This is a genomic window from Paenalcaligenes sp. Me52 (genome assembly GCF_050487965.1).
Lineage (GTDB): Bacteria > Pseudomonadota > Gammaproteobacteria > Burkholderiales > Burkholderiaceae_B > Paenalcaligenes.
Window position 1 is genome coordinate 1 of record NZ_JBKQFO010000002.1, and the last position, 115343, is coordinate 115343.

The following is a 115343-nucleotide window of genomic DNA, read 5'->3' on the forward strand; positions in this document are numbered from 1 at the left end:
TTTTTAAAGAACACTTGCTACCGAAGTAGCCAGTCGCTGCCGTTGCAGCTAAACCAGAGAAGTGAAATTATGAAGCAATTTGTTTTTGGTGTCAAGCGTTTATTTTCAAAACATTTAAAACCGAAACCACTTCAAAACCACTCACAAAAATTAATTCTCAAACCTGAAAACTAAGTTTTGTGCTCTTCAGCAAAGAAAGAAACTTTAACATGGTTTTTTAAAACTTGTCAAGATTTATTTTCTTGCCGCCTCACCCTTTCGGATGAATCGCAATCTCCCGTAGAAGACCGCTGCCTTGTGAAGCAAACTGCTTTTCAAACAAGGGAGTGAACTATAGTTCTTTTCCCTGCTGCCTGTCAAACGTTTATTTTACTTGGCTTTCGTTGTTTGAGCTTGGGATCCACCTAGGGAAAACCCGTATGTCTTGCAACGAAGAAACGAAACTATAGCACCATCAATAACGCCCGCACAAGCTCTTTATGACAAATAAATGAAGATTTTATGAAGATATTTTTAAACCCCCATAAATTCAATAGGTTACGGTTTGAAATATTTCCGAGAGACCAGAAGCCCATCACAAAGGACCTGTTCGGAGACTATTCCCACCCTCTCCTAACTAACTAGCTAACCCATCCATCCATCCATCCATCCATCCATCCATCCATCCATCCATCCATCCATCCATCCATCCATCCATCCATCCATCCATCCATCCATCCATCCATCCATCCATCCATCCATCCATCTATCTATCTATAGCCATTGCTTAACAACTGTCATCGACATCTCCTCACACAAATATCACATGCGAGTGGCCAGCACATCGAAATGTTATGCAAAGACTTGCTCATATACAGACAGCAGGATGACCAACAGCTGCAACTTCACTCAACCTTGCATTACTTACGGCATAGATCTGCCGCAACCTCTGCTCATACATCACAAGAATCAGCATGCTCTATCTATATATAGATAGAGTTAAATCACCTCTATATATAGAGCACGTATCGCACACCCACCTTTTCACGCCCACGCACACCTTCCCTTGAGACCACTACATTCTTTTTAGGCAACAGCGCAGGCAAACGACATAGAGCCAATCACCATAAACAAAAGCCCTGCCATCCCCGCCTCTTCCCCTAACCATATTCGCGCCACTATATATGGAGCAGCCATCCGCTTTACGCGATCTACTGATCTCAAACGCTTAGAAAAAGATCATTTACCAAGCCCGGTTTCCTGACTGACTGACTGACTGACTGACTGACTGACTGACTGACTGACTGACTGACTGACTGACTGACTGACTGACTGACTGACTGACTGACTGACTGACTGACTGACTGACTGACCGAAGAAGAAGAAGAAGAAGAAGAAGAAGAAGAAGAAGAAGAAGAAGAAGAAGATGATGATGATGATGATGATGATGATGATGATGATGATGATGATGATGAAGATGATGATGATGATGATGATGATGATGATGAAGATGATGATGAAGATGATGATGATGATGATGATGATGATGATGATGATGATGATGCAGAGAATCACTTGCTGTGTAGTGACCAAGTAGATCAACACAACACAAGCAACCCATCCCTCCACAAACCGAATGCTAGTGAAGCACTAACCTACTAACTATATATAGAGACACTCCCTTCACGCTCATCCACCATTGAAAGCCTCGTTTCAAGACCTCTCTATATAGATAGAACAATGACACTCTACACATCATCCACATCAGCAAAGCCAGCCGTGTGCTTTCGTCATACCTCCCACTACTCATAAGCACAACAACACAGTACATTTTTCCCATATAAAAAGGGGCTCTATATATAGAGCCCCTTTTTTGATCACCACTTCATCTCAAACGCACAACGCACCGCACCAACCCAGCGGCTCACATTACACGTGCATACTTATCTACATTAGGCTTTTTTCAGTCGGCCTCTGAACTGCTCTCGGAACTTACGCAGCTTAGGCTCAATAATGACTCGGCAATAACCCTGCTGTGGATTTCGTTCGTAATATTCATGATGCACCATTTCTGCAGACCAAAAACGGCTAGCAGGACGCAACTGTGTGACCACAGGTGTGGATAATAGCTGCGTTACTTTCTGAATCATTGCCTCAGCCTGATGACGCTGCTGCTGGGATTGGTAAAAAATCACCGACGCATACTGCGCCCCCACATCATTACCTTGTCTATCTAGCGTGGTGGGATCGTGTATGGCGAAAAACACCGCCAACAATTCCTCAAAATCTATACGCTGTGGATCAAAGCGGATTTGCACCACTTCAATATGGCCTGTATGCCCTGCGCAGACTTCTTCATAGCTAGGGTTTTCCAGTTTGCCGCCCGCATAACCTGGCAACACTTGCTCAACACCATCTAACTGCGTAAATGCCGGCTCCAGACACCAGAAGCACCCACCTCCTAATAGAGCGGTTTCTAGCTGTCTGTCTTCATGCTTGTCCATAACTCCTCTCCTGTACTAATCATCACCCTATACATGTGAGCCACGCACAGATAATAGAGCTGACTGATAAAGCTAAAGTGTTAGCCTTCCTCTTATGATACCTAATCTGTAGAGGCGTTAAAGCCCAGCCGGCGCTATTGGACTAAATTCTTGCCTGCATCATGACAAATCACAAAAGGATGAACCGTACAGTACCTAGCCCCCCTCTTTTTATAAGCAAGACTCATATTTTATTTTTTTACATGAAAATTATTCTTATTAATTTTTATAAAAAATTAATCACACCCAATAATTAATATAGTTATATTCTATAAAACTTATTATATTTATTAGTAGATATGCTTTTTACTATATTGATAACTCTTGGCCCTATATCATTCTCAATTTTATCTTTACTTAACACGAAATCGGCCGCACTACAATCCACCACCAGATAATTTCCATCTGTATCGGTAAATGGTACAGCTACGCCATTAATACCTTTTTTCCACTCCCCTGTAGATACACAAAAACCGTGCAACCTATAGTCGCGCAACGCTTGCATGATCCCTTCTTCAGTTTTAGCCCAACCATGTAAATCTAAGTCTCGTAATTGTGCTAATACTGCATGACGCTGCTCCTCGGGCAATCCCGCCAAATAAGCCCTGCCCATAGATGTACTAGCCAGTGGCAAGCGCACACCCACATCACTATGACGCGACTCCAGCACCGAACTACCACGTATGCTATCTATGCATACCATGCTCTGCCTATCCCCCATTCCTACAGAGACTGTAATTTGTGCATATTCAGCTAAGCGCTGTAGCAGCGGTCTGAGCTTATCGCGCACAGGCAAGCTAGACAAAAACACGTGCCCGAAAGACACCACACCTATACCCAATGAGTACTTGGAGAGCTTTGGCGAAAACTCTAAGTAGCCCAACCTCACCAACGTACCGGCCAACCTAGCCACAGAGGGCTTGGGGATACCTGAACGCCGGGACAACTCGGCCACTCCCACGAAACGCTCATCCGTACCAAAACACCTCAACAACTCAAAGCCCCTACCCAGCGCATACACAAAACTGCGTTCTTTAGGGCTATCTGCCAGCCTAATAAAATCGTTCCTCTTATAGCCCCTCTTCATATGGATGATCCCGTAATTATTATCAATTCATTCTTTCATCCAAATAAATTTACAGTCAACGAAAACACCATTTCGTTCCGCCTATCAAAACACAATCATCTAAAGTTTTGCTAGATGGAACTCTATCTCTTTACACAGCCATTACCCTGATTTTCTATCTACCACTTCTACTGCTTATTTATTATTTCAATTTACAAAACCCATAAAAACAAAATAGGAAATCAACATGAAAATAGCGAAGTATTTTCTGACACATACATCAGACATATCCTACAAATAACCGCTTTCCCCTCTGCAATCATCCCACTTTTCTAAGGCATCAGTCTCATCGACACGACCAACAGCCATAGGCAACGTTACCTATGGGGTTTTGATCTATCCGCCACGGTTCTAACTATTGTGGATAACTACTACGTGTAATAGCAGGGAACGAGTGCCATAAACATCTGTCATAATGGTTACTGCCCATCTGACCACAGTCATCTTATGCATGACTTTTGCCTGACCCACACCTAAACACACTATGCTCGTACACCCACAGTTCAATCCCATTGCTCTACAACTTGGCCCCATATCCGTTCATTGGTATGGCTTGATGTACTTAACTGGCTTTGCATTGGTATGGCTGTTAGGTACAGCACGTATACGCAAGGGGTTAGCTCCGGTAAACCGCCAAGGTTTGGAAGATCTGATTTTCTACTGTGTGGCCGGTGTGATTTTGGGTGGACGTTTAGGGTATGTGCTGTTCTATAAACCAGCCTATTACTTGCAGCACCCACTAGAGGTTCTCTACGTCTGGCAAGGCGGCATGGCCTTTCACGGCGGCCTGTTAGGCGTATTGGCTGCTATGGCTCTGTTTGCGTATAAACGCAAAATCAGTTTTTTTACATTGAGTGATTTTCTGGCTCCTCTAGTTCCGCTAGGTTTAGCAGCAGGCCGATTAGGGAACTTCATCAATGGAGAACTGTGGGGAAGAGCCAGCTCTATGCCGTGGGCAATGGTGTTCCCTCAAGCACAAGATGGTATTGCACGACACCCATCCCAACTATACCAAATGGCTTTAGAAGGCATATTGCTGTTTATTATTCTTTGGATATACAGCAGCAAACCACGTGCCACAGGGAAAATTAGCGGACTATTTTTAATGGGATACGGCTTTTTCCGCTTTATTGTCGAGTACACCCGCGAACCAGATAGTTTCTTGGGCTTGCTAACAGCCGGCCTTTCCATGGGCCAGCTGTTGTCATTACCAATGGTACTGGTAGGTCTGTTTATTTTCCTCCGAGCAGGTAAACAGAACCATTCACCGACACACTAACTTGTTCAGTACCACTTTCTAACGGCATGCTTTCTGAACCCATTGCTTTGAATGAGCCAGCATCCCCTGCCATAGCACGCATCATTGGAGGGCGGTAATAGCCGCCCGAACCACCTACGTTCACCTCATTCAGACGAAAGTCTGCATAGCCCATGCTAGATGCAATTTGCTTGGCACGGCTTTGGAAACGTTTGATCGCGTCTTCGGTTAAAGCCTCTTCATGTTTGGCTCGCTCCTCTGGAGAGACCGAAAAACTCAGGCCAGCAATAGGCATGTCTTTAGAAACTTTAGCGGCTAACTCACTGGCTGCAGGTATGTTGGTGGACTCCAACTGCACCTCGGCACGCCCCCTCCAACCCGTAATAGCACCTTTTCTATCACTGTTTGGATAAATACGGTAGTTGCCACTACTAACCTTCACCACTTCTTGTTTACGCCCTTCGGCCAACACAGCCTCTAAGGCTTCACGTAACTTCTTATCAACATTTGCTTGCTGAGCATCATCAAACTCCGCAGCAAGATAAATTGTCACGGTGTCCTGCTCCACCTCAGCAAACGCTTCGGATTGCAGACTGATGACTGGCGGACGCTGTAGTGCTTTAGAGGCTTCTTCCTCATTTGCCATTGCACTTAATGGCAAGGTCAACATCCCATAGGCGGCCAAGATTGCCGCTGCAGCTTTTTTGGGAGAAAGGGTTCGTTTAGTCCGCATAGAAACTCCTTAACAAAAAAAGCCCGTTGCAAAATGCAACGAGCTTTGAAAAATTGCCCCACCTGTGCCGTCAAGGCTGGCATCCTGGGAACCGAGGGTCCAAAGATTGGCCGCCATCATATAAGTTTCGGGTTCGCTATCTTGTAGCGATCGCTCCTGCTTATAAATCCAGCGACCTGAATGCCATAAGCATTGGTTCAAGGAATATATAGCCACGTCACGAACACGGCAGGGACTTACTGGGTGATCCATCGCCATATAGAGCATGGATCGAATCTTTAACGAGCTACAGCCTCTGGACCAACAACTTGATCAATCAACTGATGCATGTCTTCTATTTTACGCTTGAAATCACCTAATGCAAGGTTACTGAGTGGGCCATCCGGAGCGCGCAATGTCAGGAATTCTAAAGCCAACTGTATAGCGACCATGGTAGCGATACGTTCGTTACCTACTATTTTACCGCTATCTTGCACACGCTTCATACGTTTTTCCACATGTGCGACGGCAGATAATAAATCGGCTTTCTCGGAAGGCGCACAAGCCAAGGTGTATTCGCGCCCTAACAGAGTGATATTAATACGTTCCATGTCTTATTCCTGCTCGATATGCCCTGGCAAACGTTGCAACACAGCGGTGACTTGATCACGCGCTTGTTCGGCAACCTGACGCAACTCTTGATTATGGCCTAAGCTAAGTTCCAGTTGGTCCCTCAGCTTCTGGGCTTCATCTTGATGCTGAACCAGCTCTACAAAAAGAGCTTCTTGCACCTGTTCCGCCTGTTTGCGCGCAGCATCAACGTCGGCTTGGTGCCGTACCGAGATTTCTGCCATAGACGTATAGTCGGCTTGCTGCTTGTCTAACTGCTCTCGTAATGACGCGCACTCCCCTTCTAGGGTTTTGATGCGTGACAATAGAGCAGACCGCTCAGACTTGAGCTGGGTGGCGTACGCGGCCAACGCACTAAGTCTATCGGCTAGATGGTTAAGATCCTGGAGCATAGTTATGTAGTAGACGAGTAGTCAGAACCATTCAAAACATGTGCACATCATAACCCTGAACAGCCTAGCGAATGGTAAAAAAGACAGCACAACGCAAAAATCGCCCTGATGCCACACCTTACAATTATTCTAAACTGGACAGGAATGCCTTCACACAGGCATGATCGTAACCCTTAACCTTTTCACTCGTAAATCCCTAGCACAGCGGCTTCACTAGGAGTTCTCCATGCCCTCTATACAGAAAAAAATGTATGCCCCTTTGTCCTCAGCAAAAGTTGCCTTTATAGGTTTGGGGGTAATGGGGTTTCCAATGGCTGGCCACCTTGCGCAAGCAGGCCACCATGTCACCGTGTACAACCGCACCCACAGCAAAGCGCTGGCATGGCAAGCCGAGTTCGGCAACCATGTCGCCACCACTCCTGCCGAAGCAGCACGTGATGCTGACTTTGTGATGTTCTGTGTGGGCAATGACGATGACCTGCGTGAGGTTATTCAAGGTGAGAATGGCGCATTGCTGCATGCTAAAGCAGGTAGTCTATTTATTGATCACACTACCGCTTCAGCTAATGTCGCTCGTGAAATGGCCACAGTTTGTGCAGAAAAATCCGTAGGCTTTATGGATGCGCCTATTTCTGGCGGCCAAAGCGGCGCTGAAGCTGGCAAGCTCAGTATCATGTGTGGCGGCTCTGACGCCAACTTCAAAAAAGCTCTGCCTTATTTGGAACACTACGGCACCATCATAGAATTGCTGGGCGACACCGGCTCTGGCCAACTGTGCAAAATGGTGAACCAAATTTGCGTGGTCAGTGTGATTCAAGGCTTAGCAGAGGCCTTGGCCTTCGGTGAAAATGCCGGATTGGACATGCAACGCGTCGTTAAAGTGATTGGCGGCGGCGCAGCGTCTAGCTGGCAAATGCATAATCGCAGCCAAACTATGCTGGATCGCGAGTTTGATTTTGGCTTCGCCGTTGACTGGGTGCGCAAAGACTTAGGCTTAGTGTTAAACGAAGCCCGCAACAATGGCGCTCGCTTGCCTATCACGGCCTTGATTGATCAACTGTACGCACAAGTACAAGAGCAAGGCGGTGGCCGATTAGATAGTTCTAGTCTGATTACCCTTCTTGGGAAATCGCAAGCCCCACAATCATAAATAAAAAAAGCGACACACCATCTGGTGTGTCGCCATGCTTTGTCATTCAGACGGTAAAATTAGACTTTTAGCTGCTGTCTTTACCTTACCACTGGGATGTAGACGTTGCCTCAAATAACGGGATTCTTGCCTGTGTTTGAACAACAGGCTTGATAGCTCGTTAAGTGCCTGCAAGTACACCTCACGTTTGAAGTCGATGACGGCATCCATAGGAACCCAATATTGGCTCCAACGCCATGCATCGAACTCAGGTGTAGAGGAGGTACGCAAGCTAACATCGCTATCACGTCCCACCATACGCAGCAAAAACCAAATTTGTTTTTGCCCTTTATAGTGGCCGCGTGATTCACGACGTATATAGTGATTGGGAACGTTATACCGTAACCAATCGCGGGTCCGCCCCAAAATACGCACGTGTTCGGGAAGCAAACCAACTTCCTCGTAAAGCTCCCGGTACATAGCTTGCACCGGACTTTCACCGTAGTTGATGCCTCCTTGAGGAAACTGCCAGGCATGTTCCCGGATACGTTTCCCCCAGAACACTTCATTCTTGCGATTTGCCAGAATGATGCCAACATTGGGACGGTAGCCTTCACGGTCTAACATGGGCCACCTCTATGCAAAATTCAATACAATTACTTTAATTATACGTATCACTTGAGTTCACTACCATGCATGCAAGCCAGTATCACATTAATACCTTAAAAGAAGCCCCTACAGAAGCCGAAGTTGCCAGCCATCAGCTGATGACTCGAGCAGGTATGATTCGCCGAGCCGCTGGCGGCGTCTACTCCTACATGCCATTGGGCCTGAAAGTATTGCGCAAGATTGAAAAAATCGTGCGCGAAGAAATGGACCGCGCCGGCGCACTGGAATTGCTCATGCCTGTGGTGCAGCCCGCTGAGCTATGGCAAGAGTCGGGCCGTTGGGATAAATATGGCGCCGAACTACTGAGAATCAAGGACAGACACAATCGTGACTTTATCCTGCAGCCCACCTCAGAAGAGCTGGTAACAGATATTGCGCGTAATGAAATTCATAGCTGGCGTCAGTTGCCTGTGAATTTTTATCACATCCAAACAAAATTCCGTGATGAGCGTCGTCCTCGCTTTGGCTTGATGCGTGGCCGCGAATTCACCATGAAAGACGCCTACTCTTTCGACCGTGATGTGGAATCCGCACAAGCCAGCTACGACAATATGTTCAACGCCTATATGCGTATTTTTGCGCGTCTGGGCTTGGAGTTCCGCGCTGTTGCCGCTGATACCGGTTCTATTGGTGGCTCTCGCAGTCACGAGTTCCAAGTAATTGCTGATACCGGCGAAGATGCTCTGGTATACAACCCAGCAACCGATTACGCCGCCAATATGGAACTGGCAGAAGCAGCATGCTTGATTGCTGAGCGTGCCGCCCCTAGCCGTGAACTAGCCAAAGTCGCTACGCCTGCAGCAGCCAAATGTGAAGCCGTTGCTGAACTGTTAGGTCGTCCACTGACTGACACCGTTAAATCAGTAGTTTTGGCTACAGACATCATTGATGAAAAAACCAAAGCCACCACCACAAAAATCTGGTTGCTATTGATCCGTGGCGATCACGACCTGAACGAAGTAAAAGTATCCAAGCTACCTGGCTTCGAACAAGGTCACCGCTTGGCAACTGAAGCAGAAATCATCGAAGCCTTTGGCTGCAAACCTGGTTTCTTAGGCCCAATCAACACCAAACAGCCAGTAGGCCTAGTTGTAGATAGCACCGTGGCCAACATGCACGATTTCATCTGCGGCGCGAACGAAGAAGACTTCCACTACGATGGCGTGAACTGGGGCCGTGATCTGCCTGAGCCTACCGTTGCTGACTTGCGTAATGTAGTGCATGGCGACCCAGATCCTCGTGGCGGCACCTTGGCTATTCAACGCGGCATTGAAGTAGGTCACGTGTTCTTCTTAGGCGATACCTACTCCAAGAAGCTGAACGCCACGTTCTTGGATAAAGATGGCAAACCAAGCATCATGCAAATGGGTTGCTACGGTATTGGTGTGAGCCGTATTGCTGCTGCAGCAATTGAGCAAAATCACGACGAAAAAGGTATGATCTGGCCACGCGCCATTGCTCCTTTTGAGGTAGTGATTTGTGGCTTGGGTCTGAATAAAAGCGAAACCGCTCGTGCCGAAGCTGAAAAAATCTACCAAGCCCTGAAAGCCAAAGGCGTGGATGTGATTTTTGACGATAGAGATATTCGTCCTGGTGTGATGTTTGCCGACTGGGAACTTATAGGTGTTCCAGTACGCATTACCGTAGGTGAGCGCGGTCTACAAGAAAACATCGTAGAACTGCAAACTCGACGCGATGGCGTAGTGCATAAAATCGCTCCGGATGCCGTGGTAGAAGAGGCCCTGCGCCTACTGGAAACACTATGATACAGATTCGCGTATATTACGAAGACACGGATGCGGGAGGCATTGTATTCTATGCCAACTATCTGAAGTTCTTTGAACGTGCGCGCACTGAATGGTTACGAGGACTGGGCATTAACCAGTCCTCCATGGCAGCAACGACTGGGCAAATATTTGTTGTCAAGAATGTTGAAATACAATATCGAAAACCGGCTGGTTTAGACGATCTGCTAACCATTCAAAGCACCATCCAACACCTTGGGTCTGCCTCCATAACTTTTCAACAAAGCGCATGGCGCGATTCTGAACTGTTATGCGAAAGTAGTGTCCAAGTGGTTTGCGTGGACGCTCAAAATCTGCGACCAGCTAAGTTCAACCCCGAATTACGTTCTACTCTGGAAAAGGCATTAGACTAACCATGCAACCCACAGGCGATCTGTCGCTACTGACTCTACTACTCGATGCCAGCATCCCCGTTCAGCTAGTAATGCTGATTTTGCTCGGTATCTCGATTTTGTCTTGGGCATATATTTTCAGTAAGCGCGCTACGCTGAAGCGCGCTACAGAACAAACCCGAGATTTTGAAGACGATTTCTGGGCAGGTGGTGATCTAAGCGCCCTGCAACAATCTATTGGCTCGCGCCGTGATGAACATGGTTCATTAGCTCGTATTTTTGAAGCAGGGATGGCTGAGTTCTTAAAAGCCCGCCGCACATCCCAACGTGGTGAGGCGCTACTAGACGGCCCTCGACGTGCTATGCGTGCTGCATACCAACGTGAGCTAGATAGTTTAGAAACCAACCTGAGCTTCTTAGCATCTGCCGGTTCGGTCAGCCCGTATATCGGCTTGCTCGGTACCGTCTGGGGGATCATGCACGCGTTCATCGGTTTGTCCGGTGCTCAATCTGCTACTTTGGCCTCGGTGGCTCCAGGTATTGCTGAAGCGCTGATCGCTACAGCTATAGGTCTGTTCGCCGCTATTCCTGCGGTGGTTGCCTATAACCGCTACACCACAGAGATCGATAGACTGTCTATTCGCTTTGACGGCTTCATCGACGAGTTCCTGAATATTCTGCAACGCCAGGTGCAATAAGCATGCCATCCATACGTAACAGTACAGGACGCGGTCGCCGCCGGCTGAAAAATGACATCAATGTGGTGCCTTACATTGATGTCATGTTGGTACTGCTGGTGATTTTCATGGTGACAGCGCCCATGATCACGCCCGGAATTATCGATTTACCTACAGTAGGTCAGGCATCTGAAGTGCCAGCCGTGCCTATTGAGGTACAGATAGACAAAGAAGGACAAGTGTCTTTGCGTTTACGTGAAGGTGGCTCTGAATTCCAAGACGTAGACAAAGCTAACCTGATCGCTGAAATTCAAGCGCTGATGCAAAATGAAAACCCCATCGTTATTGCTGCTGATGGCAAAGTCCCTTATGAAACCGTTATGGAGCTTATGGACCAGCTGCGCAGTCAGGGCTTTACCCGCTTGGGTCTGCTAGTCAATAAAGACGAGTAGGTATGAAACTATTCAAGCACGCATTACGTCAGAACAGTGCACGCACACCAGAGGCCCAAGACGAACGTCGCGGGCTGATGTATGCGTTAATTCTGCACGGCCTGTTGTTGCTTGCTTTGGTCATCAGTCTATTTGCCACACCTCGTTCTCCTAACCCAGTACAGATAGAACTGTGGGCAGAGGGTGACGTGGCAATTGCAGAAAACCAAGACGAGCCCATCACAGAACCCGACGAGCCAGAACCACAACCTGAACCCGATCCTACTCCCGTGGCCCCTAAACCACCGGAAGTGAAGCCCGAACCTACTCCTGCTCCTGCTCAAAGTACGCCTCCTGAAGTAGACCCTGATATTGCTCTGGCTGAAGCCAAACGCAAGAAAGACGAGGAAGACCGCAGAAAAGCAGAGGCAGATCGTAAGGCTCGTGAAGAAGCAGATAGAAAAGCCCGCGAGGAAGCTGACCGTAAAGCACGAGCTGACGCTGAGCAGCGCGCGCGAACCGAAGCCGACCGTAAGGCTCGTGAAGAAGCCGAACAACGAGCCAAAGCCGAAGCTGATCGCAAGGCCCGTGAAGAAGCAGATCAACGCGCCAAAGCTGAAGCTGATCGCAAAGCCCGCGAGGAAGCCGAGCAACGTGCCAAAGCCGAGGCTGATCGCAAAGCCCGTGAAGAAGCTGAGCGTAAAACTCGCGCTGAAGCTGAACAACGTGCCCGCGCCGAAGCACAACGCCGCGCTCGTGAAGAAGCAGAACGCAAAGCCAGAGAAGATGCTTTCCGTGCCGCTATGTTGGGCGATGGACAGCAGATTGCTGGTGCTGCAGGTGGTACATCTAACCGCAACCAAGTTGGTGGCGGTGGTGGTAATGACGGTTACGGCGCTCAGGTTCGTGCCTGCGTTCGTCCTAAGGTCATTTACAATACACCTGCACGCAGTGGAGGTAACAATCCAACACTAAGTTATCGTGCCGATCTGAATAGTGATGGTACGGTACGTAGTGTACGAATACTGAGATCATCGGGTATTGCCCTGTTCGATGATGCAGTACAAAAAGGGATAGCCAAGTGCTCACCCTTCCCAAAACCGCCTAATGGCCGCTATCCTTCGTATATTGATGGCGAATATCGTATGTACGAGTAATCAGGAGAATACCGAACATGACCGCAGCATACTCCGCTAACATCCAGGGCCGCCGCCGTTGGCGCTCCATGTTCGCCGGGCTTGTCGCTCTGGCGGCAGGACTGTTGAGCACCAGCCCAGCCCAAGCTCAGCTCAGGGTGGATATTTCCGGTGTAGGGGCTACACAGTACCCCATCGCCGTGGCTGACTTTGCCAACAACCAGGCATCCCAGTCCGTGGCCGAAGTTATACGTGCCGACCTTAGCCGTTCTGGTCAGTTCCAACTGATCAATACCAACGGCAGCACGTTGGACGTAAACAGTACGGTAGAGCCTAACGATTGGCGTAACCGTGGTGCCGACTATTTGGCATATGGTTCTGTCACGCAAGACGGTGGCCAGTACAAAGTGCAGTACCGTCTGATCGACACCGTTAATAAAAATGAAATGGATGCGATCGCTTTTGCAGGCTCTGAAAAAGAATTAAGACGTGTTTCGCACCAAATTGCAGACCGTATTTACGAAAAAATCACGGGTGTTCGTGGCGTGTTTTCCACACGTATTGCCTATGTGTTACAGAATGGCAACAACTACGAACTGCAAATTGCGGATGCCGATGGCCAGAACCCACAGGTCATGTTGCGTTCTCAGCAACCCATCATTTCGCCTTCTTGGTCACCAGATGGTAGCAAAATTGCGTATGTAAGTTTCGAGACAGAAAAGCCAGTGGTTTACGTGCAAACCTTGGCTACGGGTAAACGTGAACCTGTTGCTAACTTCAAAGGCAATAACAGCGCCCCTGCTTGGTCGCCTGATGGCCAACAATTGGCGGTAGTTTTGTCCCGCGATGGTATCTCTCAGATTTATACCATTAACGCAGATGGTTCCGGATTACGCCGTATCATGCGTTCTCCGCTGATTGATACAGAACCTACTTTCTCGCCTGATGGCAGCTCGTTAGTGTTCACGAGTGACCGTGGTGGTAACCCACAAATTTACGAAGTCCCCGTAAATGGTGGTGATGCTCGTCGCATTACCTACAATGGGAGCTACAATATATCGCCTGAGGTTTCACCCGACGGCAATAACCTTGTTTATATTACACGCAGGAATGGTGCATACCGCGTTGCTATTCAAGATATGGCAACAGGCTCTGAACAACTACTGACAAATGGTTCTGACGACCAGTCTCCAAGTTTTGCGCCAAACGGCATGCAAGTGCTTTACAGCTCGAATCAAGGCGGACGTAGCGTACTGGCTGTAACATCTGTTGACGGACGCGTGCGGCAAACCCTGTCATCATTGAACGGAAGAGTACGTGAACCAACCTGGGGTCCATTTACTAATTAACTCGTTTTCTGTGTGACTCTTTTTTAAAGGAACTCAAATGAGCTCGCGCATTTTTAAAGGTTTTTTATTAGCTTCTATGTCCATGGTATTGGCAGCATGTAGTTCTGTTGCTTTGGACGAAAATGGCAGTGGTACTAGCGGCGGTTCTACTGGCGCATCCTCTGGCCAAATTATGGATCCGTTCAACCCACAAAGCCCTCTGGCACAACAACGCTCTGTTTACTTCGAGTTTGACAGCTATGTTGTTCCTGAGCAGTACCGTGGCCTGGTAGAGATGCACTCCACCTACCTGACTAGCCACCCACAGCAACACATCCGTATTGAAGGTAACGCGGATGAGCGCGGTGGTTCCGAGTACAACTTGGCTCTGGGTCAACGCCGTTCCGATGCAGTTGCTCGCATGATGAGCCTGCTGGGTGTAAACGCCAACCAGATCGAAGCCATCAGCTTCGGTAAAGAGCGTCCTCGTGCTCACGGTAACACCGAAGCCGACTACGCCGAAAACCGTCGTGCAGACATCGTTTACCAGCGTTAATTTTTAAAAGCTGGTTTACACTAACGCCGTGGTGGCAAGTTTGCCCATCACGGCGTTTTTATTGACTCGAGACACTGACATGAAGAACTTGCCTTTACGCCGACTGTTATTGCCCTCCCTCGCTTCGCTGTTTCTCTTTACAGCCGTGCCTGCCCAAGCTTTTGCCGATGACGAAGCTAGACGCGCCATTCTTGAGCTGCGTCAGCAAATTCGTCAAATGAATGAGCAAAACCAACAAGCTCGCCTACGTTTGGCGGACGAAGTGGATATGCTGCGCCAAGAGGTTGCCACATTACGCGGCAAAGTAGAGCAGCTCAGCTGGCAGAACTCCCAAGCCCAAGGTGGCGACACCTCCGAACAGACCATGTTTGACGACCCTCAAGAGCAAGCCGCTTACGAAGGCGCCATGGACCTATACCGTAGTGGACAATATCCGCAGGCCGCTAGCGGCTTTTCTGCCTTTATTGATGCCTACCCAAATAGCCCTCAATTAGACGAAGTACGTTTCTACGAAGGCAGTGCCTTGTATGCCTCACGCAACTTCCGTGGCGCTATCCAGAAGCTGCAAGCACTGGTTAAAGATCGCCCAGGCAGCCCTCGTGCAGCCGATGCGCTGATGGTAGTAGCATCTAGCGAAGTAGAACAAAACGACCTTGCTTCTGCACAAAAAACCTTGCAACGCATCGTCAAAGATTACCCAGGCACAGCTGCTGCGGACACCGCAAAAAGCCGACTGGAACTGCTGCGTTAATCTTGTTAAGTCTCTAAGCGCTCCACCCTTGTGGGGCGCTTTTTCTCACCTGTAGTATTTCAATCATGCTGGAACCCACCGCCTCTTCCCCACTCTACCTAGATCAGGGCTCAGGCTCGCCAGTAGTGCTCGTACATGGTTCGTTATGCGACTACAGGTATTGGCGCTGGCAGTCCAGCGATCTCGCGCGTGTGCACCGTATTATTGCCCCTAGCTTAGCGGGCTACTGGCCTACGCTAGAACTTTCCAAGTTTGATGCACGCCTGCAGGCCCAGTTGCTATTACAACAATTGGATAGCGCATTAGGCACAGACAGCCAGTTCCATATTGTTGGTCACTCACGCGGCGCCGTCGTCACCCTGCTGCTCGCTGAACTTGCTCCAAAGCGATTACTCTCGCTCACATTGGCCGACCCTGGACTCGTGCAGTCAGAAGACGCACCTGCAGCCTCGTATTTACGTGATGCCTGTAACTTGATAGAACAAGGACAGATAGATGCGGGGCTTGCTCTGTTTGTGGATGCCGTGAATGGCGATGGGACATGGCGTCAAATGGTACGTTGGTTCCGAGAAATGGTGCATGACAACGCTCCCACGCTGCTGCCACAATCTACAGAACAACGTTACCTGGTAAATTTGCCTATGCTCGCCAAAACATTACGCTGCCCCGTATTGTTTATGGGGGGACAACATAGTCCCCCGCGCTATGCTGAATGCATACAACAGTTATTGCAGTCCTTTCCTCATGCGTATGAGGTCACCATTGCTCATGCTGCCCATGGCATGAACTTGGCGAATCCTAAAGCATTCAATCACAGCCTATTGCGCTTCCTACAGGCTGTGGATAACCAAACTGCTAGAACAGCAATCACTGAATAAGAAACAGGGCCTTTGAAGGCCCTGTTTTCATCTGCACACTACATTACCTGCTTAGTGTGCATGTTCGTTTCTTGCACCTGCGGCACGCACTTCACATTGTGCTGTAGCCACTTGTTGATTGCTAAACAAGAAACGCATCGTCACGTGCTCACCAACTTGCACTGGGCTTGTGGGTTTCTCTAGCATCGCATGATAGCCACCGGGTACGAAATCCAGTTGTGCACCGGCTGCAATCTCTATTTTTTCAGCCATACGCATTTTTGCCAGACCATCTTCAGTCACTGTTTGGTGCAACATAATGTCGCCATAACGGTCTGATTCAGCGGCCAACAATTGCACCGTCTCGGTGCCTTTGTTCAGTACTTCAAAATACCCTGCGGATGGGGCTGGTGTAGGAATGTTACGGATCCAGCAATGCTGAACTTCCACAGAGGTAGCAGCATGCGCTTGTTGCCACGCAGAACCATGATCCATCATGGCATGACCACCGTGGCCGTGTGCTTGTACACTCATTGCCACACCCAATGCGCCTAGCGCGCTCAAAATCGTTACTGTTTTTTTCATGAGATTTCCTGTTTGATCCAGAGAGATGTGCTCGTTTTGATCGAGCATGAAGCATTCATCGCACATGTGGTGCGGCGATATCACATCAGCAAACAGGTGGAGCCCTTGCCCCTAAAGGCGGCCCAAATCGTCGTGAACACAGTTGTCTTCGTTGGTGTGGCGGCATTAATACCAACCCCAACAACAAGGCACTGGCCATAACGGGCAATATCAGGGAGGGGAGATATTCTTTGCCGTGCCCAGCGCCAAACACACAATCGTGAACAGGGTGGCTGTCATCATCCATGGGGGACGATTGCGCCAAGTGCAAGAAAGCGATATTCTGATTCGACAGGCCATTGACACAAAACGTCAGGGCAGACATGGCCTCTGCACCCAATGGGGCAGGCATAAATCCCACCGGAATAACACCACGCACCAATACCGCTATCAGCAAGCATGCTGTTAGCGAGATTGACATTAAACGCGAGTAAGCTCTATTCCAGTGACGCATAAGTGCAAGTGTACTATGGCAACCCCCTGCCAAATGTAATTCTGGGGGGATGTTTTATCTTCTCTTGTTACCGGTATGACAACGAACGCAATGCAAACTAGCTGGCTGCAGGAACTCCAAGCCTCTGTACGATTAGGGTCCCCGCTGATTCTGACTAACTTGGCGCAAATCGCATTGCTCACTACCAATGTGATTTACATCGGCCACTTAGGTAAAGAGCAACTGGCCTCGGCAACATTGGCGGGTGGTATGTACCAAGCGTGCATGATTTTCAGCTTGGGATTGATCTCTGCCATCATCCCCATGCTGGCCACTACCTTGGGGAAAGATAGACAAAACAAGCACGCTATACGCACCATTATCCACCACGGTTTTTATACAGCGATCTTGGTGTGCTTGCCGTTTTGGATACTGCTATGGAATAGCGAAAGCATACTGTTAATGCTGGGGCAAACACCCGAGGCCGCGGCATTAGCTGGCCATTACATGCACAGCTTGCAATGGGCCCTGCTTCCCTACTTATTCTATCTAGTACTGCGATCGCTACTAGCCGCCTATGAGCGCCCACTGTGGACACTGCTCATCGCAACCCTAGCGATTTTGCTCAATGCTGCTTTGGGCTGGCTGTTAATCTTCGGAAACTTTGGACTACCTGCTCTAGGTATCGCCGGCGCAGGGATTTCCAGTGTGCTCTCTAGCCTGTTCATGTTCGTGGGCATGTTAGTCGTTGCACATAAGCACCCTGAATTTTCATTCTTACAGTTACGCGCACACCGTTGGACTTTTCAACCCGCTTTACAGTGGGAAATTCTGAAATTGGGGTTTCCTATTGCCATCACCTTCACGCTAGAGACCATGGTGTTTTATGCCGCCGTGATCATGATGGGGTTAATTGGTTCTACGTCGTTGGCAGCACATGCCATCACCATGCAGATCTGTACCATCACCTATATGTTTCCACTGGGATTTGGGCAGGTAGCCACAATACGAGTGGGCTTAGCTAACGGTAGAGCGGACCCTAGAGCCGCTGTACGAGCAGGGTGGGCGGCCTATGGCTTAGGGGTAAGCTGCATGGCAATTGCAGCGATACTGATGTGGGGTATGCCTGAACAGCTTATTCGCTTCTTCATTAATATTCATGCCCCAGAAAACCGCGCTGTGATTATCACAGCTACACACTTTATATTCTTTGCTGCCCTCTTCCAGTTAACCGATGGCGCACAAGCTGTAGCCGCGGGGATGCTGCGAGGTTTGTACGACACGCGCACACCTATGCTCTTAGCACTAATTGGCTATTGGTTAATTGGTGTGCCTATTGGCGCTTGGCTAGCCTTCGGTTTAGATATGGAAGGTGTAGGGATATGGATTGGATTGGTATGCGGTCTAACCGTTGTCGCGATCCTGATGACGATGCGCTGGTACCGCTATAGCCAACGCTTACTAGCCCGCCAGCACGTGCGTTAATCCAAAAAGAAAACCTGGCAGAAAATCTGCCAGGTTCGGGTGCTGCCTAATACAAGCCCGTTTCCGAGCGAGGCGGCAGGTATCATAGAAGTTCCTTACGCAATTGCGCAGCAGATTTGGGTGACAACAAGCCTGGAGCCACATCAAATACTGTTTTCGCACCTGCATCACCAGCTTGAGCCAAACGATGTGCTGCACGAGCATAGGCAACCAATACGCTAGAGGTGAACTCTGGATTGCTACCCAAGGTCAGCGAGTACTCTACGATTTGCGATGTACCAGCACCTGACACACCACTACGAATAACAAAACCACCGTGCGGCATAGCTGAATGGTTAGCTTTCAACTCTGCTTCAGTGATGAAATTAACAGTAGTGTCGTAGTCAGAGAAGTAATCAGGCATGGTCACGATTTCGTTACGCACGCGCGCTTCATCTGCACCATTTTCCAACACAACAAAACACTCACGACGGTGTTTTTCACGTGTGCTCAATTCTGGGTTTTCACCACTACGTACACGATTTACAGCGTCTTCAATTGGCAAGGTGTACTGTACGCCAGCTTTTACGCCTTCTACACGACGAATCGCGTCAGAGTGACCTTGGCTTAAGCCTTTGCCCCAGAATGTGTAGGTGTTGCCTTCTGGCAGTACAACTTCACCAGCCAAACGGTTCAGAGAGAACAGACCTGGATCCCAACCTACAGAAATAATAGATACTTTTTTGGTGCGGCTAGCTACAGCATCTACAGCAGCAAAGTATTCAGGAATTTTTGCGTGGGTATCAAAGCTATCAATAGTATTGAACCACTCAGCCAATTGTGGGCCTTGCTGTGGCAGGTCGTTCTTGGAACCACCGCACAGAATCATGACATCCACGTTATCTTTGTGCTGCTCGGCATCATCCAAGCTGTATACCGACACACCAGCTGTCAACGGTTTAACATCCGCAGGATTACGACGTGTAAACACCGCTACCAGTTGCATGTCAGGGTTCTGTCGTAGGGCTAGTTCTACACCACGCCCCAGATTGCCATAACCGGCAATCCCTACTCGAACAGGAGAACTCATCATTTTTCCTTTATCAATAAACACATTAACGGGCGAGTGCCATACGTACTGCAAAGCCGATGAACAACAGCCCTACAGCCGCACTCGCACCGCTAGCCAAACGGCGGCGACGCCTGAACGCGCTGGCCAAACGCGCTCCACCAAAGATCAGTGCTGACAAATACGCCATACTGAATACTTGCAAGAACACCCCCAGCACTAAAAAAGCTAGCCAAGGATGCCCTTTACTGGGATCGACAAACTGAACAAAAAAGGAAACCAAGAACAAAATGGCTTTAGGGTTTAACAGACTAAGCGTAAGCGCTTTGAAGAACCGACTTTCGCCATGTCCTTTTTCAGTACTGATAGTACGCACCTCAACAGTAGGTTGAGGATGCAGTAAAGACCATAGAATACGAACGCCCAAATAGGCGAGATACACCGCTCCGACCAAACGGATGGTATAGAACAAGGCTGGTAAGGTTTGCAGAAGAGAGGCAGCGCCGGCCGCTGTCAAAAACAGCAAAATGCTATCGCCGATAAAAATGCCTGCAGCCGCTTTATACCCGTCACGTACACCATGTGTGGCAGCTGTGGCCAACACGTACAGTGAGTTGGGGCCAGGCAAAAGAATAATCAGGAGCGCACCTGCTAGATAGGTTCCTAAGTTGATTACCCCTATACTCTCGAACACCTGCTTCACCTAACTGGAGTTTTAAAAAACCATATTACTCCAACCTGTGGCAACTCATGATGCACAGCAAAAAAAAACCGGCTCTACGCCGGTAAAAACCCACAAGTATGGTTTTTTCAAAACACGTTACACAGCAGCATCTGCTGTTTCACGCATAGACCCTGTTTGCTCGTAACGCAAATGCCAGGACAATGCCTCTTCTAAGAGGTGGGGTGTGTGACCGCCACGCTGACAGGCGCGCTCAAAGTAAGAAGCCATTGTTTCGCGAAAATCGGGGTGTACACAATTTTCAATAATCTTGACGGCACGTTCACGCGGTGCCAAGCCGCGTAAATCAGCCAAGCCGCACTCAGTAACCAATACATCAACGTCATGCTCGCAATGATCCACATGCGAGACCATTGGTACCACACGACTGATATCACCACCTTTAGCCAGTGACTTCGTCACAAAGATGGATAGGTGTGCATTACGGGCAAAGTCACCCGAACCGCCAATACCATTCATCATGTGTGTGCCACTCACGTGTGTGGAATTCACATTGCCGTAAATATCAAATTCCAAGGCAGCGTTAATCGCGATAATGCCTAATCTACGCACTAGCTCAGGATGATTACTAATCTCTTGTGGACGCAGCACTACCTGATGACGGTAACGCTCTAAATTGTCCATAAATTTGTTCATAACAGGCGCAGTCAGTGTCACCGACGATGCTGACGCAAAGCGCAAATGACCGGAGTCCAACAACGCTACTGCGCTATCTTGCAGTACTTCAGAGTACATGCTGAGATTTTTGAATGACGACTCTGCCAAACCGTAGGTCACAGCATTGGCAATAGAACCAATACCCACCTGCAAAGGCAATAATTCTTCAGTCAGTCGACCTGCCTCTACTTCGCCTTGTAAGAACTGCACAACGTGTGCCGCAATCGCATTGGTTTCAGCATCAGGTGGCGTAGCGGTTGAAGGGCTGTCAGGTGCATCCGTAATTACAATAGCAGCGATACGCTCTGGGTCTACTTTAATAGTAGTTTGGCCGATGCGTTCGGACACTTCAGTAATAGGAATAGGCTGACGATTAGGTCTGTCTTCTGGGATATAAATATCGTGCAAGCCTTCCAGTGCTACAGGCATGCTCAAATTAATTTCCACAATCACTTGCTTGGCTTGAGCCACAAAGTTAGCCGAGTTACCCACCGAGGTTGTAGGCACAATGCCACCATCTTCTGTAATGGCGACCGCTTCAATCACGGCTATATCTACAGGACGGCCACCTTGTGCACGCAACTGCTCAGCAGGTTGCGACAGGTGATAGTCACAGAACAAAACTTCGCCCGCATTGATTTTCTTACGCAGTGTGGAATCCACTTGGAAAGGCGAGCGTTTAGCCAACAGCCCTGCTTCAGCCATCAAACCATCGCTGCCATTACCTAGCGACGCACCAGTCAGCAGATTAATACGCAAAGTTTCCTGTTTAGCACGCTCTGCCAAAGCTACTGGCATCGCTTTACAGTCACCCGCACGGGTAAAACCACTCATACCCACTGTCATACCATCGCTGAATAAGCGCGCCGCCTGCCCAGCAGTCATAACCTTTTGCTCTAGCGATGCTAATCGTATGCGGTCTTTGAACATTCTAATCTCCTGATTCTAGTGATTGTGGAGGCAGAATATCATTGATATTATGAATAAAATGATTGGTTAACATTCCTTTTATCCATGTCAAATTTATGAATGTCAGAGCCCTGCAATATTTCATTGAAACCGTGCGCCAGCGTAGCTTTACCGTTGCAGCGCAGCATATGGGAGTCACTCAATCCACGGTGAGCAAAATGGTGCGGCAGCTGGAAGATGACTTTGGCGATACCCTCATCATCAGGGAAGCCAAACAGTTCTTACTAAGCGATAGCGGACAGATTGTGTGGGAGCGTGGTCAAGAAGTATTAGCCGCCATACAGAGACTGGAGACCGATGTCAGACAGACTCAAGCCTTGCAACAAGGTAGATTAGCGCTGGGGATCCCCCCCATGATTAACCTGTTGTTTACCGATGTGCTGACCACCTTTACCAAGCGTTATCCAGACATACAGTTGAACATCAAAGAATTACCCGGCCCCGCTATAGAACAACAAGTAGCTTCGCAAGACCTAGAACTGGGCTTCAGTATTTTGCCGGTAGCATCGGATTTAGCATTACAGAGTCAGGCCGTGGTATCGCACCAAGTATGGGTATTAGGGAATACCTCGTTTTTCTCATCCAAGAGCAAAACCCTGCAGATTCAAGATTTAGAAAACATTCCCCAAATCTGGATGGGCAATGAATTCGGTCTAACGCGTCTATTACGACAAGCTTTTGCCAAGGAAGGGCTACGCCCTCATATCGTGGCACAAAGTAGCCAATGGGACTGGGTGGCCTCGCTTGCGAACTCTGGACTTGGTGTGGCCATACTGCCTGAACCCTTTTTAGCCCGTTTTCCACACACCCACCTTAAAGCCCTCCCCTTAGCGCCTGAACAATTGCGTTGGGAAGTGGCATCGGTATGGAATGGGCACTATTTATCGTTAGCCGCGCGCGCCTGGCTGCAATGCTGCGAAGAAATACTGGGTGGACAATGGGTGCCCGATAATCTGCAAGACAGCGAATAAAAAATGCCCGTCTGATACGAACCAGACGGGCATGTACTACATAGCAGTCGTTGCTATTTATTCTACTGAGCTACGGATCAAGTGATCAAAGGCTGACAACGCAGCTGTTGCGCCTTGGCCCGCAGCAATAATGATTTGCTTGTACGGAACCGTCGTGGCATCACCGGCAGCAAACACACCTTGCACAGAAGTTTGACCACGACTATCAACTTCGATCTCACCATGCTTGGACAGATCTACAGCACCTTTCAACCACTCGGTGTTAGGCACCAAACCAATCTGTACAAACACACCATCCAATGTCACTTTATGGCTTTCACCTGTAGCGCGGTTGGTGTACTGCAAGCCCGTTACTTTAGCGCCATCGCCATGCACTTCTGTAGTTTGTGCTTGGGTCAAGATAGTAACGTTAGGCAGGCTACGCAATTTACGTTGCAATACCTCGTCTGCACGCAGGCTGTCACCAAACTCTAGCAACGTGACGTGTTTGACCAGACCAGCTAAGTCAATAGCTGCTTCTACACCCGAGTTACCACCACCAATGACGGCTACATCTTTGCCTTTAAACAATGGGCCGTCGCAGTGCGGGCAGTAAGCCACGCCTTTGTTACGGTATTCTTCTTCACCAGGCACACCCAGCTGACGCCATCTAGCACCTGTGGACAAGATTACGGTTTTGGCTTTCAACACACCACCGTTTTCCAGTTTTACCTGAATTTCTTTGCCAGGAATCAGTTCTTGGGCACGTTGCATGTTCATGATATCTACCCCGTAGACTTTCACATGCTCTTCCATGGCAGCGGCCAATTTAGGCCCTTCTGTTTCCAGCACAGAAATGTAGTTCTCAATGGACATCGTATCCATGACCTGACCGCCAAAGCGCTCGGCCACTACACCTGTACGAATACCTTTACGTGCAGCGTATACCGCAGCGGCTGCACCTGCTGGGCCACCACCTACCACCAACACATCGAAGGTTTCACGTTTATTAATAGCTTCAGCTTGAGCTTCGCTATCGTTACCACCCATTTTGGCCAACAGCTCTTCAGCGCTAGCACGACCGTGGTGGAATACCTCACCGTTCAAGAAAACGGTAGGTACGGACATAATCTGACGTTTCTCAACTTCTGCCTGATTAATCGCACCATCAATGGCTACAGGACGGATGCGCGGGTTAATTACCGCCATTGCATTCAACGCCTGCACTACATCGGGGCAGTTCTGGCAGCTCAGTGAGTAGTAAACCTCAAAATTGAAGTCACCTTCTAAATTACGAATTCGTTCCGCAACGTCATCCTCCAAACGCACCGTATGGCCGCCCACTTGCAAGAGTGCCAACACCAAGGAGGCAAACTCGTGACCCAGAGGGATACCGGCGAAGGCCACACTAATATCGGAGCCTACACGGTTAATTTTGAACGATGGTTTACGTTCAGCACTGTCAGCATCTTCACGGTACGTGATTTTGTCGGACAGGCCAGCAATTTGTTCCAGCAGTTGACGCAGTTCCAGAGATTTGGCCCCGTCGTCCAGTGACGCAACCAGCTCAATTGGTTGCGTGATTTTTTCTAAGTACGCGTTAAGTTGAGTGACTAAGTTGGCATCCAGCATGAAGGGTTCCTCTGAAATAATTTGTTACATGATTAACCGGACTGGTGTCCGAATATCCGGCCCACACCGGGGCCGGATAACTGGTTTACTGAGCAGCAATCTACCCAGTAAACCTAGGCATCAATCCTTAGATTTTGCCAACCAGATCCAGGGAAGGAGTCAGTGTTTTAGCACCTTCTTCCCATTTAGCTGGGCATACTTCGCCTGGGTTTTTGGCGATGTACTGAGCTGCTTTAACTTTACGCAGCAATTCTTTAGCATCACGGCCGATACCGTTGTCGTGTACTTCCATGGCTTTGATAACGCCATCTGGGTTCACAACGAATGTACCGCGCAGTGCCATGCCTTCTTCTTCGATCAGCACTTGGAAGTTACGAGCCAATTGCTGTGTAGGATCAGCCAGCATTGGGTACTGAACTTTACCGATAGCTTCGGAAGTGTCGTGCCATGCTTTGTGTGTGAAATGAGTGTCTGTGGAAACGGAGAACACTTCCACGCCCATTTTCTTGAACTCATCGTAGTGGTTAGCCAGATCTTCCAACTCTGTTGGGCACACGAAAGTGAAGTCAGCTGGGTAGAAAACGAACACAGCCCATTTACCGGCGATGCTTTCGTTTGTGTACTCTTTGAACTCACCGTTCACATAAGCCTGAGACTTGAAAGGAAGAATCTGTGTGTTGATTAAAGACATGCTAGGTATCTCCATTCAGTGATTAGCAATTAGTTAGTGATTCCATTATAGGAAGCACTGTTTGATTTGTGAAATTGATTAATACAATAATGTTGATTGATTTTTACTATCACCATACCGAAGTAATAATAATCTCACTAGTTCCATGGTAACAGGCCTGCCCAACTTACGCAAAGCGCTGACACCCCCATCAGTTTGCTGCCCCATATAGACAACCGCCATAAGAAACCTACTTTTAGTTCGTTCCTTTCATTGCCGCACACACTGACAATGGCCTATAGACATACCCATTGCCAGGCCCTCCAAACCTGACGCCATCTTCCGTTTCAAACTGACTATAGCGCCATGACCTCTTCTGCCGTACAACAAATATCAACAGTCACCCAAAATCTCTGGGTGCAACTACTGGATCAGCTACAACTGATTTCACAGCAGTATCCTGATGCGGTTTTTGCCAACTCGTTGGCTGCCGAAGACATGGTGATAGAACACGCCATACGTCAGCAAAACCTTGCTATTACCAGTTTTATGCTGGATACCGGTCGTTTACCTAAAGAGACCTTGGCACTAGCAAAACGGGTAGAGCAACAGTACCAAAGCGCTATTACAGTTTTGCATCCAGACACAGAAGCGGTAGTCGCCCACGTTGCTGAGCATGGTGCTTACGCGTTTTACGACAGCCTATCGTTACGCCAAGCCTGTTGCCAGCTGCGCAAAGTACAGCCACTACAACGTTATCTGCAGGGCAAATCAGCATGGATCACCGGTCAACGCCGTGAGCAATCGCAAACACGTACTCAACTGCAAGCGCATGAACATGATATGCAGTTCGGGCTGGAAAAATTCAACCCCTTGTGCGACTGGCACACCGACAATGTCTGGGAAGTCATCCGCGCCTTAGATATTCCCTATAACCCACTGCACGACCAAGGTTACCCCTCTATAGGTTGTGAGCCTTGCACCCGAGCGATCCGCCCTGGTGAAGACCTGCGTGCAGGCCGCTGGTGGTGGGAACAACGCCATAGTGTGGAGTGCGGTTTGCACGCCGCCCCCTTGTCTCAATCTTCTACTACACAGGAGCTATCATGAGTGTCCTTCCTTCCCCTCGTACCCATTTGGACTGGCTAGAAGCCGAAGCCATTTACGTGCTGCGGGAGGTCGCTGCCGAATGTGAACGCCCTGCATTGTTATTTTCAGGTGGTAAAGACTCTGCCGTTCTGCTGAAGCTGGCTGAAAAAGCCTTCAGACCCGGCAAACTGCCCTTCCCTTTGCTGCATATAGACACGGGGCACAACTACCCTGAAGTGATTGCCTTTAGAGATCAACGTGCTGCAGAGCTTGGCGAAACCCTGATTGTGCGCTCCGTAGAAGACTCTATTGCTCGCGGCACTGTAGTATTGCGCCACGCAAACTCGTCACGTAATGGAGCACAAGCTGTCACATTGCTAGAAGCTATCGCCGAATTTGGTTTTGATGCCTGCATAGGCGGCGCCAGACGTGATGAAGAAAAAGCCAGAGCCAAAGAACGCTTCGTGTCGTTCCGCGATGAGTTTGGCCAATGGGATCCTAAAAACCAGCGCCCCGAACTTTGGCACCTATTCAATACGCATATACACCCCGGTGAAAACCTACGCGCCTTCCCTATTTCCAACTGGACGGAGCTAGACGTATGGCAATACATCTTGCGTGAAGACATTGCCCTACCACCCATTTATTACGCTCACGAACGTGAGGTAGTACGACGTAATGGTTTATTGATTCCCAATACCGAATTAACACCACCACAAGAAGGCGAACTGATTGAACGCGTACAAGTACGTTTTCGCACCGTAGGTGATATTTCGTGCACCTGCCCCGTAGAGTCTGATGCCGCATCGCCGGCCGATATCATCCGCGAAACCGCTCTGGCCACACTAACTGAACGTGGCGCTACGCGAATGGATGACCAAAGCTCCGAAGCCTCTATGGAACACCGCAAACGACAAGGATACTTCTAATGAATACCGTCAATGAATCTTGGGTGAACGCTAACACCACCGACGTACTACGTTTCATCACCGCTGGCTCGGTAGACGATGGAAAATCCACGTTAATTGGCCGTCTACTGTTAGACACCCGAGGCGTATTTGCAGATCAACTGACCGCCATCAACAAATCCAAATATCGCCGCACCACAGCCAGCGAACCTGATCTGGCGTTACTGACAGATGGCCTAGAAGCCGAACGGGAGCAAGGCATCACTATAGATATTGCCTATAGATACTTCGCCACTCCGCAGCGCAAATTTATTGTGGCCGACGCTCCAGGGCACGAACAATACACCCGCAACATGATTACCGGTGCCTCTACCGCACAAGCCGCCATCATTTTGATTGATGCCAGCAAAGCACGTGATGGCCAATTACTGACCCAAACTCGTCGCCACTCTACTATTGCCCAGTTGTTGAATATCCCGCACATCATCGTTGCGGTAAACAAAATGGACTTGGTGGATTGGGACGAAAACGTGTTCAACACCATCAAAGCATCCTACGCCAAGCTTGCTGAGCAAGTAGGCATCAAAAACTTTCACGCTATTCCGGTCTCTGCCTTACAGGGCGACAACATCAGCCAAGCCTCAGCACACACGCCTTGGTTTAACGATTTACCGCTACTGCAACGACTAGAACAACTACCCACCGAAACACCCGCTCCACAAACAGAAGCGCGTTTATTCGTACAGTGGGTGATACGCCATGACGGACACAGTGCACAGGCGTTTCGTGGCTACGCTGGTCAATTGCAGCGCGGCACCTTAAGCATAGGTGATAGCGTACGTGTATGGCCCAGCAAAACCACTGCTACCATCACATCGCTACTACGCTCAGGCCAAGCCGTCAGCAGCGTGCAAGCAGGGGATGCCGTGACACTGACACTAGATAAAGAGTTGGATATTTCGCGTGGTGATTTACTTAGTCTGGCTACTGAAAAACTTCCGCTCTCGCGTACATTAGAAGCAGACCTATGCTGGCTGGACACCACCACCCTGAACCCAGCACGCCACTACTTGCTTAAACAAGGTACACGACTCACACAAGCCAAGCTAACGGCCATTCACCACGTGCGTGATATCGAGACCTTAGAGCCTATTTCAGGTTCGCAAAGCCTGCACATGAATGACCTAGCATCAATTAGCCTGACTGTGCGTGATCCGTTAGTGAACGAGCCCTATCAAACTCAACCCGCTACAGGCGCGTTTATTTTGATTGATCCGGCCACTCACCAAACGGCAGCGGCCGGTATGTTGCGCTAATACTATTGCTCGTTATAGTGGCGCAGGGTTTCGCGGGCGATTACCAATTCTTCATTGGTGGGGATCACCCGTATTTCCACTTTGCTACGAGGGGTAGAAATTAAGGGCTGGTTGGCGGTGTTAGCTTCCGCATCCAGCTCTAACCCCAACCACCCCAAATGTGCCACGATACGAGCACGTATTTCTGGACTGTGCTCACCCACACCCGCGGTAAACACCAACGCATCCACACCTTGTGCGGACACACACAACCCCGCCAAACTTTCTGCTACCCGGTAGGCGTAATAATCTACTGCCAATTTTGCAGATGGCGCATCGCTGGCTAACAGCTCACGCATATCGCCGCTAATGCCAGAGATACCTTTAAGGCCAGATTCGTTATAGAGCAGGTTTTGGATTTGAGCGGCTGTCATGTCTTGCTGCTGCATCCACCACAACACCACACCCGCATCTAAACGCCCAGGACGCGTTGCCATAGGCAAGCCATCTAACGCCGTAAACCCCATCGTACTTTCACGACTTAACCCATCTACCACCATCGTGGCTGATGCACCTGAACCTAAGTGTGCAACCAGCACTCGCCCCTGATGCAACCGTGGAATGTTGGCCGCCAAGTATTCACTAATATATTGGTATGACAACCCGTGAAACCCATAACGACGCACACCTTGCTCGTAATATTTTTCGGGCAAGGCGTAGTGGTTCACCATGGTGCTTTGGCAGCAGTGAAAGGCCGTATCCACACACGCCACTTGCAGCATCTCTGGCCAGCGCTCTTTAATCACCGACACAGGAGCCAAGTTATTGTGCTGGTGCAAAGGCGCCAGTGGTGCCAAGCTATCTAAGTACCACAGCACGTCATTATCAATGACTCGGCTGCCTGTCATTTTGACGCCGCCGTGTACGATACGGTGACCTACCGCCACAGGCGCTTTATCTAATTGTGTGGCTAACCATGTCGCCAACAAATCCTGTGCTTGGCGTAAGTTACTGGCTTCTTCTTCACTAAGCTTTTGGTTGATCAGCTCTTTGCCATCAGAGTCCTTCACCTTCAACACCGCCCGTGACGTACCAATTCCCGATACTTGGCCACCAAACCAAAAACGTAGCCCTTCAACTTGCTCTTGGTCTAAGGCATACACGTGAAACTTCAGACTGGAACTACCCGCGTTCACCACCAATAAAGTATCAATACTCATGTTATGACTCCTGCTGAGCCAACAATGCAGCAGCACGTTGTGCCTGCTGGTAGGCAGCATAAACTGACGCCACCGCGCAAGATGCCAAACGTGTTTCGCCACTATCTGCCCTACTGGTCAAGATAATAGGCACGCGCCCGCCCAACACAATGCCAGCAGCTTTAGCGCCCGACATGAAGCTTAGATTTTTCGCCAGCATGTTACCGGCCTCTAGATCAGGTACAACCAGAATTTGTGCCCTGCCAGCGACTGGAGAATGTATGCCTTTGATTTCAGCCGCTGCCACGCTAATCGCGTTATCCAACGCTAACGGACCATCTACCAATCCGCCCGTAATTTGCCCTCTATCGGCCATTTTGCACAGTGCAGCGGCTTCTAAAGTGCTAGGAATTTTGGCTGTCACCTGTTCTACAGCCGACAGCAACGCCACACGCGGCTGCCCCAGTCCTAAACCGTGGTGCAGATCAATGGCGTTTTGAACAATATCCGCTTTAGTAGTGAGATCAGGATGAATATTGATTGCCGCATCAGTAATGAATAGCAAATCGGAATAGCGCGGCACATCCATTAAGAACACATGACTCAGTCTACGTTCGGTACGTAAACCTTTGCCATCAGTAGCCAATACTGCGTGCATCAACTCATCAGTATGCAAGCTGCCTTTCATGAGCAAATCGGCACGTCCTGCCATGACTTCACGTACGGCTATTTCAGCCGACTCGTGGCTATGTGCTGCATTGACGATGCGCACGTCAGAGATATCTAGCTGATGTGCGCTGGCTACCGCTTGGATGCGTGACTCCGGCCCCACCAACACCAAATCAAAAAAACCTTGCTCGCGCGCTTCCAAAGCGGCGGTCAGAGAAACTTCATCGCAGGGATGCGCCACAGCGCACACACGTTTTTCCTGATTTTTCGCCAACGTTATAAATTGGTCATAGAGACTGGACCCGGACATGCTTTGCACTCTCCCTAAACAGAACAGCAATCACATAAAAACATATCTATCAGTACATCATACTTGGGCTTGGACTGCCTTGTGACAGCGCAAGCACTACCACCTGTTACGCACACTAAAGATGTAACAGCGACTTGAAAGCAATCTTACTACCCCCATGTATAAATAATGGGTGGTTAAAGGTAGAGTGAAAAATCCCTAAGTCGCATGTAGTCATGCGTCGTAGGTGAAACATCCAAGACCGCTAACTCCTAGGAGAAACACTTACACCCCCTAGGTATATAGGCTCTTGAATTACAGATTTTCGCCCTTATAATTATTAGCACTCACTCGGGTAGAGTGCTAACACACCTCCCGAACCATTTTTATCAAATTTATTTGCTTTTTTTGAACAGGAGTTCAACCATGGCATTACGTCCTCTGAACGATCGCGTGATCGTAAAGCGTCTGGACAACGAGCGCACCACTGCCTCCGGTATTGTTATCCCTGAGAGCGCTGCTGAGAAACCTGATCAAGGTGAAGTAGTTGCAGTAGGCCCCGGCAAACGCACAGATGACGGCAAGGTTCAGCCCCTGGACCTGAAAGTCGGCGATAAAATTTTGTTCGGCAAATACGCAGGCCAGGCTGTCAAAGTAGACGGCGAAGAGCTGCTGGTTATCCGCGAAGAAGAAGTTCTCGCGATCATCGAGTAACCCTACGTCTCACGTATCAAATTCTAGGAAGAATATACAATGGCTGCTAAACAAGTATTTTTTGGTGATGACGCCCGTTCACGTATCGTACGCGGCGTAAACACACTGGCTAACGCTGTAAAAACAACGATGGGCCCTAAAGGCCGTAACGTAGTGTTGGATCGCTCTTTCGGCGCTCCTACCGTTACTAAAGACGGTGTTTCCGTTGCTAAAGAAATCGAACTGAAAGACAAATTCGAAAACATCGGCGCTCAGCTGGTAAAAGAAGTTGCTTCCAAAACTTCCGACAACGCAGGTGACGGTACTACTACCGCTACTGTATTGGCTCAAGCCATCGTTGAAGAAGGTCTGAAATACGTTGCCGCTGGCATCAACCCAATGGACCTGAAACGCGGTATCGACAAAGCTGTTGCTGTAACAGTTGAAGAGCTGCGCAAACTGTCCCGCCCATGCGCAACTAGCAAAGAAATCGCTCAAGTTGGTTCTATCTCTGCAAACAGCGATACATCCATCGGTGAAATCATTGCTAACGCAATGGACAAAGTGGGTAAAGAGGGTGTGATTACTGTTGAAGACGGTAAATCCCTGGAAAACGAACTGGACGTAGTAGAAGGTATGCAGTTCGACCGCGGCTACCTGTCTCCTTACTTCATCACCAACCCAGACAAACAAGTTGCAGCAATGGATGAGCCTTTCATCCTGATCTTCGACAAGAAAATCAGCAACATCCGTGACCTGTTGCCAGTACTGGAGCAAGTTGCAAAATCCAGCCGTCCTCTGCTGATTATTGCTGAAGACGTTGAAGGCGAAGCTCTGGCTACTCTGGTTGTGAACAACATCCGCGGTATCCTGAAAACTGTTGCTGTTAAAGCTCCTGGCTTCGGCGACCGTCGTAAAGCTATGCTGGAAGACATCGCTATCCTGACTGGCGGTACCGTGATTTCCGAAGAAACCGGTATGTCTCTGGAAACAACTACTCTTGAGCACCTGGGTCAAGCCAAACGCATCGAAGTAGCTAAAGAAAACACAACGATCATTGATGGCGCAGGCGACAGCCCATCCATCGAAGCACGCGTAAAACAAATCCGCGTTCAGATCGAAGAAGCAACTTCCGACTACGATCGTGAAAAACTGCAAGAGCGCGTAGCCAAACTGGCTGGCGGTGTTGCTGTAATCCGCGTTGGTGCTGCAACTGAAGTTGAAATGAAAGAGAAAAAAGCTCGCGTGGAAGATGCTCTGCACGCCACTCGCGCTGCTGTAGAAGAAGGTATTGTTCCTGGCGGTGGCGTAGCTCTGATTCGTGCACGCGCAGCTGTTGCAGCACTGACAGGCGACAACCTGGATCAAGACGCTGGTATCAAACTGGTACTGCGTGCTATCGAAGCTCCTCTGCGCACTATCGTTGCTAACGCTGGTGACGAGCCAAGCGTAGTAGTAAACGCTGTTGCTGCTGGCGAAGGTAACTACGGTTACAACGCTTCCACAGGCGAGTACACAGACTTGGTAGCTGCTGGTGTTCTGGATCCAACCAAAGTAACACGTACAGCTCTGCAAAACGCTGCTTCCGTAGCCAGCCTGTTGCTGACAACTGAAGTTGCCGTTGCCGAAATCGCTGATGACAAGGCTGAAGGTATGCCTGACATGGGTGGTATGGGCGGTATGGGTGGTATGGGCGGCATGGGCGGCTTCTAAGCACCCATCCTCCTTCGCGCCTTGCTTTAGCAAAGCGCGAACCCCCTCTAAAAACCCTGCAGCATGGCTGCAGGGTTTTTTCGTTGTGCTCGACTTTGTTATTGCCTGCCACGCCCATTATCACCAAACGGTTATCTGCACCCACACGCCCCACCAAGTCACAGACGCTATCCCTCAACTCACCGCACAAACATAGAGAAAGCCGAGTCTATTTTTCTCACAAACAGCCGTGACGATCATGATATGATTTGTATACGTTTCGTATATAGGTAATGTATGGGTATAGTAAATATCGACGATGAACTGCACGATCAACTGCGCAAAGCTAGCGCTGTCACATGCAGGTCCATCAATGCACAAGCGGCTTTCTGGATCAAAATGGGTATGCTGTGTGAACTGAATCCTACCGTACCGTTTAATGAGCTGGTTGCTCGTGAGCTGCAAGCTGCAGGCGTAGACCCTCAATCGGCAAGTAGCACATCCTTATGATTAAAAGCCCCGAAGAGCTCTCCCTGATGGCAGAATCAGGAAAACTGCTGGCTGCTGTTTTTGCACATGTAGATAGCTACAACCTAATAGGCATGTCTACCATGCAGATCAACGATATCGTTGATCATTTTATTGTTCATGAGCTACACGCCCGCCCTGCTAGCAAGGGTCAATACGGCTATGCCTATGCCCTCAATGCCTCACCCAACAATGTAGTGTGTCATGGCATGCCCTCACACACCGATATTCTACAAAACGGCGATATCGTCAATTTCGATATTACGTTAGAAAAAAATGGCTTTATTGCTGACTCCAGCAAAACCTACATGGTGGGCGAGGTATCGCCTGCCGCCAAGAAATTAGTGCAAATCACCTACGAAGCCATGTGGAAAGGTATTCGTGCTGTGCGTCCTGGTGCAAGATTAGGTGATATAGGTCATGCCATTGAACGCCACGCACGCCTGCATGGTTACTCTGTTGTGAGGGACTACTGCGGCCACGGCATTGGTAGAGAAATGCACGAGCAACCTGATGTACTGCATTGGGGCAAACCTAAAACTGGGCAGACCTTAAAAGAAGGTATGGTGTTCACCATTGAACCTATGCTGAATCAAGGTAGCTATTACGTGCATACTGAGCACGATGGCTGGACAGTAGTCACCGACGACGGCAAACTTTCAGCCCAATTTGAGCATACGGTTGCTGTCACGCGCACAGGCGTCAAAGTACTCACGCTGCGTGACGAAGAGAAATAACCACATTCATGATTTTCCATACTCTTAGCTAAGCGTTGGTGTAGGCAGGCAAATCTGCTTGCCTGAACGCGGACGGCGACCGCCCCAATTGTTTTCTAAACATCGCTGAAAATGCCGCAGGGCTTTCATACCCCAAGTCCAACGCAACCTGTGTCACCGACTGCCCTGTGGATAATCTTGTTAAAGCAGCCATCAAACAAGCTTGCTGACGCCACTCACCAAATGACATACCGGTCTGTTGCCTAAAAAAACGCGTAAACGTGCGTAAGCTTTTATGTAAAGACTCTGCCCACGCATCAGGTGTGGATTGGATACTAGGCTGCAACAAGAAGGCTTTACACTGCTCAGCTAGCAACACATCGTGGGGCAGTGGTGCAAACAGTGGCATGGTAGGCGCACGCCCTACCTCGTACAGGAGTAATTGCATCAATGCCCCGTCGCGTCCTGCTTCGTCGTACAGTGCTGGCACATCTAAAGACGCCAAAAGTAAATGGTGCAACAGCGGCGAAATAATTAATGCCTCGCATTGCTCTGTCGCTCTAGGCGCTGCCTGCGGTTCTATGTATAAGCTACGCGTACTAACCCCCTGCATACGCACACGATGGGGCTGCCCCGCTGGAATCCACACACCACTGTACGGCGGAATCACCCACGCGCCTGCAGCGGTATCCACTTCCATCAGCCCACTCATGCCATAGAGCATTTGTGCTCGCCTATGACTGTGCGTATCCAATAGCGTACCCGGCGTGTAATCCGTACCTATTGCCAACACAGGTCGGTCAACAGCATCTACCTCTATGAGTCGTACATTGTGCATAACTTTCTCTGTTTGGCCTAAACTCACCCATTATTGACCAATAAGCTAAAGCAGGCCAGAGCTGGCGTGCCTATAGTACAGTTTTAATTCTAGAGATTGATCATGTACTGGCTACTCTTAGGCTTTGGTGTGCTAACTGGTGCCACCACGATGTTATTCGGTTTTGGTGGTGGGTTTATTGTGGTTCCACTGCTATATACCTTGTTGCTAGCACTGCATGGAACACAAAGCGAAATAGGCCAAGCAGCTATGCATATTGCCGTGGCCACTTCTACTTGCGTGATGATCTTTGGCACGGCCTTAGCCACGCGACGACACCTCATCGCTGGCACATTACGTTGGGACTTAATACGCCCTTTCCTGATTTACATTGCGATTGGTGCTGTAATTGGTGCAACAGCCGCATTGAACTTGAATGCCACCTGGCTACGCTGGGCATTCATTATTTATCTGATACTCACCATTCTAGATAGCTTATTTAGACCTGGTTTCTTGCATGAAAGTCAAAACAACATACGCCCTATGCCACCGCTGCAATTGGCATCACTGGGTATTACGATTGGTGGTTTCGCTGCATTGTTAGGCGTAGGCGGTAGTGTGATGACCGTACCGTTAATGCGTAGACGTGGTGCCAGCATGACCAGCGCCACCGCCATGGCTAATCCTCTGTCATTGCCTATGGCGATTTCCGGCACCTTAACCTACATGGTTCTAGCATCCCGCGATGCTGTATCACTAGGTGCTTGGCACATTGGTTATGTGGACTTAGCGGCCTGCTTAATTCTTGTGATAGGGTCGTGGGTAGGCATACGAGTAGCCGCACGTTGGATTGGCAGCATCCCCGACCGCATACACGCCAAAATCTACATTTTTCTGCTTTGTCTTGTACTAGGTGTGATGATAGTAGTGTGACCCCACCTACCACAAAGCACAGTCTGAAATGGCCGCCCTGCTGCACTGCCATGCGATGCACAGGGCTTTGTCATATAATGTAGTCCGTCCCAACAGGCATCAACACTAGGTTGATGCCTTTCTTTAGCCCCCATCACGCACGCACATGAACACCTTCAACTCCAAACTAGAACACGCCTGGAATCAAACCAACTCACTTTTGATGGTGGGCTTGGACCCCGATCCCAACCGCTTTCCTGCTGAGTTGCGTGATCGCCCTAATGCTATTTTCGAGTTTTGCCGCCAAATCGTAGACGCTACAGCCGAATACGCTTGCGGTATCAAACCCCAAATCGCTTACTTTGCGTCGGGAGCTGCTGAAGAACAGTTGGAAGCACTGTGCCAATACGTACGTGAACATTACCCTTGGCTGCCCATCGTCTTAGATGCCAAACGCGGTGACATTGGCTCTACCGCCAATCACTACGCCTTGGAAGCCTTTGGCCGTTACCAAGCCGACGCTGTTACCGTGAACCCATATATGGGCTTTGACTCGGTAGAACCGTATTTGGAATGGGATGACAAAGGCGTGATCGTATTGTGCCGCACCTCTAACGCTGGCGGCTCTGACCTGCAATTCCTGAAATTGGAAAATGGTCAGCCCTTGTACCTACATGTAGCCGAACTCGTGGCAAACAAATGGAACAAGAATGGTCAGTGTGGTTTGGTGGTAGGCGCTACCTTCCCTGAGGAAATCGCCGCTGTACGTCAGCACGTAGGTGATATGCCTTTATTGATTCCAGGCATTGGTGCTCAAGGTGGTGATATTCCTGCCACTGTTGTTGCAGGCGCTAGCAGCACAGGCAATGGCATGATGATCAACTCATCACGCGCTATTTTGTACGCCAGCCAAGGTGAGGATTGGCGCGAAGCCGCAGCACAAGCGGCTCGCCAAACCCGCGACGCGATCAATCAAGCGCGCGGTCGTTAAGTTCTACAATGACGTGAATGCGCTGTGCAAAATAAATTGCACAGCCTGTTCGCGTACGTGCGCTCTATCACCTTCAAAAAGCTGTGTATAAGCACGCGCCGTAACGCCTTCCTCGGTGCGTCTAGCCACAGCAAAACACACCATACCTACCGGTTTACCTGCTGTAGCGCCGCCTGGCCCAGCAATGCCTGTAGTAGACACAGCCAAATTTGCCTTAGGCACTACTGCCAACACCCCTGCTGCCATTTCCATGGCGGTTTCTTCACTTACTGCACCAAAACGCTCTAGCGTATCGGTATTCACACCTAACTCTTCTTGCTTGGCTTCATTGCTGTAGGTGATGTAGCCACGCTCAAACCAGTTGCTAGAGCCCGCAATAGCTGTGCAAGCCCCTGCTACCAAACCACCAGTACAAGACTCCGCTGTCGCCAGAAAAAGCTTTTCTCGCGTCAGTTTGTCACCTAATGCAGCAGCCAACTCAATAATGGATGTATTCAGCATTTAGAACACCTCGAAACGTACCAATAGCGCCATGATGATCACCACGTAAAGCGCAGCAAGTAAATCGTCCAGCATCACCCCAAAACCGCCCTTAAAACGACGGTCTAAGAAGCGAATAGGTTCCGGTTTAACAATATCAAAAAATCGGAACAGAATAAATGCGCAGAGCTGTGCCCATAACGAAGCCGGTGTAAAACACAGCACCAACCACATCGCAACAGCTTCATCCCAGTTCATACCACTGTGATCTGGCTCGCCCAACTCATCACCCACTTTTTGACTGACCCAACATCCTACAAGGAAGCCTACGCCCCCTACAGTTAGAGCCAACCACAGCGGCATAAACTGTCCAAGCACCAACCACAGCGCCCAGCCCAGTACAGTCCCCCAGGTACCAGGGCCAGGATAAATCACCCCACTACCAAAACCGAAGGCCACAATGCGCTCAGGGCGCTCAAACACCCAACGCAAAGAAGGGCGAGACTGTTGAGAGTAATCTTTAACCATGCTTATTTCCTGTAGCACAGGCGTCATCAGGCGAAATGATCAAAACCTTGATGAGCTAAGAGAAGAGGTTGTCCGTTCTGATCTAGCACACGTAGGCCAGAACCATTAACGATGCGGCCAATACGATGCACCACAATATCATGTTGCTCAGCCAACGCTTGTAGTGCGTCGCGCTGTGTTGCAGCAGCGGTAAAACATAACTGAAACACATCACCACCTGCCAACATGGCTTCGTTCTGCAGATCAGTAGATAGACCACGCAAAGCATCATGCATAGGAAGGTTTGCCAGCATCAGTTCAGCGCCACATTGACTGGCTTTTAGAATATGGCCTAAATCTTGAGCTAGGCCGTCAGAAATATCGATAGCAGCGTGTGCCATACCGGGTAGATGGGTCGCAAACGACACTGGCGGCGCTGGGTTTTCCAAGGCCGCTCTAGAGGCTTGCAAGCGCTGTGGGTCTAGCTCTAGGCTGCCGCTTAAATAGCGTAATGCTAAGTCTGCCGCTCCCAGACACCCAGTGACCCAAATGTCATCGCCCTCTTGCGCATCGCTACGCAATAATGCTTTGCCTCTAGGCACTTCGCCCATTACCGTCACGCCAATCGTAATGTGATCCAGTGATCGGGTCGTATCGCCACCAATTAAGGGGCAATGATGTGCGTCCGCCATTTCCAGAAAGCCACGGCTAAAACCAGCCAGCCATGCCTCGTCTACCGACGGCAATGCCAAACTAAGCAAACAAGCGCGCGCCGAAGCACCCGCCGCCGCAAGGTCGGACAGATTCACGGCCAAGGCTTTGCGGCCTAGCAAATAGGGATCTACATCAGAGAAAAAGTGTCGCCCTTCCAGCAACAGATCAGTGCTGGTGGCCAAATCATGGCCGGAGCGTAATGAAAAAATCGCACAGTCGTCACCAACCCCTACCATCTTTTCAGGGGCAGGACGGGTGAAATACTGTGCGATTAGATCAAATTCTTTAGGCAACTCAGCTGCGATTCTGGTATTTCTTCACTTCAGCAGGACGTACTGCCGCTGCCACTCGGTCTAGAACACCATTCACGAACTTGAAGCCGTCAGTGCCGCCAAATTCTTTTGCCAACTCAACAGCCTCGTTGATGGCTACACGGTAAGGCACTTCTACGTGATGGGCCAACTCATAGCTGCCCAGCAACAAGATGCCGTGCTCAATGGGAGACAGCTCTTCCAAAGGACGATCCACGTGTGGCATGAACTGCTCACGCAATTCTGGTGCCTCTTGAATCACCCCGTAAAACAGCGTGTGGTACCACTGTGCATCGGCGTCGTTAAAGTATTCTTCACCGCGTATGTGTGCATCAATAGCCCCCGCTTCGCGGGTACCATCAACACCACGGATCAACCAAGCATAAACCCCCTGCAACGCAAACTCGCGTGCCCGTCTGCGGGCACTGCGAGTGGGGTTCTGGCGACCGTTACTACCCGGCGTTTTATTCGTCGTCGTTGTCAAAATCTTCTTCCTCTTCGAACTCGTCTTCTTCATCGAAGTCGGGTTCTAGCAATGCCATCAAGTTGGCCATTTCTACCGCTGTACGGGCACAATCACGGCCTTTCTCAGCAGCGCGCACCTGCGCTTGTTCATCATTTTCGGTAGTCAGAATACCGTTGGCAATAGGCATGCCCATTTCCAACGACACACGGCTAATAGCCGCTGCGCTTTCGTTACTGACAATCTCGAAGTGGTAGGTTTCGCCACGGATTACGGCACCCAATGCAACCAATGCATCGAACTCGCCTGTTTCAGCCATTTGAGCCAAAATCAAACCCGCTTCCAAAGCACCAGGAATAGACAACACTGTGATGTCACGTGCATCTACACCCAACGCCACCAGTTCTGCCACGCAAGCTTCCAGCTGCGCTGTACCGATTTCTTCGTTGAAACGTGCACGAACAATACCTACGTGCAGGCCTTCGCCGTTAAAGTCAGGATTTACAATATAAGGATTCATAGTGGCGGCTCCGATCAAGCAGAATGAGTTGGTTCGCTATAGTAACCCGTAATGGTCAGGGCAAAGCCTGCCATACTTGGCATTTTACGTGGACGGGCCAGTAATCGCGCTTTGCCCACATTCAAATCACGCAAGATTTGTGCACCAATACCGTAAGTACGCAAATCGTAGCGGTGTTGACGTTGTTCACCAGCAGCAGAGGCTCCCTCGGCTTGGCGTGCAGAGAACTGCTCAAACAAGGTATCAGCCTCGCCTTGGCAATTCATTAATACCACAACACCGGCCTCGGATTGTTTAATTACATCCAATGCACCAGCAACTGTCCAACTGTGCTCTTTACCTTCGGAGCACAACAAATCCAACACGGTTGTTGGCTCATGCACACGCACCAGCGTTTCGGTGTCTGGCGAAATAGTGCCATGTTGTAACGCCAAGTGCAGCGCACCTGATGCCAAATCACGGTAACCAATCGCTTGGAATTTGCCCCAAGGAGTAGTCAGTTCGTTATCGAACAGACGCTCAACCATGGATTCGTGTTCGCTACGGTATTGAATCAAATCGGCAATCGTACCGATTTTCAAACCATGCTCACGCGCAAATACGATCAGGTCTGGCAACCGTGCCATGCTGCCATCAGGTTTCAAGATTTCACAGATAGCGGCAGCAGGAGTAAGCCCTGCCATACGTGTCAAATCGCAACCAGCTTCGGTATGGCCGGCACGTACCAACACGCCGCCATTCACTGCTTTGACGGGGAAAATGTGGCCTGGCTGTACCAAATCAGCGGGTTTAGCATCGTGTGCGACTGCCGCCTTAATAGTGCGGGCACGGTCAGCTGCCGAAATACCGGTAGCCACGCCTTCAGCGGCTTCAATGGATACCGTGAAATTTGTACCAAAGCGCGTGCCATTACGGGACGCCATCAGGGGCAGATCCAGTTGTAAGCAACGTTCTTCGGTCAGGGTCAAGCACACCAGTCCGCGTGCATGGGTAACCATGAAGTTAATGGCTTCTGGCGTGACAAACTCTGCCGCCATTACCAAGTCGCCTTCATTCTCTCGGTCTTCTTCATCGACCAGAATCACCATCCGACCAGCCCGTAGCTCAGCCACGATCTCGGTCACGGATGAAATTGCCTGTTGCATATCCGCTTCGGAAAGCTCTGTCTGTACTGTATGACTCATGACGTTCCTGCTTTATAGTAGATAGCTCCATTTTAGCGCTTGCACGGCAAATTCGTACAATACGCTGATGGCGTGTGCCAATATCACTCATCAACCCAACACTTTTGTCATCCTGTGCTAGAACGCGAGCTGAAACTGTATGTACCTGAGCAGAGCCGGAAGGGGCTACTGGATCAGATTGCAGCATTAAACCCTTCCATACAGCCCCTACATGCTATTTACTTTGACACACCGTCTCGCACGCTGGCCAAAGCTCGTGTTGCGCTGCGTTTACGACTAGAAGGCGACCAATGGATTCAAACCCTAAAAGCCGCCGGTCCTGATGAGCTATCAAAGTTGGAATACAACCATGTGCGCCCCACGCCCACACTGGATCTGACGCTCTACGACAATCTACCTGCCGCTGCGGTAGTACAACAACATGCAGCACAGTTGGCTCCACGCTATGAAACACGCATAGAGCGTCAACATGTACGCTTGGACTGTGCTGGTTCTATCGTAGAGATCGCCTTGGACAAGGGTGTTATCCAATCTGGCCATGTAGAACTGCCTGTCAACGAAATTGAGTTTGAGCTGATTGAGGGTGATGTAGCCAGTATTTTCCAACTGGGCGGCCAATGGATGGAGCAATTCGGCCTCATCATTGATTTGCGCAGTAAATCAGAACGCGGCGATATCTTGGCACAGGTAGTAAACTGCGGTGCCACCAGCCCTGAAGCCGTGCATGATGCGCTGTATCAAGCCTACAGGCTACATACTCACGCTTTTCCTACCATCCATAACCTGCAACAAGGGTATGTGGACAGTGCGCTACTGTATCTGGGGCAAATCATCCGTAATGCGTCGCTGTTAGCGGGCATTGATGACCATGAAGCCGATGAAGAGCAACAAGCCACCTACTTGGCATTAATGCGCGTAGGGATGCGCAGACTACGCTCCTGCCGACGTTTGTTCAGTCCATGGATGAGCACAGCAGAGCAGGCTGCCACACGTGAAATGCGCCCATTTTTTGCCATGTTTGGGGAAGCAAGAGACTCTGACTTGCTAAGCCTAGAAACTCTGCCACGCCTAATGTTGGCAGGCTTACCTGGCCCTGCTTTGGTGCTACCTACTACCGCCAGCACCAGCGCAGAGATACAGCAATTAGCGGCTAGCTCTAGCTTTCAGCGCTGCTTATTGAGCAACCTTGCCCAACTCCTAAGTGGTCAAAATTTAGTTGAAGAAGAACGTCACGACGCACAGCCCAAACCCTATTTGGCCTTACATGCAGTATTGCGTGCTCAGCTACAGTCCATTCAATTGCGTAGCCAAAACTTTGCCGAACTAAGTCAGCGCCAACAGCACAGACTGCGTAACCGCATTAAAACCTTGCGTTATTGCTTGGAATTTCTAGGTACCTCATCGCATAGACCACTATACGATGCCCTACGTAATACACAGCACTTCTTGGGGAAAATCACCGATTGCGATGTCACCCACGAATGGTGCCAACAGCATTTGGATGACCTAGAGCAACGCTATTGGGCGCTAGGTTGGCTAACCGCCACGCGACAACATTACGTGAAGCAAGCAAAGAAAGTACTGAAGCAGCTGGTACATACTGCCTATCCAGACTAAGACTTACCTGCCCGCAAAGAAAACCGGCATGAGCGTGTACATCACGCTCAAAACACGCACCAAACTTATCAAAAGCGATCATTTTGATTGGTAATGTGAGATAATTGATTGGATATGGTGCTTTAGAGTAGTTCCTGCGCCCGTAGAATGGCCATCAGTTGTGCACCACGCTGCACAGCATGCCTTTAACTATCCACAGGACTACACCTCATATGCAACTCATCAGTCACAGTTTCAAGGACGGTCAGGCCATTCCTGGCGAATTTGCTTTCGCCGTGCCTAATGCTGCCCAGCATGTTGCTCTCTCAGCAAACCGCAATCCACACTTTGCATGGAGCAATGTCCCCGTAGGCACCCAGTCATTTGTCATGGTGTGCCACGATCCTGACGTGCCAAGTCGCGGTGATGACGTGAATCAGGAAGGTCGTGAGGTTCCTGCCGACCTGCCCAGAATTGACTTCTTTCACTGGTTGCTACTAGATATTCCCGCCAACACTACAGAGATCGCTGCTGGCTCGCACTCAGACGGCGTCACGCCACGCGGCAAGCCCGGTCCCGATACCATGGGCGGCATGCGCCACGGCATTAACGACTACACAGCCTGGTTCGCCGGCGACGAACAAATGAAGGGCAATTACCATGGATACGATGGCCCATGCCCTCCCTGGAATGACACACGCGTTCACCACTATGTTTTCACGGTCTATGCGTTGGCAACCCCCTCCTTGTTGGTCAACGGACCACTGACGGGCGCTAACGTACTCGCAGCATTGAAGACTGCTCCAGTACTAGGACAAGCCAGCCTCACTGGTTTGTACAGCCTCAACCCTTGCGTACCACTTAACTGACCAGTGACTCAGCACAAACCGCGCCTCCAAGAACCGCCACAAACAGCCTCACCGGCTGTACAAACCAAGGCTCACAAGCACTGGGTATTACCATCTGGCACGCCCGTGCTTAGACGCGGCTTGTGCGCACTGGCACAGCCTGTGTTAACACGAACTCAGCATACTACGGGGTTTTTATTCCATGACGCCACCGTACTGCTGATCGTAGCAGGCCGATTGGACTTAGATGATGACACTAATCCACTTGCGCTTGATGCACAGGCGTCGTTACTGCTCGTCGAGCCGGGCACGTGCGTCAATTTAGTGAAAACGCCGGATGAGCATGAGAAGTGCTTCCGCTCCATTTTCCTGACTCTTTCTACAACCTTACTAGAAGCATTTCGGTGCACTAGCCACGCCAATCCCCCCGATGCTGCTAGACAGGCCCCTTATGGGCTAGCAGCACTGGACGACGACCTAGCCGCTACGTTTCAGTTGGTACTAGAAAGCGTGGATATCAAACGTGTAAGCGACGAACGGCTACAGTGCAGGCTCATGGATTTACTCTTTGCGCTTGCTGAACGAGGACATGTCTTTCGCGGACCTAAACAAAGCGGAACAGCTGGGCGCTTACGTACTTTGATTAGCGAAGCTCCTGATCAAGCTTGGACAGCACACGAAGCTGGCCGTGCGCTAGCGATGAGTGAGGCCACACTACGACGACGCCTCGCCAGTGAAAGTGTGCGCTTCGAGAATCTGCTGATAGATACTCGCATGCACCATGCCCTAATGCTGCTACAGACCACATCGTGGAGCATTCCGCACGTTGCGCAGGCTTGCGGCTATCAGTCACCCGCACGGTTTTCCGAACGCTTCCGAGCGCGTTTTGGCTACCTGCCTTCTGGAGTTCGCTGATAGCCATAATTCTGTTGGTGGCACACGCCAAGACACGCCGAAATAAAAAATGCCACCTGTAGGATGCAGGTGGCATTTCTTGTGCAAGCGATACTTAGGTTTTATCGCCTAACAGCGCCGATGCAAATTCACTTGCCACAAATGGCTGCAAATCGTGAATGCCTTCACCCACACCAATCCAATACACGGGCACAGGACGTACACCTTGGCCGCCAGCTGCCACAGCAGCCAAGATACCACCCTTAGCAGTACCGTCTAGTTTAGTCACCACCAAACCAGTGAGGTTAATGGCAGCATCAAAGGCCTTAATCTGTGACAACGCGTTTTGACCAGTGTTGCCATCTACCACTAGTAGCACTTCGTGCGGTGCACTGCCGTCAGCTTTAGCCACTACACGACGGATTTTTTTCAACTCTTCCATCAAGTGCAGTTGCGTAGGCAAACGACCAGCGGTATCCACCATCACCACACCAGTCTCACGTGCTTTACCTGCGTTGACCGCATCAAAGGCCACCGCAGCAGGGTCACCACCGTCTTGAGCAATCACCGCCACATTATTACGAGCCCCCCACTCAATCAGTTGCTCACGGGCGGCTGCCCTAAATGTATCGCCTGCGGCCAACAACACGGATGCGCCTTTGGCTTGGAAGTCATTCGCCAATTTACCAATGGACGTAGTTTTACCCGCACCGTTCACGCCTGCAATCATCACCACCAGTGGCTTGGCTGCATTCAGATCAAATTGCTTTTCCAACACTTTCAGGTGATTGGTCAGAATTTCGCGCAAGGCGACTTTCACATCTTCTGCTTGAGCGATACGGTCTTTTTTCACTTTAGCGCGCAGCTCTGTCAGCAACTTTTCGGTTGCTTCCATACCGGCATCCGCCATGATCAATGCAGTTTCTAGCTCTTCGAACAGATTTTCATCAACCTTAACGCCAACGAAAATACCGCCAATGGCTTGGCCTGTACGAGACAAACCTTGTCGTAGGCGCGACAACCAAGACCCTTTCGCCGGCTCGGCTTGCGGTTCGGGTTCGGGTTCGGGTTCGGGTTCGGGTTCGGGTTCGGGTTCGGCAACGATGCTATCGTGTTGCTCTACGTCCGCAACTTCTACAACTTCTGGCTCTGGCTCAACAATAGTCTGCACTACAGGTTGTGCTTCCACCACTGGTTCATCAGCCGTTGACACGGCTGGTACTTCCCGCGCATGCTCTTTGAAAATGCCATCATCGGGTGCTAAAACCTCTACCTGTGCGGGTGCGCGCACAACGGCCTCAGCCTCGGGCACCACTGGCACAGGGTTTTCTACCGCAGTGGACTGAAGCGGCTCGTGCGTCGTACTGACAACAGCCTCTTCTTTTGCGGCTTTCTTTCTTTTAAAAAAACTGAACATACAATCTACACTTAAGCAAAATTCTGGATCACGCCACTGGCGATACTACGCGCCCATGAAAAAACACACAATCCGTATTGTAGGCGGGGAATACCGCCGCACACCTATCACTGTACCGGAAGCGGCAGGGCTACGCCCTACTCCTGATCGTGTACGCGAAACTCTCTTTAATTGGTTACGCCATTTCTGGCAGGACGATTTTCAGCAAAAACGCGTGCTGGACTTGTTTGCCGGCTCAGGTGCCTTGGGTTTTGAGGCAGCTTCGCACGGCGTCGCGCATGTACAAATGGTAGAAAACAACCCAAACGCCATTTCATCGCTGAGGGCAATACGCAACAAGCTAGATGCCCTATCTGTACGCATTCATGCAGGCGATGCACTGCATGTTTTGGAACGTACTGAAATGCCTTATGATCTGGTTTTTCTGGATCCCCCTTTCAACCAGCAATGGCTGGAGAAGGTTTGGCCCCTACTGCCTCGTATTTTAGCGCCGGATGCTCTGGTGTATGTAGAGTCTGAAAATACTATTACTGTCCCTGAGTTTCTTACGCCATTACGGGAGCAACGAGCAGGAAATGTGTATTATTCACTGTTCATGTTTGCTGCAGCGCAAAAAACAGATAATAATGCCTAACGCCATAACTACATATTCATCGTGACAGTATTGTTCTGCGCAACATTTGCTACCACTCTCATCGATAATTAATAATATCTTATGATTACAGCTGTTTACCCAGGTACCTTTGACCCTTTTACCCGTGGCCACGAAGACCTAGTACGCCGTGCGGCGAACTTGTTTGATCACGTGGTGGTGGGTATTGCTCATAGCCAAGCTAAACGGCCATTCTTCAGCGTGGAGGAGCGCGTGGAGATTGCCCGAGAAGTACTAGGCCATTACCCCAACGTGGAAGTCAAAAGCTTTGCCGGCTTGCTCAAAGACTTTGTGCGTGAACAAGATGGCCGAGTCATCGTACGTGGTTTGCGTGCGGTGTCCGACTTCGAATACGAGTTCCAGATGGCTGGTATGAACCGCCACCTGTTGCCTGAAGTTGAAACCCTGTTCATGACACCATCCGACCAATACCAATTCATCTCTGGCACTATCGTGCGTGAGATTGCTATTTTGGGTGGTGATGTGAGCAAGTTTGTGTTCCCGTCCGTAGAGCGCTGGTTGGTCAGCAAAGCGCGTATCGCTCGCGAACAACAAGAACTACTCGCTAAAAAGGGTTAAAGCGGCAAAGTAGGGCCAGACGGTATACACTGAACTCATTGTTTTGCTTTAGCTTTTGCAATAGCCATGGCCCTTACCATTACCGAAGAATGCATTAACTGCGATGTCTGTGAGCCGCAATGCCCCAACACCGCTATCTACATGGGTGAAGAGATCTACGAGATCAATCCTTCACTCTGTACTGAATGCGTGGGACACTTTGACGAGCCACAGTGCGTTGTCTTTTGCCCTGTTGAGTGCATTGAAGTGCACCCTGAGCATCAAGAAAGCCAAGAGATTTTACTGAAGAAGTTTCAGAAACTCGCTGGGCTGACTGAAGCCTAAGCAGGCAATAAAAAACGGGGCTATCAGCCCCGTTTTTTATTAGGGTTTTGATCCCCCTAACAAATCTCTAAACAATACCCCCAGACTGCGACTAGGTGCTGCTTGTTCCACACGCTTAGTCAATGCTTCGCCTGTCTCACGGGCATCCATCAGTGTATCCAACAAGGGTTGACCCACTAGTTTTTCAACCAAGCCATTTTCCAACGCCTGCTGCACCAATTTACTGCTGATCTCATTCCACAAGATTTTATGCTCTGGATGCGAGAGAGAACCTACCAACTGCACTGGAACCGTTACCCTAAACAGCTCTTTCAACAAGCTGGCATTCGTGTTGTTACGCATTTGGCTTAGCAGACGGAACTCTAAGGTCAAATCCAAACTCTGATCCACCAAATTAATGGAGGATGGTTTACGCATACTGATACGTAAATCAGGGGAATTCGCCAACATAGAGTTAAAGCTCAGCACACCATCACGCAAAGTAGATTGCAAACTCAACGCAGAAAAACTGGTACTGCGGCGTAAGTCAAAACCTAACGCCAGAGGTGGCAACTGTGGGCTAAACGCATTCTTAGCAACATCAACAACACTAGCAAGTGTTTCAAAGGCATCTAGACCATAAACACGGCCATCTACAGTATCCAGATTGAAGGTGCCGCTTAGGCTGCGCAACCACGCTGCTGGTGTATGCCCCGATGCGGTGACTCGAGCACTGATATCGCTCTTACCACTCATACGAGTTTGCCCAAACGCATCTTCCAGGATAGCGCCCGACTCAATGCCGTAGGCATCTACCGAAGCACGCACACTACTATCCGCCTTCAAACGCAGCTCACTTAACAAGCTACCTTGGTAGAACTCTGCGCTGTTGAGCTTCAGCAGTAGCTCACCTTGGCCTATGCCTAAATCTGCTTTGAGCTGCTCTAACGTGAGCTTGCCCACTTTCACGTTTTGCAGCTGTGCTTTGCCCTGTACCGTGTATTTGTTCAAGAAACTTAAGTCCATGACTGTACCAGCCACTGGACCTACGAATTGCTCGTTAGCATCTTGCTGCTCACCCGATACCACTCGACCACGCTGCTTGCGCACCTCGGCTGATGGAATCCAATTAGCAAAATCTGTATCTTGCACCTGCATGGTGAAATCCAGATTTGGATCCGCTTGCGGCTGATAACGTGCATCCAAGGCAATACGCCCTGCACTTTCACCAATATCCAGATGCGTATTCCACTGATTTACGGGGGTTGCCCATGTTAACGAACCTGTTAAATCTGCCTCTACACGCTGATTAGGCAAGCCCTCATCCTCAAGGCTAAATACCCCTTTTAACTCTGCCCAAGACAGCTCTTTTTGCTCGCGCTGCCATACCAAAGGGCTAGCAACTTTCACTACCCAAGCCTGCAAAGGCTGCTTCAAGACGGCATCTACGCTAAAGCGTTCAGCCCGCAACTGCTCATCCGTACCGCTAAGGTCTTCTATGCGCAATTTAACGCCCGTAGAATTCACTCCAGAGCGGATAAAGCTACCCACTATAGGAGACTTCATCTCAGCCGAGTTGCTGTCTGTATACACATCAGGTATATCCAAAGCCAACTCTACTGCATCATGCTCGTAGTTACCTTTGGTACGCAGTGCCATGCGCTGAATACGCAATAACGAATGCTGGCCTGCATAAATTAAATCGGGGATGCTCAAGCTTGCCTGTACATCAGAGAGCGGCATGGTTCGACTGGCCAACTCACCTTGAGTAGTAAGCTCCATGCCTTGTACACGCACTACCCCCACCAAGGATTGGTATTCCACACCACCTTTAAGCTGCAACTGCTCGGTTTTGTAGCTACCTACATCCCCTTGTACTTGTACATTGATACGCTGCGCAGCGTAGATATGGCTGTAAGGGTCCAGACGCAGCAGCGCCTGGCCATCCAGCGCTGCCTCCATGTGTGGTTTAGTTCCTTGTAGACGACCTTTAAACTTCAGATCAAAAGGCTGCCCAAAAGTCATGCGCCCAGTATTCATGTCTAGGCCTACGATTTGCCCACCACCACCTAAAATATGGTCGTAGTAGTGCACTTCGCCTTCACGGAAATCTAGGCCCGCGATATCAATTTGGAATTGGGTTTTACCTGTATCTGGGCGTACAGCTTCTTTCAAGCTCGCCAATACTTTACTCAGCTCTGAGCCAGGCTCTTCCTCTTTAGGAATCGTTGCGTGAGCTGGGTCGTCAGACACCGTACCTTCTGCTGGGTCTTCTACTTCAGCAGCGTGTGCAGCACCTATGATCCAACCACCAGAACTAGCTGTAGTAGCCGGCACGTTTTCCAGTGCCGTGTCATCCAGTAGATCGGAGAAATTAAAACTGCCGTCTTTTTCACGCTCAAGCCAAACCTTAAAACCATTTAGCGAGACATGATCCACCACGAACTGGTTAGACATTAACGGCCAAATCGCCACGGCAAAGCGAGCACTGTCTACCGACATAAAGGTTTGGTCGCTATTACGCTCAGACAGCGACACACCGTTAACAGACAAACCTATACGGGGAAATAAAGACAGTTCTATTTCACCCTCTATAGCCAGGGTGCGTTGGTAGCGCTCGTAGACAATTTCTTCTAGCTTACGTTTGTAGGCATTAGGATCAAAAGTCAGCAAAAAAATGGCGGCACCTACTAATGCCACGATGAAAATCACTACCAAGCCTAATAGGCTACGCTTGAACCACACTTTCATTTAGTCCTCAAACCACCGTTCCATCCATTTGTGCTGAGCTTTCACGCTTCCAGCCTGCATGCTACCGCAACCATTGGCACTGCGCATCACACTGTAAAAAAGTGTGTTTTTCCAGCAATAAGCCTACAATCGTACTATCAGCCGGTTGCACATTACCAAAAGAAATATAGAAATCTGCTTTCTGTCTAACTATAGCCAGTCAGCCACCGGTACGATGCACATATTACCTGCGATTATTTCACTTACCTTCTTTTGCCCGCTCCCATTATGAAACTGGAAACACTTGCCGTTCATGCTGGTTACAGCCCTGATCCAACTACTAAAGCTGTTGCCGTACCGATTTACCAAACCACCTCTTACGCCTTTGATAATACTCAACATGGCGCGGATCTGTTTGATCTGAAGGTACCAGGTAATATCTACACCCGCATTATGAACCCAACCAATGCTGTGTTGGAGGAGCGCGTTGCGGCACTGGAAGGTGGTGTTGCTGCCCTAGCTGTAGCATCCGGCATGGCCGCCATTAGTTATGCTATACAAACCATCGCTGAGGCGGGTGACAATATTGTTTCGGTGAGTAAACTTTATGGCGGCACCTACAACCTGTTTGCCCACACGTTTCCACGTCAAGGTATTGAGGTTCGTTTTGCAGCCCATAACGAATTAGCCAAACTCGAATCTCTGATCGATGCACGCACCAAAGCCGTATTCTGCGAAACCATCGGCAACCCCGGCGCTAACATCGTAGATATTCAAGCCTTGGCTGACTTAGCTCACCGTCATGGCGTACCACTGATTGTGGATAACACTGTAGCTTCCCCAGCGCTGTGCCGCCCGTTTGAACACGGTGCAGATATCGTGGTGCACTCCCTGACTAAATACATGGGCGGCCACGGTACAACCATTGCTGGCGCAGTAGTGGATTCCGGTAAATTCCCTTGGGCTGAGCACAAAGAGCGTTTTGCTATTCTGAATACGCCTGATCCATCCTACCACGGCGTGGTTTACACCGAAGCCTTTGGTGCCGCTGCATTTATTGGCCGCTGCCGCGTAGTGCCTCTGCGTAACACCGGTGCAGCCTTGTCTCCTTTCAATGCATTCCAAATCCTGCAAGGCATTGAGACTCTGCCCCTGCGCATGGAACGTCACACAGAAAATGCACTGAAAGCGGCGCAATTCCTGCAGAAACACCCACAAGTAAAATGGGTGAACTACGCAGGCCTGCCAGAGCACCCAGAGCACGATTTGGCAGTACGTTACATGGGCGGCAAACCTGCTGCGATTTTGAGCTTCGGTATTGAAGGCGGTCGTGAAGCTGGTGCACGCTTTATTGATGCACTGAAACTGATCACGCGCTTAGTTAACATCGGTGACACCAAATCGTTGGCTTGCCACCCAGCTACCACCACTCACCGTCAGTTAAACGAGCAAGAGCTGGAAACTGCGGGTGTAAGTTTGGATATGGTGCGCTTGTCCATCGGGATTGAGCACATTGATGACATCTTGGCTGATTTGACCCAAGCATTGGATGCAGCTAAATAAGCTAGTGTTTAGGTCAGGCTACCTCTTGCGGGTAGCCTGCCAACACAATACAGACCCCACACATACCATTGCCGCACCTTGCCAGAATGACCATGACAACGGTGTACGCAACAGCAACGCCGCAAAGGCTGCCGAAAACACCGGAATAAAGTAAGACGCCCCAGCAAGCAGCGTCACATTTCCGTACAAAATTCCCACATTCCACGCCGCATATCCAAAGCCCATCGCAATGGCGGCAAACACCAAATACACTAATGAACCCACGCTGAAATGCATAGCGGGTTGCTCACCTACGGCGTACATCCCCCACAGCGCTATCGCTACCAACATAAAAAATAGCGTGATGCCATTTTTACCCTGCGCTATACGTGTAGTGACCGTGCAGTAGGCAGCCCAAATCAACGCCCCTAGCAGCGCTAACCCATAGCTTAGTGGGTTTTCTTGAATGTTCACCCACATGCCGGGTAGGTCCAAACCTTGATCTGAGCCCAATACCCACGCCACGCCTAGCATAGACAACACAAAGCCTGGCACGATCAGCCATGTGGTTTTTTGCTTATTGAAGAGAATGGCAAAGACAATCGTCAGCGTAGGCCATAGATAGTTCACCATTCCCACTTCTATGGCCTGCCTAGCATGGCTGGCATAGCCTATGGATAAGGCTAAACACAGCTCATACAGCACAAATAACAGGCTGCCCCACACCAGATAACGGCGTGGGAATTCTCGCACTTTAGGGAAACCTACGCTCACCCACAGAATCAGCGATGCCACACTGTAAATCAGCGCCGCACCACCTACCGCACCAAAGCTTTCGCTGACCCCGCGTATTAAGCCTACGATCAGGCTCCATAACAATACGGCAAGCAAACCTATAAGCGTGGCTTTCTTTGCTGAAGGCATACCCAAGGCCTGCCTTTTTAGATTTCCAAGTTATCGATCAGGCGTGTGCTACCCAGTTTGGCAGCACCTAATGCAACCAAGGCTTCACCAGCTTTGATCTCGTCTGATTCTGGTGTGAGCAAATCGCTTTGACGACGTAACGTCAGATAATCCACATCCCAGCCTTCCAAGGCTAAACGTTGTGCGGCGTCATGCTCGATTTGAGCCACATCAGTACAACCAGCTTGGATTTGCGCACGCACAGCTTGTAAACAGGCATACAGTTGAGGCGCTTTGGCTTTTTCTTGATCGCTCAAATAGCGATTACGCGAAGACAATGCCAAACCGCTTTCTTCACGCACCGTTTCATGAGCCATCACCTCTACAGGCAATTGGAACTGACGACACATGCTACGTACTACCATTAGCTGCTGGTAATCTTTTTTACCGAATACGGCCACACGTGGCTGTACGCAGGAAAACAGCTTCATCACCACGGTGCTGACGCCCTCAAAGAAACCTGGACGGCACTCACCTTCCAAGATATCGCCCAAACCTTTAGGCGTATCAATACGGAAGCTTTGCGGCTCTGGGTACATTTCTTTTTCGGACGGAGCGAACAACACGTAGACATCGCGCGCGGCTTCTAGCTTGTCTATATCTTGCTGCAATGTACGTGGATACTGGTTGAAGTCCTCGTTTGGACCAAACTGCAGTGGATTCACAAAAATACTGGCCACGACTGGGTCACCGTGCTGACGCGCCAAACGCATCAACGCCAAATGCCCTTCATGCAGGTTGCCCATGGTAGGCACAAATGCAACCCGAGTCTGCCCCTGCAGATGGTCGCGTAGCTCCTGAATGGTGTGTACAACTTTCACTGAAAACTCCAATACCAGAACGGCATTATTGAATAGAAGCGCCCTCGGTACGCACAAAGGCTAGGCGTACATAGATGGGGGCATAAGGTTCGGTTTGAGTTACTTCCACCAGCGACTCGCGCACCAGCTCTAACATGGCTAGAAAATGCACGACAAGAACAGGCACCGCATCGCCGTCCTCGATACGCTCTATAAATAGGGCCGTAAACTCTAAAAATTGCGCATCATTTAAGCGGCGCAATATTTGACTCATGTGATCGCGTACAGAGAGCTGCTCACGGGTAATGGTATGGCTGCGATTTAATTGCGCCCTACGCATAATGTCTCGCCAAGCATCTTTAAGATCCTCGGGGCTCACATCGGGCAGTACCTGCTCTACATGCAGATCTAAATGTGCATTGGCTCGTTCAAAGTCACGGCCTAGCTGTGGCAACGCATCTAATTTCTGCGCTGCCATTTTCATGCGTTCGTATTCCAGTAGACGCCGCACGAGCTCGGCCCGTGGATCTTCTACCTCTTCGTCAGAGTCGGTTTTTTTCACCGGCAGCAACATGCGAGATTTAATCTCTATGAGCAAGGCTGCCATCAGCAAGTACTCACCTGCCAACTCTAAGTTGCTGCGACGGATTTCCTCTACGTAAGCCAGGTACTGATTGGTCACCTGGGCCATAGGAATATCCAACACGTTGAAGTTCTGCTTACGTATTAGATACAGCAACAAATCCAGCGGCCCCTCGAAGGCCTCTAGAAACACTTTTAACGCATCGGGTGGGATATACAAATCCTGAGGAACCTTAAATAAGGGTTCCCCATACAAACGCGCAAAAATCTCCGCATCAAGTAAGGAAGGGGCAACCGCCCCCCCATCGCTTGATGTGACCTGTGTTGTGGCTTGCTCAGCCATCACACACGATTAGTCGTTGGAGTAGTACACATAGGCGGGCTGTGCCACACGACCGGCACGGTAGCCTTCCTGCAGCTCAGCATCCACCTGTTTATCCCACAAGCGACCGCGACCTTCGCGCTGACGGTTGTCGGTTTCTGGATGTTCCTGCTTAAAGCCTTTCAGGAATTGTGTAATTTCAGATTCGTAATTCTTGGCCATAATCACCGCACACTTAACAAATTGCATTCACCAAATGCTTGAGTTTACTGCAAACCCGTCCATAAACAGAGCATGCCGTGTAAACCCGGCTACAGTTACGTGTTTCTACGCACTGCCTTTTTTCACACAAACCAGTCAAAAACAGCTTTATGCTAACATCTGCAGTCAAAATTATAGAATTAACGCTTAATTCCCTTAGACTGGAGTTTTCATGACACACCCCTCTTCTTGCCCTTCTTGCTCTGGCGAACACACCTATCAAGACGGTGAGTTCTACGTTTGCCCAGAATGCGCGCATGAGTGGTCCATTCATGCTGAAGAGAACGCCGCCGAATCCGACGAGCGCCAAATCAAAGATGCACACGGTACACCCCTGCAAGACGGTGACGATGTACACCTGATTAAAGACCTTAAAGTCAAAGGCTCTTCCACCACTCTGAAGAAAGGCGCTAAAGCACGCGGTATTCGCATTGTGGCTGGCGATCATGAGGTCAGTTGCAAAATTGATGGCATCAGCTACGAGCTTAAAGCAGAGTTTCTGAAAAAAGCCTAAGCCTCCTGCCCACGGCAGGGGCTAGTCACTACGCCATGTAGTCTGGCTGATTTTCAGGAGCGGCTGCCTGAAAGGCCGGTAAGCTTGTGCAGTGTTCATACACACGCCTACATAGCGGATAGGCGCTGAGATCACACCCCATACGGAGGGCATTCGCCAATTGGGGAATCAGGCAGCAGTCCGCCAGACTCGGCGCACTGCCTACACAAAATTGCTCAGCGCCCGCTTTGACCAACAACTGCTCTATACCTTGTAAGCCCTCGGTGATCCAGTGTTCATACCACGCTTGTTTCTGCTCAGCGCCTACCTGTAACACATCGCTGAGATATTTCAGAATACGCATATTATTCACAGGATGAATATCACACGCGATGCCGTAGGCAATTTCCAATACCAAGGCTCTCTGTGTGGCGTTCTGCGGAATTAAGCGTGGCTCTGGATATTGCTGATCCAGATAATCAATAATAGCCAGTGACTGCCCTATATCACCTACAGCTACCTCGCTCAAGGTAGGCACTAAGGCCATCGCATTATGCGCTGTGTACTCTGGAGCCTTATGCGCTCCCACCCGTATATTGATCCCTTCCAGGTCATACGATAATTGTTTGAGCGCTAGGGCAATACGCACCCTATACGAGGCAGAACTATTAAAAAAGCTATACAGCTTCATTGCTTTGCTTTCCTGAATGATAGGTGAGGCTATGTCGCATCGTGTGTGATGTATAACCACAGCCGCCCCTACCAAAGAAGCCTGCTGTGGCTATGCTCACCCTCAACGCGGGATTAAACAGTTTTCTTCCGTCCAGCCATACAACCACTCAATGGCTTGGTAAAAGAAGGCTTGTGATTTGTTTTTCCAAATCAGATTACGCACATCACGCTCTATGCCCTCGGCATGATAAAGACGCCCCATCTCGCGTGTGGATAACACAATGCGCGCGGTACGCGGTATGCGTACCGACTCATACAACTTGAAGGCAGCGCGTATATCCCCCTGAGAGTGACGAATAGCCGCACCTAAAGTCACCGCATCTTCCAGTGCCATACAGGCCCCCTGCGCCATATACTGCGCCACAGGGTGGGCAGCATCCCCCAACAAGGTGACAGTGTCACGCCCCCATGCTGGTACCGGATTGCGATCAGCCGTCGCCCAACGACGCCATGAGGTGGGTCTATCCAGCAGTTGTGCTGGCAACGGATCAATACCCGCGAAGTAGGACAACACTTCTTCCTTGCTGCCCTCGGTTACCCCCCACTGCTCTTCGTTACGACTATGGAAGGTGACCACTAAGTTATATTGCGAGCCACCCCGCAAGGGGTAATGCACCAAGTGGCATTTAGGCCCTGCCCACAACACCGGCGCATTAATACGCAAGGCTTCTGGCATATCGTCACGCTCAATGACAGCCCTATAGACCACATGCCCTGTGACTCTGGGTTCATCGCCCAACGTATATTGACGTACAACCGACTTAACGCCATCCGCCCCAATAAGCATGTCTGCCTCATAGACATTGCCCTTAGTATCCGTGACGCGTACGCCGTGCTCATCCGCATGCACCTGATCCACGCGTGTAGAAATACGATAACTAATCAAGGGATGAGCTTGAGCCGCCTCCCACACACTGGAGTGAATATCAACGCGGTGAATCACCGCATACGGCCCACCAAAACAGTCTCTGAATGCCTGACCGGTTTCCATGCACAATACTTGTTTGCCATCGACGGCATCCATCATGGTGATGTGGTCGGTGAACACCGCACGCGAACGTGCTACTTCGCCCACACCTAAGCTGTCCAAGGCAGAAAACGCGTTAGGGCCTAGCTGAATCCCTGCCCCTATTTCGCCTATTTCTTGCGCTTGCTCCAATAACAACACCTCAATGCCACACTGCGCGAGTGACAAAGCAGCAGCGGCACCGCCAATGCCGCCCCCCACTACAATGGCTTTTTTCTGTGTACTCATGGGATCTCCATCTATTTGCTGGCGACTGTCATCGCTCTCTACCCGTGTTTGGGTCACACCACCTTTACGGATAGCGGTATCAACGCTTGTACGCCGCCTTCCATCACATCACCACGCACCACTGGACCTACCCCTTCAGGCGTACCTGTGAAGATCAAATCGCCGGCTTCTAACCTGAAGTATTTGGACAAGTAGCTGATGGTCTCTGCCACAGACCAAATCAAACAGTTCACGTTGCTGCGCTGTTTGTCTGTGCCATTCACTTGCAGCCACAACGGCGCATTGTGTATATCACCAACTTGATCTGCCGGATGCAGTGCAGCCATCGGTGCGGACAAGTCAAAGGCTTTACCGATTTCCCAAGGTCGCCCCATTTGACGCATTTCCATCTGCAAATCACGACGGGTCATGTCTAAGCCAGTGGCATAACCGAACACATGACTCAAGGCGTCCTCCACAGCAATATTGCTCCCGCCTTTGCCTATAGCGGCGACTAACTCTATTTCGTAGTGGTAGTTCTGCGTTTGCTCGGGATACGGCAGCGATAAGGTCTCACCGACCGCCACTGGCACAATGGCATCTGCAGGCTTACAAAAAAAGAAAGGCGGTTCGCGATCCGGGTCAAAGCCCATCTCACGTGCATGTGCCGCGTAGTTACGGCCTACGCAGTACACTCGTCGTACTGGAAACTGTTTTTCACTTCCTACAACGGGAACACCCACCGTAGCGGCTGGAGAAAAAAGATACTGGGTCATCACTGACTCCTTTTACATTCTTTGAAATAACCTTAAGCGCGAGCTTCGCGCAACAACCCTAGAGCTTCTTGCACAGGACGGTCAGAAAAACTGAACAACACCACGTCATCGTTGGTGTCAAAACTCACGGGCTCCCACGACGGGACGACAAACACATCTTTTTTGGTGAACGCAAAGCTCTGATTCCCAATGTGTGCTGTACCGCTGCCCTCAACCACGTGATACACCGTGCCATCGGTGCTGCGCGCTTTCTTGCCTATAAAACCGTTGGGTAGCAACTGTAGAAAGGTGGCAATAGTGGGCATGGTGTCTTTGCCATTAGCAGGGTTCACATACCGTAATTTGAAGCCCTCATACTCATCCATAGGGCTGTGTAGACTTAGCTGATATAAGGCTTCGCGACTGCGCTCATAACGGTAGTTAAAAATGGGGGAAGAATTACCGGACTGATAACGCACTGGCAGCATATTGGCAGCATAACGCGCCTCAAAATCACCCTCTTTGCGGGTTTCAGGCTGCTGCTGCTCGGGGTAATCTTCAGCAAAAGCCGCACCAAAGTTATTCACCAGCGGCAAGTCCAAGGCATCCAACCACACCACCGGCCCATCACCTATATGACCGTGATCGTGCCAGCGCCACTGCGGTGTCAAGATCAAATCGCCCTCGTGCATCATGGTGCGTTCCCCGTCTACCGCAGTAAAACCGCCGGAACCTTCCACAATAAAGCGCAGTGCCGATTGGGTATGACGATGGCTAGGTGCTACCTCATTAGGCAGTATCAATTGCAAACCGGCATATAGGGTGGGCGTAATGAAAAAGGAGCCGCGCAGTTGCGGGTTCTCTAGTACCAACACACGGCGTATGGCTTCACGCGCACCGATCAGTTCGCCACTGCGCAGTAAGTGAGGACGTATCAGGGCGTATTTCCATAAATGCGCCGCATACTTCACCGCTGGCTTGGTCGTCACCAGCGAATGCAAGGACTCCCACAAAGGCACCAGATCCACCTTACCAATGTCGTCATAAAACGCCTGACGCTGCTCTAGCTCCTGCTTTGTTGTGCTATGCATGGCACTCTCTCCTATGAATGTGTAACGAGGCAGCTTATAGAACTCTTGCTACCCTTTATGCAGCTTCTTGCGCAGCTGCGGCGCTAAGGGGTGGCTCCGCGCTCTGACGTTTAGCCCGTGCTATCTGCAACAAAATCACTAAACACAGGGCAGTAATCATGGCAGGAATCCCCAACAGCATGAAAATGGTAGAAAAACTTAATTCCCATGAAATCATGGCGCCACCAGCTAAGGCACCGAAAATCGCCCCACAACGGCCCATCGCGTTTGACCAACTGACCCCAGTGGCACGGCATTCGGTGGGATACAAGGTAGCCACCAACGCATTAAAACCTACTTGTGCACCACTCACCCCCACCCCCGCACCAAAGATCACCAGCACTAGCAAGGGGATAGAAACACTCGCCGTCCCCATGGAGGCAATGAATACGCCACCCATGGCATAGCTCACAATCAGGACTTTGTAAGGGTTCTGCTTATCCATCAGCATGCCCAGCGACAACGCTCCCAACGTGCCACCAATTTGGAATGCAGCGGTAATCCATGAGGCATGCTCCAAATCAATGCCTATGCCTGCCAATAAGGTGGGCAACCAGCTAGACAGCATATAAATTACCAGCAGGCTCATGAAAAACGCACACCACAGCACCACGGTAATTACGACTAGGTTTTTCTGGAACAAGGCTGAAATCGCACTTTTGCCCGTTTTATTTTCGGGAAGAAAGAAGGCCGTCTGTGGGCCATAATTCACCCCCGTTAACCGGCGCATGAGGCTCAGCATTTGCTCGGCTGACTGTTTTTTCAACAACCTATAGCGTGGGGATTCCTCTAGTAGCACCAACAGGAACAACACCAATACCAGTGGCAATACGCCCCCCAGTATCAACATGCCTTGCCAGTGAATAGCGGGTAATAACTGCGCCGTCAGTACCCCTCCTAAGGCTGATCCCAAGGTGAAACCGCAAAACATCATGGTGACCAATGCAGAACGTCGTCGCACAGGTAAAAACTCAGAGGTTAGAGTGATAGCAGTAGGCATTGCCCCGCCCAAGCCTATGCCTGTCAAAAAGCGCAGTACGGTCAGCACCGTGAGATTGGGCGAGAAAGCAGACAACAAACACATCAAACCAAAAAAGAAGGTGCTGAAGATCAGAATATTTTTACGCCCTAAACGATCAGCCAGCGGCCCAAACAGCAAGGCTCCTAGCGTCAACCCCAACAGCCCCGACATAAACAGCGGGGTTAACGCGGGCCTGCTTAACCCCCACTCGGCCATGATGGCTGGCGCAATAAACCCAATTGCTGCCGTGTCCAACCCATCGGCGGCCACAATGAGAAAACAGCAAATAATGATTTTCCACTGCAAAGAACTGACTTTTGCACCGTCAATAGCGTGCTGCACATTCACAGCCTGCTCGTGTGAGGATTGCATGGTGTGGTCTCCAGAAAAGGAGGCAGATACATAGCCTGCCCAGTTTTTTTTGTCATAGGCGACACGCCTCATGGCGTGCTTAGTGATGCTGTATTGTGCTGGCTTCTGTATTGAAAATATAATGGTATTTTTAGCCAACCCATAACCCACAGGTTATGACTAAATATGGACTGGACCCAAAAGCTTAAGTTTCATCACTTGCAAACACTGACCATGCTGGCAGATCAGTGCAACCTCACGCGGGTAGCTGAGCTCATGAACATCACACAACCGGCGCTCTCAAAATGGCTGACAGGCTTAGAGGACGATATGGGCATGCTGCTGTTTGAGCGTCATAGCAAAGGCATACGTCCCACGCCCGGTGGGCAACTGGTGATTAAACACGCTAGGCGCATACTGAATGAACTGGATCGGTCGCGTGCAGATATCTCGCTGTTTAAAAGCGGTATGCAAGGCAGCCTGATGATAGGCAGCTCGCCGGTGGCAACAGATATCGTGGCACAAGCCATTCTGGACCTGATGCAAGACCACCCAAAAATTCATCTGCGTATCGTAGAAAGCATCATGACGCCGTTGCTAGAGCAGTTATTACTTGGGCAAGTGGACGTGGTCATTGGTCGTATTGGGAGTAACGCACTCGCCTTGCCACTTAACTATAAGGTGCTCTATAGCGAGCCTATACGCTTTGTCACCCGACGTGGGCACCCGCTGTCTGAAAAAACCAGCCTATCGTGGCAAGACCTAGAACCATGGCGCTGGGTGGTATGGCCTACCGGCACCCCCATACGCGTCAGCATTGATAACACCCTGATTGCCAATAACCTCTTAATGCCAGCAGATCACATAGAGTCTGGTTCCATGAACCTCACCCTGCACATGCTGCAAGGCAGTGACATGATAGGCATCTTGTCGCAACGGCTGGCGCAGAGCCATGCTGCGGAAGCGCGTTTATCTATTCTGAACTTGCCCGATAGCGCCCAACAAGGCAGTGTGGGCGTGTTTTGGCGACAAGATGAACAGCCCTCGGATGTACTAGAAGCCTTTCTGGATCACTTGATTCACCTCTCGCGACCAGAAGCCTAAACACGTTAATCCGCTTTGGGGATCAGCATGACCAACTTGCAGTCTGGTCGTATCGCTAGCCTAAACGTGTATTGTCTAAAGTGCAGTACACCATCTTGAGGATGGGCAAAACTGCGTAAACCACCCTCGCGCTCGACTACCGTTTGCCTACCCCACCACTGGGCAAACACGGGGCTGGTAGACAATAACGATTGCAGTAGCGCATGTAACTCCGGTTCGTCCACATGCGCGCCTACGTCCCCTCTAAACTCACTGACCACACGCGTCGCACGCTGCTCCCAGTCCACCACCAAGCTGCGGGCAGCAGGGTCTAGAAAAATGTAGTGCAACAAATTAGGGGCAGGGTTTCGGTCAGGCCAACCATCAAACAAACGTAACAACGCCTCATTGCGCGCTAAGACATTCCAACACCTATCCAAAATATAAGCCGGTGCCGCAATGCTACGCACGCAGTCCTCTAGGCCATCGGGCAGTTGGGTGGGCAGCAATTCATCGTGCTCGGGGTCTGCGCATTCGGCCAGCTCAAACAAATACTGGCGCTCAGCACGCCCTAGCCGCAGCTCATTGGCTAAACGTGCACACACCGTAGGCGAAATCGCAATTTCTCGCCCTTGTTCCATCCACGTGTACCACGTCACACTGATGTCGCAAAGCTGTGCCACTTCTTCGCGTCGTAACCCCGGTGTGCGTCGTCGGCTACCCGCTGGTAGCCCCAAAGCCTCTGGTCTAGTACGTTCACGCACACTACGTAAAAAATCACCCAGTGCTTTACGCCGCGTGCTGGCCGCATGATCCGATGAGCTTAAGCTTTCTGTGCGCCCCATGATTACCTACCCACGCAACACCGATGCTAACGAGCGACGTACCTCGTCTTCGTCTCTACCTGAACGAGCAATGTAGTCGTGCAATTGATCTTCTCCAATATTCCCTACGTTGAAATATTGTGAGTCAGGGTGGCTGAAATAAAAACCCGACACACTGGAGGCAGGATACATCGCCAGACTTTCTGTTAGCTGCATGTTGATGTCTTCCCACTGCATCACACGGTTCATATCGTCTTTCACGATGTGCTCAGGGCAAGAAGGGTAACCAGGTGCTGGACGTATCCCTTGATAACGCTCATCAATCAAGGCTTCGTTATCTAAGTCTTCCTCAGACACATAGCCCCACAAATCAGTACGTACCCGAGCATGTAGACACTCAGCAAAGCCTTCCGCAAAACGATCAGCCAATGCTTTGAGCATGATGTCAGAGTAATCATCGCCCTCTGCTTGGAAGCGTTCAGAGTGCTTCTCTATGCCCAAACCACCCGTCACCGCAAACATACCTATGTAGTCGATAATGCCGCTTTCTTTGGGTGCAATGTAATCCGCCAAACATTTACTGTGTACACCAGACCGTTTCACGGTTTGCTGACGCAGATTACGCCATGTGAACAGCACTTCGGAACGTGTCTCATCGCTGTACACCTCGATGTCATCGCCATTCACACTATTGGCTGGGTAGAAGGCCACCACACCATTGGCTTGCAACCAGCGACCTTCGATGATTTTTTTCAACATCGCTTGGCCTTCGGCGTACAACTGTTTAGCGTGCTCGCCTACTACCTCGTCTTCTAAAATACGTGGAAAGCGACCAAAGAGGCTCCATGTTTGGAAGAATGGCGTCCAATCTATGAAACGAGCGATATCGGCCAGATCGTAGTTAATAAAGGTACGTCTACCAATGAATTTGGGGCGTGGTGGCGTGTAATTGGCCCAATCTATGGGCGGCGCGTCAGCACGAGCATCCTCTAAACTGATCAGCGGTGTTTCTTTACGATTTGCGTGACGCGTACGCACCATGTCATATTCTTCGGCAATTTCTTGCACGTAGTTATCGCGGTTGTCCGACATCAAGCTGGTTGCTACCCCTACCGAACGACTGGCATCCGGTACATAAATCACAGGGCCTTCATAGTGCGGCGCAATTTTCACGGCGGTGTGAACACGACTGGTAGTGGCACCACCAATCAACAACGGGATCTTTTTCTCGCGGAAATATGGGTCACGCTGCATCTCAGAGGCGACATAACTCATTTCTTCTAAGCTAGGTGTAATCAACCCAGACAAGCCCACCATATCGGCATTTACTTCTTTGGCTTTTTCTAGAATCTGAGCACATGGCACCATTACGCCCATGTTCTCTACTTCAAAGTTATTACATTGCAGCACCACGGTCACAATGTTTTTACCAATATCGTGCACGTCGCCTTTCACTGTCGCCATGACGATCTTGCCCTTAGAGCGCACATCGCCACCAGCCAACGCAATTTGGCGTTTTTCTTCTTCAATAAAAGGCACTAAGTGCGATACGGCTTGCTTCATCACACGAGCGGATTTCACCACCTGCGGCAAGAACATTTTGCCCTCGCCAAACAAGTCACCCACCACGTTCATACCGTCCATCAATGGCCCTTCAATCACCTCGATGGGTCGGCCACCTGCATTGGCAATTTCTTGGCGTACTTCTTCGGTATCTTCCACAATAAAGGTAGTGATACCGTTTACCAGCGCATGCACCAAACGCGCACGCACAGGCTGCTCGCGCCATGTGAGGTCTTCTTCACGCTTGGCACCAGAACCTTTGATGTTCTCGGCCAATTCCACTAAACGCTCAGTAGAGCTACGCTCGTCATTAGGGCCTTCTTTAGCGACGGGATCAGCACGGTTCAATATGACGTCTTCCACCATATTGCGTACTTTCTCATCCAAGTCAGCATACACACCTAGCTGGCCAGCATTCACAATCCCCATGGTCAGCCCCTCGCGGATGCTGTAGTACAGGAATACGGTGTGAATGGCCTCACGCATGGCTTCATTGCCACGGAAAGAGAAGCTGACGTTAGAAATACCACCCGACATACGAGCATGAGGCAGATTCTGGCGAATCCATTTCACGCCTTCGATAAAGTCTCGTGCGTAGTTATTGTGCTCATCAATACCAGTAGCGACTGCGAACACGTTGGGGTCAAAAATGATGTCCTCAGGCGGGAAACCTACTTCGTTCACCAGCATCCAATATGCACGCGCACAAATTTCTTTACGTCGCTCTAGGCTGTCGGCCTGCCCTTGTTCATCAAAGGCCATCACCACTGCCGCCGCACCGTACTTACGGCACAAACGCGCATGCGCCAAGAAAGACTCTTCGCCCTCTTTCAGCGAAATAGAGTTCACCACCGCTTTACCTTGAATGCAGCGTAAACCTGTTTCAATCACTTCCCATTTGGAGCTATCTACCATGATGGGTACACGAGAGATATCAGGTTCAGACGCAATCAGGTTCAAGAATTTACGCATGTTGGCAACTGAGTCCAACATGGCTTCATCCATATTGATATCGATGATCTGCGCACCGTTCTCTACTTGCTGGCGTGCTACTGACAACGCTTCTTCAAAACGCTCTTCGCGGATCAAACGCAAGAAGGCTTTACTGCCTGTCACGTTGGTACGCTCACCCACGTTAATGAACAAACTTTGCTCATCAAAGTTCAAGGCTTCTAGACCTGACAAACGGGTGCGTACAGGAATCTCCGGCACTTGGCGACGTGGCAGGCTTTGCACTTGCTGCACGATGGCACGGATGTGATCTGGTGTCGTACCACAGCAACCGCCCACCATATTCACCAACCCGGCTTCAGCAAACTCGTGCAATAAACCAGAGGTGTCTTTAGGGGTTTCATCAAAGCCTGTTTCTGCCATAGGGTTTGGCAAACCAGCATTGGGGTACACGCAGATGTAGGTGTCACAGATTTTGGACAATTCGGCGATATAGGGGCGCATCAACGCCGCGCCTAACGCACAGTTCAAACCTATGGTGACTGGTCGTGCATGGCGCACAGAGTTCCAAAAAGCCTCTACCGTTTGGCCTGACAAAATACGGCCAGAAGCATCAGTAACCGTACCGGAAACCATCACCGGCAAGCGGATATTACGTTCTTCAAAGACGGATTCGACGGCAAAAATTGCAGCCTTAGCGTTCAAGGTATCGAAGATGGTTTCTATCAGTACGATATCAGCGCCACCATCAATCAAGCCATTTAGCTGTTCGGTGTAGGCATCACGCAGTTCTTCAAAGGTGACGTTACGCACGGACGGGTCATTCACGTCGGGCGAAATAGAGGCTGTCTTGGGTTGTGGCCCCAACACCCCTGCCACATAACGACGCTGGCCTTTGGCGATGAACTCGTCACAGACTTTACGTGCGATTTTTGCAGATGCTACGTTTAGTTCATAGGCTATACCGTGCAAGGCGTAATCGCTTTGCGCTACCTCTGTCGCACCAAAGGTGTTGGTACAGATTACATCTGCACCCGCTTCCAAATACTGGCGGTGTATGGCCTCAATAACGTCTGGCCGCACCAACGACAGCAGCTCGTTATCACCCCGTACATCTTTGTGATGATCTTTAAATCGCTCACCACGGAAATCGGCTTCGCTTAATTTGTAGCGCTGAATCATGGTGCCCATCGCGCCATCCAGAATCACAATGCGATCAGCCAACAACTGTACAAAATCCCCTGCACGGGTGTACGAAGATACGGGGTATGGAATAGCGGGATATGACACGGTCACGAGCAAAATCCTGAAAATCGTCAAGCACTATGTCGTGGAGCAAAAACGACTCGCTTACACCACAACCAAAGAGATGTATTGTACCCCCCTGCGACTGCTATGCTAAATTCCCTTTGCATATCAAGGTACATACTAAGACTCCCTTTTCTTATGTAGCTGAGCAGAAAACCACACTGCTCATCGGGAAGCCTGGCCCTATTTCATAGAACAAACAGCGCTGCCCCCGCAACGGTACTCATGCTTATGCATGCCAGCCCGATACCGAGCCCTGATATACCTGAATGTATATAGCTAGTTTTCTTTTCTAAAACCTAGCCCATTTTTATTGTGGTGTGCGGGGTCGCGCACCGAACAGGATTCGTCATGAAAACAACTCACTTGGCTGCGTTGCTGGCCTGCATTTTTCCGTTAAGTGCTGCGGCACAGTCCTCCCAACCCGTTTCCGAATTAGACAACATTGTCGTTACTGCTAGCCGTGTGGCGCAGTTGGAAAGCGAGGTGGTGGGTGACGTTAGCGTTATTGATAGAGCTACCTTGGAAAAAGCAGGTCAAAGCAGCGTAGCTGAATTGCTGTCACGTGAGCACGGTATTCAAATTAGCACCACGGGCGGTCCTCAAACCCCTACGTCTATTTTCATGCGTGGCACAGATAGCCGACACGTATTGGTATTGATTGATGGCGTGCGTATTAATAGCAGTATCTCTAATGCTGTTAACTTTAATGCGATTAACCCTGCTCAAATTGAACGCATCGAAATTTTGCGTGGTGCTGGCAGTAGCTTGTACGGTTCTGAGGCCATTGGTGGTGTGATCAACATCATCACCAAAAAAGGCCAAACCGATACACCTATGGCTTTCTGGGGTGAGATGGGTATTGGCACGCACAGCTTGTTCAAAAGCAGCGTAGGTTTTTCCGGCCAAAGTAATGGTTTGTCGTATAACCTGATTGGCTCTATGGCCAATAGCGACGGTTTCCGCTCTACGAACTCCCACTCTGATGTGGGCGCCTCTAAACGCGCAGATGGCTATGAAAGCAATAGCGTCAAAGCCGACTTAGGTTATGCATTTTCAGATCAACACCGTCTGGATGCCCATCTATTTTCGTCATACATTAATGGCGAATTCACCGGCTACACCGGTCAAGAATCCAGCGCGACACGCCAGCAAGCGTATGGCTTAAGCTCTACCAATACATTCTTTGGTAACTGGACTAGCAAACTGAGCGTTAACGAAACGCGTGAAACGCGTCAGGGTTACAGTAGCTTTAACGTAGAAACCTCGTCCTACCAAACCACCTTGCGTAACTACGCATGGCAAAACGATGTCACCTTGGGTCAATACCAAACACTGACTGCTCTGCTGGAACACAATGACGAACGCGGTAAACAAGCTGGCTACACTAGCTTAAATGCTAAACGTCACAGCAATGCTGGCGCACTGATTTACAGTCTGAACTATGGCCGACACCATGCGCAAGCAAGCCTACGCCACGATCGTATTGCGGGCCATACCAGCCGTACTACCGGCGCTATAGCCTATGACTTCGACATCACCAACCGTTGGACGGTAGGGGCCTCGTATAACACCGGCTTCAAAATGCCTACTTTGTACGAAGACTACGTGAACCAAAGTGCACTGATTTCTACCGTGTCACCTGAAACATCCAAAAATGTGGAAGCACGTATTGCCTACACCCATGACACGGGCTCTGTGAAATTGGTTGCCTACCAAAACCGCATTAACAACCTGATTAACTGGCGCTTTGCCGGTGGCCCTAACGGCGAGTACTTCAACACCAATCGTGCCAAGATCAAAGGTTACTCGTTGATGTTTGATCAACAGTTCGACGACTTGTCGCTGTGGGGTAGCCTTGATTTAACTAACCCTCGCGATAAAGAAACCGACAACCGCCTAACTCGTCGTGCTGCGCAAGTGTACCGACTGGGTGCTAACTACAGTTTCACTAACCTGCAAGTAGGAGCAGAGTACTCGTGGACGGCTAAGCGTTCAGATCAAGACTTCCGCTCATTCCCTGCCAAAGACGTCACTTTAGGCAGCTTCAGCTTGGTTAACCTGACAGCAAAATACGATTTCAGTAAATCCGTTACGGCCTCTGTACGTTGGGATAACGTCTTTAACAAACGTTATGAGTATGCATACGGCTACAACACGCCTGGCTCTAACGTATTTGTAAACCTGACCTGGCGCATGTAAGCCTACCGCCGCTGCCTGACCACGTTAATCAGGCAGCGGCTTCATCTAGGGAAACAGTGCTCATGGGCATAGTGCATAAAACACGTTGTTGGTTGATCTCGGCTCTACTGCCTTTCACCGTATTAGTGCAACCTGCGCATGCACAGCAGACGTTTAGCATCCCTGATGACCCATGCAGCAGCACAGCCCCCTCACCTTCATTTCAACGGGCGATTAGTCTTGCTCCACATCTGACCGAGTTGCTGTATGCCGCCGGAGCTGGTGACGCCATCATTGCAACAGTAAGTAGCAGCGACCACCCCCAAGCTGCCACCACACTGCCACGTATAGGGGATGGCATCACGCTACACCCCGAGCGTCTGTTAGAGCTACAACCTGATGCTATTTTTGCGTGGTTACCGGGCAGTACGCTTGCCTCCATGCAACCTACGCTAGAACGCTTAGGCATCCCGTTACTGTATTCACGCCCTACCCGTCTACACGATATCCCTCAGGAAATACGCCGGTTGGGTTGGCTATTTAATACCCGTGATATTGCCTGCCCTGTTGCACAGCAGTTGGATGATCGTTTAGATGCGCTCGCCAGCCCTGCGCGAAAGGACAAGCCAACCGTGTCGGTATATTTAGAATTGGGACATGACCCCATCTACACTATTGGCAACGACCCGCTAATTGCCGATGTACTGGCTACCTGCAACGCTAGCAATAGCTATGCACACAGCACAGTAGCCGCTCCCCAAGTCCTACCAGAAGAGCTATTACGTCGTAACCCACAAGTGGTGATCGTCTCGCAGCCCTCTGCTCTAACGCAACAAGAACGCCTGCACTACTGGCAACAGCACCAACTACCTGCCGCCATCGCAGGACACTTTTTTAGTATCTCGCCCGACCTGCTGTATAGACCTGGCCCTCGACTCATTGATGCCACCGAGCAACTGTGCGGCTATGTAGATCATGTACGAGCAAATCAACATGCTGCGGCGCAGCATGGCAAAAGCCCTGCCAAACCCTGATAAATGCATTATCCTTTAAGGTTTTGACGCTACGGATAACCCTAGCATTTCTGTCATACCACTAGAGCATCACCACCATGAGCATTACTACTCCTGCCGATCCATTTGTTATTGCTGGTAAATCCTATCAGTCCCGTCTGCTAGTAGGCACAGGAAAATACAAGGATTTCGAAGAAACCAAGCTCGCGATTGAAGCCAGTGGTACAGAAATTGTTACCGTCGCCATCCGTCGCACTAATATTGGCCAAGACGTTAACGCGCCTAGCCTGCTGGACTATGTTCCACCTTCCCGCTACACCATTTTGCCTAATACTGCTGGCTGCTTTACTGCAGACGACGCCGTGCGCACTTTGCGCTTAGCGCGTGAATTGCTGGATGGCCACTCATTGGTGAAACTGGAAGTGCTGGGCAGCGCCCAAAACCTGTTCCCAAACATGCCTGAAACCTTGATCGCCGCCAAAACACTGGTCAGCGAAGGTTTTGATGTCATGGTGTACTGCTCGGATGACCCTATTCAGTGCAAGATGTTGGAAGACATTGGTTGTGTGGCCATCATGCCATTGGCATCATTAATTGGTTCTGGCATGGGCATTATTAACCCATGGAACCTGCGTCTAATTATCGACCAGTCCTCCGTGCCTGTGTTGGTAGATGCCGGTGTAGGCACTGCCTCAGATGCCGCTATTGGTATGGAACTAGGCTGCGATGGCGTGTTGATGAACACTGCGATTGCAGGTGCTCGCGACCCAATTCGCATGGCATTGGCCATGAAAGAAGCTGTACAAGCTGGCCGTAATGCGTACCTTGCTGGCCGTGTACCTCGTAAATATTACGATGCAGACCCTAGCTCGCCTGTTGAAGGCATGATTCATTCTCGTTCTAAGTGAAGTCTATGATTCCCAGTACTCTGACCATCGCCGGCGTAGACCCCTCTGGGGGTGCTGGTGTATTGGCCGATGTAAAGGCCATGAGCGCGCTTGGCGCCTATGCTAACGGTGTGATTGCCGCACTGACCGCACAAAACACCAAAGGCGTTACTGGCATTTTGCCAGTGGACCCAGCTTTCGTGGCCTTGCAGATTGATACGCTGTTTGATGATGTGCGTATTGATGCGGTGAAACTGGGCATGTTGGGACAACAGCGCGTGACTGAAGTGGTTGCTGACCGCTTGGCGCATTGGAGACCTAAGTTTCTGGTACTAGACCCCGTCATGGTGGCTAAAAGCGGTAATTTGCTTTTGGAAAAACCAGCCGTAAACGCCCTGCGTGAACAGCTGTTACCACAGTCCACCATGATTACGCCTAACCTGCCTGAAGCCGGAGTACTGCTGGAAGCTCGCCCCGCCGAAACCCTCAAAGAGATGTTTGGTGTAGCCGAGAAGCTGCATAAGCTCATTGATGATGGCAAAGAGCGCTGGGTATTTCTAAAAGGTGGTCACCTACCCGGTGACGATTGCCCTGATCTGCTGTTTAACGGCGATCAAATGGTAGAAATGCCTGCTTTGCGCATCCAAACCAAAAACACACACGGCACGGGTTGCACCTTGTCAGCGGCATTAGCGGCGTTACTGCCACAAACACCCAATGCAGTTGAAGCGGCAAAACTGGCCAAACAATATTTGTTTAAAGCGATTGCTCGTTCCCATGAAATGAACATTGGTTCTGGTCATGGGCCAGTGCATCACTTCCACCACTGGTGGCCACCTGTTAATTCGTAATTTGGTCTGAGTCACCACTGTAGTTATGACGCATAGCACCGCCATTATTGTGGCCATGCAGGAAGAGTTAGAAATTGTCCTGCAACATTTGGATCATGCCAGTACTCACGAACGTGCTGGCATGCAGTTTCACCAAGGCCTGTTCGCAGGCAAACCTGTTGTTGCGGTAATTTGTGGCGTGGGTAAGGTGAATGCTGCCACCTGCACACAAATACTGATTTCTGAATTCGCTGTAAGCCGTGTCATCAATATAGGGATTGCGGGGGGCATAGGCCCTGGCATTTCCCCCGGTGATGTGGTGATTGCTGACTGCTTGGTACAGCACGATATGGATATCGCTGCTCTAGGCTTACCGCCAGGACAGATCTTCCGTATGGATACGCTGTACTTCCCTACTGATCCTACGCTACGTAAATTAGCTCAGGCTGCTGCCAGCCACATTACAGGGCATCAGGTCAGCACTGGCTGCATTGCCAGCGGGGATCAATTTATTGCTTGCCCAGAAAAAAGCCGCTGGATACACCAGCAGTTCAATGCACTTGCCTGCGAGATGGAAAGTGCTAGTATTGCGCAAGTGTGCTACCTGAATAAGGTACCTGTGATTTGCATTCGATCTATTTCCGACAATGCGAATGACGGTGCCAACATGGATTTTGAGCAATTTATGAGTATTGCTGTGCAGAATGCTAGTATTCTTCTGCAACAGATGCTGCCTGCTTGCCCATGACTTGAAGTACCGGATAGAAAAGCCTGTTTTTGAACAAAGCAGTATCAGGCATCCTGTCCTATAATCAGATTTCTGTACGACTAACCAAACGCTTATTGGACGTTATGAACATTCACGCGCTGTCTGAGCTCGAACGTGCCCGCTATTACATGATCGAGCAACAAATCCGCCCTTGGCACCTGTCTGATGAGAACGTGCTTGATGCCCTGCTAGAGGTCAAACGCGAGCGCTTTGTGCCTCCAGCTATGGAAGGCGCAGCCTTTTCCGACACTGAACTGCCACTGATTGTTGACGGTATAGACACAGGTGAAACCATGCTGTTCCCCAGCCTGGAAGCCCGTCTCACTCAAGAGCTGCAACTTAAACCGTCTGATGGTGTGCTTGAAATTGGTACTGGCTCGGGTTTCCAAGCCGCTTTGCTGGCCTGTTTGTGCCAGCAAGTGACCTCTATTGAAATCAACAGTACGCTTGCTGGCTTTGCAAAAAACAATCTGCAACGTAACAAAATCACGAATGTTACCGTTGAAACTGGCGATGCACACGCAGGCTGGGGCACTACCGAATACGATGCAATCTTGCTGACTGGTTCGGTGCCTACAATACCTGATGCGCTGAAATATCAGTTGGCTATTGGTGGCCGTTTGGTAGCAGTCGTTGGTCAGCAACCTGTAATGACCGTGACCCGTATCACGCGTACTAGTGCTGCAAGTTTTGACGTGGAACTTCTTTTTGATACCAACATCAAAGCTTTGCATGGTACGGCTATTTCGCATTTCAAATTCTAATTGTTCCCGTCGCCGCCCTTTGCGGCGCACGCTGAGCATCTTATTGTTCAGCTCCCTGTACACAGCACTTCCTGCCTCTGCTGCAGGTTTGCTTGATATTTGGGAGCTGGCTTTAGCGCGTGACCCGGCTTATGCCGCCACACGCTATGCCAGTACTGCTGACCAAGAGCAAATCAATCAGGCTAAAGCACAGCTATTGCCCCATCTACAGGGTAATGCTCAAGCCGGTACTACTGATCGTCGTAGAGCCAGCACACTTAAGCAGCATGGCCATAGCAACATGAATCAATGGAACCTGACACTTAGTCAGGTGATTGTTGATTTGCAAGCCTACAGTCTCTACGAACGCTCCAAACACTTGGCTGCTGTAGCTGTGCTAAACGAAGAGCAAGCGCGCCAACAGCTAATGATTCGTGTGGCACAAACCTACTTTAATGTGCTGACTGCGCAAGATACACTGCGCTCGCTGTATGCCCAACGTCAAGCCGTTACCCACCAATTACAAGCATCCGAGGCCTCGTTTGAGCTAGGTGGAACATCCATCACCGACGCTTACGAAGCCAAAGCTAGACTGGATTTGGTGAACAGCTCTATTGTGGCCGCCGAAAGCCACTTACAAGTACAGCAACAAGCACTTGAAGCTCTGATTGCTGAGCCTGCTCCGGTGTTAAATGGGTTATCCACCAACAACCTACCCACACCAGAGCCTGCCCAACCAGAAACGTGGGCCACACAAGCCTCGCAAAGCAATCTTAGTGTGCTGAAGGCAGAACTTAACTGGTTAAGCACCCAAGCCGCTTTGGATGCCGCCAAAAATGAGCATGCTCCTACCCTGTCTTTGCAGGCCCGTACTGGCAGCAGCAACCAACAAGGTGTGTACCAAGACAGTCGCTCACCCCGTGCTCTGGATAGCAGCATAGGCTTAGAGTTGAATATCCCTCTGTACTCAGGTGGTGCGATTTCCTCTCGCGTACGTGAGCAAACAGCTCGCTTACAGCAACAGAATTTCGAGAAAGAAGACGCCAAACGCAATGCCATTACTGCTGCACGCCAATACTTCACCGACGTGAATATGGGGCTGCTACAAGTACGCGCTTTGCAAGCGGCAGAACGTTCCAGCCAAGCTTCATTGGATGCCAACGAGTTGGCTTATGAGGTGGGTGTACGTATTAATATTGACGTTCTGAATGCGCAGCAACAGCTGTATGAAACTCAACGTGCGTTATCCAAAGCACGTTATGACACGCTGTTAAATAGTCTGCGTTTGAAAGAAGCTGCGGGCACGCTGAATGATGAGGATCTGCAGGCGTTAGACGCGCTGCTAGATCAACCACAGCCGGCGGCGTAAACACGCCCCCTTATCGGTGGCGGTGTTTATCGCACATACCGTGGGGCACAGCATTCATCGCACATGCTAGGGACTGCAGGAATACTTTTTGTGATTTGAGACACCAAATCAAAAAAGTTTCCTCTCCGTCCCTCGGTTGTTTTGAATGTGGTGAAGCTTACAACCCTTTTTTTTAGCCATAATATTTCCCGCCGCACAAGTACACACCCTCAACGGCGACCTATCTCAAATTCGTGGCAAGCAATGACAAAGAGGCTGCGGCAGTCAATTGCTAGCACCCTAGTAGGCATCTGCCTCAAAGCACACTAGCAAGGCATCACTCCATGTTTCTACACTTCCAAACATGAGTAGAGCTACAGCGCCACTAACATTTCCCGTGAGCTACTACAGAAAGACGGCTCACTGCCAGCAACTACCGAAATAAAAACCGTGGTAAGCGATGAAGGGAAGGCGGAGGGAAGTGTTTTTTTATTTGGTGTACAAATTAAAAAATACTTTCGCAGCCGTAGGCTACGGCAGGCAGTGATTGATAAGCGAGCTTTAACGAATATCTCTATCTAAACAAGAGCACAAGAAAGAAGACGTATTCGTAGCCCAAGATATCCGCTACGCGCTGGCTATGCCATATTGGATTAGATACCAAGCAATCCACATCATAAACACGCCTATCAGCGTATCGATGACGCGCCAGACTAAACGGCTGCGCAGCCACGGTGATAACAACACCGCCCCATAGGCGATAGAGAAGAACCACACGATGGAAGCTACGCTGGTACCTAACCAGAAGCCCAGCTTATGCTGCTCTTCGTAGGTAGCTGCAATACCGCCCACCAGGAGCAATGTATCCACGTACACATGGGGGTTCAACAAGGTGATGGCTAAGGTGATCAGTACGACGCGCTTTAAGCTGACTGTCGCGGCGGTGCCGTCCAAGTGCATGCCACTGCTGCCTAACCACGCACTGCGCCACGCTCTGAGACCGTAGTACGCTACAAATGCAGCCCCTAGAAAGGCCAACACGCGTGTCAGCGTTGCGCTCTGGCTGAGCAGCGTGCCCACACCAAACACGCCTGCGCCCATCAAGATGATGTCGCAAACGGTGCAAATCAACGCTACCCAAAACACATGCTGACGCAATAAGCCTTGCTTTAGTACAAAGACATTTTGCGCGCCAATAGCCACGATCAAGCCTAGGCCTAAGACTGCGCCCTGTAAAAAAGCCTGTTCCATGGTTTATTGGCGAATTTTACGTACCAGCGCCGTAGTAGACCTGTCGAACTCAAAGTCTATGGCTACCGCATCACCGCCCCAACTGCGCACCAATGCTGTTTCTGGCAGTTTTTCCATATCGTAATCACCACCTTTGACGATCAAATCTGGCTTTAAGGCAGCGATAATGGCTTCTGGCGTATCCTCAGCAAAGAACGTCACTGCGCTGGTGGAAGACAGTGCTGCTAACAATGCAGCACGGTCTTGTTCACCATTTAACGGCCGATCATCCCCTTTGCCCAAGCGGCGCACAGAAGCATCGGTATTGATGGCCACCACCAAGCTTGCGCCCAGTTGTGATGCCGCATCCAGATAGCTCACATGTCCACGGTGCAAGATATCAAACACACCATTCGTAAATACCAACGGACGTGGCAATTCGCCACGCTCTACCGCGCTGGCTAGTGCTTCAGGTGTGTAGATTTTTTGCTCAAAGGTGATTGCCATAATCGTTAGGCCGTTACGATCAATTGCTGTTGTTTGCTTAAGTCTTTACGGTAGCGGTTTAGCTCTTGTACCGACTTAAAGTCTTCGCCCATCAACAACGACATGTTGTGCAGAATACGGGTGGACACTTTACCTTCCCACTCTTTATCAAAGCGGATTTGGTCATCCAACCAGTGCTCTAACCAACCTGGTGACGGCAGTTTGGACTGTACGGTGTCGTCAGGGTACATATCTTTGTTAACGTGCAAATTGGTAGGGTGCAACGCTTGCGCAGTACGGTGCGCAGACGCCATCAACACACCAATTTTAGAAAACGCCAAGCGTGTTTCTAGTTTGGTTGCATCGTTAGGCGTAGCCAAAGCACGACGCATGTAACGCAGGTAAGCTCCCGCGTGACGGGCTTCGTCTTGAGCCACAATTTTGTAAATAGCTTGGATAACTGGCTCGGTATGCCAGTCAGCAGCGCGTCTATACCAGTGATTCAACCGCACCTCGCCGCAGAAGTGCAGCATCATGGTTTCCATTGCAGGGGCAGGATCAAACTCAAAACGTACGTTATGCAGTTCTTCTTCTGTAGGCACCAACTCAGGGCGGAATCTACGCAGATACTCCATCAGCACTAAGGAGTGCTTCTGCTCTTCAAAGAACCAAATCGACATGAAGGACGAAAAGTCACTGTCATTGCGAAAATCACGTAAGAACATTTCCGTAGCAGGCAAAGCAGCCCACTCGGTAATGGCATTCATCTTGATGGTATAAGCCTGTTCATCAGTCAGCTTGGACGCATCATAGTCATCCCAGGGAATGTCATGCGACAGGTTCCAGCGTACAGCTTCCATGGATTTGAACAACTCGGGATATAACATCTCTCATCCTCGGGGGTAAATCGACACACTTATCGTAGAGTGTGCAGTTCTCAGAATTATGTCAGCGTCGTAACTGTGAGTACGACACTACAATACTTTTACAGCCCACAGCACCAAACCCACGATCACAGCCAACAATGCACACAATACGGTCATTAACCTATTGTTCTGCTCTTGGGCCACGCGTAACTGGCGTAATTCCTGTAGGACCACCGGCGTAGTATCTGGCCGACTCAGATTATCGAAAACCAAACGTGGCAACTGTGGCATGATCTGTGCCCACTGACCGGCTTCCTTTTTAAGTTGCTGCTTCAGGCCCTGTGGCCCAATGCGTTGATACATCCATTTTTCTAGATACGGTTTGGCGGTATCCCATAGATCCAGCTCAGGATCTAGGTCACGCCCCATACCTTCGACGTTCAACAATGTTTTTTGCAGCAACACCAATTGCGGCTGAATCTCCACATTAAAGCGCCGCGATGTTTGGAACAGACGCAACAACACCTGCCCTAACGATATTTGTGACAAGGGACGATCAAAGTGCGGTTCACATACCGCGCGCACCGCCCCCTCCAATTCTTCTTCGCGCGTATCAGCGGGCACCCAACCGGACTCTATATGCAGTTGTGCCACACGACGATAGTCGCGACGGAAAAAAGCCAAGAAATTCTGTGCCAAGTAGTTTTTATCAAACTCAGACAACGACCCCACAATACCGAAATCCAGTGCTATGTAGCGCCCGAAAGTATCGGGATCATCAGAAATACGGATATTGCCTGGATGCATGTCAGCATGGAAGAATCCATCGGCAAACACTTGGGTAAAGAAAATCTCTACCCCTTTGCGCGCTACCTGTTTCAGATCCACCCCTGCATCACGCAAGCGTTGAATCTGATTCACAGGGATGCCACGCATTCTGTCCATGGTGAACACATTGTGGGCGCAGTAATCCCAGTGCACTTCAGGCACCATCAAGAGTTCAACACGTTCAGGAGTCTCGACAAAATTACGTCGTAACTGACTGCAGTTGGAGGCCTCACGGATTAAATCCAGCTCGTCGTGCAGGTACTTTTCGAACTCAGCAACAACTTCACGTGGGCGCAAACGACGGCCATCTGGCCCTGTTTTTTCTACTAAACGCGCCATCGTACGCATCAACGCCAAGTCTTTGTCGATGACCTCGCGCATACCTGGGCGCAGTACCTTTACGGCAACTTCACGGCCATTATGCAGTACCGCGAAGTGCACTTGCGCAATAGACGCAGACGCAACAGGGTCTACTTCAAAATGTTTAAACAGTTTGTTGGTAGGTGCACCCAGTGCCTGCTCTACAATTTTGGCTGACACTTGAGAGTCAAACGGTGGCACGCGGTCTTGCAGCAAGGCAAGCTCTTCGGCCACATCCAAAGGAATCAAATCGCGTCGTGTGGACAACACCTGCCCAAACTTCACGAACACAGGCCCTAAGGACTCCAGTGCCAAACGTAAACGCTCACCACGTGGCAGCTTAGGCGCACGCCCAAACCGTACAATACGCAGCAAACGCACCGCCCAAGGATGACGAATGCTGGACAGCACTAATTCATCTAAACGGTACTTAAAAGCGATGTAAAGAATGTAGAAGAAACGGCAAAAACTCATCAGCATGACAACCTCTTTTTCTGCTCAAGACGTTGTACAGCTTGCTCGGTGCGCTCTAGTGCTTGCTCCACTTGCTGGAGACGCGCTTTCCACATCTGATAACGACTGTGTGACACTAAGAGGTCACTTTCTTCACCTAGATATTCACCTAGGTTTTCTGCGGCATTTCGTACTGTTTTACGGCTGCCATCAAAAAGACTTTTAGCCCCTGACAGCAAACGCACAGCCGGTATATCACCTACCACAGCGGCTAACTCACCTTCCACATCAGGGCGTAGTGACTGCGCTAAGTCGGCCACCACATTGGCCAATGCAGCCTCACCTTCGATACGCATCAATTGCGTGAGCGCGGTGGGATCACCACCTTGTAGTACGGAAGGAATTTGGGAAAGTCGTTCTGCCGGTAACGTTAGTGTCACGTCAGGCAAGACAGAAGAATCGCAGTGCTGTAGTTGGCCATCAGCGGTAATACTGCATTGAAACCGTAACAGCCCCGCCTCTACACGCACACTATGCCCGGAAAACGCCGCCAACCGTGCCTGTGCCCATTCATCGCGCACTAACAATCGGTTGATCAAGCGCACCCCCATACGAGCAGGATGCAAGAAATCCGGAACTACTGACATGAAATTTGCCTCTGACACGATCACCCTGCAGGTAACATAGGAAATGCCCTAGTGTAACCCGTAGCCTTGTTTATCACGCACACAACAAGGATAAAAACAAACGCTACACCACGGTATAGGTATAGCGTTTGTCGCTAGGATGACCCAACAACCTTCTATCAGTCGTTGACAGTCAACTGCTGAATACCAGCCACCAGCCAGCCAGCGTTGTCTTCTTTGTACAGATTCCATACTTCTTCAAAGCGGAACGCTTCTGTACCTTGGCCTTCACGCAGCATACCGGAGTAACGGATGCTAGCTAAGTGACCACCCGCTACTTTCTCGATACCCAGCAATTCAGCGTTCAGCAATACCACTTCTGTGGAACTGTCATCGCTTTCACGCTGCTGAATTTGTGGTGTAGCTTCGATCAGCAAGTCGTCGGTCAAGTATTCGCGCAGTGCGTTTACATCGCCTTTATCCCACAGAGCTTGGATTTCCACGAAGCGCTGTTTGGAGTTTGCCAAGAAAGAAGTGATATCAAAGTCAGCGGGAATGAACCAGCTAGGATCAACTTCTGTTTGCTCTGGCGCTGCATAAGCGGCGGCCGCTGCGGGTGCAGCAGAAACAGGAGCTGCAGGCGCTGGCTGTGCAGCACGTGGGTACTGAGGCTGCATACCTGGGTCGTTAGACTGACGGTATTGATTATTCACGTTACCGGCACCTTGAGTGGCAGTACGAGAACCTGCACCACGCAAACGACGGATCAAGAACATCACACCAAAGACCACAATACCGATCAGGATTGCGCTAGACAAGAATTCCAACATCGCGCCGCCCAGACCCATGCTGGACAACAGTGCTGCAATACCTAGACCAGCAGCGATACCTGCCAGAGGGCCCAAGAAACGGGACATGCCAGACTTAGCTGCTGTGCCGGCTGCCGCTGCGCCAGCAGCTGGTGCTGCGCTACGTTGAGTAGTGTTAGCAGCTGCAGGAGGCGTAACAGCTTGACGTTGCTGAGTCACGTTCGAGGACTGACGGCCAAGGCTTTTGCCACCGCCCATGCGACGTGCTTCTGCATCAAAGGAAACTGCCAGCATACCGGCGGCTGATACCGCGATCAGCATCGTAGCCAGTACACGGGAAAATCGTTGCGAAATCATCTATGACTCCTTGCTCACGACTACATCATGTGTCGTGTGTCTTATGAGGGCTTTGTCAGACACAGACTGACAAATAGCTTACTAGAAGCTGAACATTAGCATAAAGCTAGCCTTTTGCACCACCATTAATTACAAAAAAATCACTACTCGTTGGCAGGCTCTATGACTAGGCTTTTTCTCAGTATCGGGTTTTCCCCCTATTTGGCCCCTTCGCTCACTCTATCAATACGCCACAAACGCCCTTAAACACTGGCGTTGCGGGGCATATAAATATTTCTTATCACTCAACACCAAAATAAACTGATTGAGCATAAAGTCGAGTCTGCACACAATAGCCTGAACCTATACCTACTATATTGGGGACTTTTATATGACTTCTGCCCAGCGCACACCAGGTGAACTGTTCATCTGGACGAACGTTGATCCTACCTATGAGGACGACTTCAACCAATGGTATGACCGCGAACATATGGAAGAACGCGCTGCCATCCCGGGCTTTTGCTGGGCCAGACGCTACAAAAACCCACAAAACGAACGCCGCTACCTGGCGCTATATCGCACCGAAGATATATCGGTATTCCATAGCCCCACTTATCAGCAGGCATTCCAGCACCAAACAGCATGGTCGCTGAGTAATTTTAGTCGTATGCAAAACAGCCAGCGCCGCGTCATGAAAGTACAGCCCTTGGCTGGTTTTGGCACAGGTGCTGCCATTGCGCTGATTACCTTAGGTGATCAGGCTACAGCCGAACAAGTTAGCCGTATTGCTGAACAAATCCAAAAACAAATGGATGGTGTTCTGGCACTGCGTCTGCTTACCCCAGATACGGAGCTGTCTACTCCTTTACCATCGGAAGACACATCCAACCGTATACTGGAACCCGTGTTGATTATCGACACGACCACCGAGCCGGTTGCAGCTGCCGTGTCTCGTTGGATTGTTGAGGAGTTCAAGTTGGATGGCACCTGTGCCACCACCTTCTCCTTGCTGTGGGACTTACGTTCTAGCGACCTTTCTCGCTCATAACCGTATATCAACACCCGTAGCACTTTTTTCACTCGTTGGAGGAGTTATAGAATGATAAAAAAACTGTTAACCGTGTCTTGCATGTTGGCCATTGCAGGTACCGCACAAGCGGCTACCACATGGACCATGAGTGCAGAACAGCCTGATAACAACTACCTAACAATTAACGTACGTGAGTTTGCTAAAGACGTTGAAGAAGCCACCAATGGCTCCTTGAAAATCAATGTACAGTCCAACAGTATTTTGCTGAAACGCCCTGAAGTAAAACGTGGCGTGCAACAAGGCGTGATCCAAATTGGTGAAGCGCTGATGTCTATTAACGGCAATGAAGACGCTATGTACGAAGTAGACAGCGTGCCGTTTTTGGCTACCTCATTTGATGAGGCTCAAAAGTTGTGGAATCTGGCTAGACCTTCCATCGCGGAACGTTTGGACAAACAAGGCTTAATGCTGTTGTATGCCGCACCATGGCCATCACAAGGCTTCTACACCAAAAAAGAAATCAGCTCTTTGGATGATTTAGACGGTTCACGCTTCCGCTCTTACAGCGCAGCCACCAGCCGTTTGGCTACGCTGATGGGCGCTACACCAACAACCGTGAACTCCCAAGAAGTGCCTCAAGCTTTCTCTACAGGTGTGATTGACTCCATGATCACCTCGCCTTCTACTGGTGTAGATACCCAAGCATGGGATTACGTATCGCACTACTACGATGTGCAAGCCTTTATCCCATTGAACTTCGTGATCGTTAATAAGCGCGCATTCTCTCGCCTGAGCGAAGCTGAGCAAACTGCTTTGTTGGCTGCCTCTGAGCGTGCCGAGACACGTGGCTGGCAAATGGGCCGTGAGCGCACTGAAGCGCTGACTAAAACACTAAGCGACAACGGCATGACCGTATTGCCACCACCTGATGCTGTACGTGCTGACATGCAAAAAATCGGCGCAACAATGGCAGACGAATGGTTGGCAAAAGCTGGGCCTGACGGGCAGAAAATCCTTGATGCCTACCGCGGTAACTAAACAGGCTTATTGTTTATGAAATGGCTAGAAAACTTGGCCAAAGCATGCGGCGTAATCGCTGCATGCTTTCTCTGCCTCATTGGAATTTTGGTCACTGCCCAAATTATTAGCCGCATGATGGGGAAAATGATCCCCAGCTCAGACGAGTTTGCGGCATGGGCAATGGCGTCGTCTATTTTCCTGGCGCTGCCTTACACCATGCTACGCGGTGAACACATTCGTGTGACGCTCATTCTACAGTTCTTACCTAAAGGCCTACATAAGCCTTATGAACTGTTAGCAACACTGCTAGCACTGTGTTTCAGCATCTGGATGTCTTACTACGTGGTGGAGTTCGTCTACGAATCCTACCTATTTAATGATGTATCACAAGGCATTGTGACCGTACCGATGTGGATTCCACAGTTTGGTATGCCCATAGGCCTCTGCATTTTCACACTCATGTTGCTCCGTCGGCTTGTTTGCTGTCTGCGTAACCAGCCACTGGAGGATAACTGATCATGGGTGATTTAACTCAAGCCATCATCCTCATCGTCTCCTTGCTCTTGCTTTTGAGCATGGGGGTATGGGTTGCTATCGTTCTGGTTGCCTGTGGCATGATCAGCTTAATGCTGTTTGCCGATAGCCCTGCCGGTATTATTTTCGCTACCAAAGCGTGGGATTCTGCGGCCAGCTGGTCGTTAACAGCCTTACCGCTGTTTATCTGGATGGGCGAGATTCTGTATCGCACTCGTCTAGCAGAAGACATGTTTAAAGGGTTGGGCCCATTGCTACAACGCCTGCCTGGTCGTTTGGTACACGTCAACACAGTAGGTTGCGGTATTTTTGCTGCCGTGAGTGGGTCTTCGGCTGCAACGGCTGCCACTATTGGCCGTATTTCGCTACCAGAGTTGAAGTCTCGTGGTTACGATGAAGGTATCAGTATTGGCTCTCTGGCTGGTGCAGGTACTTTGGGTCTGCTGATCCCCCCTTCTATCGTCATGATTGTGTACGCGGTGGCGGCACAGGTTTCTATCATCAAGCTGTTTATTGCCGGTATTTTGCCCGGCATCATGATGATCTTCCTGTTCTCCGGTTATATCGCCTTGTGGTCACTGCGCAATCCTGGTGGTATTCCTAAAGAAGTAGAAGAAATCACCCTGCGCGAAAAACTGTACCGCTTGCGCTTATTGCTACCTGTAGTGCTACTGATCGCTGGTGTGATCGGTTCTATCTACGCTGGTATCGCTACCGCAACCGAAGCAGCCGTTATTGGGGTAATTGGTTCACTGATTATTGCTGGTGTAGGTCGCTCGCTGAACTGGAAATCGTTTTCCGCAAGCTTGATGGGCGCTGTACGTACATCTTGCATGATTTCGTTCATCTTGATCGGTGCCAGCTTCCTGACTAGTGCCATGAGTTTTACAGGTATGCCCAGCAACCTAGCATCATGGATTGCCTCGTTGAACCTTAGCCCTTACGCCTTGATCGCCGCGCTAACTGTGTTCTTCATCTTGCTAGGCGCGTTCTTGGATGGTATTTCGCTGATCGTGCTGACCACGTCAGTATTGATGCCTACCGTATTAGCTGCAGGTATTGATCCTATCTGGTTTGGTATTTACCTGATTCTGACCGTAGAAATGGCACAAATTACGCCACCTATTGGTTTCAACCTGTTCGTTATTCAAAACATCACCGGCAAAAACTTGTTTGAACTGGTGAAGATGGCACTACCGTTTTTCTGGATACTGGTCTTGGCCACCGCGCTGGTCACCATTTTCCCGGAAATTGTCATGTGGTTGCCTAACGCTATGTAACACCGCTGCCTGCTACACGGCAGGCAGCCACCTTAACTTACTAACAATGCTTAGGCCCCTGTTGACAGGGGTCCGGGCCCCCTTACGCTGAATTATTCCTACGACGCTACAACGAAGGACTTGGTATGACACTAGATACAACGCTCCCAACTTCTAAATGGCAATTTTGGGTAGACCGTGGAGGCACCTTTACTGACATCGTGGCCCGCCACCCCGACGGTCATTTGCTGACGCACAAATTGCTTTCTGATAACCCAGCACAATACCCAGATGCCGCTCTGGCAGGTATTCGACACCTGTTGGGCTTGGCAGTGGATGCCCCTATTCCTAGCGAGCAGATCGAAGCTGTGAAAATGGGTACAACGGTCGCTACCAATGCCCTGTTGGAGCGTAAAGGCGAACCTACTGTACTGTTCACTACGCGTGGCTTTAAAGATGCGCTGCGTATTGGTTACCAAGCCCGTCCACGTATTTTTGACCGTCAAATCCACTTGCCTGAACTGTTGTACCAGCATGTAGTAGAAGTGGACGAGCGTATTCGTGCAGACGGCACGGTTGAAAAAGCCCTAGATAAAGATGCTGTACGTGCCCAACTACAAGAAGCCTACGATGCTGGCTACCGCGCATTGGCTATTGTGCTGATGCACGGTTACCGCTACACCCAACACGAACAAATCATCGCCGAATTGGCGCGTGAAATGGGCTTTGGTCAGGTATCGGTTTCCCACGAAGTCAGCCCCTTGATGAAACTAGTAGGTAGGGGCGATACCACTGTGGTTGATGCCTACTTATCCCCCATCTTGCGTCGTTATGTGAACCGTGTTGCCAGCGAACTGGATGGCGTACGCCTGATGTTCATGCAGTCCAACGGCGGTTTAACCTCGGCACACTCTTTCCAAGGCAAAGACTCCGTATTGTCTGGCCCTGCTGGCGGTATCGTCGGTATGGCTCGTACAGCGGCCGCCACAGGTGCATCGCAACTGATCGGCTTTGACATGGGTGGTACGTCTACTGACGTGTCTCACTATGACGGCGAGTTCGAGCGTACCTTTGAAACCATTGTGGCCGGTGTGCGTTTGCGTGCGCCGATGATGAACATCCACACCGTAGCTGCGGGTGGTGGTTCTATTGTGCACTTTGACGGTGCGCGTATGCGTGTGGGCCCAGACTCTGCTGGTGCTTTCCCAGGCCCTGCTGCCTACCGCAACGGCGGCCCGCTGACCGTGACCGACTGCAACGTCATGCTGGGTAAGATTCAACCAGAATTTTTCCCAAGCATCTTTGGCCCTAAAGCAGATCAGCCACTGGACCGCGATATCGTGCGCCAGAAGTTCACAGAACTTGCTGCACAAATCAAAGAAAGCACTGGCCGTGATCACACGCCAGAACAAGTGGCTGAAGGCTTCTTGAATATTGCTGTGGCTAATATGGCCAACGCTGTGAAGAAAATTTCCATTGAGCGTGGCTACGATGTCAGCCGCTACACCTTGGTTTCTTTCGGTGGCGCAGGTGGTCAACATGCGTGTTTGGTGGCTGACTCATTGGGTATTAGCCGCGTCTTGATTCACCCCTTTGCTGGTGTGCTGTCGGCCTACGGCATGGGCTTGGCTGACATTACTGCCATGCGTGAAATCAGCGTAGAGGCTGAACTGAACGACGCCAATATCCCGCTGTACGAAGAGCAACTAGCACTGTTGGCTGAACAAGCTAGCGCTGAAGTCTTGGCTCAAGGTGTGCCAGCACAACGGATTAACATGCTGCAACGCGCTCACCTGCGCTACGAAGGTACAGACTCTGCACTGCTTGTGAACTACGGCGACTTGGCAGCGATGCAAGCTGAGTTTGAAGCCAGCTACTTGCAGCGCTACAGCTTCTTGATGCCAGACAAAAAACTCATCGTAGAAGCCGTATCGGTAGAAGCCATTGGTGCCAGCTCCGAGCAAAGCCCTGTGGCCGCCGTAGCCCCTGCTGCCAGCGCACAAACCGCAAACGCCGCCAGCACCGCTGCCTTGTTCTCACATGACCAACAACACCAGTGCCCGATTTACCAGCGTGCTGACCTGCAACCTGGCTCCCATCTGTTAGGCCCTGCCATCATTTGTGATGCCAGCGGCACAACCATTGTGGAACCTGACTGGCAGTTGGAAATTCTGGGCGGTGGCGAAATCCTGATGACCCGTGCTGTTGCACAACGTCGTGAGAACGCGATTGGTACCGATGTAGACCCAGTGATGCTGGAGATCTTTAATAACCTGTTCATGTCTATTGCTGAACAGATGGGGGCAACCCTTGCGAACACAGCGTTCTCGGTCAACATCAAAGAGCGTCTGGACTTCTCGTGCGCCCTGTTTGATGCCGATGGCAACCTGATTGCTAACGCACCGCACATGCCCGTGCACTTAGGCTCTATGGGCGAAAGTATCAAAACCGTTATCCGTCGTAACAGTGGCAAAATGCGCCCAGGCGACAGCTACGTACTGAACGACCCGTATAACGGCGGTACTCATCTACCCGACATCACCGTGGTCACTCCAGTGTTCGACACTGCTGGCAAAGACATTCTGTTCTTCGTCGCATCACGTGGTCACCATGCAGACGTAGGCGGTATTACCCCAGGTTCCATGCCACCAAACAGCCGTACCGTGATTGATGAAGGTGTGCTGATCGACAACTTCAAACTGGTAGAAAACGGTTTGATGCGTGAAGCGGCTTTGCGTGAATTGCTAGGCAGCGGTCCACACCCTGCTCGTAACGTAGAACAGAACATTGCCGACTTGCGTGCTCAAATCGCCGCCAACGAAAAAGGCGTGCAAGAACTGCGCCGCATGGTAGGTACCTTTGGTCTAGACGTTGTGCAAGCCTACATGCAGCACGTACAAGATAACGCCGAAGAAGCCGTTCGCCGTGTGATTGGTGTGCTGAAAGATGGTCATTTCCGTTATGAAATGGACAGCGGTGCGGTGATTAACGTACATGTGAAAGTAGACGCCGCAACGCGTAGCGCTGTGATTGATTTCACCGGTACATCTGAACAACTGGAAAATAACTTCAACGCCCCATCTGCTGTATGTATGGCTGCGGTGTTGTACGTATTCCGCACACTGGTAGATGACGACATCCCGATGAACGCAGGCTGCCTGAAACCTATCACCGTGAAGATTCCACAAGGTTGCATGCTGAACCCTAACCCTCCTGCAGCGACAGTGGCCGGTAACGTGGAAACCTCTCAGGTAATTACTGATGCGCTATACGGTGCATTAGGTGTGATGTCAGGTGCACAAGGCACGATGAACAACTTCACCTTTGGTAATGATACCCACCAGTACTACGAGACTATCTCGGGTGGTTCAGGTGCAGGCTTCCGTTATCACCCAGAAACCGGTGAGCGTCAGTTCTTTGATGGTACCGACGTGGTGCAAACCCACATGACTAACTCCAGACTGACTGACCCTGAGGTGTTGGAGTGGCGCTTCCCAGTACTCTTGGAAAGCTTCACCATCCGTCCTAATAGTGGCGGTAAAGGTGCAGCGTCTGGCGGTAACGGTGGTACGCGTCGCGTACGTTTCTTGGAAAACATGACAGCCTCTATTTTGTCTAACCGTCGCCGTGTAGCACCGTTTGGTCTGGAAGGCGGTGAGTCTGGTGAAGTAGGTCGCAGCTATGTGATTCGTACCGATGGCAGCCAAGAAGAAATTGGCGCTACGGGTTCTGCAGAGATGCAGCCCGGTGATGTTTTCGTGATCCAAACCCCAGGTGGTGGTGGTTTCGGTAAAGCGTAATACATTGCGGTAATTAGTTGGTGCTGGGGATGAACGTGTAGTTTTTGTTCATCCCCTTTTTTTATGCTCTCACTACAGCCACATGCTGCCAGTGCTGTATATGTAGATTGCTTTATTCAAGATTTAGAATCATAATTTATTAATTAGTCGCCATACTATATGGCGACATAACACATTCAGACTATGGCTTAACTGCCTTTCTATTAGTCTCCACCAGCTACTCACCACACTACATCTCACATAAAGGAAATCACATGTCACACCACTATCTTGTAGAGCTCTACACGCCTAATGCAAGCTGGAAGGCGTTAACGTCAGAACAGCGCCAAGAGTTCCTAGGTAACATAGGCAGCGCAATGAGCGGGTTATCCAGCATGGGTGTAGAAGTGTTGACGCTGACTGAAGTTGAGCCCGGCATAGACCAGAATAGCCAGAACCGTTTTCTAGGTATCTGGCGTTTTCCAAATGCACAAACGCGTGATGCTTTATTGGCAGGGATTAAAGCCAGTGGCTGGTATGCGTATTTCGATCACATCAATGCAGCAGGAGCAGAGGGGGATTTTGCTCAGCATCTTGAGGCGTTAATAGCAGTGTGATGGAGGTAGCGTTTGAGTCTCAGCATTCACTGAGCTTCTTACTCCACTACCACCTTACCCAAATGGTGGTTGGCTTACCGTCTTTCCTTAGCTAGGACGCGAGCCATTACATCCGTGCCTCGCTCTACCAATAGCTGCCATATAAAAACCCTGGCAAGCGATGAAGGAAAACTCTGCCACACACAACAAAGCCCCGGTCTCCCGAGGCTTCATTGCTGCTCGCTGCTCTGAAATCGTTACGGCTTCACTGCATACAAGAACAACTCTACACGGCGGTTCAACGAACGGCCTTCGGGTGTGTCGTTGCTAGCAATAGGATTATTCGGGCCACGGCCTTCATCCATCATATGTGATGGCGGTACGCCTTGGTTAGCCATATAACCTGTCACGGCTTGAGCACGCTCCAGCGACAGTGTTTGGTTCAACTGTAAGGAACCTGTGTTATCGGTGTAGCCAATTGCTTTAGCACGCAATTCTGGGTGCTGAATCAATGCACGAGCCACGCTATCCAACACAGGCAACAATGCTGGTTTGAGCTGGTATTGTCCGGACTCAAAGGATACGTTGCTAGGAATGTGTACTCGCAAGGTGCCATCTGGCATCTCGGTCACCGCTACGCCCAGGTCACTAGCACCGGACTTCTCTACATCGTTTTTAATGGCCGACCAGTTATAACCCACGATACCACCAGCGACTGCACCAATACCTGCGCCTATCAACGCGCCCTCTGTACTATCGCCAATCAATACCCCTAACCCAGCACCAATCGCTGCGCCAATACCAGAACCCATTGCGGTATCGCCGCCTTTACCTTCCATACTTGCACAGCCAGTCATCACTGCTGCTGCGCCTATGCATGCCACTAGCCTGTTGAGTTTTAAAGAGGTTTTCATAAGTATTATTCCTAGAAAAACTACCGGTTTCCGGTATAGAGTACGGACATGCTGTAACGGTATCTAACAGTTATGTATTATCTGTAAGTTATACAGTACACACCAGTTGATTCACCAATTTTGACAAATTAGTGACGTCCGCTCTATTTAGTGCAGGATCTGACTTAGGAACTCTTTTGTTCGTGGGTTATCGGGGTGGTCAAAGAAACGATCTGGCGTGTTGGCTTCGATGATTTCACCCTGATCCATAAAGATCACGCGATCAGCCACTTTGCGCGCAAAGCCCATTTCGTGGGTCACACATAGCATAGTCATGCCGGACTCAGCCAAACCGGTCATCACGTCCAACACCTCTTTCACCATTTCTGGATCCAGTGCCGAGGTAGGCTCATCAAAGAGCATGATTTTAGGATTCATACACAACGATCTAGCAATGGCCACGCGCTGTTGTTGACCACCCGACAGTTGCCCTGGGTATTTGTTGGCCTGCTCCAAAATACGTACCCTATCCAAATATTCTAGTGCTTTGGCTTCGGCCTCTGCTTTGGGCTGCTTCAGCACCCACACTGGGCCTAGGGTTAGATTTTCCAGTACAGTTAAATGCGGAAATAGATTGAAGTGCTGAAACACCATCCCTACTTCGCGTCGTACGGCGTCTATCTGCTTGAGGTTGTTGGTAAGTTCCATGTTATCAACGTAGATATGCCCACGTTGGTGCTCTTCCAAACGGTTAATGCAGCGGATCAAGGTGGACTTTCCAGAGCCCGACGGGCCACAGATCACAATACGTTCACCTTTAGCTACTTGCAGATTAATGTCCCGCAACACATGAAACTCACCGTACCACTTGTGTACGTTTTCCAGACGAATGATGGCTTGCTCTGCCATAAAGAACTCCTTCTCAACCCAAGATCAACGTGGGGACTGGACGTTTTGCTTAGGAGCGCTGTCCATAATTCAGACTTTTTTCTAGTGACTGACTATAACGGGAAATGCTGTAGCAGAACACAAAATAAATAGCAGCGATAAACAAGTAGGCTTCGGTGCTATACCCTCGCCATGCGGCATCCGCCAAAGCTACTTTAGCCGCTTGTGTCAGGTCAAAAATCCCGATAATGACCACCAGCGATGTATCTTTGAATAAGGAAATAAAGATACTCACCAAGGGTGGAATGACGATTTTCAACGCTTGTGGCAGCACAATTTTGCGCATGGTTTGCCAGTAGTTCAAACCGATGGACTCCGCCCCCTCGTACTGCCCTTTAGGGACGGCCTGCAAGCCACCACGCACGGTTTCAGCGATATACGCAGCAGCAAATAAGATGATGGCAATTTGCGCACGTAATAACTTATCAATGCTGAAACCCTCTGGTAAGAACAGCGGCAACATCACCGACGACATAAATAGCAAGCTGATCAGCGGTACGCCACGAATCAGTTCAATATAGATCACCGATACGGCTTTGACTGCTGGCAAATGAGAGCGTCTGCCTAGAGCCAGCAATACACCTAACGGGAAAGCAAATGCGATACCGAAGGTAGATAACATCAACGTTAAGGGCAAACCACCCCATCGGCTGTTATCCACATAGCTCAAGCCAAAGATGCCACCCCACATGAGTACACCAAAACCGGTTAGGCCTATGGTCCAAATCACAGCCATCCAGGCATTCCAGAAACGGCGTAAGCAGCTCAACACCAGCATGAGTATCAGCACTAGCGACGCCAATAAAGGACGCCACTGCTCATCAAAGGGGTACACACCAAACAGAATTAAACGGTGTTTTTCGACGATGAATGCCCAACAGGCTCCAGTGACCTCTCTACATTCTTGCGCAGATGTTGCCGTGAAATCGGCATTGATTAGCCCCCACTCTACTAAAGCAGGAATAGACATCAATAACAGCCATGCCACTAACACCGTCAATAAGGTATTAAGTGGTGTGGAGAACAGATTTTGACGCAACCACCCCGACACGCCCACTTGTTGGCGCGGAGGAGCCAGTACTGTTGATACAGGTTTAGTACTCATGATTAGCGCTCCACCAAGGCTAGACGCCGGTTATACCAGTTCATGAATACAGAAATGGACAGACTCACAGTCAGATAGGCCGCCATAATAATCAAGATACCTTCAATGGCCTGCCCAGTTTGGTTCAAGGTGGTGTTGACCACCGAAACAATATCGGGATAGCCAATTGCCACCGCCAATGAGCTGTTTTTCGTTAAGTTCAGGTACTGGCTAGTCATGGGTGGAATGATGACCCGTAACGACTGCGGCAAAATTACTAATCGCAAAGTAAGGCTACGTGACAAACCTATAGACTCGGCGGCTTCCCACTGCCCTTTGCTTACGGCTTGGATACCCGAACGCACCACTTCAGCAATAAAGGCCGAGGTATACACCACCAACCCCAGCAGCAACGCCGCAAACTCAGGGCTTAAGGAAGTACCGCCTCTGAAGTTCAGCCCTCGCAACTCAGGAAAGCTAAGGTGCAAGCCTTCGCCACTTATCCACAGCAGTAATGCTGGCACGATCACAATGAATAGCCCACTCACCCGCAATACAGGTGGCATGCTACCTGTTTGCTCTTGGCGCTTTCTAGCCCAATGCGCAAACAGCACGCTCAACACAATCGCTATTGCCAACCCGCCTACGATCCAGCTCCACGCATTACCCTCTAGCGTCGGCACTTGCAGGCCGCGATTAGACATGAACACCCCAGGCAAAGGCATATACGCATCTTTAGGGCGCGGTAGAGATTCAATGATTAAGGCGTACCAGAAGAACAGTTGCAACAATAGCGGTACGTTACGCATCACTTCTACATACACCGCTGCGACTTTCTTTACTAGCCAGTTACTGGAAAGCCTCGCAATACCTAATAACGTGCCCAAGATAGTGGCAAGCACAATGCCTATCACCGACACTTTTAGCGTATTAATCAAGCCCACCACTATCGCGCGCCCGTAAGTATCGGAAGGCTGATAGTCGATGCTCATCTCACCAATACCAAAACCCGCCTCGCGATTTAAAAAATCAAAGCCGGTAGAGATATTGCGCACAGCTAAGTTGTGCAAGGTGTTGCTAACCAAGTACCACACGCCAAAGGCCAGCAAACCAATAATGATGACCTGGTAGATGATCCCTCTTATGAACGGATCATTCCAGGAGAAACGAATTTTAGTAGGGGTATGGTTGTTCTTATGTTTTGCCATATTCCGTCTGTCTCTTCAAACAGCCAAGTAGTGGCAGACCGGAAGAACCCCTTCCGGTCTGATCTGGCCACCGAATGTAGCTACTGCTTAACGAATTGGCCAGCCATACATTAAACCACCATTTTTCCATGTCGCGTTCAAACCGCGTTCCAATTTCAAGGGTGTTGGTTCCCCTAGGTTACGATCAAATACCTCTCCGTAATTACCCACTTGCTTGATGATGTTGTAGGCCCATTTGTCATCCAGCTTCAGGCCTTTGCCCATTTCCCCTGATACACCCAAGATACGCTGCACGTTTGGATTATCGCTTTTCAGTTGATCATCGACGTTTTTGGACGTGACGCCATACTCTTCCGCCTCGTTCATCGCGTTGAGTACCCAGCGTACCAGCAAGAACCATTCTTCATCGCCTTGGCGCACCATTGGCCCCAGCGGTTCTTTAGAGAAGTCTTCCGGCAAGATTATGAAGTCATCGGGATTAGCTTGTGCGGCTCGCATCGCAGCCAAACCGGATTTGTCTGTGGTAAAGCCATCGCAACGATCTGCCAAGAAAGAACGCATGGCTTCGTCTGGGTTGTTAATAACGACCGGATTGAAGTTCAGATTATTAGAGCGGAACCAGTCAGCCAAGTTAAGTTCAGTGGTGGTGCCTGGCTGCACACAAATTGCTGCCCCATCTAGCTCGGTAGCACTGTCAATGCCCAAGCTTTTTTTCACCATGACGCCCTGACTGTCATAGTAGTTCACACCAGCGCTGATCAGCCCAAGCGTGGTGTCACGCGCCATGGTGGCTGTACTGTTTCGTGTGAGTACGTCGATTTCCCCTGACTGCAATGCGGTAAAGCGCTGCTGTGTAGTCAACGGAGTTACTTTGAATTTAGTGGCATCGCCAAAAATAGCCGCAGCAATCCCCTTACATAAGTCCACATCTATACCGCCCCACTGCCCTTTACTATCGGCAATGGAAAAGCCTGGCAAACCTACGTGTACACCACATTGCACAAAGCCTTTTTGCTTCACCTTATCTAAGGTTTCTGCCGCATAAGTCACACCAGAACTCATCAATACCGCCACAGAGCCCAACAGAATCGTTTTAACGATTTTCATGAACGTCTCCTCTAGAGATTTACTTGTGGTAAATACAGCTGATCCTACTGCTAACTTTGGTCAAGTTTTATCCATCCTACTCATTGCACACAGATTAAAACATCCGCACTTTCCCTTTAGCGATAAAATAGGTGTGCGCTCGGAGTTAACTCCGATTCCCTTCATCGTTTCCTGCCAGTCTCATGCCATGATCCGGTTTCAACACGTTTTCAAATCTTACGGCCGCGGAAAAAACATTCTTGCGGACATCAACTTTGAAATTGCAGGTGGTGACTTTATTTTTGTTTCAGGCCCGTCTGGTGCGGGTAAATCCACATTACTGAAACTGATTGGTGGCTTGGAAGCTCCTAGCCGCGGCAGTATTTATCTGAAGGAACAACGCGTAGACCAGCTTGCTGCTCGTGCGCGCCCTTATTTGCGCCGCGCGGTGGGCGTGATCCTGCAAGACACCCATTTGCTGTATGACCGTAGCGCCATCAATAACGTGCTGCTGCCCTTGGAAGTACAAGGTGTAGAGCGCTCGGTAGCACTAAAACGCGCCCGTGCTGCGATGGAAAAAGTGGGGTTAGCAGGTAAAGAAGGTTTTACGCCTATAGAAATGTCTGGTGGTGAACAACAGCGCTTGGCTATTGCCAGAGCCATTGTGAATCGCCCTGCCATCGTGATCGCCGACGAGCCTACCGCCAACTTAGATGCCGCCAGCGCTAAACGCATCATGGATGTGTTTCTGGATTTCAACCGTGTAGGCGTCACCACCTTGATTGCCTCGCACGACCGCGCACTGATGGCTCAATACGCCCGCCGTACCCTGCTTATTGAAGAGGGACGTTTTTCTGATTTCGCAGGTGTACCACTATGAACCGCTGGTTACGTCAACACCGCTATGCCGCAAGCACAGCCTTTAGCCGACTGATTCATCAACCGTTTTCATCGCTAGCCAACATTCTGGTCATTGCCCTCACTTTGGCAGCACCGTTGATTGGCTGGGCCTTGCTGGTATCCGCTCAACCGCTAGTGAAAGACCTGCCGGTTAACCCCGAAATCACGCTGTACCTGAAGCTAGACACATCGCTAGAACAAGCACAGAAACTCACTGGCGACTTACGCCAGAAATATGCCGATGACGTGCTTTCCAGTACCTTAATCAGCCGTGATCAAGCGTATAACGAACTGAAGAAGAACCCTCTGTGGGCAGATGCATTAAGCACATTGGGTGAAAACCCACTGCCGCATAGCGTAGTACTCAGCCTTAAAGATGCTCCAGATCAAACCGGTGTGGCAGAACGTTTGGCATCTGAACTCGCCGTCACAGAACGCATTGAACGCGTACAGTTGGACAGCGACTGGTTAAAACGTTTGGATTCATTACTGCAATTTGTACGCGTAGCGCTTAGTTTGCTCAGCCTCTGTGTAGCAGTGATTATGATTGCTACCGTGTTCAATACCGTGCGTTTACAAGCGTTGAACCAGCGCGAAGAAATTGCCGTAGCCCGCTTGGTGGGCGCTACTGAAAGTTTCGTACGCAGACCATTTTTATACCAAGGGGCTATCACCGGTATAGCATCTAGCTTGGTAGCCGTACTATTGGCATGGCTTGCCTTACCATTACTGAGTGAAGCCTTGAATCGTCTGGCCGCCAGTTACCAACAACATGTGCAACTACATCTGCCTGATGGCTTGAACCTGTTGGCAGCAACCGTGCTCATCGCCCTGATTGCCGCTTTGGCAGCCAGATGGTCCGTTACCCGCAGTACGCAGTTTTAAGTTATGAGCAGTACAGAAAATCTAGCCGCGCGAGTTGTCGCGTGGCAAAAGCAGCATGGCCGTCACCACTTACCTTGGCAGCAGCAACGTACACCTTATAGGGTGTGGCTGTCAGAGATCATGCTGCAGCAAACCCAAGTCACTACGGTGATTGATTATTACCAGCGTTTCTTAGAACGCTTCCCTACCGTAGCTGACCTCGCTAGCGCCACCCAAGATGACGTGATGCCTTACTGGGCAGGCTTAGGCTATTACGCCCGCGCACGCAATTTACACCGCTGTGCGCAGCAAGTCATGAGCGATCACGGTGGCGAATTCCCCCCCTGTAGCGAGCAACTCGCCACCTTACCAGGTATAGGGCGCTCTACGGCTGCAGCCATTGCATCCTTCTGTTTTGGCGAGCGCAGCCCCATCATGGATGGCAACGTTAAACGCGTCTTTACGCGCTACTTTGGTATTCATGGCCACCCACAACAACGTCAAATAGAGTTGAAACTGTGGGCCTTGGCCGAAGAAACCGTAGAACGTAGCCCCGCAGATTTGGACATGGCGGCCTACACTCAGGGTCTGATGGATTTAGGCTCTATGCTCTGTACCCGCAGCAAACCGAACTGCCAGCAATGCCCGCTGGTATCAGACTGTTATGCGCATGCTAACCAGCAAACAGCAGAGTTGCCCACGCGTAAGCCACGAGCGGTGCAACCTGAACGCGAATGCCATGTAGTAATTGTGGAGTCTGATGGGCATGTGCTGCTAGAGCAGCGGCCAGATCATGGTATTTGGGGTGGTTTGTGGACGCTTCCACAGTTTGAAACGGTAGGCGATCTAAAAGATTTCAGCCAATCTTTGGGTATCACGTTACCTAAGGACTCTAGAATGGCTGCAATGCTGCATGTATTTAGCCACTTCAAGCTGCATATCAACCCATGGTTTGTGCAAAGCACAGACACTATTGAGCGCAGTGCCAACCACCACTGGGTGCCGCTAGAGGCCCTGCCCAACGCGGCGCTTCCAGCGCCCATCCGAAAACTGATGGATGGGCTGTATCCTAGCCCTGAAACCGAAGCAGCGACGCTGTTCTAAGTCTGGGGTTAGGGGTTCAAGCTAGGTGGCTTATATCTGTAAATATTCATCAATAAGCCACATGCCACACCCAAGGTAAGCAAAGCGGTACCGCCATAGCTCATGAAGGGCAATGGCACACCCACGACAGGCAAAATGCCTGTAACCATACCGATGTTCACAAACACATAAACGAACATCATCATCGCAAGTGAACCCGCGACCAAACGCCCATAGGTATTATTGGCATGCGCGGCAATGCTTAGCCCACGAATAATCACCAAGGCATACAGCACCAGCAGCATAATGCCGCCGTATAAACCAAACTCTTCCGCAAACACCGCAAACACAAAGTCGGTAGTACGCTCAGGAATAAAGTCTAAGTGGGTCTGCGTGCCCATCATGTAGCCCTTACCATAGACACCACCCGAACCCACTGCGATCATAGACTGTATAGTGTGAAAGCCCTTTCCTAGGGGATCCATCCCCGGATTCAGTAACGTACACACCCGCCCTTTCTGGTATTCATGCAGCACCACCCAGTCAAAACCAGGTGCACATAAGGTGTCTTCGTAATACAAAATCAAGCCTAGACCCACAGTGATCACAACAGCAACGGGTATTAGCAACCAGAAAGACAAGCCAGCGAAATACATCACGCTGAAACCTACCGCAAACACCAGCAACGCAGTACCCAAGTCAGGCTGACGCACAATCAGCAAGAATGGAATGGCCAATAGAACACCTGCAATTAGCAGATCCATCAGCTTCATCTTGGCCCCTTGGTAATGATGGAAATACCACGCCAACATCAGTGGCACAGTGATTTTCAACATTTCAGAGGGCTGAATACGCGCCACACCTAAATCTAACCAACGTTTAGCACCTTTACTGGCTTCGCCATGAAACTCCACGCCTAGTAATAGCACAATAGAAAACGCATACACATACGGCGTAACACGCATAATCCATGGCAATGGCACCAACGCCACTATCCACATCACAAAGAACGCCACCACAAAATGCCTGGACTGGTCAGCAAAACGCCAATCAGTACTGCCTACGGCTGAATGCATCACCACTAAACCCAGTGTTCCCAACAGCAACAGCAGACACAGCAGTGGCCAATCGAAGATGGTGATTGCTCTTAATCCCCATTGCATCAAACGCTTCATGACTTCTTACGCTCCTCTAACCAGTAGTCGTACAGACGTCTGGCAATAGGAGCTGCTTGGGTAGCCCCCCAGCCTGCGTTTTCTACAATCAAAGCAATAGCGATTTCAGGATCATTAGCCGGCGCATAGGTCATGAACAAGGCATGATCTCGTAAACGTTCATCAATGGCCGAGGCTCTATATTTAGTACCACGCAAACTAAACACCTGCGCGGTACCTGTTTTACCCGCTGCCTGATACTTAGCACCGGCAAAAGCGCGTCTAGCCGTACCCGACTTAATCACATCTGCCAATGCATCTTTCACTACTTTGATGTGAGCAGGGTCTATAGGAATTTGATACGACGGCTCGCTAACCGCTAAGCTGCTTTCACCTGTTTCGGTATCTATCGTTTGACGTACCAAGTGTGGTTTGATGTACAGCCCGTCATTCGCCAAGGTAGACGTAGCCTGTGCCAACTGCAATAAGGTAAACGAGTTATAGCCTTGACCCACTGCGACAGAAATGGTTTCACCCGCATACCAACGCTGATCGGCAGGTTTCTTGTAGGCTTGGCGCTTCCATTCGCGTGACGGCAAAATGCCGCGACGCTCACCATCCAAGTCAATGCCCGTAATTTGTCCAAACCCAAACTGTTTACTGAAATCGTGCAGCGCATCGACGCCAATTTCTGGGCCTAGCGAGTAAAAATAGGTATCCGATGACACCACCAGTGCTCGGTGCATATTGGTGGGGCCATAAGCCGCATTACCAGCGTTACGGAAACGCTGACCGCCAAATTCGTAATAACCTGGGTCAGAGATACGGTCGTTAGCCCCTCGCTTATTCAATGCTAACGCCGCCAACGCCACAAATGGTTTATAGGTAGAACCGATGGGATACGTACCAAACAACGGGCGGTTAATTAATGGATGATCAGGCGACTCATTCAGTTTGCGCCAGCTTTCAACATCAATACCGTCTACAAACAAGTTCGGGTCAAACGACGGTGCCGATACAAAAGCCAACACCTCGCCTGTTTTGGGTTCTATGGCCACCAACGCGCCACGCCGTCCTTCAAAGAGTTTCTCAGCCTCACGCTGCAAACCAATGTCTATAGAAAGCTGTAAGTTTTGACCGGGTACAGGGTCTACGCGATTCAACACGCGCACAGGTCTACCTGACGCGGTAACCTCAACTTCTTCCAAGCCGGTTCTACCGTGCAGCTCTCTTTCCCACGACTTTTCAATGCCTTTCTTGCCTATGTTCAGCGTGCCACGGTAATTACCCAACTCGCCTGACTCATCTAAGCGCTGTTCATCGGCTTCAGAAATACGACCTACATAACCAATAACGTGGGCAGCCGATTCGCCCTGTGGGTACTCACGCACCCAACGGGCTTGCAAACTCACACCGGGAAATTTAAATGCATGCGACGCAAACCACGAGGCTTCTACTTCGTTGATGCTATTACGTAGCAAGATATCGCTATAGCGATTATTTTGTACCAAGGCTTGTTTGAAACGACGGCGATCCCGTTCGCTCAGGTAAACAATCTCACCCAAGCTATCCAATAGTTCGTCTACCGTACCCTCAATTTGGGCAGGGACTACGCTCAGGGTGTAGTCGCGATAATTACGCGCTAGCACCACTCCGTTTCTATCGGTAATCTCACCACGTCTAGGCGCAATAGGTACCACAGCAATGCGGTTACGGTCTGCTCTGGCGGCCAAACCCTCATAGCGGTCTACTTGCAAATACCACAGTCGCGCGCCCAACAACGCCAACAACCCCACCCCTAAAATGCCGGCAACCCAAGCACGTATTAAGGTACGTTGTTTATGTAGTCGGGAGGTTTTTTTGAACTCGAACATAGCAAGCTCTACCGTTATGCCGAACCATCATCCGCCTCATCCAACCTGCGATGTGGCAATAACAATAGAAAATCCGCCAAAGGCCACAGCACACCGGTTAACAGTGCAGCTAGCCCCCAAGACCACCCTGCCCATTCACCAGCAAACCAGGCATGCAAGAACTGCGGTATGGCACTTGCTATAAAGAACACCGGCAGCAAATACACCATCTGCGCAAACGCGCCAAACAGCAGTAAGCGTCTAGACAACACGATCACGCCATAACCTGCCAGCACATAAGCCATCGCATGTTCGCCTAAGAAACTGGAATCATGCGCATCCATCAACAAGCCCAGCATAAAGGCCATCAACATATTGACCTTTCGAGGCTCGTGCAGCGTCCAAAACGCTATAACCAGCATCAGGAAATCGGGTGCGTACTCCCAGTGCCGCCACGGCAGCATGGACAGTACCCAAACCAAAAACACCGAACCCCAGACCACCCAACCACTGGAGTCATTTTTAAAGGGTGAGGAATCTATAGGTCGCAGTGAGCTTAGAGACGAACCTTGGCGTGGTTCACGCCCTACTGGCTTATTCATCCACGTCCTCCTGCTCTAACGATTTTCTTTCGGACTCTTCTACCAACAGCACCAAAAAGTGTCGGTAACGTTCAGGGTAAGACAATGGTGTGCCTATAGCGACAGCAAACCCAGTTGCCACATCGCGGTCTACGCTATCTACGCGCGCCACAGGCAAGCCTGCCGGGAATAAACCGCCAATACCGCTAGTCACCAATACGTCGCCTACCTCTATATCCACATCAGAGCTTAAATAACGCACCTCAATGCGCGACCCTACTCCACCACCGAAAGCAATCAAACGTAGGCCACTACGTAGGATCTGTACTGGTATAGAAAGTTTGTCGTCAGTAATCAGGGCAGCTTCTGCGGTATACGGAGTAACACGCACAATCTGGCCTACTACGCCACCGTCATCAATGACGGGCATACCAGCTTGGATTCCGTGGGAAGATCCTTTATTGAAGACCAGACGTCTGTTGAAGGCGTTAGGAGGCTCATAAAGAACCTCTACCGCCACCGACGGCTGTGTCACAGCGTTTGCTACTTGCAGCAAACGACGTAGTTGTTCGTTCTCTACTGAGAGCTGCGCCGCATGTGTGGACAACTGCGCCAACTCTACACGCTGACGTTGTAGAGCTTCTTTTTCTGTGCGCACCAAAGCAGCTGAGTCTCGCCAACTACTCAGATAGGAAGCTAAATCACCGGGGGCCATCGCAGCCCGCTGGAAGGGGTACACAATCACGGACAACGCCCGACGAGCGGGTTCCAGCAATGAACTGCGCGCGTCTACTATCATCAGCGCCAATGCCAGAATCACAAAAATTGCTACTCGTACCTCTGCAGAGGGCCCACGCCTAAAAAGCCGAATCGAGCTTTGTTCTTGCATGCATGAACCGAACAGAAACCCGGCAAGTAGACCACCTGCCGGGTGAGACGATCATTAATCGTAAATAAACACCGCGCCTAGTTTTTCTAGGTGTTCCAGTGCTTCCCCACATCCACGTACTACACATGTCAGCGGGTCGTCTGCTACGACTACAGGTAAACCTGTTTCTTCTTGCAGCAAACGATCCAAATCGTGCACCAAAGCGCCACCACCAGTCAGGGCAATGCCTTTCTCGGTAATGTCAGCACCCAATTCTGGTGGAGTTTGCTCCAAACCAATTTTGACTGCCGAAACAATTTGATTCAAAGGATCAGTTAGTGCTTCCAGAATTTCGTTGGAAGACACTGTGAAACTACGTGGCACGCCTTCGGACAGGTTGCGCCCTTTAACCTCGATTTCACGAACCTCGGTACCTGGGAAAGCAGAACCAATTTCTTTCTTGATACGTTCAGCAGTAGGCTCGCCGATTAGCATGCCGTAGTTACGGCGAATGTAATTGATAATAGCTTCATCAAATTTATCGCCACCTACGCGTACCGAACCTTTGTACACCATACCGCCTAGGGAGATCACCGCTACTTCAGTAGTACCACCACCGATATCCACCACCATGGAACCACTTGCATCCGAGACGGCCAAGCCGGCCCCAATCGCTGCGGCCATTGGCTCTTCAATTAGGTACACCTGACTAGCACCAGCACCTAATGCTGATTCACGGATCGCGCGACGTTCAACCTGTGTAGAGCCGCAAGGCACACACACGATGATACGTGGACTAGGCGCAAACATGCTGCGAGGGTGCACCATACGGATGAACTGCTTAAGCATCTGTTCGGTAACCGTGAAATCGGCGATTACGCCGTCTTTCATGGGACGTATAGCTTCAATGTTGCCAGGTACTCGACCCAGCATCTGTTTAGCCTCGTGACCAACAGCTTGAATAATTTTTTTACCGTTAGGTCCGCCGTCATGGCGAATTGCGACGACGGAAGGCTCGTCCAGCACGATCCCTTTGCCCCTTACGTAAATAAGGGTGTTGGCCGTACCGAGATCGATTGCCATATCGCTTGAAAAGTAACTGCGTAGGAATCCGAACATGGGCGCGCTATAAGTTGAGAGTGGGAAACTAGTAGGTATGTACCGCGCCATTCGTCGCAGCATGCCAGCGCTATCAGCCCAAGGCACCGTGACGAACACACAAAATACCCTAAAGGATTAATGATAACGTATTATCGCCCGCCCATTTGACAGAATTAGGGGCTGATACGCCTATATTCATTACTAAATGTTTTTTTTTCGTACACAGATTAGGGATTCCCCCAAATCCTCCAGGATAGAATCCTGTCATAATACGAAAAATGTTAGAAAACTATCAGATTACACATGAATTCGGCACGTCCTCGCTCCTATCTACTGCAGCGCTTAGAAGAATCCCATCTAGAGGGAACAGCTTCCGAGCGTCGTATTGCAGGGCACATGCTGAACAATCTGGGTACCTTACCTTTTGAAACGTCTGCAAGCTTAGCTAAGAAGCTCGGGCTAAGCGAAATCACCGTTGGGCGTTTCTGTAGACAGTTAGGTTTCAAACATCTTAAAGACTTGAAACAAAATTTGCGTGACGACTTGGGCAATAGCCCTTGGTTAGAGGGCGAACGTATGCAAGATTTTCTTGCTCGCCGCACTGACGCTGCTCCGCATGATTACGCGCGTAGCCTAGAACTTAGCATTGCTGCTCAAGTTCGAGTCTATGAGCTTACCCGCGCCCCCTCCTGGAGCACTATCACTCAACGTCTGGCTCATAAACCTGAAGTGTTGATTGCAGGCTTTCAAACTGAGCGCGGTGTAGCCGCTAGCATGGCCCATTTGTTGCAATATATACGCCCTGGCGTACAAATCGTGGATAATGCTGCTGGTCACTTTAGTGAAGCCTTGCTCACGAATCCAGACAATGCAACACTTATTGTTTTTGACGCACGCCGTTACTCTTCCCATGCTTTATTGCTATGCCAAAAAGCACGTGAAAGAGGCCTTCACGTCACGCTAGTCACCGACCCCTTTTGCGATTGGGCCGATGCAAATGCCGACGAGGTTCTGCGTGTTCCTACCGAGATAGACCTATTCTGGGAGTGCACAGCACCCATGTTGGTGCTGGCCCATTTACTGGTCAATGAGGTTTTTGTACTGCTGGAGAGCCAGGCGGAGCAACGTCTGAATCAGATTGCCAGCCTGAATCATGAGTTCGTCGGTTACACATCGTTCGATCTGAACTCCTCGCCTAACTAACTCCCGTGCGCCAGACGCACCCACTTACACACTGGAGTCCTTCATCATGAAACTCTCGCTTAAAGCTCTTTGCCTTGCTGGCGCCTTAACCGCATTCTCAGCACAAGCTCAAGAAACTATTCGTATTGGTATTGAAGGCGCATACCCTCCGTTTAACGCAGTAGACGCTTCTGGCAAGTTGTACGGTTTTGACGTAGATATCGCCAATGCCATGTGCGACAAGATGCAAGTAAAGTGTGAGTTGGTTGCGCAAGACTGGGACGGTATTATTCCTGCCCTACTCGCCAAGAAATTTGATGCTGTAGTGTCTTCGATGGTGGAAACCGAAGAGCGTTTACAGCACGTAGCTTTCAGCGAGCCCTACTACTACACCGTGCTATCTGTTGCCGTACCAGTAGATTCTGATATTACTGACACATCAGCTGAAGCCATGAAGGACAGCGTTGTGGGTGCACAATCTGCGTCTACCCAAGGCATGTACGCAGAAGATGTATACGGCAAAGCAGGTTCTGACGTGCGTTTGTACCCTACACCGGATGAAGCAGGCGCTGACCTGATCAACGGTAGGCTAGATGCGATGGTTCACGATAAATTCCCATTGCTGGAATGGCTGGAAAAAAATAGCGAAGGCTGCTGCAAACTGTTAGGTGATTTGCCTGGCACAGAAGGCAAAACCAGCGTAGCTCTGCGTAAAGGCGAAGATGAGTTGCGCGAACGCTTTAATAAAGCCATCGACGACATTCGCGCTGACGGCACCTATCAAGAGATTTCCCAGCGCTACTTTGGCATGGACATTTTCCGCGTTCAATAAGCAAGACGGACTTTTCACATGCTTGATCTGCTAAGCCTGCTTTCCTTTGGGCAGGGGGGCTGGGGCGGTGCACTCTTAATGGGTGCACTGGTTACCATTTCCCTGACTCTGTGCTGTATTCCTTTTGGCCTGCCCTTAGGCCTGCTGGTTGCAGTTGGCACCCGCTCTCGCCGACGCTTGCCGCGTGCGGCAGCAACTGTGTTCTCTACCGTATTTCGCGGACTGCCTGAGCTGTTGACCCTCTTATTGGTGTACTACGGTGCACAAATGGGGATTCAAAACATTCTAGAACGCTTAGGATACGAAACTGAATTTCACATCAATGCCTTTGCAGCTGCAGTGTTTGCATTCAGTTTAGTATTAGCTGCTTTTTCCAGTGAAGTCTGGCGTGGTGCGTTTAAAACTATCCCCAAAGGCCAACTAGAAGCCGCTCGCGCATTAGGTTTATCTAAGCGCACTACCTTCTTGCGCATTACGCTGCCCCAGTTAATGCGCGTTGCGCTGCCTGGCCTATCCAATAACTGGCTCACCCTGCTTAAAGATTCCTCATTGGTATCCAGCATTGCCTTGGTTGATCTTATGCGTCAAACCAACTTGGCTGTCACTGCCACCAAAGAACCTATTTTGTTCTACAGCACCGCCTGCGTACTTTATCTAATCTTGTCGGCATTGTCTGGCGTTGTGTTTAACCGTGCCGAGCGCTATTTCGGCCGCCACCATCAAGAGGCACGGTCATGAACGAAACTGTCTTTAACATACTGTCCTCCTTTTTAGATGCGAGCCTGCTAGAACGTTATGGCATGCGCATGTTGGATGGTCTGTGGGTAACCATCAAACTGGTTGCTTTCTCGTATACGCTAGGCATGGTTTTGGGCTTGCTTCTAGCGTTAGGGCGCTTGAATAAAAACCCGCTGCTGCAATACAGTTGTCGCGGCTATATTTATTTCTTCAGAGGTTCTCCTCTGTTGGCACAGCTATTTTTGCTGTACTACGGTTTGGGCTCGCTGACAGCCTTCTGGAAAGACGTAGGTTTGTGGTGGTTCTTCCGCGATGCTTGGTATTGTGCCCTCTTGGCGTTCACGCTAAACACGGCTGCCTATCAAGCGGAAATTTTCCGTGGCAGTTTGCAAGCTATACCTAAAGGTCAGTTTGAAGCCTGCCGTGCGTTGGGCTTAAAGCGCTGGACTGCCATGCGCAAAGTCATTTTGCCGCAGTCTACCCTCGTGGCCATTGGCCCTCTGGGTAACGAGTTAATCCTCATGATCAAAGCCAGTGCGATTGCATCCTTGGTGACTGTTTATGATGTGATGGGCGTAGCCAAACTCGCGTTCTCGCGCAGCTTTAACTTCGAGGTGTACCTCTGGGCTGCCGTACTGTACTTAATTATTGTGGAAATCATCCGTAGGCTCCTGCGTCGCATAGAGTCTCATTTGTCACGCCACATTCTGCACGAATCATGAGCAACACTCTCTCTACCTCAGCGCTAGATGTGCTGGTGCTGGGCGCCGGCATTCTGGGCGTAAGCACCGCACTGCATCTACAACAACGTGGGTTGCGTGTAGGCTTGATCGATAAACAAGCGCCAGGCCAAGGCACTAGCTTTGGTAATGCAGGGCTAATTGAACGTGCCAGCGTCATCCCTTACGCATTTCCACATAGCCCTGCTGCATTACTGCGCTACGCAGGCAATAGTCAGCCTGATGTGCGCTTTCAATGGAAAGCCTTACCTGCATTAGCCCCTTGGTTATTCCGTTATTGGAAAGAGTCATCTCCCAAGCGTCTAGCGTTTGCTGCGAATGACATGCTGCCCTTGATTGAGCGCTGTATTACCGAGCACGCACCGTTTATCCGTGACTCTAATCAGCAGCATCGTATTAGCGAGAAAGGCTGGATTGATATTTACCGCGACCAACAAGCTTTTGCGAGTGCAGCGGTACAAGCCAAACGTCTAAGCCAACAATATGGTCTGCAAGTCCAAGTATTGAACGCCACAGCCATGCGCAGCAGTGAGCCTGCATTGGCCACCACACACAACTTGGTGGGAGGCATACATTGGCTAGATCCATGGACAGTTTCCTCACCTGGCGCATTAGTACAAGGCTATGCCGAACTGTTCACCCAACGCGGTGGCAGCTTCATACAAGACCACGTGCATGCTTTAGCGCAGCAAGATTCTGTATGGGCGGCAACCACTACCCAAGGTGCTATCAGTGCCAAACAAGTTGTGATTGCACTGGGCCCCGACGCCACACCACTGTGCCAATCGCTAGGCTACCGTATTCCTTTGGTGCACAAACGCGGCTATCACCTGCACTTCACACCTAGTGACGACACTCCTGCACCAGAACATCCATTGTGTGACTCCCAAGCGGGTTTTGTACTGGCCTCTATGGAGCAAGGAGTACGTCTGACTACTGGTGTAGAACTGGCTAGCCCTGATGCAGCGCCAAACCCTGTGCAGTTGCGCGAAGCTGAACGTATCGCTCGCCAGTACTGGCCATTAGGCAATGCTGTAGAAGCCGAACCGTGGATGGGTAGACGTCCTTGCACACCAGATATGCGCCCCATTATCGGCCCTGCACCACATCACACTGGTTTGTGGTTTAACTTCGGTCATGCCCATCACGGCCTCACACTAGGCCCAGCCTCTGGCCGTCTGTTGGCTGAAATGATGACTGGCGAAATTCCATTCACCGACCCTGCCCCTTATTCCGCCCAACGTTTTATCTCTCCCCGGAACTGATACTCATGTCGCAACTTCTTGACGCCCAGCCTACGGATAACGCTCCAGCCTCTATCAGCAATAATCCGACGGTGATACAGATACAAGGGCTGAACAAATGGTATGGCGAATACCATGCTCTACGAGATATCAATCTGGAAGTACGCCAAGGCGAACGTATTGTGTTGTGCGGCCCATCCGGTTCAGGTAAGTCCACACTAATCCGTTGTATTAACCAGTTAGAAGCCGCTGAAAAAGGCAGCATTCTGATTGATGGCGTAAACGTGATGCAGCAAAACGCACAAAGCGTACAAACACTGCGTAATGTAGGGATGGTGTTTCAGCACTTCAACCTGTTTCCGCATATGTCGGTACTAGAAAATTGCACCTTGGCACCCATGAGTGTTAAAGGCTTAAATCGTGCTCAAGCCGAGGCCGAAGCGCGTAAGCTGCTGGAAAAAGTAGGCATGTCCAGCCACGCTGAAAAATACCCCACACAATTGTCTGGTGGTCAGCAACAACGTGTGGCGATCGCCCGTACCCTGTGCATGGATCCAAAAATTATTTTGTTTGATGAACCCACCGCTGCACTGGACCCTGAAATGGTCAAAGAAGTGCTAGACGTGATGGTCAAACTAGCTAGCAGTGGCATCACCATGCTGTGCGTTACGCATGAAATGGGCTTTGCTAAACAGATGGCTGAACGTGTGCTGTTTATGGATCAAGGTAGCATTTTGGAAAACTGCAGCCCTGCAGAATTCTTTGCGGCTCCTAAAACAGAACGTGCTCGCAACTTCTTGCAGCAAATCCTGTAAAACACCTTTTTCATCTAGCAACACACCCTCTGCTGGATAGCGCAAACTCAGCCCCTTATAATGGGGCTAGCAGTGCGGCCGTGCGTATTAGCATTAGCCGCGCTAAAATACGGAATTCCCGTCATTTGACTGCTTGGCTGGTTGCGTGAACGTTGCAACTGCCGGGCAGATATCATCCATACTCCGGAATCACTATGGCAATCTCTCAGCAGGATGTCGCTCGCATCGCACAATTGGCGCACATTGAACTCTCGCCGGAGCAGACAAACCAGGCTACTCAGGACTTCGAACAGATTATTGGACTTATCGGCAGCTTGAAAGCTGTTGATACCACAGGTGTAGAGCCTATGGCCCACCCGCTTGAAGCCATCCAAGAAATCGCCCTGCGTCTGCGCCCCGATCAGGCCGCGCCCACTGCCACTGAAACAGAACGCGCTGACCTCATGGTTAATGCGCCCGCGCAAGATAACGGCCTGTTCCTCGTGCCCACTGTCATCGAGTAATCCATCATGTCCCTACTCACCCAATATACTTCCCTACAACGTCTGGGCACGGCGTTGCGTGACAAAACATTTAGCGCACGCGAGTTGGCCCAAGATACGTTGCAACGTATTGCGCAACAACCAGAACTCAATGCATTCCTGCATGTAGATACAGACCTGACATTGCAGCAGGCTGATGCCGCTGATGTCTTGTTGGCACGTGGTAATGCAACAGCTCTGACTGGTATTCCTATTGCACACAAAGATGTGTTTGTGACACGTCACTGGCGCACTACGGCAGGTAGCAAAATGCTGGCGAACTACGTCAGCCCATTTGATGCCACTATCGTAGAAAAAATCCAGCACGCTGGTGCGGTGAACTTAGGTAAGCTGAACTGCGACGAGTTTGCTATGGGCTCTGATAGCCGCAACTCCGCATTCGGCGCTATCCAAAACCCATGGAATAAGCTGCACTCCCCTGGTGGTTCTTCTGGCGCATCCGCAGCCGTTGTAGCCGCTGGTTTAGCATTGGCTGCTACAGGTTCTGATACCGGTGGTTCTATTCGCCAACCTTCCGCTTGGTGCGGTGTAAGCGGCATTAAGCCTACCTATGGCACAGTATCTCGCTTCGGTATGATTGCCTACGGCTCCAGCTTGGACCAAGCAGGCCCTATCGCTCGTCACGCCAGCGACTTGGTTGAACTGCTGTGCACCATGAGCGGTTTCGACGAACGCGACCCTACCAGCCTGCAAGATTGCCACGGCAAAGCCAACACTGGCGAACGCGTGCGCGACGACTACAAACAATGGAATGAGCGCTTTGCTGAACAAGGCACCAAACCATTGGCTGGCCTGCGTATTGGTTTGCCCCGTGAATACTTCACTAGCGACCTGAATCCTGAAATCGCACGTCACATTGACGCCGCTATTCAGCATTTTGAAAAACTGGGCGCTACCCGTGTAGATATCTCGCTGCCACTGACTCGCGAAGCCATCCCTGCGTACTACATCATCAGTCCAGCAGAAGCCTCCAGCAATCTGTCTCGCTTTGATGGCGTACGTTTTGGCCACCGCAGCGCGTCGTACAGCAACTTGGAAGAAATGATCAGCCGCTCACGTGCTGAAGCATTCGGTGGCGAAGTTATTCGTCGTATCTTGGTAGGTACTTACGTGCTGTCCGAAGGTTACTACGATGCGTACTACCTGCAAGCACAACGAGTACGTCGCATGATTGCTGACGACTTGCAGAAAGCCTTCGCTAGCTGCGACGTGATCATGGGCCCTGTTTCCCCTACCTTGGCAACGTCGTTGGACAGCACCAGTGCTGATCCTACCGCCAACTGGTTGGCTGACATTTACACGCTGGGTATTAGCTTGGCCGGTTTGCCTGCCATGTCCATCCCTTGCGGCTTCAGCAACGATGCCCGCCCACTGCCAGTAGGCCTACAGATTGTAGGTAACTACTTCAACGAAGGCCAAATTCTGGCTCTCGCTTCGCTGTATCAGCAAGATACTGACTGGCACCAACGACAACCGGAAGCAGAATAATGGAATGGGAAATTGTTATAGGGCTGGAAATCCATACCCAGCTTTCGACTGAGTCAAAAATCTTTTCGTCCAGCAGCACACGCTTTGGCGCGGCTCCTAACACACAAGCCAGCGCTGTAGATATGGCGTTGCCTGGTACGCTGCCGGTGTTTAACGCTGCGGCCGCCGACAAAGCAATTTGCTTCGGCTTGGCAGTGGGCGCGCACATTGCACCTAAGTCTGTTTTTGACCGTAAAAACTACTTCTACCCTGACTTGCCCAAAAACTACCAGATCAGTCAATTTGGTCTGCCTGTAGTGCAAGGCGGTACGCTGAGCTTCTTTGTAGGCGAGAAAGAGCATACTGTTAACCTAACACGTGCTCACTTGGAAGAAGACGCAGGTAAATCTCTGCACGAAAACTTCACCGGTCCGTACGGCGAATCTTCCACTGGTATAGACTTGAACCGTGCTGGTACGCCGCTGCTGGAAATCGTGTCTGAGCCAGAAATGCGCTCTGCCGCTGAAGCCGTCGCCTACGCCCGCGCCATGCACAGCTTGGTTGTGTGGTTGGGAATTTGTGATGGCAACATGCAGGAAGGCTCTTTCCGTGTGGACGTGAACGTGTCTGTACGTCCTAAAGGCCAAGAAGAATTCGGTACACGTTGTGAGTTGAAAAACATCAACTCTTTCCGCTTCATGGAACGTGCGATTCACTACGAAGTACGCCGACAAATCGAACTGATTGAAGACGGCGGCAAAGTGATTCAGGAAACACGTCTGTACGATGCAGACCGTGACGAAACACGTAGCATGCGCTCCAAAGAGAACGCTAACGACTACCGTTACTTCCCAGACCCAGATCTGCCACCTCTGTTTATCTCGGCTGAGAAAATCGAAGCTGTGCGTCAACAGATGCCAGAACTGCCAGCCACTAAACGTGCTCGCTACGAAGCTGAACTGCAATTAAGCGCCTACGATGCTGCTCAGTTGACTGCTAGCCGTAGTACTGCCGATTACTTTGAAGCGGTTGCTGCTCTGGTGGGCGCTGCGAATGCTAAGTTGGCAGCTAACTGGATTAGCGGTGAACTAGCTGCTGCACTGAATCGTGAAGAGCTGGATATCAGCAACGCTAAAGTAACGCCTGAGCAGTTATCTAAACTGTTGCTGCGCATTGCTGACAGCACCATTTCCAACAAGATTGCGCGCGATGTATTCCAAGCAATGTGGGAAGGTGATCACGGCGCTGACGCTGATGCCATCATTGATGCCAAAGGCTTGAAACAGATCAATGACTCTGGCGCGATTGAAGCCATGATTGACGAAGTGATTGCTGCTAACCCAGATATCGTGGAGCAATTCCGCGCTGGTAAAGACAAAGCGTTTAACTCGTTGATTGGTCAAGTCATGAAAGTTGCCAAAGGCAAAGCCAACCCAGGTCAGGTGTCCAGCATTCTTAAAGCCAAACTAGGCTAAGAATTCTGTTCTTTCTGAGCACAAAAATGGCCGGATAATCCGGCCATTTTTATTGGGGTCTGACAATCGTATTCATCGCACTCGCCGAGGAACTGCAGGAAAGCTTTTTTGTGATTTGTACACCAAATCAAAAAAGCTTCCTCTCCGTTCCCCTGATGGGTCTGAGTATTGCTAGATTTACTGCCCTTTCTTTAGCAGCAATGTTTTCTGCTGCGGAAATACTTTCGCGACCTTACGCGTTTACACCATAACGAGCACGGTATGCTGCTACTGATTCACGATGAGCAGCCAATTCTGCATTGCCATCCAAGAAAGACATAATGTCGCTTAACGACGCAATGCTTACTACAGGAATACCGTAGCGTTGTTCTACTTCTTGCACTGCAGAGTGTGCAGACAAAGCGTCATCGGCACCAGCGCGTTCCATGCGATCCAAAGCGATCAACACGGCTGCTGGTTCTGCACCTGCCGCACGAATGATGTCTACAGATTCACGTACCGATGTACCGGCGGTGATCACGTCATCGATAATCACCACTTTGCCTTGCAACGGCGCACCTACCAAGGTACCGCCTTCGCCGTGGTCTTTGGCTTCTTTGCGGTTAAACGCAAAGGGGATATCACGGCCTTGCAAAGCAGGGTGTGCGGCCAATGCGCAGGTAGTCGCTGTTGCCAGCGGAATACCTTTGTAAGCCGGCCCAAACAGCATGTCGAAAGACAAACCGGAATCTACCAAAGCCTGTGCATAGAACTGCGCCAATTTCGCTACAGAAGCGCCGGTATTGAACAGCCCTGCGTTAAAAAAGTAGGGGCTCAAACGGCCAGACTTCACTTTGAATTCGCCAAAGCGCAAAACGCCCTGTTCCAGAGCAAACTGAACAAATTCTCGACGTTGTGACACTGCGTCAACCATAAAACGAACCTTTTAGCGCGTAAAAAGTCCTATTATTTCATACTATGTGCTGAACTTCCTGTCTGGCGTTGCCCATTCAGCTTGAATCCCACACATTGTTTTTCTGTTTCTGGTGAGTATTTCATGCGTCTGCCCGTTTATTACATTTCCCATGGTGGTGGCCCTTGGCCTTGGATACGTGAGGTTGAAGCCTCGTATGCTCCCCTGCGCACTGCGCTAGCAGATATCCCCCGCCAACTTGGTAATCAAAAACCCAGTGCTATTTTGATGGTGTCTGCGCACTGGGAAAGTGCCCACGGCTTTACTGTACAAGGCCATCCTAACCCCAGCATGCTGTACGACTATTACGGTTTTCCAGCACACACCTACGACGTACGTTATGCCGCCCCCGGTAAACCGGAGCTTGCTGAGCGCGTCAAAGAACTGCTGGCAGAACATCAGCTAGAAGCACACATAGACGCTGAGCGCGGCTTTGATCACGGTGCCTTCGTACCTGCCTACTGTATTTATCCTGATGCGTCGGTACCCATGGTGCAATTATCTATTCACCAGCATTATGATCCTGCCCTGCACATACAGTTGGGCAAAGCAATTGAGCGCCTGCGCGATGAAAACGTACTGATCATCTGTAGTGGCTTGAGCTACCACAACCTGCGCCATCTAGGCCCTAGCGGTCGTGAGCCTTCTGCACAGTTTGATGCATGGCTAGAAAAAACGCTGCTGCAAGACTCTCCTGAACAACGCATTCCCGCCATGCTGAATTGGGAAAAAGCGCCCTCTGCGCGTATTGCTCATGCACGCGAAGATCACTTGGTACCGTTGTTTGTTGCTGTTGGTGCTGCCGAGCACGACGCAGTGCACAGATTTCACTACCAGCAAGATGCCTTTGGCGGCATTACGGTATCCAGCTACCGCTTTGATGCGCCATAAGCCAAGCATTTCCCCATGCTCTGAGGGCTTTCTGGTCAGCAGAGTATGGGGCAGATAAAATAGCGGCTACATGCAGATCGCAAGGGAGAATTGAGCGTTGTTAAAAGTTACGAGTTTGAACCTGAACGGCATTCGTGCTGCCTTTAGAAAAGAGCTACCTGCCTGGTTAAAGAGCTATGCTCCCGACATGGTAGCGATGCAAGAGGTTCGCATCCAAGACCAAGACCTAACCGCCGCCATGCGTCACCCAGAAGGCTACACCGGTCACTTCAACCTGGCTGAGCGTAAAGGCTACAGTGGTGTGGGTTTTTACCTCAATAGCCCAGCAGAAAAAGTATGTGAGGGCATGGGCTGTGATGAGTTTGACCCAGAAGGCCGTGTGATTCGTGCTGATTTCAGCAACATGAGCTTGGTCAGTGCCTACCTGCCCTCTGGTACCAGTGGGGATATTCGCCAAGACGCCAAATACCGCTTCCTAGAGACTTTTGAGGCATGGATGAATGCCTTGATGAAGGAACGCACTGAAACAGGTCGTGAGTTCATTATCTGTGGCGACTGGAACATTGCGCACCAAGAGATTGACCTGAAAAACTGGAGAGGCAATCAAAAAAACTCCGGCTTCTTGCCTGAAGAACGCGCTTGGATGACCAAGGTGCTAAGCGAAATGGGCTGGGTAGATGTGTACCGTAGCCTGCATCCTGACACCACCGCCGAATGCTACACATGGTGGAGCAACCGTGGCCAAGCATGGGCCAATAACGTTGGGTGGAGGATCGATTACCAAATCGCAACGCCCGGCATCGCTGCTGCTGCACGCCATGCTGAGGTTTATAAAGCTGAGCGCTTTAGTGATCATGCTCCGCTGACCATTCAGTATGAGTGGACGCTGTAAAACGTAGACGACTGTATTCATCGCACGCGCTGAGGAACTGCAGGAATACTTTTTGTGATTTGTACACCAAATCAAAAAAGTTTCCTCTCCGTCCCTCTGGTTGGTCTGAGTGTGGGTAGGTTTACAGCCCTTTCTTTTGGGTTATTGCACAACTTGATCCAATTGGGACGCAGGTGTTAGATACGTCTATCTGTCAGTTGTAGCATCAGAAAATGCCGCTTAGTTTTTTGATGAGAGCAGCAAGTGCCGAAATGATCAGCCCACAGAATAAGCCGACATCTTCAGAAATGGGTGAGCACGCCCCTTTTATCTGTCACAAAAGTACGCACTCATCTCAACGGCTACCACACTGAAACCGTAGCAAGCGATGAAGGGAAAACGGAGGAAAGTGTTTTTTTATTTGGTGGTTAAATTAAAAAATACTTTTCGCAGTGCTAGCTAATACAAACAGTCGTTGAGCTGAGTGATGGCACTGCCACCACCGCCGAAAGGCTACAGCATGCAAAGGCTGCGTCTAAAGCAATTAACGTCATGATCATTCACCATCCCTATGGCCTGCATCCATGCATAGGTAATGGTAGGCCCGACGAACTTAAAGCCTTTGGCTTTTAACGCTTTAGAGATTTGTTCAGATAAGGGGCTGCTTGCTAGCCTCGTCACGCCATCGTTCACCAGCGTTTTACCGTCGGTAAATGACCAGCAAAAGTCGCTGAAACTTTCACCCTTACTTTTCATATCTTCGTAGATTTGTGCGCCTTTAATGGTGGCTACAATTTTGGCTCGTGAACGAATGATGCCGGGGTTAGCCATTAAGCGCTCTATGTCCGCTTCGGTATAACGCGCCACTTTGGCTGGGTCGAAATTATCAAAAGCCAGCCTAAAGGCTTCGCGCTTACGCAGTACGGTGATCCACGCTAAACCTGCTTGAAAGCCTTCTAACATTAAGCATTCCCACAATTCGCGGGAATCACGCATGAGAACGCCCCATTCCTCATCGTGATACTGCTCCATTAACGCGTCGCTTTCGGCCCAGCCGCAGCGTGTGTGTACTCGTATTGTCTGTGTTGTACTCATTATGTCAGTCCACATTATGCTGCTAGCTGTTAACGGCCTACTACGCGTCTATGCTTAGGAAAACATCTTGATGAAGCCCGTAATCACTAGAGCGTTCACAAAGTCTACAAACAATGAACCTACTAACGGAATCACAAAGAAGGCTTTAGGGGATGGGCCGTTTTTGCTGGTGAAGGCTTGCATGTTAGCCACCGCATTAGGCGTAGCACCCATACCGAAACCACAATGACCTACAGAAATGGTTACCGCATCGTAGTCGCGACCCATCACACGGAAGGTCACATAATAGGCAAACGCTGCCATCAAAATAGTTTGCGCCACCAAGATTACCAACAATGGGCCCGCAACGTCGACCAACTCCCACAGCTTCATATCCATCAGCGCCATGGTTAAGAAGAAGGCCAGTGACACTTCACCTATCACCCCCACTTCGTGCTCTGGGCAACGCAGCTTACGCAAGT

General features: G+C 50.2%; 113 protein-coding genes and 1 other RNA gene (1 of these 114 running past the window's edge). 58 read left to right on the plus strand and 56 right to left on the minus strand.

From position 1 onward, the window contains the following. Positions 1–1218: 1218 nt before the first annotated feature. The 3 genes from ACLO87_RS11175 to ACLO87_RS11185 all read right to left on the minus strand — a co-directional run bounded on the left by ACLO87_RS11175 (position 1219) and on the right by ACLO87_RS11185 (position 3609). The gene (locus tag ACLO87_RS11175) at positions 1219–1584 is read right to left on the minus strand and encodes a hypothetical protein (RefSeq protein WP_430223749.1); all 366 of its coding nucleotides are present in this window, start codon (positions 1582–1584) and stop codon (positions 1219–1221) included. Between the two features lie 347 nt (positions 1585–1931). After that, positions 1932–2483 (minus strand): peptide-methionine (S)-S-oxide reductase MsrA, encoded by a 552-nt coding sequence (gene msrA, locus ACLO87_RS11180; protein WP_135867123.1) that lies wholly within the window; start codon positions 2481–2483, stop codon positions 1932–1934. A 301-nt stretch (positions 2484–2784) separates the two neighbouring features. Next, entirely contained in the window at positions 2785–3609 is an 825-nt protein-coding gene (locus ACLO87_RS11185) for an IclR family transcriptional regulator (protein WP_430223750.1), read from the minus strand. Between the two features lie 523 nt (positions 3610–4132). On the opposite strand from ACLO87_RS11185, the gene lgt reads away from it, so the two are divergent. Further along, the gene (gene lgt / locus ACLO87_RS11190; RefSeq protein ID WP_430223751.1) at positions 4133–4927 is read left to right on the plus strand and encodes a prolipoprotein diacylglyceryl transferase; all 795 of its coding nucleotides are present in this window, start codon (positions 4133–4135) and stop codon (positions 4925–4927) included. Here lgt and ACLO87_RS11195 read toward each other — a convergent pair. The 4 genes from ACLO87_RS11195 to ACLO87_RS11210 form a co-directional block, all read right to left on the minus strand. Then, on the minus strand, positions 4881–5639 hold the full coding sequence (locus ACLO87_RS11195) for an SIMPL domain-containing protein (RefSeq protein WP_430223752.1): 759 nt from the start codon (positions 5637–5639) through the stop codon (positions 4881–4883). The genes lgt and ACLO87_RS11195 overlap by 47 nt on opposite strands. Positions 5640–5690: 51 nt before the next feature. Beyond that, a non-coding RNA gene (gene ssrS / locus ACLO87_RS11200) (6S RNA) lies at positions 5691–5877 on the minus strand. 40 nt (positions 5878–5917) lie between these two features. Beyond that, positions 5918–6229, minus strand: a complete 312-nt coding sequence (locus ACLO87_RS11205; protein ID WP_135863549.1) for a cell division protein ZapA — start codon at positions 6227–6229, stop codon at positions 5918–5920. 3 nt (positions 6230–6232) lie between these two features. After that, on the minus strand, positions 6233–6640 hold the full coding sequence (locus ACLO87_RS11210; protein ID WP_135863548.1) for a hypothetical protein: 408 nt from the start codon (positions 6638–6640) through the stop codon (positions 6233–6235). Positions 6641–6866: 226 nt separating this feature from the next. On the opposite strand from ACLO87_RS11210, the gene ACLO87_RS11215 reads away from it, so the two are divergent. After that, the gene (locus tag ACLO87_RS11215; protein WP_430223753.1) at positions 6867–7790 is read left to right on the plus strand and encodes an NAD(P)-dependent oxidoreductase; all 924 of its coding nucleotides are present in this window, start codon (positions 6867–6869) and stop codon (positions 7788–7790) included. Positions 7791–7832: 42 nt separating this feature from the next. On the opposite strand, the gene ACLO87_RS11220 is transcribed toward ACLO87_RS11215, so the two are convergent. Next, complete coding sequence (locus tag ACLO87_RS11220; RefSeq protein ID WP_135863546.1) at positions 7833–8396, minus strand: RNA pyrophosphohydrolase; 564 nt, start codon at positions 8394–8396, stop codon at positions 7833–7835. Positions 8397–8461: 65 nt separating this feature from the next. Between ACLO87_RS11220 and ACLO87_RS11225 the strand changes: the two genes are divergently transcribed. The 9 genes from ACLO87_RS11225 to ACLO87_RS11265 all read left to right on the plus strand — a co-directional run bounded on the left by ACLO87_RS11225 (position 8462) and on the right by ACLO87_RS11265 (position 16332). Continuing rightward, positions 8462–10204: a proline--tRNA ligase gene (locus ACLO87_RS11225; RefSeq protein WP_135863544.1), complete on the plus strand. Its 1743-nt coding sequence runs from the start codon at positions 8462–8464 to the stop codon at positions 10202–10204. Continuing rightward, the gene (gene ybgC / locus ACLO87_RS11230; RefSeq protein ID WP_135863542.1) at positions 10201–10596 is read left to right on the plus strand and encodes a tol-pal system-associated acyl-CoA thioesterase; all 396 of its coding nucleotides are present in this window, start codon (positions 10201–10203) and stop codon (positions 10594–10596) included. The genes ACLO87_RS11225 and ybgC overlap by 4 nt, the downstream gene beginning before the upstream one ends. A gap of 2 nt (positions 10597–10598) precedes the next feature. Further along, positions 10599–11273, plus strand: a complete 675-nt coding sequence (gene tolQ, locus ACLO87_RS11235; RefSeq protein WP_135863540.1) for a protein TolQ — start codon at positions 10599–10601, stop codon at positions 11271–11273. Between the two features lie 2 nt (positions 11274–11275). Next, a complete protein-coding gene (gene tolR / locus ACLO87_RS11240; RefSeq protein WP_135863538.1) occupies positions 11276–11704 on the plus strand; it encodes a protein TolR in 429 nt (142 codons plus the stop codon). A gap of 2 nt (positions 11705–11706) precedes the next feature. Beyond that, positions 11707–12840, plus strand: a complete 1134-nt coding sequence (gene tolA / locus ACLO87_RS11245) for a cell envelope integrity protein TolA (protein WP_430223754.1) — start codon at positions 11707–11709, stop codon at positions 12838–12840. A 17-nt stretch (positions 12841–12857) separates the two neighbouring features. Next, positions 12858–14168 (plus strand): Tol-Pal system beta propeller repeat protein TolB, encoded by a 1311-nt coding sequence (tolB, locus tag ACLO87_RS11250; RefSeq protein ID WP_135863534.1) that lies wholly within the window; start codon positions 12858–12860, stop codon positions 14166–14168. Between the two features lie 37 nt (positions 14169–14205). Then, positions 14206–14703: a peptidoglycan-associated lipoprotein Pal gene (pal, locus tag ACLO87_RS11255; protein ID WP_135863532.1), complete on the plus strand. Its 498-nt coding sequence runs from the start codon at positions 14206–14208 to the stop codon at positions 14701–14703. A gap of 79 nt (positions 14704–14782) precedes the next feature. After that, positions 14783–15454 (plus strand): tol-pal system protein YbgF, encoded by a 672-nt coding sequence (gene ybgF / locus ACLO87_RS11260; protein WP_135863531.1) that lies wholly within the window; start codon positions 14783–14785, stop codon positions 15452–15454. 65 nt (positions 15455–15519) lie between these two features. Next, the gene (locus tag ACLO87_RS11265; RefSeq protein ID WP_430223755.1) at positions 15520–16332 is read left to right on the plus strand and encodes an alpha/beta fold hydrolase; all 813 of its coding nucleotides are present in this window, start codon (positions 15520–15522) and stop codon (positions 16330–16332) included. 51 nt (positions 16333–16383) lie between these two features. Here the strand turns inward: ACLO87_RS11265 and ACLO87_RS11270 are convergent, their stop codons facing one another. Together ACLO87_RS11270 and ACLO87_RS11275 are read right to left on the minus strand one after the other, a co-directional pair. Continuing rightward, on the minus strand, positions 16384–16896 hold the full coding sequence (locus tag ACLO87_RS11270; RefSeq protein ID WP_168246832.1) for a copper chaperone PCu(A)C: 513 nt from the start codon (positions 16894–16896) through the stop codon (positions 16384–16386). An 85-nt stretch (positions 16897–16981) separates the two neighbouring features. Then, positions 16982–17356, minus strand: coding sequence for a hypothetical protein (locus ACLO87_RS11275; RefSeq protein ID WP_135863526.1), 375 nt, complete (start codon positions 17354–17356; stop codon positions 16982–16984). 108 nt (positions 17357–17464) lie between these two features. Between ACLO87_RS11275 and ACLO87_RS11280 the strand changes: the two genes are divergently transcribed. Then, positions 17465–18853, plus strand: a complete 1389-nt coding sequence (locus ACLO87_RS11280; protein WP_430223756.1) for an MATE family efflux transporter — start codon at positions 17465–17467, stop codon at positions 18851–18853. Between the two features lie 82 nt (positions 18854–18935). On the opposite strand, the gene ACLO87_RS11285 is transcribed toward ACLO87_RS11280, so the two are convergent. The 3 genes from ACLO87_RS11285 to ACLO87_RS11295 all read right to left on the minus strand — a co-directional run bounded on the left by ACLO87_RS11285 (position 18936) and on the right by ACLO87_RS11295 (position 22230). After that, on the minus strand, positions 18936–19922 hold the full coding sequence (locus ACLO87_RS11285; protein WP_135863553.1) for a diaminopimelate dehydrogenase: 987 nt from the start codon (positions 19920–19922) through the stop codon (positions 18936–18938). 25 nt (positions 19923–19947) lie between these two features. Beyond that, on the minus strand, positions 19948–20595 hold the full coding sequence (leuE, locus tag ACLO87_RS11290) for a leucine efflux protein LeuE (RefSeq protein ID WP_135863522.1): 648 nt from the start codon (positions 20593–20595) through the stop codon (positions 19948–19950). 126 nt (positions 20596–20721) lie between these two features. Then, entirely contained in the window at positions 20722–22230 is a 1509-nt protein-coding gene (locus ACLO87_RS11295) for an acetyl-CoA hydrolase/transferase family protein (protein WP_135863521.1), read from the minus strand. Between the two features lie 95 nt (positions 22231–22325). On the opposite strand from ACLO87_RS11295, the gene ACLO87_RS11300 reads away from it, so the two are divergent. Continuing rightward, entirely contained in the window at positions 22326–23240 is a 915-nt protein-coding gene (locus ACLO87_RS11300; RefSeq protein ID WP_135865197.1) for a LysR family transcriptional regulator, read from the plus strand. 57 nt (positions 23241–23297) lie between these two features. Here the strand turns inward: ACLO87_RS11300 and ahpF are convergent, their stop codons facing one another. Further along, entirely contained in the window at positions 23298–24851 is a 1554-nt protein-coding gene (gene ahpF, locus ACLO87_RS11305) for an alkyl hydroperoxide reductase subunit F (protein ID WP_135865195.1), read from the minus strand. A 127-nt stretch (positions 24852–24978) separates the two neighbouring features. Further along, complete coding sequence (gene ahpC / locus ACLO87_RS11310) at positions 24979–25542, minus strand: alkyl hydroperoxide reductase subunit C (RefSeq protein WP_135865194.1); 564 nt, start codon at positions 25540–25542, stop codon at positions 24979–24981. A 345-nt stretch (positions 25543–25887) separates the two neighbouring features. On the opposite strand from ahpC, the gene ACLO87_RS11315 reads away from it, so the two are divergent. The 3 genes from ACLO87_RS11315 to ACLO87_RS11325 are packed head-to-tail and all read left to right on the plus strand — an operon-like array spanning position 25888 to position 28834. Then, on the plus strand, positions 25888–26631 hold the full coding sequence (locus ACLO87_RS11315; protein WP_135865192.1) for a phosphoadenylyl-sulfate reductase: 744 nt from the start codon (positions 25888–25890) through the stop codon (positions 26629–26631). Further along, positions 26628–27539 (plus strand): sulfate adenylyltransferase subunit CysD, encoded by a 912-nt coding sequence (gene cysD / locus ACLO87_RS11320; protein ID WP_430223757.1) that lies wholly within the window; start codon positions 26628–26630, stop codon positions 27537–27539. Before ACLO87_RS11315 ends, cysD begins: the two co-directional genes overlap by 4 nt. After that, positions 27539–28834, plus strand: coding sequence for a sulfate adenylyltransferase subunit 1 (locus tag ACLO87_RS11325; RefSeq protein ID WP_430223758.1), 1296 nt, complete (start codon positions 27539–27541; stop codon positions 28832–28834). Before cysD ends, ACLO87_RS11325 begins: the two co-directional genes overlap by 1 nt. Positions 28835–28836: 2 nt before the next feature. Here ACLO87_RS11325 and ACLO87_RS11330 read toward each other — a convergent pair whose 3' ends face one another. Beyond that, on the minus strand, positions 28837–30033 hold the full coding sequence (locus ACLO87_RS11330; protein WP_135865187.1) for an acetate/propionate family kinase: 1197 nt from the start codon (positions 30031–30033) through the stop codon (positions 28837–28839). Position 30034: 1 nt separating this feature from the next. Further along, complete coding sequence (locus ACLO87_RS11335) at positions 30035–30991, minus strand: phosphate acetyltransferase (protein WP_430223759.1); 957 nt, start codon at positions 30989–30991, stop codon at positions 30035–30037. Between the two features lie 405 nt (positions 30992–31396). Here ACLO87_RS11335 and ACLO87_RS11340 point away from each other — a divergent pair, with 405 nt between their 5' ends. From ACLO87_RS11340 to map, 4 genes are all read left to right on the plus strand, one after another. Next, positions 31397–31684, plus strand: a complete 288-nt coding sequence (locus ACLO87_RS11340; RefSeq protein ID WP_135865183.1) for a co-chaperone GroES — start codon at positions 31397–31399, stop codon at positions 31682–31684. A gap of 39 nt (positions 31685–31723) precedes the next feature. Further along, positions 31724–33376 (plus strand): chaperonin GroEL, encoded by a 1653-nt coding sequence (groL, locus tag ACLO87_RS11345; protein WP_430223760.1) that lies wholly within the window; start codon positions 31724–31726, stop codon positions 33374–33376. Between the two features lie 276 nt (positions 33377–33652). Beyond that, positions 33653–33865, plus strand: coding sequence for a ParD-like family protein (locus ACLO87_RS11350; protein WP_135861827.1), 213 nt, complete (start codon positions 33653–33655; stop codon positions 33863–33865). Continuing rightward, a complete protein-coding gene (map, locus tag ACLO87_RS11355; protein ID WP_135861828.1) occupies positions 33862–34620 on the plus strand; it encodes a type I methionyl aminopeptidase in 759 nt (252 codons plus the stop codon). Before ACLO87_RS11350 ends, map begins: the two co-directional genes overlap by 4 nt. A 28-nt stretch (positions 34621–34648) precedes the next feature. Here the strand turns inward: map and ACLO87_RS11360 are convergent, their stop codons facing one another. Continuing rightward, positions 34649–35437, minus strand: coding sequence for an AraC family transcriptional regulator (locus ACLO87_RS11360; protein WP_135861830.1), 789 nt, complete (start codon positions 35435–35437; stop codon positions 34649–34651). A 102-nt stretch (positions 35438–35539) separates the two neighbouring features. Here ACLO87_RS11360 and ACLO87_RS11365 point away from each other — a divergent pair, with 102 nt between their 5' ends. Continuing rightward, positions 35540–36349 (plus strand): sulfite exporter TauE/SafE family protein, encoded by an 810-nt coding sequence (locus tag ACLO87_RS11365; protein ID WP_430223761.1) that lies wholly within the window; start codon positions 35540–35542, stop codon positions 36347–36349. 145 nt (positions 36350–36494) lie between these two features. Then, on the plus strand, positions 36495–37319 hold the full coding sequence (gene pyrF, locus ACLO87_RS11370; protein ID WP_430223762.1) for an orotidine-5'-phosphate decarboxylase: 825 nt from the start codon (positions 36495–36497) through the stop codon (positions 37317–37319). Between the two features lie 3 nt (positions 37320–37322). Here the strand turns inward: pyrF and ACLO87_RS11375 are convergent, their stop codons facing one another. Genes ACLO87_RS11375 through ribBA form a run of 6 tightly spaced genes read right to left on the minus strand, consistent with a single transcriptional unit; the run spans position 37323 to position 41498 of the window. Continuing rightward, entirely contained in the window at positions 37323–37820 is a 498-nt protein-coding gene (locus ACLO87_RS11375; protein ID WP_135861834.1) for a CinA family protein, read from the minus strand. Then, complete coding sequence (locus tag ACLO87_RS11380) at positions 37821–38327, minus strand: phosphatidylglycerophosphatase A family protein (protein ID WP_430223763.1); 507 nt, start codon at positions 38325–38327, stop codon at positions 37821–37823. A 26-nt stretch (positions 38328–38353) separates the two neighbouring features. Next, complete coding sequence (gene thiL, locus ACLO87_RS11385) at positions 38354–39313, minus strand: thiamine-phosphate kinase (RefSeq protein WP_430223764.1); 960 nt, start codon at positions 39311–39313, stop codon at positions 38354–38356. A 1-nt stretch (position 39314) separates the two neighbouring features. Continuing rightward, entirely contained in the window at positions 39315–39848 is a 534-nt protein-coding gene (gene nusB, locus ACLO87_RS11390; protein ID WP_135861839.1) for a transcription antitermination factor NusB, read from the minus strand. Continuing rightward, positions 39796–40314, minus strand: coding sequence for a 6,7-dimethyl-8-ribityllumazine synthase (gene ribH, locus ACLO87_RS11395; RefSeq protein ID WP_135861841.1), 519 nt, complete (start codon positions 40312–40314; stop codon positions 39796–39798). The genes nusB and ribH overlap by 53 nt, the downstream gene beginning before the upstream one ends. Before the next feature lie 14 nt (positions 40315–40328). Beyond that, positions 40329–41498, minus strand: a complete 1170-nt coding sequence (gene ribBA / locus ACLO87_RS11400) for a bifunctional 3,4-dihydroxy-2-butanone-4-phosphate synthase/GTP cyclohydrolase II (protein WP_135861843.1) — start codon at positions 41496–41498, stop codon at positions 40329–40331. Between the two features lie 114 nt (positions 41499–41612). On the opposite strand from ribBA, the gene ACLO87_RS11405 reads away from it, so the two are divergent. From ACLO87_RS11405 to ACLO87_RS11415, 3 genes are all read left to right on the plus strand, one after another. Then, complete coding sequence (locus tag ACLO87_RS11405) at positions 41613–43115, plus strand: CYTH and CHAD domain-containing protein (RefSeq protein ID WP_430223765.1); 1503 nt, start codon at positions 41613–41615, stop codon at positions 43113–43115. Between the two features lie 212 nt (positions 43116–43327). Next, a complete protein-coding gene (locus ACLO87_RS11410) occupies positions 43328–43963 on the plus strand; it encodes a YbhB/YbcL family Raf kinase inhibitor-like protein (RefSeq protein WP_430223766.1) in 636 nt (211 codons plus the stop codon). A gap of 141 nt (positions 43964–44104) precedes the next feature. After that, complete coding sequence (locus ACLO87_RS11415; protein ID WP_430223767.1) at positions 44105–44857, plus strand: helix-turn-helix transcriptional regulator; 753 nt, start codon at positions 44105–44107, stop codon at positions 44855–44857. A gap of 94 nt (positions 44858–44951) precedes the next feature. On the opposite strand, the gene ftsY is transcribed toward ACLO87_RS11415, so the two are convergent. Then, on the minus strand, positions 44952–46253 hold the full coding sequence (gene ftsY, locus ACLO87_RS11420; protein ID WP_430223768.1) for a signal recognition particle-docking protein FtsY: 1302 nt from the start codon (positions 46251–46253) through the stop codon (positions 44952–44954). Positions 46254–46308: 55 nt separating this feature from the next. Here ftsY and rsmD point away from each other — a divergent pair, with 55 nt between their 5' ends. From rsmD to ACLO87_RS11435, 3 genes are all read left to right on the plus strand, one after another. Beyond that, entirely contained in the window at positions 46309–46887 is a 579-nt protein-coding gene (rsmD, locus tag ACLO87_RS11425; RefSeq protein WP_135861850.1) for a 16S rRNA (guanine(966)-N(2))-methyltransferase RsmD, read from the plus strand. A gap of 81 nt (positions 46888–46968) precedes the next feature. Then, positions 46969–47484, plus strand: coding sequence for a pantetheine-phosphate adenylyltransferase (gene coaD, locus ACLO87_RS11430; protein WP_135861852.1), 516 nt, complete (start codon positions 46969–46971; stop codon positions 47482–47484). 66 nt (positions 47485–47550) lie between these two features. After that, the gene (locus ACLO87_RS11435) at positions 47551–47808 is read left to right on the plus strand and encodes a YfhL family 4Fe-4S dicluster ferredoxin (protein ID WP_135861854.1); all 258 of its coding nucleotides are present in this window, start codon (positions 47551–47553) and stop codon (positions 47806–47808) included. 39 nt (positions 47809–47847) lie between these two features. Here ACLO87_RS11435 and ACLO87_RS11440 read toward each other — a convergent pair whose 3' ends face one another. Continuing rightward, a complete protein-coding gene (locus ACLO87_RS11440) occupies positions 47848–50538 on the minus strand; it encodes an AsmA family protein (RefSeq protein ID WP_135861856.1) in 2691 nt (896 codons plus the stop codon). Between the two features lie 267 nt (positions 50539–50805). Between ACLO87_RS11440 and ACLO87_RS11445 the strand changes: the two genes are divergently transcribed. After that, the gene (locus ACLO87_RS11445) at positions 50806–52080 is read left to right on the plus strand and encodes a bifunctional O-acetylhomoserine aminocarboxypropyltransferase/cysteine synthase (RefSeq protein WP_430223769.1); all 1275 of its coding nucleotides are present in this window, start codon (positions 50806–50808) and stop codon (positions 52078–52080) included. An 18-nt stretch (positions 52081–52098) separates the two neighbouring features. Here ACLO87_RS11445 and yddG read toward each other — a convergent pair whose 3' ends face one another. Genes yddG through ACLO87_RS11465 form a run of 4 tightly spaced genes read right to left on the minus strand, consistent with a single transcriptional unit; the run spans position 52099 to position 54948 of the window. Next, on the minus strand, positions 52099–52983 hold the full coding sequence (yddG, locus tag ACLO87_RS11450) for an aromatic amino acid DMT transporter YddG (protein WP_430223770.1): 885 nt from the start codon (positions 52981–52983) through the stop codon (positions 52099–52101). Positions 52984–53000: 17 nt separating this feature from the next. Further along, entirely contained in the window at positions 53001–53843 is an 843-nt protein-coding gene (gene panC / locus ACLO87_RS11455; protein WP_430223771.1) for a pantoate--beta-alanine ligase, read from the minus strand. A gap of 25 nt (positions 53844–53868) precedes the next feature. Further along, positions 53869–54747, minus strand: a complete 879-nt coding sequence (locus ACLO87_RS11460; RefSeq protein ID WP_430223772.1) for a segregation and condensation protein A — start codon at positions 54745–54747, stop codon at positions 53869–53871. 9 nt (positions 54748–54756) lie between these two features. Beyond that, on the minus strand, positions 54757–54948 hold the full coding sequence (locus tag ACLO87_RS11465) for a DUF3460 family protein (protein WP_430224062.1): 192 nt from the start codon (positions 54946–54948) through the stop codon (positions 54757–54759). 211 nt (positions 54949–55159) lie between these two features. Between ACLO87_RS11465 and ACLO87_RS11470 the strand changes: the two genes are divergently transcribed. Continuing rightward, entirely contained in the window at positions 55160–55501 is a 342-nt protein-coding gene (locus tag ACLO87_RS11470) for a zinc ribbon domain-containing protein YjdM (protein WP_430223773.1), read from the plus strand. 28 nt (positions 55502–55529) lie between these two features. Here the strand turns inward: ACLO87_RS11470 and maiA are convergent, their stop codons facing one another. The 5 genes from maiA to ACLO87_RS11495 form a co-directional block, all read right to left on the minus strand. Continuing rightward, positions 55530–56171 carry a maleylacetoacetate isomerase gene (maiA, locus tag ACLO87_RS11475; RefSeq protein ID WP_430223774.1) on the minus strand — a complete coding sequence of 214 codons (642 nt, stop codon included), beginning with the start codon at positions 56169–56171 and terminating at the stop codon, positions 55530–55532. A gap of 102 nt (positions 56172–56273) precedes the next feature. Then, on the minus strand, positions 56274–57467 hold the full coding sequence (locus ACLO87_RS11480; RefSeq protein WP_430223775.1) for a 3-hydroxybenzoate 6-monooxygenase: 1194 nt from the start codon (positions 57465–57467) through the stop codon (positions 56274–56276). Positions 57468–57520: 53 nt separating this feature from the next. Beyond that, positions 57521–58222 carry a fumarylacetoacetate hydrolase family protein gene (locus ACLO87_RS11485; RefSeq protein ID WP_430223776.1) on the minus strand — a complete coding sequence of 234 codons (702 nt, stop codon included), beginning with the start codon at positions 58220–58222 and terminating at the stop codon, positions 57521–57523. A 32-nt stretch (positions 58223–58254) separates the two neighbouring features. Continuing rightward, complete coding sequence (gene gtdA, locus ACLO87_RS11490; protein ID WP_430223777.1) at positions 58255–59292, minus strand: gentisate 1,2-dioxygenase; 1038 nt, start codon at positions 59290–59292, stop codon at positions 58255–58257. 55 nt (positions 59293–59347) lie between these two features. Then, entirely contained in the window at positions 59348–60724 is a 1377-nt protein-coding gene (locus ACLO87_RS11495) for an MFS transporter (protein ID WP_430223778.1), read from the minus strand. A 165-nt stretch (positions 60725–60889) separates the two neighbouring features. On the opposite strand from ACLO87_RS11495, the gene ACLO87_RS11500 reads away from it, so the two are divergent. Beyond that, complete coding sequence (locus tag ACLO87_RS11500; protein WP_430223779.1) at positions 60890–61807, plus strand: LysR substrate-binding domain-containing protein; 918 nt, start codon at positions 60890–60892, stop codon at positions 61805–61807. A gap of 5 nt (positions 61808–61812) precedes the next feature. On the opposite strand, the gene ACLO87_RS11505 is transcribed toward ACLO87_RS11500, so the two are convergent. Next, complete coding sequence (locus ACLO87_RS11505; RefSeq protein ID WP_430223780.1) at positions 61813–62631, minus strand: helix-turn-helix transcriptional regulator; 819 nt, start codon at positions 62629–62631, stop codon at positions 61813–61815. A gap of 6 nt (positions 62632–62637) precedes the next feature. After that, positions 62638–66414, minus strand: a complete 3777-nt coding sequence (metH, locus tag ACLO87_RS11510; protein WP_430224063.1) for a methionine synthase — start codon at positions 66412–66414, stop codon at positions 62638–62640. A 369-nt stretch (positions 66415–66783) separates the two neighbouring features. Between metH and ACLO87_RS11515 the strand changes: the two genes are divergently transcribed. From ACLO87_RS11515 to ACLO87_RS11545, 7 genes are all read left to right on the plus strand, one after another. Further along, on the plus strand, positions 66784–68634 hold the full coding sequence (locus ACLO87_RS11515) for a TonB-dependent receptor domain-containing protein (RefSeq protein WP_430223781.1): 1851 nt from the start codon (positions 66784–66786) through the stop codon (positions 68632–68634). A 62-nt stretch (positions 68635–68696) separates the two neighbouring features. Beyond that, entirely contained in the window at positions 68697–69647 is a 951-nt protein-coding gene (locus ACLO87_RS11520) for an ABC transporter substrate-binding protein (RefSeq protein WP_430223782.1), read from the plus strand. A gap of 77 nt (positions 69648–69724) precedes the next feature. Next, a complete protein-coding gene (locus tag ACLO87_RS11525) occupies positions 69725–70534 on the plus strand; it encodes a thiazole synthase (protein WP_135861874.1) in 810 nt (269 codons plus the stop codon). 5 nt (positions 70535–70539) lie between these two features. Further along, entirely contained in the window at positions 70540–71364 is an 825-nt protein-coding gene (gene thiD, locus ACLO87_RS11530) for a bifunctional hydroxymethylpyrimidine kinase/phosphomethylpyrimidine kinase (protein WP_430223783.1), read from the plus strand. Positions 71365–71389: 25 nt separating this feature from the next. Beyond that, positions 71390–72091: a 5'-methylthioadenosine/adenosylhomocysteine nucleosidase gene (locus ACLO87_RS11535; protein WP_430221454.1), complete on the plus strand. Its 702-nt coding sequence runs from the start codon at positions 71390–71392 to the stop codon at positions 72089–72091. Positions 72092–72195: 104 nt separating this feature from the next. Continuing rightward, on the plus strand, positions 72196–72876 hold the full coding sequence (locus ACLO87_RS11540; protein ID WP_430223784.1) for a protein-L-isoaspartate O-methyltransferase family protein: 681 nt from the start codon (positions 72196–72198) through the stop codon (positions 72874–72876). Between the two features lie 43 nt (positions 72877–72919). Continuing rightward, complete coding sequence (locus tag ACLO87_RS11545; RefSeq protein ID WP_430223785.1) at positions 72920–74224, plus strand: TolC family outer membrane protein; 1305 nt, start codon at positions 72920–72922, stop codon at positions 74222–74224. A 606-nt stretch (positions 74225–74830) separates the two neighbouring features. On the opposite strand, the gene ACLO87_RS11550 is transcribed toward ACLO87_RS11545, so the two are convergent. From ACLO87_RS11550 to ACLO87_RS11575, 6 genes are all read right to left on the minus strand, one after another. After that, positions 74831–75454: a LysE/ArgO family amino acid transporter gene (locus ACLO87_RS11550; RefSeq protein WP_135867075.1), complete on the minus strand. Its 624-nt coding sequence runs from the start codon at positions 75452–75454 to the stop codon at positions 74831–74833. Positions 75455–75457: 3 nt separating this feature from the next. After that, on the minus strand, positions 75458–75943 hold the full coding sequence (locus tag ACLO87_RS11555) for an adenylyltransferase/cytidyltransferase family protein (protein ID WP_430224064.1): 486 nt from the start codon (positions 75941–75943) through the stop codon (positions 75458–75460). A 2-nt stretch (positions 75944–75945) separates the two neighbouring features. Next, a complete protein-coding gene (locus ACLO87_RS11560; protein ID WP_135866536.1) occupies positions 75946–76806 on the minus strand; it encodes a ferritin family protein in 861 nt (286 codons plus the stop codon). Between the two features lie 87 nt (positions 76807–76893). Next, entirely contained in the window at positions 76894–78453 is a 1560-nt protein-coding gene (ubiB, locus tag ACLO87_RS11565; protein WP_135866534.1) for a ubiquinone biosynthesis regulatory protein kinase UbiB, read from the minus strand. Next, the gene (locus ACLO87_RS11570; protein ID WP_135866532.1) at positions 78447–79073 is read right to left on the minus strand and encodes a ubiquinone biosynthesis accessory factor UbiJ; all 627 of its coding nucleotides are present in this window, start codon (positions 79071–79073) and stop codon (positions 78447–78449) included. The genes ubiB and ACLO87_RS11570 overlap by 7 nt, the downstream gene beginning before the upstream one ends. 158 nt (positions 79074–79231) lie before the next feature. After that, positions 79232–80218 carry a Tim44 domain-containing protein gene (locus tag ACLO87_RS11575; RefSeq protein ID WP_135866530.1) on the minus strand — a complete coding sequence of 329 codons (987 nt, stop codon included), beginning with the start codon at positions 80216–80218 and terminating at the stop codon, positions 79232–79234. Positions 80219–80588: 370 nt separating this feature from the next. Between ACLO87_RS11575 and ACLO87_RS11580 the strand changes: the two genes are divergently transcribed. The 6 genes from ACLO87_RS11580 to ACLO87_RS11605 all read left to right on the plus strand — a co-directional run bounded on the left by ACLO87_RS11580 (position 80589) and on the right by ACLO87_RS11605 (position 88436). Next, complete coding sequence (locus ACLO87_RS11580; protein ID WP_135867117.1) at positions 80589–81245, plus strand: DUF4286 family protein; 657 nt, start codon at positions 80589–80591, stop codon at positions 81243–81245. A gap of 51 nt (positions 81246–81296) precedes the next feature. After that, complete coding sequence (locus tag ACLO87_RS11585; RefSeq protein ID WP_430223786.1) at positions 81297–82265, plus strand: TRAP transporter substrate-binding protein; 969 nt, start codon at positions 81297–81299, stop codon at positions 82263–82265. A gap of 15 nt (positions 82266–82280) precedes the next feature. Then, positions 82281–82763, plus strand: a complete 483-nt coding sequence (locus ACLO87_RS11590; RefSeq protein ID WP_135865044.1) for a TRAP transporter small permease — start codon at positions 82281–82283, stop codon at positions 82761–82763. A 2-nt stretch (positions 82764–82765) separates the two neighbouring features. Continuing rightward, positions 82766–84061: a TRAP transporter large permease gene (locus ACLO87_RS11595; RefSeq protein ID WP_135865046.1), complete on the plus strand. Its 1296-nt coding sequence runs from the start codon at positions 82766–82768 to the stop codon at positions 84059–84061. A 125-nt stretch (positions 84062–84186) separates the two neighbouring features. Beyond that, the gene (locus ACLO87_RS11600; protein WP_430223787.1) at positions 84187–87840 is read left to right on the plus strand and encodes a hydantoinase B/oxoprolinase family protein; all 3654 of its coding nucleotides are present in this window, start codon (positions 84187–84189) and stop codon (positions 87838–87840) included. A gap of 254 nt (positions 87841–88094) precedes the next feature. Beyond that, entirely contained in the window at positions 88095–88436 is a 342-nt protein-coding gene (locus ACLO87_RS11605) for a DUF6616 family protein (RefSeq protein WP_430223788.1), read from the plus strand. Between the two features lie 236 nt (positions 88437–88672). Here the strand turns inward: ACLO87_RS11605 and ACLO87_RS11610 are convergent, their stop codons facing one another. The 5 genes from ACLO87_RS11610 to ACLO87_RS11630 all read right to left on the minus strand — a co-directional run bounded on the left by ACLO87_RS11610 (position 88673) and on the right by ACLO87_RS11630 (position 93655). Further along, positions 88673–89329 (minus strand): OmpA family protein, encoded by a 657-nt coding sequence (locus tag ACLO87_RS11610; RefSeq protein ID WP_135865052.1) that lies wholly within the window; start codon positions 89327–89329, stop codon positions 88673–88675. Between the two features lie 147 nt (positions 89330–89476). Then, positions 89477–90217, minus strand: coding sequence for an amino acid ABC transporter ATP-binding protein (locus ACLO87_RS11615; RefSeq protein WP_135865054.1), 741 nt, complete (start codon positions 90215–90217; stop codon positions 89477–89479). 49 nt (positions 90218–90266) lie between these two features. Then, a complete protein-coding gene (locus tag ACLO87_RS11620; RefSeq protein WP_135865056.1) occupies positions 90267–91361 on the minus strand; it encodes an amino acid ABC transporter permease in 1095 nt (364 codons plus the stop codon). A gap of 2 nt (positions 91362–91363) precedes the next feature. Next, positions 91364–92548: an amino acid ABC transporter permease gene (locus ACLO87_RS11625; protein WP_430223789.1), complete on the minus strand. Its 1185-nt coding sequence runs from the start codon at positions 92546–92548 to the stop codon at positions 91364–91366. Positions 92549–92635: 87 nt separating this feature from the next. Further along, the gene (locus tag ACLO87_RS11630; RefSeq protein WP_430223790.1) at positions 92636–93655 is read right to left on the minus strand and encodes an amino acid ABC transporter substrate-binding protein; all 1020 of its coding nucleotides are present in this window, start codon (positions 93653–93655) and stop codon (positions 92636–92638) included. A 187-nt stretch (positions 93656–93842) separates the two neighbouring features. Here ACLO87_RS11630 and ACLO87_RS11635 point away from each other — a divergent pair, with 187 nt between their 5' ends. The 3 genes from ACLO87_RS11635 to mutY are packed head-to-tail and all read left to right on the plus strand — an operon-like array spanning position 93843 to position 96502. Then, a complete protein-coding gene (locus ACLO87_RS11635) occupies positions 93843–94514 on the plus strand; it encodes a cell division ATP-binding protein FtsE (RefSeq protein WP_135863831.1) in 672 nt (223 codons plus the stop codon). Continuing rightward, positions 94511–95419: a cell division protein FtsX gene (locus ACLO87_RS11640; RefSeq protein WP_430223791.1), complete on the plus strand. Its 909-nt coding sequence runs from the start codon at positions 94511–94513 to the stop codon at positions 95417–95419. Before ACLO87_RS11635 ends, ACLO87_RS11640 begins: the two co-directional genes overlap by 4 nt. 3 nt (positions 95420–95422) lie before the next feature. Beyond that, the gene (gene mutY, locus ACLO87_RS11645; RefSeq protein ID WP_430223792.1) at positions 95423–96502 is read left to right on the plus strand and encodes an A/G-specific adenine glycosylase; all 1080 of its coding nucleotides are present in this window, start codon (positions 95423–95425) and stop codon (positions 96500–96502) included. A gap of 8 nt (positions 96503–96510) precedes the next feature. On the opposite strand, the gene rodA is transcribed toward mutY, so the two are convergent. The 5 genes from rodA to ACLO87_RS11670 are packed head-to-tail and all read right to left on the minus strand — an operon-like array spanning position 96511 to position 102056. Continuing rightward, positions 96511–97656 carry a rod shape-determining protein RodA gene (gene rodA, locus ACLO87_RS11650; protein ID WP_430223793.1) on the minus strand — a complete coding sequence of 382 codons (1146 nt, stop codon included), beginning with the start codon at positions 97654–97656 and terminating at the stop codon, positions 96511–96513. Next, complete coding sequence (gene mrdA / locus ACLO87_RS11655; RefSeq protein ID WP_430223794.1) at positions 97653–99509, minus strand: penicillin-binding protein 2; 1857 nt, start codon at positions 99507–99509, stop codon at positions 97653–97655. Before mrdA ends, rodA begins: the two co-directional genes overlap by 4 nt. 14 nt (positions 99510–99523) lie before the next feature. Next, positions 99524–100090 carry a rod shape-determining protein MreD gene (gene mreD, locus ACLO87_RS11660; protein WP_135863821.1) on the minus strand — a complete coding sequence of 189 codons (567 nt, stop codon included), beginning with the start codon at positions 100088–100090 and terminating at the stop codon, positions 99524–99526. Then, on the minus strand, positions 100083–100958 hold the full coding sequence (gene mreC, locus ACLO87_RS11665; protein ID WP_135863819.1) for a rod shape-determining protein MreC: 876 nt from the start codon (positions 100956–100958) through the stop codon (positions 100083–100085). The genes mreD and mreC overlap by 8 nt, the downstream gene beginning before the upstream one ends. Positions 100959–101012: 54 nt before the next feature. Then, complete coding sequence (locus tag ACLO87_RS11670; RefSeq protein WP_135863817.1) at positions 101013–102056, minus strand: rod shape-determining protein; 1044 nt, start codon at positions 102054–102056, stop codon at positions 101013–101015. 285 nt (positions 102057–102341) lie between these two features. On the opposite strand from ACLO87_RS11670, the gene ACLO87_RS11675 reads away from it, so the two are divergent. The 9 genes from ACLO87_RS11675 to gatB all read left to right on the plus strand — a co-directional run bounded on the left by ACLO87_RS11675 (position 102342) and on the right by gatB (position 111073). After that, positions 102342–103241: a MurR/RpiR family transcriptional regulator gene (locus ACLO87_RS11675; protein ID WP_135863815.1), complete on the plus strand. Its 900-nt coding sequence runs from the start codon at positions 102342–102344 to the stop codon at positions 103239–103241. Between the two features lie 46 nt (positions 103242–103287). Next, a complete protein-coding gene (locus ACLO87_RS11680) occupies positions 103288–104052 on the plus strand; it encodes an ABC transporter substrate-binding protein (RefSeq protein WP_135863813.1) in 765 nt (254 codons plus the stop codon). Positions 104053–104070: 18 nt separating this feature from the next. Then, a complete protein-coding gene (locus ACLO87_RS11685; RefSeq protein WP_135863811.1) occupies positions 104071–104790 on the plus strand; it encodes an ABC transporter permease in 720 nt (239 codons plus the stop codon). Continuing rightward, entirely contained in the window at positions 104787–105512 is a 726-nt protein-coding gene (locus ACLO87_RS11690; protein ID WP_135863809.1) for an ABC transporter permease, read from the plus strand. The genes ACLO87_RS11685 and ACLO87_RS11690 overlap by 4 nt, the downstream gene beginning before the upstream one ends. Then, positions 105509–106795 (plus strand): NAD(P)/FAD-dependent oxidoreductase, encoded by a 1287-nt coding sequence (locus tag ACLO87_RS11695; protein WP_430223795.1) that lies wholly within the window; start codon positions 105509–105511, stop codon positions 106793–106795. Before ACLO87_RS11690 ends, ACLO87_RS11695 begins: the two co-directional genes overlap by 4 nt. Positions 106796–106800: 5 nt before the next feature. After that, positions 106801–107589 carry an amino acid ABC transporter ATP-binding protein gene (locus ACLO87_RS11700; protein ID WP_168246835.1) on the plus strand — a complete coding sequence of 263 codons (789 nt, stop codon included), beginning with the start codon at positions 106801–106803 and terminating at the stop codon, positions 107587–107589. A gap of 194 nt (positions 107590–107783) precedes the next feature. Then, the gene (gatC, locus tag ACLO87_RS11705) at positions 107784–108092 is read left to right on the plus strand and encodes an Asp-tRNA(Asn)/Glu-tRNA(Gln) amidotransferase subunit GatC (RefSeq protein WP_135863806.1); all 309 of its coding nucleotides are present in this window, start codon (positions 107784–107786) and stop codon (positions 108090–108092) included. A 6-nt stretch (positions 108093–108098) separates the two neighbouring features. Next, positions 108099–109619 carry an Asp-tRNA(Asn)/Glu-tRNA(Gln) amidotransferase subunit GatA gene (gatA, locus tag ACLO87_RS11710; protein WP_430223796.1) on the plus strand — a complete coding sequence of 507 codons (1521 nt, stop codon included), beginning with the start codon at positions 108099–108101 and terminating at the stop codon, positions 109617–109619. Beyond that, positions 109619–111073 carry an Asp-tRNA(Asn)/Glu-tRNA(Gln) amidotransferase subunit GatB gene (gene gatB / locus ACLO87_RS11715; RefSeq protein WP_135866628.1) on the plus strand — a complete coding sequence of 485 codons (1455 nt, stop codon included), beginning with the start codon at positions 109619–109621 and terminating at the stop codon, positions 111071–111073. Before gatA ends, gatB begins: the two co-directional genes overlap by 1 nt. Positions 111074–111305: 232 nt before the next feature. Here gatB and pyrE read toward each other — a convergent pair whose 3' ends face one another. Then, a complete protein-coding gene (gene pyrE / locus ACLO87_RS11720) occupies positions 111306–111986 on the minus strand; it encodes an orotate phosphoribosyltransferase (protein ID WP_135866630.1) in 681 nt (226 codons plus the stop codon). A gap of 123 nt (positions 111987–112109) precedes the next feature. Between pyrE and ACLO87_RS11725 the strand changes: the two genes are divergently transcribed. Then, the gene (locus ACLO87_RS11725) at positions 112110–112916 is read left to right on the plus strand and encodes a DODA-type extradiol aromatic ring-opening family dioxygenase (RefSeq protein WP_430223797.1); all 807 of its coding nucleotides are present in this window, start codon (positions 112110–112112) and stop codon (positions 112914–112916) included. Between the two features lie 97 nt (positions 112917–113013). Then, the gene (locus tag ACLO87_RS11730; RefSeq protein ID WP_430223798.1) at positions 113014–113808 is read left to right on the plus strand and encodes an exodeoxyribonuclease III; all 795 of its coding nucleotides are present in this window, start codon (positions 113014–113016) and stop codon (positions 113806–113808) included. A 492-nt stretch (positions 113809–114300) separates the two neighbouring features. On the opposite strand, the gene ACLO87_RS11735 is transcribed toward ACLO87_RS11730, so the two are convergent. Both ACLO87_RS11735 and gltS read right to left on the minus strand, forming a co-directional pair. Next, positions 114301–114882 carry a DNA-3-methyladenine glycosylase I gene (locus ACLO87_RS11735; protein ID WP_430223799.1) on the minus strand — a complete coding sequence of 194 codons (582 nt, stop codon included), beginning with the start codon at positions 114880–114882 and terminating at the stop codon, positions 114301–114303. Positions 114883–114936: 54 nt separating this feature from the next. Next, positions 114937–115343: the 3' portion of a sodium/glutamate symporter gene (gltS, locus tag ACLO87_RS11740; RefSeq protein WP_430223800.1), read on the minus strand. The gene runs 820 nt beyond the window's last position; only the last 407 of its 1227 coding nucleotides appear in the window; its start codon lies off the right edge, out of view — the gene reads right to left on this strand; the stop codon is at positions 114937–114939.

Excerpts from the sequence above, each read along its gene's own strand:
- ACLO87_RS11585 (WP_430223786.1), top strand. The coding sequence starts at position 81,297 with ATGATAAAAAAACTGTTAACCGTGTCTTGCATGTTGGCCATTGCAGGT.
- ACLO87_RS11735 (WP_430223799.1), bottom strand. The coding sequence starts at position 114,882 with ATGAGTACAACACAGACAATACGAGTACACACACGCTGCGGCTGGGCC.
- ACLO87_RS11205 (WP_135863549.1), bottom strand. The coding sequence starts at position 6,229 with ATGGAACGTATTAATATCACTCTGTTAGGGCGCGAATACACCTTGGCT.
- ACLO87_RS11270 (WP_168246832.1), bottom strand. The coding sequence starts at position 16,896 with ATGAAAAAAACAGTAACGATTTTGAGCGCGCTAGGCGCATTGGGTGTG.
- ACLO87_RS11600 (WP_430223787.1), top strand. The coding sequence starts at position 84,187 with ATGACACTAGATACAACGCTCCCAACTTCTAAATGGCAATTTTGGGTA.
- ACLO87_RS11540 (WP_430223784.1), top strand. The coding sequence starts at position 72,196 with ATGAACATTCACGCGCTGTCTGAGCTCGAACGTGCCCGCTATTACATG.
- ACLO87_RS11500 (WP_430223779.1), top strand. The coding sequence starts at position 60,890 with ATGGACTGGACCCAAAAGCTTAAGTTTCATCACTTGCAAACACTGACC.
- ybgF (WP_135863531.1), top strand. The coding sequence starts at position 14,783 with ATGAAGAACTTGCCTTTACGCCGACTGTTATTGCCCTCCCTCGCTTCG.
- ACLO87_RS11330 (WP_135865187.1), bottom strand. The coding sequence starts at position 30,033 with ATGAGTATTGATACTTTATTGGTGGTGAACGCGGGTAGTTCCAGTCTG.
- ybgC (WP_135863542.1), top strand. The coding sequence starts at position 10,201 with ATGATACAGATTCGCGTATATTACGAAGACACGGATGCGGGAGGCATT.
- ACLO87_RS11375 (WP_135861834.1), bottom strand. The coding sequence starts at position 37,820 with ATGCTGAATACATCCATTATTGAGTTGGCTGCTGCATTAGGTGACAAA.
- gtdA (WP_430223777.1), bottom strand. The coding sequence starts at position 59,292 with ATGCATAGCACAACAAAGCAGGAGCTAGAGCAGCGTCAGGCGTTTTAT.
- tolA (WP_430223754.1), top strand. The coding sequence starts at position 11,707 with ATGAAACTATTCAAGCACGCATTACGTCAGAACAGTGCACGCACACCA.
- ACLO87_RS11460 (WP_430223772.1), bottom strand. The coding sequence starts at position 54,747 with ATGGCTGAGCAAGCCACAACACAGGTCACATCAAGCGATGGGGGGGCG.
- ribH (WP_135861841.1), bottom strand. The coding sequence starts at position 40,314 with ATGAATCCTTATATTGTAAATCCTGACTTTAACGGCGAAGGCCTGCAC.
- ACLO87_RS11440 (WP_135861856.1), bottom strand. The coding sequence starts at position 50,538 with ATGAAAGTGTGGTTCAAGCGTAGCCTATTAGGCTTGGTAGTGATTTTC.
- ACLO87_RS11685 (WP_135863811.1), top strand. The coding sequence starts at position 104,071 with ATGCTTGATCTGCTAAGCCTGCTTTCCTTTGGGCAGGGGGGCTGGGGC.
- ACLO87_RS11520 (WP_430223782.1), top strand. The coding sequence starts at position 68,697 with ATGGGCATAGTGCATAAAACACGTTGTTGGTTGATCTCGGCTCTACTG.
- ACLO87_RS11620 (WP_135865056.1), bottom strand. The coding sequence starts at position 91,361 with ATGAGTACTAAACCTGTATCAACAGTACTGGCTCCTCCGCGCCAACAA.
- ACLO87_RS11535 (WP_430221454.1), top strand. The coding sequence starts at position 71,390 with ATGACGCATAGCACCGCCATTATTGTGGCCATGCAGGAAGAGTTAGAA.
- tolQ (WP_135863540.1), top strand. The coding sequence starts at position 10,599 with ATGCAACCCACAGGCGATCTGTCGCTACTGACTCTACTACTCGATGCC.
- rodA (WP_430223793.1), bottom strand. The coding sequence starts at position 97,656 with ATGAAGCGTTTGATGCAATGGGGATTAAGAGCAATCACCATCTTCGAT.
- ACLO87_RS11325 (WP_430223758.1), top strand. The coding sequence starts at position 27,539 with ATGAATACCGTCAATGAATCTTGGGTGAACGCTAACACCACCGACGTA.
- ACLO87_RS11675 (WP_135863815.1), top strand. The coding sequence starts at position 102,342 with ATGAATTCGGCACGTCCTCGCTCCTATCTACTGCAGCGCTTAGAAGAA.
- lgt (WP_430223751.1), top strand. The coding sequence starts at position 4,133 with ATGCTCGTACACCCACAGTTCAATCCCATTGCTCTACAACTTGGCCCC.
- pyrE (WP_135866630.1), bottom strand. The coding sequence starts at position 111,986 with ATGGTTGACGCAGTGTCACAACGTCGAGAATTTGTTCAGTTTGCTCTG.
- ACLO87_RS11570 (WP_135866532.1), bottom strand. The coding sequence starts at position 79,073 with ATGTCAGTAGTTCCGGATTTCTTGCATCCTGCTCGTATGGGGGTGCGC.
- msrA (WP_135867123.1), bottom strand. The coding sequence starts at position 2,483 with ATGGACAAGCATGAAGACAGACAGCTAGAAACCGCTCTATTAGGAGGT.
- mutY (WP_430223792.1), top strand. The coding sequence starts at position 95,423 with ATGAGCAGTACAGAAAATCTAGCCGCGCGAGTTGTCGCGTGGCAAAAG.
- ACLO87_RS11495 (WP_430223778.1), bottom strand. The coding sequence starts at position 60,724 with ATGCAATCCTCACACGAGCAGGCTGTGAATGTGCAGCACGCTATTGAC.
- ACLO87_RS11480 (WP_430223775.1), bottom strand. The coding sequence starts at position 57,467 with ATGAGTACACAGAAAAAAGCCATTGTAGTGGGGGGCGGCATTGGCGGT.
- coaD (WP_135861852.1), top strand. The coding sequence starts at position 46,969 with ATGATTACAGCTGTTTACCCAGGTACCTTTGACCCTTTTACCCGTGGC.
- ACLO87_RS11380 (WP_430223763.1), bottom strand. The coding sequence starts at position 38,327 with ATGGTTAAAGATTACTCTCAACAGTCTCGCCCTTCTTTGCGTTGGGTG.
- nusB (WP_135861839.1), bottom strand. The coding sequence starts at position 39,848 with ATGAAGAAGACGAGTTCGAAGAGGAAGAAGATTTTGACAACGACGACG.
- ACLO87_RS11590 (WP_135865044.1), top strand. The coding sequence starts at position 82,281 with ATGAAATGGCTAGAAAACTTGGCCAAAGCATGCGGCGTAATCGCTGCA.
- ACLO87_RS11185 (WP_430223750.1), bottom strand. The coding sequence starts at position 3,609 with ATGAAGAGGGGCTATAAGAGGAACGATTTTATTAGGCTGGCAGATAGC.
- ACLO87_RS11525 (WP_135861874.1), top strand. The coding sequence starts at position 69,725 with ATGAGCATTACTACTCCTGCCGATCCATTTGTTATTGCTGGTAAATCC.
- ACLO87_RS11195 (WP_430223752.1), bottom strand. The coding sequence starts at position 5,639 with ATGCGGACTAAACGAACCCTTTCTCCCAAAAAAGCTGCAGCGGCAATC.
- ACLO87_RS11605 (WP_430223788.1), top strand. The coding sequence starts at position 88,095 with ATGTCACACCACTATCTTGTAGAGCTCTACACGCCTAATGCAAGCTGG.
- ACLO87_RS11670 (WP_135863817.1), bottom strand. The coding sequence starts at position 102,056 with ATGTTCGGATTCCTACGCAGTTACTTTTCAAGCGATATGGCAATCGAT.
- ACLO87_RS11215 (WP_430223753.1), top strand. The coding sequence starts at position 6,867 with ATGCCCTCTATACAGAAAAAAATGTATGCCCCTTTGTCCTCAGCAAAA.
- ACLO87_RS11575 (WP_135866530.1), bottom strand. The coding sequence starts at position 80,218 with ATGATTTCGCAACGATTTTCCCGTGTACTGGCTACGATGCTGATCGCG.
- maiA (WP_430223774.1), bottom strand. The coding sequence starts at position 56,171 with ATGAAGCTGTATAGCTTTTTTAATAGTTCTGCCTCGTATAGGGTGCGT.
- ACLO87_RS11725 (WP_430223797.1), top strand. The coding sequence starts at position 112,110 with ATGCGTCTGCCCGTTTATTACATTTCCCATGGTGGTGGCCCTTGGCCT.
- ACLO87_RS11560 (WP_135866536.1), bottom strand. The coding sequence starts at position 76,806 with ATGTTATATCCCGAGTTGTTCAAATCCATGGAAGCTGTACGCTGGAAC.
- ACLO87_RS11335 (WP_430223759.1), bottom strand. The coding sequence starts at position 30,991 with ATGTCCGGGTCCAGTCTCTATGACCAATTTATAACGTTGGCGAAAAAT.
- groL (WP_430223760.1), top strand. The coding sequence starts at position 31,724 with ATGGCTGCTAAACAAGTATTTTTTGGTGATGACGCCCGTTCACGTATC.
- ACLO87_RS11640 (WP_430223791.1), top strand. The coding sequence starts at position 94,511 with ATGAACCGCTGGTTACGTCAACACCGCTATGCCGCAAGCACAGCCTTT.
- ACLO87_RS11350 (WP_135861827.1), top strand. The coding sequence starts at position 33,653 with ATGGGTATAGTAAATATCGACGATGAACTGCACGATCAACTGCGCAAA.
- ACLO87_RS11680 (WP_135863813.1), top strand. The coding sequence starts at position 103,288 with ATGAAACTCTCGCTTAAAGCTCTTTGCCTTGCTGGCGCCTTAACCGCA.
- ACLO87_RS11595 (WP_135865046.1), top strand. The coding sequence starts at position 82,766 with ATGGGTGATTTAACTCAAGCCATCATCCTCATCGTCTCCTTGCTCTTG.
- ACLO87_RS11610 (WP_135865052.1), bottom strand. The coding sequence starts at position 89,329 with ATGAAAACCTCTTTAAAACTCAACAGGCTAGTGGCATGCATAGGCGCA.
- ACLO87_RS11315 (WP_135865192.1), top strand. The coding sequence starts at position 25,888 with ATGACCTCTTCTGCCGTACAACAAATATCAACAGTCACCCAAAATCTC.
- ACLO87_RS11470 (WP_430223773.1), top strand. The coding sequence starts at position 55,160 with ATGACACACCCCTCTTCTTGCCCTTCTTGCTCTGGCGAACACACCTAT.
- ACLO87_RS11265 (WP_430223755.1), top strand. The coding sequence starts at position 15,520 with ATGCTGGAACCCACCGCCTCTTCCCCACTCTACCTAGATCAGGGCTCA.
- gatC (WP_135863806.1), top strand. The coding sequence starts at position 107,784 with ATGGCAATCTCTCAGCAGGATGTCGCTCGCATCGCACAATTGGCGCAC.
- ACLO87_RS11700 (WP_168246835.1), top strand. The coding sequence starts at position 106,801 with ATGTCGCAACTTCTTGACGCCCAGCCTACGGATAACGCTCCAGCCTCT.
- pyrF (WP_430223762.1), top strand. The coding sequence starts at position 36,495 with ATGAACACCTTCAACTCCAAACTAGAACACGCCTGGAATCAAACCAAC.
- yddG (WP_430223770.1), bottom strand. The coding sequence starts at position 52,983 with ATGCCTTCAGCAAAGAAAGCCACGCTTATAGGTTTGCTTGCCGTATTG.
- ACLO87_RS11435 (WP_135861854.1), top strand. The coding sequence starts at position 47,551 with ATGGCCCTTACCATTACCGAAGAATGCATTAACTGCGATGTCTGTGAG.
- gatA (WP_430223796.1), top strand. The coding sequence starts at position 108,099 with ATGTCCCTACTCACCCAATATACTTCCCTACAACGTCTGGGCACGGCG.
- ACLO87_RS11550 (WP_135867075.1), bottom strand. The coding sequence starts at position 75,454 with ATGGAACAGGCTTTTTTACAGGGCGCAGTCTTAGGCCTAGGCTTGATC.
- ACLO87_RS11445 (WP_430223769.1), top strand. The coding sequence starts at position 50,806 with ATGAAACTGGAAACACTTGCCGTTCATGCTGGTTACAGCCCTGATCCA.
- ACLO87_RS11295 (WP_135863521.1), bottom strand. The coding sequence starts at position 22,230 with ATGTTCAAAGACCGCATACGATTAGCATCGCTAGAGCAAAAGGTTATG.
- ACLO87_RS11615 (WP_135865054.1), bottom strand. The coding sequence starts at position 90,217 with ATGGCAGAGCAAGCCATCATTCGTCTGGAAAACGTACACAAGTGGTAC.
- ahpF (WP_135865195.1), bottom strand. The coding sequence starts at position 24,851 with ATGCTGGATGCCAACTTAGTCACTCAACTTAACGCGTACTTAGAAAAA.
- ACLO87_RS11285 (WP_135863553.1), bottom strand. The coding sequence starts at position 19,922 with ATGAGTTCTCCTGTTCGAGTAGGGATTGCCGGTTATGGCAATCTGGGG.
- ACLO87_RS11465 (WP_430224062.1), bottom strand. The coding sequence starts at position 54,948 with ATGGCCAAGAATTACGAATCTGAAATTACACAATTCCTGAAAGGCTTT.
- mreC (WP_135863819.1), bottom strand. The coding sequence starts at position 100,958 with ATGCAAGAACAAAGCTCGATTCGGCTTTTTAGGCGTGGGCCCTCTGCA.
- ACLO87_RS11220 (WP_135863546.1), bottom strand. The coding sequence starts at position 8,396 with ATGTTAGACCGTGAAGGCTACCGTCCCAATGTTGGCATCATTCTGGCA.
- ftsY (WP_430223768.1), bottom strand. The coding sequence starts at position 46,253 with ATGTTCAGTTTTTTTAAAAGAAAGAAAGCCGCAAAAGAAGAGGCTGTT.
- ACLO87_RS11275 (WP_135863526.1), bottom strand. The coding sequence starts at position 17,356 with ATGTCAATCTCGCTAACAGCATGCTTGCTGATAGCGGTATTGGTGCGT.
- ACLO87_RS11485 (WP_430223776.1), bottom strand. The coding sequence starts at position 58,222 with ATGACCCAGTATCTTTTTTCTCCAGCCGCTACGGTGGGTGTTCCCGTT.
- ACLO87_RS11505 (WP_430223780.1), bottom strand. The coding sequence starts at position 62,631 with ATGGGGCGCACAGAAAGCTTAAGCTCATCGGATCATGCGGCCAGCACG.
- ACLO87_RS11280 (WP_430223756.1), top strand. The coding sequence starts at position 17,465 with ATGACAACGAACGCAATGCAAACTAGCTGGCTGCAGGAACTCCAAGCC.
- ACLO87_RS11635 (WP_135863831.1), top strand. The coding sequence starts at position 93,843 with ATGATCCGGTTTCAACACGTTTTCAAATCTTACGGCCGCGGAAAAAAC.
- tolR (WP_135863538.1), top strand. The coding sequence starts at position 11,276 with ATGCCATCCATACGTAACAGTACAGGACGCGGTCGCCGCCGGCTGAAA.
- thiD (WP_430223783.1), top strand. The coding sequence starts at position 70,540 with ATGATTCCCAGTACTCTGACCATCGCCGGCGTAGACCCCTCTGGGGGT.
- ACLO87_RS11625 (WP_430223789.1), bottom strand. The coding sequence starts at position 92,548 with ATGGCAAAACATAAGAACAACCATACCCCTACTAAAATTCGTTTCTCC.
- pal (WP_135863532.1), top strand. The coding sequence starts at position 14,206 with ATGAGCTCGCGCATTTTTAAAGGTTTTTTATTAGCTTCTATGTCCATG.
- ACLO87_RS11365 (WP_430223761.1), top strand. The coding sequence starts at position 35,540 with ATGTACTGGCTACTCTTAGGCTTTGGTGTGCTAACTGGTGCCACCACG.
- ACLO87_RS11630 (WP_430223790.1), bottom strand. The coding sequence starts at position 93,655 with ATGAAAATCGTTAAAACGATTCTGTTGGGCTCTGTGGCGGTATTGATG.
- ACLO87_RS11210 (WP_135863548.1), bottom strand. The coding sequence starts at position 6,640 with ATGCTCCAGGATCTTAACCATCTAGCCGATAGACTTAGTGCGTTGGCC.
- mrdA (WP_430223794.1), bottom strand. The coding sequence starts at position 99,509 with ATGTTCGAGTTCAAAAAAACCTCCCGACTACATAAACAACGTACCTTA.
- rsmD (WP_135861850.1), top strand. The coding sequence starts at position 46,309 with ATGAAAAAACACACAATCCGTATTGTAGGCGGGGAATACCGCCGCACA.
- ACLO87_RS11695 (WP_430223795.1), top strand. The coding sequence starts at position 105,509 with ATGAGCAACACTCTCTCTACCTCAGCGCTAGATGTGCTGGTGCTGGGC.
- mreD (WP_135863821.1), bottom strand. The coding sequence starts at position 100,090 with ATGAATAAGCCAGTAGGGCGTGAACCACGCCAAGGTTCGTCTCTAAGC.
- ACLO87_RS11360 (WP_135861830.1), bottom strand. The coding sequence starts at position 35,437 with ATGCACAATGTACGACTCATAGAGGTAGATGCTGTTGACCGACCTGTG.
- ACLO87_RS11515 (WP_430223781.1), top strand. The coding sequence starts at position 66,784 with ATGAAAACAACTCACTTGGCTGCGTTGCTGGCCTGCATTTTTCCGTTA.
- ahpC (WP_135865194.1), bottom strand. The coding sequence starts at position 25,542 with ATGTCTTTAATCAACACACAGATTCTTCCTTTCAAGTCTCAGGCTTAT.
- map (WP_135861828.1), top strand. The coding sequence starts at position 33,862 with ATGATTAAAAGCCCCGAAGAGCTCTCCCTGATGGCAGAATCAGGAAAA.
- ACLO87_RS11410 (WP_430223766.1), top strand. The coding sequence starts at position 43,328 with ATGCAACTCATCAGTCACAGTTTCAAGGACGGTCAGGCCATTCCTGGC.
- ubiB (WP_135866534.1), bottom strand. The coding sequence starts at position 78,453 with ATGCTGATGAGTTTTTGCCGTTTCTTCTACATTCTTTACATCGCTTTT.
- tolB (WP_135863534.1), top strand. The coding sequence starts at position 12,858 with ATGACCGCAGCATACTCCGCTAACATCCAGGGCCGCCGCCGTTGGCGC.
- ACLO87_RS11225 (WP_135863544.1), top strand. The coding sequence starts at position 8,462 with ATGCATGCAAGCCAGTATCACATTAATACCTTAAAAGAAGCCCCTACA.
- cysD (WP_430223757.1), top strand. The coding sequence starts at position 26,628 with ATGAGTGTCCTTCCTTCCCCTCGTACCCATTTGGACTGGCTAGAAGCC.
- gatB (WP_135866628.1), top strand. The coding sequence starts at position 109,619 with ATGGAATGGGAAATTGTTATAGGGCTGGAAATCCATACCCAGCTTTCG.
- ribBA (WP_135861843.1), bottom strand. The coding sequence starts at position 41,498 with ATGAGTCATACAGTACAGACAGAGCTTTCCGAAGCGGATATGCAACAG.
- ACLO87_RS11300 (WP_135865197.1), top strand. The coding sequence starts at position 22,326 with ATGAATGTCAGAGCCCTGCAATATTTCATTGAAACCGTGCGCCAGCGT.
- ACLO87_RS11580 (WP_135867117.1), top strand. The coding sequence starts at position 80,589 with ATGACTTCTGCCCAGCGCACACCAGGTGAACTGTTCATCTGGACGAAC.
- ACLO87_RS11690 (WP_135863809.1), top strand. The coding sequence starts at position 104,787 with ATGAACGAAACTGTCTTTAACATACTGTCCTCCTTTTTAGATGCGAGC.
- ACLO87_RS11340 (WP_135865183.1), top strand. The coding sequence starts at position 31,397 with ATGGCATTACGTCCTCTGAACGATCGCGTGATCGTAAAGCGTCTGGAC.